We start from the raw sequence: 111,983 nt of genomic DNA, 5'->3' as shown, positions 1-111,983 counted from the left end.
TGAACAGTCGTCCCAATGCCACTGCTGCGGCACCGACGAGAATCATGACGGCGATCATTGCGACGACGCTCGGCGGGTCCACATTCGCGACGGTCAGCGAAACTACTGACAGAACCAGGGCCGCCACCAGAGTGACCAGTGCCGGAACACGGTACCGACGCAGACCTTCTCGGACCACGGAGGTGTGTACTTGTTCCGAGCGACCTCGGCGTGGGCGAACCACGAACCAGGTCAGGATTCCGCAAAGAAACAGGATCACAGACATGACGGCGGGTACTGCGCCCGGTCCGAAGCCGGCGGCAGGGTAGCTGTTCTGCGCGTCGACGGAGACGGGTGCCGAGAGCAGGTTGGCGGTGGTGGAACGTTCCTCTTCGGTGAACTGCGGAACCTGGGCAGCGCCTTCGGTGAGTCCCTGCGACAGTTCGTTGCTGCCGGCGTCCAACTCGCCGACGCCGGTGGACAGCTCACCCAGTCCATCGCGAAGTTCGATGCTGCCGGCTGCCAGCTGGCCGAGGCCGGAAGATAGTTCGTTCGCGCCGGAATCGAGTTGATGTGCGCCGGTGGAAAGTTCGCCGAGACCACTGCTCAATTCGCCGACGCCTGCTGCTGCTGCATTCAATCCGCCGCGGTAGTCACTCTTCGGATCGGTGAGTTGGCTCGTGATTTCTCGAGCACCGTCACGCAGTTGGCCGAGTTGGCTGACGATGTCGTCTTCTGCCGGCTGTGCTGTCAGCGTGGCACGCAAGCCGGACAGTGCGTCGACGAGTCCGACGGAGACGGGATCGCCCGCAAGGCGAAGTGAAGTGATCAATGAATCGATCTGGCCAACAACCTGTCCGGACGAACCGACGAGGTCGAGGATCGGGGTGGTCACCATGTCGACCACTTCGCTGATCTGGCCGGCACCGGCGCCGAGCTCATCTGTTCCGGCGACCAACTGCTGCATGCCGGCATTCAGTTCCTGTGACCCGGCGGCTGCCTCGTCTGCCCCGGCAGCAAGTTCGCCGGTTCCCGCTGCGAGTTCCTTCCCACCCTGGTTCGCCTCACCAAGGCCTGTCGCCAGTTCCTTGCTGCCGTCGTGGAGTTGCTTGGTGCCGGCCAAGGCCTGCCCGGTGCCGTCGGAAAGTTGTTGCGCTCCGGCTGCAGCTTCTCCGAATCCGGCGCCCAGATCGCCGAGGCCGATAAGGACCTGGTCGATGGACTGCTCGCCGATCGACTCGGAGACGGCTGAACGAACCTGCGCGATGACGCTTTCGCCGACAGGCGTTGCTACGAGGCTGTTGTAGTCGTTGTAGACCACCTGGAGCTGAGCCTTGCGGCCCGACCCGGTGGCAGCGCTCGCGACATCGGCGCTGAAGCTCTCGGGAATCACCACGGAGAAGTAGAAGCTGCCGTCGTCGACACCGTCCTTCGCCTCCTGGGCCGTCACAACTTTCCACGCGACGTCACCGCTGTCGACCAGTCCGGCGACCACTTCGGTTCCGGCTTCGAGGCGAGTTCCGTCGAGATCGGTGCCGGCGTCGGCGTTGACGATCGCGACCGGCAATTGGTTGACGGTGTCGCCGGGGTTCCACAGCGCCCACATGTAGAACGCAGCCATCGAGAGAGGCGCAATAACGAGGATGGCGAGGATTGTGCGAATGAGGTGCGTTCGACGCGTAGAGACGTCGGAACCGGATGGTGACACTGTCTAGGCTCCTGTCGTTTGACCGGAGCGCAAGTGCGGTTGACGCCACGGCAAAGGTTGGACGTATGTCCAGCTGTGTCACAGTACAAAGAGATGGTCATCAGTGTGACCGTTTTCGGTCAATTGGTGTGGCAATGACGGGCAATCTGTAACTCTGAGTCGTGGCGTAGTTGGCCAAGCGGAGCAAACGGGTTGGCGGAGGATGGTTCGGAGCTTGGCCGGAACGCTCTTGCGAGCGTCACTCGAGTAGATCTCATGGTGATCGCCGTTGAAGTTCAGTCCGTGCTCGGGCATGAACTCGTCGTGTAGCCGGGCGAGAGTGGCGCGACCACGTAATCGCGATTCTGTGCCTTCTTACAGTCGTACTTGTCCATGGCCGAGACTTTCTGCTTCCTATCGGACGGCGAGCTAGATCAGCAGGGGCTCGGTTCGCCGATCTTGACGGCGGACAACACTGCTTCGATTTCCCCGAACGGGCTACCCGCTGACGGCGTCTGATCGACGACGATCCAGTTCGAATCGACCACCTGGCGTCGGCCGGCTCCCGTTGCGTCTGCGCTCCGGGAGAAGAAGACGCCCGCGGCCTGGATGGTGTCCTGCGCATCTTGGAGATTCATACAGACGACGTCAGGCATCATGGCCGGCACTGCGGCCGGCGCCGCAGCGGGCGTTGCGACGGGAGGAGGCGCAACAGGCGAGACAGCGGTCGTCGTCGCGACCGGGGCAGCTGTTGTCGTGGTGACCAATGCGCTGGTTGTCGTCGGCGCTGCCGTTGTCGATGCGGGTTTGGTGTCCGCGCTTTCTCCGGAGCATGCAGTCAAGGCGGTTGCAGCAAACGCCGCGACGATCATGGTGCGCGTAACGGTGCTGGAGGACTGAAAGCGGAGGGAGCGTCGGGTGCGCACGAGGTATTCCTTGGTTTGAGGTGACCCGAAGTAGGGAACTCCGAGAAAAATACACATTAGATGAACGTGATCCGTTGCGGGTCCGTTCATCTATTTATGTTGCTATGCAACGATACTCGTAGACATGTCGGTGCGGACGGTTCGGAGAATTGGATTGACATCAATGGTGAAGTTGTCGGCATCAGCGGTTGCCTGCGTAGTCGCGTCCACCGCGTTACTCGGCGCGACACACGCGCAAGCGTCTCCGTGGGACTGCAATGTCACCGGAAGTCTCGAAAAGTCGGGCGGGCCCACCAACCCGATTCCCTGGCTCAACGGAACCAACGGAAATCTTCCCGAACTGCAGGGTCGTACCTCGGCGGTCGAGTACATCACCGGCGCGCTCAGCCCCAACCAGACCGTCGAACGGTTCAATGTCCTGGGCACGGATCTCGGGATCATGTGGGACAACGGCGCAGGTCAGGTGCTGACCGTGTTCGGCGACACCGTCGGCATCGGGTCCGATCTCCTCTGTAGCGGAGTTGTGGGGGACTGGCGCAGCAACGTCCTGTTCCGCAGCGGCGATGGCAATCTGTCCGACGGCATGAATATCGATTCCTCGCCTACGGACCGGCCGAATCACTCGCGGGAGATCATCGGAAGCCTCAAGGTCACCGGCGTCGAGACCAGCAGCATTCCCACGACGGGCATTTCGGTGAACGGAGTGCAGTACGTCAACTACATGTCTGTGCGGTCATGGGGCGGATCAGGAGAATGGGCCACCAACTTCTCGCAGATCGCGTCTTCGCACGACAACGGTGAGACGTGGCAGGTCGAACCGTCGTCGGCGCGCCCAAATCTGCCGTTGACAGGCAACGCCAATTTTCAGATGGGGTCCTTCGTCAAAGACGGTGGGTACGTCTACAACTTCGGGACGCCGCCGGGTCGTTTCTCCGAAGCGAGACTTTCGCGGGTGAAGGAAGAAGCGATCGTCGACGCCGCAGCCTACGAGTACTGGGACGGAAAGGGTTGGGTACCAAACAATCCCGATGTTGCTGTGCCCGTACTCGATGGTGATGTGAGTGAACTGTCGGTGCAGTACAACAACTATCTGGGCAGATTCGTCGCCATGTACTCCGATGCATCAGGCTCGCTGGTGTTGCGAACAGCGGATCAGTTGACCGGACCGTGGAGTGCGTCCGACGTCGTGATCGGATCGGGCGCCGTCCCGGGTCTGTACGGTGCCTACATGCATCCGTGGTCGCAGGGGCAGGATCTATACTTTCTTGCCACTACCTGGTCGGACTACAACGTGATGCTGATGAGGACGACGCTGTAGAAATAGTGTGCGCCGCTATCGTTGACCGGTGAGCCTCGTCGACAACGCCCCTCAGTTGATCTCGGATCTACGCGACGTCCTGGTCGGACCGCTACCCGAGATCGGGAGCCGATTTTCGGCGCTGATCGCTGATACGGCACCACACTCGTCGCTCGTGATATTTACCCGCGAATGCACCGGTAGGCCGCGTAAAGTTGCCGGCGATCCGGCCGTCGTCGATCGGGTTACCATCGCTGAACTCGATCACATTCGTGGCAGTCTTGCTGTGGGACAGATCTTTCGGGGCGCGATGACGGTCGCCGGTCGTGAGCGAGAGGTGTACGCGATTCTCGATCGGACCGATACGTTGCTCATGCTGACGCCGCGTGCTGCGGCCGCCCGGAACGCATCGCTCACGGTCGTGGCGGCACTGTTCGGCGTTGTCGCGACAGGTATTCAATTGCAGGTTCGCAATGCCAGTCCGGCGTATCTGGCGGAGTCGAGAGCGGCGTCGTCGGAACGCGCACGCACGGTTGCCGAGATGACGGAAATCCATGCTGCGACGCTGGAAACCATTCTTGCCACGTTGCGCTCGGATGATCTCGACGACACTCGGGCGCGAACGTCGGCCCGTGAGACAACATCGTCGGCGTTGATCGGGTTGCGGTCAGCCGTCGACGTTCACCGTGAACTGGCCGAAGAAGCCATCACCACGGCGTTTGCGCGGATGCGAGGAGAGTTGCGGTCTTTGCTCAAACACCGCGAGATCGAAGTGGAAATGGTGGAACCGCCCGTCGACGGCCGCGGCCTTCCCGGTGAAGTCGCGCACGGTGCGCGGGCAGTGGTGCGGGGCGCAGTGCTTGCATTGGCGGACCAGCACACGCTGTCCAGGATTCGCGTGGCGTGGACTGTGGACGGTTCTGCGCTGCTGCTCGATATTCGCGACGACGGCGGAGGCGAAGCGGATGTCGCCGACATCGAGCGTCAATTACGTTCTCGGGTAGAAACTTTGGGCGGCCGCATCGAGTCCGAATCGACGCCTGGCTGGGGTAGTCGAATCAGTGCGTCCCTTCCGCTCGACGTACACCTGGCGCTTCCGGTGGGCCACACACTCACAGAATTGGCGCCGCGCGAATTCGAAGTTCTCGAGCACCTGGTCGCGGGCCGCCGTAACAAGGCGATCTCCGAACGGCTCGGGGTCAGTGAGAGCACAGTCAAGTTTCACGTTGCGGGAGTGCTGAAGAAGTTAGGCGTCGAGAACCGTGGTGCCGCCGCTGCAGTGGGTACAGAAGCCGGCATCAGGCCGGCAAATTGAACATCTGACCAGGTTAAATGTAAATCTCGTTTGCCTATACCCCGTCTTAGGTATGCCAACCCTAGGAGTAGCATCACCCGACGAAGGCAGTCGGGAGTGGTCCCGGCCACTACAGGACGGATGGATATGCGCAAGCGATTCGGACGGATTTCAGGGATTGCGTTGGCTACAGCTGCAGTCTTGGCAGTTGCCGCGTGCTCGAGTTCGGATTCGGACAAGACGACGGAAACCAGTGCAGCGGGTGCTCCCGAGTCGATCACGGTCTACAACGCTCAGCACGAGTCGCTGACCAAGGAGTGGGCCGACGCCTTCACCAAGGAAACCGGCATCAAGGTCGAGATGCGTCAGGGCAGTGACACCGAGCTCGGCAATCAGTTGGTTGCCGAAGGTGACAAGTCGCCGGCTGATGTTTTCCTCACGGAGAACTCGCCCGCGATGACCCTCGTCGAGAACGCCGGCCTCTTCACGGACGTGAAGGCTGACACCATCGCGCAGGTTCCCAGCGAGTACCGCCCGTCGAGTGGCAAGTGGACCGGCATCGCTGCACGCTCCACCGTCTTTGCCTACAACAAGGACATGCTGACCGAAGATCAGCTGCCCAAGTCGCTCCTGGACTTGCAGAACCCGGAATGGAAGGACCGCTGGGCGGCTTCGCCTTCGGGAGCAGACTTCCAGGCGATCGTCAGTGCCCTCCTCGAGCTCAAGGGTGAGGACGCAACCAAGGCGTGGCTCGCGGGCATGAAGGACAACGTCCGCACGTACAAGGGCAACGGCACGGTCATGAAGGCTGTCAACGCGGGTGAGATCCCCGGCGGCGTGATCTACCACTACTACTGGTTCGGCGATCAGGCCAAGACCGGTGAGAACAGCAAGAACGTCACACTGCACTACTTCAAGAACGAAGATCCGGGCGCATTCGTCAGCGTCTCCGGTGGCGGCGTTCTGAAGTCCAGCTCGAAGCAGGATGCAGCGCAGCAGTTCCTGAAGTTCGTCACCGGCAAGTCCGGCCAGGAAGTTCTGCAGAACGGTACGTCGTTCGAGTACACCGTCGGTAGCGATGTTCCGGCCAACGCGAAGCTGGTTCCCCTGGCAGATCTGCAGGCGCCGAAGATCGATCCGGCGAAGTTGAACAGCCCGCAGGTGACGCAGCTGATGACCGAAGCTGGTCTGCTCTGAATCTCGGATTGAAGGACCGCGTGCGGTCGGAGCGAGCGCAGGCTCGCCCGACCGCACGTCGGAACCGACCCTCGTTTCTCCTGGCCGTAACCGCCCTTCTGGTGGTTGCGGTTTCGTTCGTTCCGCTGGGCTACGTGATCGCGCAGAGTATCGATACCGGCTGGGATACCGCTTCGGCGTTGCTGTTCCGGCCGCGGGTGCTCGAATTGCTGGTCAATACGGTGCAATTGGTGGTTGTCACCGTGCCTCTGTGTGTGATCGTCGGTGTTGTCGCCGCCTGGTTGGTGGAGCGCACCCGAGTCTTCGGGGCCAAGATCTGGGCTGTCCTTCTTGCTGCCCCACTTGCCATTCCGGCGTTTGTCAACAGTTACTCCTGGGTGACGGCAATTCCATCGCTCGGGGGACTGCACGGCGGTGTGCTGATCGCGACGCTGTCATACTTCCCGCTGGTCTACATTCCCGTTGCGGCGACATTGCGACGGTTGGATCCCGCAGTGGAGGAATCCGCCCGCGCGCTCGGACTCGGCCCGTGGGCTGTGTTCTTCCGCGTCGTCGTTCCGCAGTTGCGGCTTGCCATCTCCGGTGGTGCGCTGTTGGTTTCGCTGCATTTGCTTTCCGAGTACGGCGCCTTCGTGTTCATCCGGTTCGACACCTTCACCACCGCGATTTTCGAGCAGTATCAATCGACGTTCAACGGAGCGGCCGCGACGATGCTCGCCGGCGTTCTGGTGCTGTTCTGCCTGACTCTCCTGGTGATCGAATCCGTCGTCCGGGGTAGCGCGCGATATGCGCGAATCGGTTCCGGCTCGGCCAGGCGTATGACCCCGGCTGATCTAGGTTGGCGATACCAACCACTCGCGCTCGTCTTTCTTGCCGCGACGATCATTCTGTCCGTGGGTGTTCCGGTTGCGAGCGTTCTGCGGTGGACGGTTCTCGGCGGGCGCGACGTGTGGAAGTTCGACGAACTGGCGTCGGCGCTCGGTCAGACTTTGGGCTTCGGTCTTGCCGGCGCCGTGGTTACCTGTGTGCTCGCCTTCCCGATTGCCTGGATCTCGATTCGTCACCGCGGGCGCTTCAGTCGCTTCCTCGAAGGCGCAACGTACATTTCGAGTTCCTTACCCGGCATTGTCGTTGCCTTGGCTTTGGTGACGGTCACCATCAGATACGTGCATCCGCTCTATCAGACCGTGGGCGTGGTCATCGCCGCCTATTGCCTGTTGTTCCTGCCGCGTGCGCTGGTGAATCTGAGAGTCGGACTCTCGCAGGCGCCGACGGGCCTCGAGGAAGCGGCTCAGTCCCTGGGGATTTCACCGTTGTCCGCGTTCTTCCGCGTCACACTGCGTCTCGCGGCTCCCGCGACAGCGGCGGGTGGCGCGTTGGTCTTCCTCGGAATCGTGAACGAGTTGACCGCCACTCTGCTGCTCGCACCCACAGGAACTCGCACGCTGTCCATGCGGTTCTGGTCGTTGAGCAGTGAGATCGACTATGCCGCCGCCGCTCCGTACGCGCTCACGATGATCGTGCTGTCTCTGCCGATGACGTACCTGCTCTTCACTCAGTCCAAAAAGGTTGCCGGCTTATGACATACGCGCTCGAAGTTGCAGGGATCGACAAGTCGTTCGGAACGACGAAGGTGTTGCGCGGTATCAGCTTTGCCGTCGAATCCGGATCCACGACCGCAATCGTCGGGCCCTCGGGTTGCGGCAAAACCACACTGTTGCGGCTCATCGCCGGTTTCGAGAAGCCGGATCAGGGCAGTATTGCGCTGAACGGGCGCGCCGTCGCCGGCACCGGATGGGTTCCCGCACACCGGCGAACAGTCGGCTACGTGGCTCAGGACGGTGCACTGTTCCCCCACGCGAACGTTGCTGCCAACGTAGGTTTCGGATTGCCCCGGCGGGCCCGGACAAAGTCGCGGATCGCGGAGTTGCTCGAGATGGTCTCGCTGGACGAGTCCTATGCATCGCGTCGTCCCGACCAATTGTCCGGCGGGCAACAGCAGCGAGTTGCGTTGGCGCGGGCACTTGCTCGTGAGCCGGAACTGATGTTGCTCGACGAGCCGTTCTCCGCCCTCGACGCCGGACTGCGCGTAACCACCCGTCGGATCGTGGCCGAGGTTTTGGCGAAAGCGGGCATCACGACAATCCTGGTCACGCACGATCAGTCCGAAGCGTTGTCCTTCGCCGACCACGTTGCGGTGATGAGGGCCGGCAGTCTGGCGCAGCTCGGTTCACCGCGGGAAATCTATGACGTTCCCGTCGACGTTCCCACCGCAGAGTTCATCGGCGACGCCGTTGTTCTGCCGGCGGTCATACGTGGATCGACCGCCACGTGCGCGCTCGGTTCCATCGCAGTATCGCCGAATTCCGTCGACATCAGTGGCCCGGCGCGCATCATGTTGCGGCCGGAGCAGATCGAAGTGACGACCGACGTGACGGCGGTGTCGGGGACCGTCGTAGATGTCGAGTATCTGGGCTCGGAGGCGCTGGTCGGGATCCATGTTGACGGTGACCTCGCCGAGCGTGTGACGGTTCGCAGATTCGGAACGAGCGAACTGGCGGCCGGTGATCGAGTGGGTATTCGTGTTCTCGGTGCTGCCATCGCCTATGCACCGTGACCGGTAGTTAGGTATTTAGGCTAGGTCGATCAGTTATTTCGGCCAGGGTTCCGGTTCGGATATTCGGGCTAATCTCATAGTGCGTTTTATTCATCGAGCCAGGAGCTAAGAGCCATGCCACAGCAGGTACGCGGCGTCATCGCCCGATCCAAGGGTGCCCCCGTCGAGATCGTTCCCATCACGATTCCCGATCCCGGTGCAAACGAGGTGGTTGTTGCCATCGCAGCGTGCGGCGTGTGCCACACCGACCTCACGTACCGTGACGGCGGAATCAACGACGAATACCCGTTCCTTCTCGGACACGAGGCGTCGGGCATCGTCGAGAGCGTCGGCGCCGGTGTCACTCACGTCGAGGTCGGGGACTTCGTTGTTCTCAACTGGCGCGCGGTGTGCGGACAGTGCCGTGCGTGTAAGCGCGGACGCCCGCAGTACTGCTTCGACACGTTCAACGCCGAGCAGAAGATGACGCTCGAAGACGGCACCGAACTGACGCCGGCCCTCGGTATCGGCGCCTTCGCCGACAAGACCCTCGTCCACGAAGGCCAGTGCACCAAGGTGGACGCGTCCGCCGATCCCGCGGTGGTCGGACTCCTCGGCTGCGGTGTCATGGCAGGTATGGGTGCCGCCATGAACACCGGCAATGTCAGCCGCGGCGACTCGGTGGCCGTGATCGGCTGTGGCGGTGTCGGCGACGCCGCCGTCATGGGTTCACGCCTGGCAGGCGCCGGAACGATCATCGCTATCGACCGCGATCCGCGAAAGCTGGAGTGGGCCCTGGAACTTGGCGCCACCCACACGATCAATGCAACCGAGGTCGACGACGTCGTCGAGGCAGTTCAGGAACTCACCGGCGGTTTCGGCGCTGACGTCGTGATCGACGCCGTGGGACGACCGGAGACCTGGAAGCAGGCCTTCTACGCACGTGACCTTGCGGGAACCGTAGTGCTGGTGGGTGTTCCGACGCCAGATATGAAGCTCGAGATGCCGCTCATCGACTTCTTCTCGCGTGGCGGATCACTCAAGTCGTCCTGGTACGGAGACTGCCTTCCCGAGCGCGACTTCCCGTTCCTGGTCGATCTGTACCAGCAGGGACGTCTGCCGCTCGAGAAGTTCGTCAGTGAACGCATCAAGCTCGACGAGGTCGAGAAGGCCTTCGAGACGATGCACCGCGGCGAGGTTCTCCGCTCGGTGGTGGTCCTGTGACCTTGCGTGTAGATCGTGTCATCACTTCGGGTTCGTTCAGCCTCGACGGCGGAACGTGGGAGGTGGACAACAACATCTGGCTGATCGGTGACGACAATGAGGTGGTTATCGTCGACGCCGCGCACACGGCGCAGCCCATCATCGACGCCGTCGCCGGCCGCAAGGTTGTCGGCATCGTGTGCACTCACGGACACAATGATCACGTCACGGTTGCCCCGGAGCTGTCCGAGAAGCTCGACGCCCCGATCTATCTGAACCCGGCTGACGACGTTCTCTGGGAGATGACGCATCCCGGTGTCAAACACCTGAGTCTGGAAGACGATCAGCGAATTGCAGTGGCGGGCACGGATATCCTTGCCCTGCACACGCCAGGTCACTCGCCGGGGTCGACGTGCCTCTACCTACCGGAAGCCGGCGAACTGTTCAGCGGTGACACGTTGTTCTCCGGTGGTCCCGGCGCAACTGGACGCTCGTACTCCGATTTTCCGACCATCATCGGATCGATCCGGGACAGATTGTTTGCGCTCCCCGCCGAGACCAAGGTTCACACCGGCCACGGCGACGGCACCACCATCGGCACCGAGGCACCGCATCTCGAAGAATGGATTCGCGCCGGATCCTGAGTAATCTCCACGAGACCCGGTAGGCAGCGTTCAATACGTTTGGTGCCTACCGGGTTTTGGATACTGAATATCGAACCACGCCTCGTGGCGAGCTGCCGCCCGCAGCTCGCCGTAGCGAATGGTCTCTCGAGCTGTCATCGTTCCATCTCACTCTCGGGCGTGGCTATCCAATGGGGGATTGTCGAAGTCTGGCTAGCCCTTCGGAATCCAGCGGGAATGCCGAGTCTCCGACACTCCGTCTCGGATCAAGGTCAACCGGGGCGGCGGACCGTCGGTGCGGCCGCTCGGTGGCTTGCGGCTACCGGCCTTGAACTGATCGGGCCACACGGCTCCGGGTCCCGAGTACTCCTGCTCCGCTGCTGCATGAAGCGTCCACGCCGGGTTGTACAGGTGCGGGCGACCTAGAGCCACCAGATCTGCACGGCCGGCAAGGAGGACCGAATTGACGTCGTCGTGCGATGAAATCGCTCCCACCGCAATAACTCCGACGCCATGCTTGCGTCCCACGGTATTTCGAATGCGATCGGCAAAGGGTGTCTGGTAGCTACGGCCGAATGCCGGCGACTCGTTCTTGACGATCTGCCCCGAAGAGATGTTGAGGACATCGACACCGTGCTCGGCGAATGCCTCCGCGATACGCACCGAATCGTCGATATCGTTACCGCCTTCGGCCCAATCCACCGCCGAGATCCGCACGGAAATCGGCTTCGCGGCCGGCCAGACCGCACGGACGGCATCGAAGACGCTGAGCGGGAATCGAAGTCGGTTTTCGATGCTGCCGCCGTACTCGTCGGTGCGGGTGTTGGAGAGCGGTGAGAGGAACGACGACAGCAGGTAGCCGTGCGCACAGTGAAGTTCGAGGAGATCGAAACCGGCACGGTCGGCGGAGATGGCAGCATCGACAAATTGCTGCCGAACGACGTCCATCTCAGCGGCGGTGACTTCATGCGGGACCTGGTTGGCCGGCGAATAGGGCAATGGCGAGGCGCTGAGCACGTCCCAGTTTCCTGCTTCGAGAGGCTGATCGATTCCCTCCCACATCAGCTTCGTCGACCCCTTGCGTCCCGAGTGACCGAGTTGAACACCGAGTTTCGCGGTGGACCGCTCGTGAACGAAGTCGACGATGCGCTTCCACGACTCCTCTTGCTCCGCGTTGTACAGGCCCGTGCAACCGGGAGTGATGCGACCTTCGGGGCTGACGCACACCATTTCCGTCATGACCAGGCCGGCGCCGCCGAGGGCCTTGCTGCCCAGGTGCACGAGATGGAAGTCGCCGGGCACGCCGTCGACCGCAGAGTACATGTCCATGGAGGAGACCAGGATGCGGTTCTCGAGTTCGAGGCCGCGCATCTTGTACGAGTGGAACATCGGTGGGCGCGAGGTAGTTTCGGTGGTGTGCCCGATCTCGATCTCGTTGGCCGCGTACCAGTCGTCGATGGCCTCGACAAATCCCGGATCGCGCAGGCGGAGATTGTCGTAGGTGATTCGACGGCTCCGGGTCATCAGGTTGAAAGCGAACTGCTGCTCGTTCTGATCGGCATACTGGTCGATGTTCTCGAACCACTCGAGACTGGCCTGGGCCGCGCGCTGCACCGACAGGACGACGGGACGTCGCTCGATCTCGTAGGCTTCCAGACCGGCTGCGAGGGTGTCGTGCTCGTGCAGGCATGCCGCGAGTGCCAGCGAATCTTCCATCGCCAGCTTGGTTCCCGACCCGATGGAGAAATGAGCGGTGTGTGCGGCGTCGCCGAGAAGGATGACGTTCTCGTGGCGCCAGTGTTCATTCCGGACGGTGGTGAAGTTGATCCACTTCGAGTTGTTCGCAAGAACACTGTGTCCGTCGAGGACGTCGGCGAAGATTTCGGTGATCATCGCGATCGACTTCTCGTCGTTCTCGCCGGGGCCGAACTCTGCAGCGGCAAACGCGTCGAATCCCGCTTTCTCCCAGACATCTTCGTGCATTTCCACGATGAACGTACTGCCCTGATCGCTGAACGGGTAGCCGTGAATCTGCATGATGCCGTGCGGCGTTTCCTTGACGTAGAACTTGAAGGCCTCGAAGACCTTGTCTGTTCCGAGCCACATGAACTTGCTGTGGCGCTGATCGAGAGACGGCTTGAATGTATCGACGTACGTGCTTCGGATCGCGGAATTGATGCCGTCGGATGCCAGCACGAGATCGTAGTCGCGACTCAATTCCTCGACCGGGGGTGCGAGAGTCCGGAATCGAAGATCAACCTGGAGATCCAGGCACCGCTCTTGGAGAATGCGCAGCAGTTCCTTGCGTGACATCGCGGCAAAGCCTTGCCCGCCCGACGTGAGAGTTGTTTCGCGGTAGTGGACGTCGATATCGTCCCAGCGTGCGAACTGCCCGGCCATCTTCTCGTAGACTGCCACGTCGGCGTGCTCGATTCCGCCCAGCGTCTCGTCGCTGAACACGACTCCGAATCCGAAGGTGTCGTCCGGTGCGTTTCGTTCCCACACCGTCACTTCGTGGTTCGGGTCCAGCTGCTTCATGAGGGCCGAGAAGTACAAACCGCCGGGGCCACCGCCCACTACTGCAATACGCATGGGATTTCCTTAGTTCGTTGTGGTCGTATGTGTGAGCGGAGGTTGCTGCCGTCCGCCGGTCGCAAAGCCTGCTCGAATCTTTTCGGGCCACGGACTGGATCCGCCTTTGGCCCCGTCCGTGTGAACGACGGTGAGGCTCCCGGCGGCGGCGACTGTTCCGTCGCGATCGACCAGAAAATCGAAAGTCATTGAACTGGTACCAATTCGAGAGACCGTGAGCTCAATGTGGACGCGGTCCTGATGCCACAGTCGATCGCGGTACACCACCTCGTATTTGACCCGGGGGATGACCCCGAAGAGGTGAAGGCATCCCAACTGCTCGTACAGTGATGCCTCTGCTGCTTCTACCCACCGGATGACCGTCGAATGGTGATAGTGGCCGGCCGCATCGGTGTCCTGCCAGTCGACGACCCGATCGATCATGATGGACGCGGTGGTCATGGTTGAGGTTCCGCAGCGCGTTCGTGGAGTCGAAATCGCTGAAGCTTGCCCGACGGGGTTTTGGGGAGTTCGTCGACAAAAGTAATGCCACGCGGGTATTTGTACGGTGCCGCAGTCTGTTTGACGAAGTTTTGCAGTTCCTTGATCTTGGCGTCGTTGCGGGGGACGCCGGGAACAAGAACGACGATGGCGTGGACGATCATTCCCCGCTCGTCGTCCGGGAGGCCGATGACACCTGATTCGAGAACATCGGGATGCTGGTCGATGGCCCATTCGACCTCCGGTGCCGCGATGTTGTAACCGGAGGAGACGATCATGTCGTCACTACGAGCCTGATACCAGAAGTAGCCTTCAGTATCTCGAATGTAGTTGTCGCCCGTCATATTCCAACCGTTGCGCACGTAGCTCAGTTGACGTGGATCGGATAGATAGCGGCAACCGGTGGGACCTTTGACTGCCAGTAGTCCCGCGGTTCCGTCCGGTACGGGTTCTCCGTCGATATCGTGAATCTCGGCCAGATATCCGGGCACGGCGCGTCCCGTGGAACCCGGTTTGATGTCGTCGTCGGCAGCGGAGATGAAGACGTGAAGCATCTCGGTGCCACCGATGCCGTCGATGATGGACTTGCCAGTCTGTTCCTTGACCTCGCGCCATACGCTTTCCGGTAGGTGTTCACCAGCGGAGATTAGGCGCCGGACACCCTGTAGGGCTTTGGCTTTCCCCTCGCGCAGTATGGCTCGATATGCGGTGGGAGCGGTGAAGAGGACGCTGACACGATGGTGGACCAGGGCGTCGGCAAGTTCGCTCGGCGTTGCCCGCTCGATCAGGAGTGTGGATGCGCCGACGCGCATCGGGAAGATGACGAGTCCGCCCAAGCCGAAGGTGAAAGCCAAAGGCGGTGTGCCGGTGAAAATATCGTCGGAAGTGGGTTTGACGATGTACTTCGAGAACGTATCCGCGTTGGCCAGTACGTCGCGATGGAAGTGCATTGTCGCTTTGGGGACACCGGTGGTGCCGGATGTGGGGGCCAGCAGTACTACGTCGTCGGCTGCTGTATCGACGTTCTCGAAGGTGTCGAGTTTTGACGATGCACGAACGCATAGATCGGTGGATTCGTCTGCGCCACAGGTGATGACCGGGATTGTGTCTGCGGCGTCAAGGAGATCTTTGGCGAGAGCGCTGTCGGTGATGGTGACAGTCGGAGTGGTGATTGCGATCAGTTTGCGCAGCTCGGGTTCTCGAAGCAGCGGCATGGTCGTGACAACGACAGCCCCTGCTTTGACTACTGCGAACCAGCACGCCACGATCCACGGATTGTTGCTGCCTCGCAGCAGTATTCGATTGCCGGGAACGACGCCGAAGTCTTCGACGAGCACTCTGGCAATCTGATTGGAGCGACGCAGAAGGTCTCCGTAGGTCCAGATTTCAGTTGCGGTGCGAAGGCAGGGGCGGTCGGCGCCGAGAGTCGCAACGGTGTCGTCGAGGAGTGTAGTGGCGCAGTTGAGGCGCTCGGGGTACTGCAGGCTGGGGAGTTCGAAGAGGAACTCGGGCCATTGTGATTGCGGCGGCAAGTTGTCACGGCAGAAGGTGTCGACGTGAGCCGATGCGGTGCGTGCCATTCTCGACCTTTCGGGTGTGGGTTGAGAACTTCAATGTATGCCGTTGTTTAGACGACCGCAATAGAAACGAAATAAAAACTTCAAGAGAATTCGCAAATGAGACACACTTGACCTGCAATATTGCGTTGCATTGACGTACGCAACGGAAAAGGCATAGATTCCTCGCCAGGTGGCGCGCATCACATGATGCCATCCGGTGTGCTCGCGTGAGAGGCCTTTTCTCCACTGCCGTCGGCTATTGCGAAGGCCGCGTCGCACCGTTCGCCTCTGTTCTCGAGTCCCACGACCAAGGAGTAGGCATATGACGCGACCAGGTTTGTCGCAAGGATCGGAAACCCGAAAGCGCACCGGACTGGTGGTGTTGATCCTCTGTTTCACCACCATTGTGTTCGACGGATACGACCTGGTCGTCTACGGATCGACAGTGCCGACGCTGATTGCCTACGAGGATTGGAATCTCGACTCCGGTGGCGCCGGCCTGATCGGCAGTATTGCGCTGGTGGGCATGCTGCTCGGCACGATGGCAGCAGGCTTCCTGACCGATAGGTTGGGTCGCCGCCGGATCATGCTCGGTTCCATCGTATGGTTCTCGACCTGCATGTTGGTCACCGTCTTTGCCCCCAATGAGTACGTATTCGGGGTCCTGCGCTTCCTCACCGGTATCGGACTGGGTGGTGTTGTACCCACGTGTATTGCACTGACTGTGGAATTTGCGCCGAAAGCACGTCGTAACTTCGCGAATGCCGTGATGTTCAGCGGGTATTCGGTTGGCGGCGTGATCGCGGCGGTATCGGCCATGACATTGCTTCCGGATATCAACTTCAAGTTTCTGTACCTGCTCGGAGCTCTTCCGCTGGTGACGTTGCTGCCCGTCGCCTACAAGTTCCTTCCGGAGTCAATCTCTTACCTTGCCCGGACGGGCCGAGACGACGAGGCGCGAGCTACCGCAGCACAGTTCGGCGTGGTCTACGAAGATGTGGTGTCGCCGGAACCCGTTGCAGTGAAATCGGATACAGCTGCGGCGCAGTCCGGTATGCGTGAGCTGTTCACGCCGCGCTGGATCCGGTCGACAATCTTGTTCGCGCTTGCGAACTTCTGCGGGTTGCTCCTGGTCTACGGCTTGAACACGTGGCTCCCGCAGATCATGCGGTCTGCCGGATACGCGCTGGGCAGTGCGCTCGCCTTCCTTCTCGTTCTGAACTTGGGAGCAATTGTGGGATCGATCAGCGCGTCGTACATCGCGGACCGGATCGGAATCCAGAAGGTTGTGATCACGTCATTCATCGTTGCGTTCGGTGCTGTGATGCTCTTGAGCGTGAATCTTCCGATGGCACTTCTGTTTGTCTTCGTGGCGTTTGCCGGACTGGGCAGTGTGGGAACGCAGATCCTGGTGGGCGGCTTTTGTGCCACTCACTATCCGCAGCGACTCAGCGCCAATGCACTTGCGTGGTCACTGGGTGTGGGGCGTATCGGTGCGATTTGCGGTCCGATCATCGGCGGCGTGATCGCGGACCTGGCCTTCGGGTATCAGGTCAACTTCTATGTTTTCGGCACGGTTGCCGTACTGGGGGCTGCAATCGTGGCTTCGATACCTCGCAAAGCGGGCGTCAGCCAGTCCGGAGTGATGGCCGCATCCGATCGATCCGGTGCATCTGCGAGCTGACCCGATGAGCGCTGCACCGACCACGTCCATGCCGCCACGACGGACTATCGTGGCGGTATGACGGTCGTGACGAAAGAACATGCAGACGGTGATGCGCGGACGAGCGATCCGGCGCCTCGTCAGCTGATCGTGACGCTGTTCGGCCTGTACGGCCGCGCCGAGAAGAACTGGCTGTCGGTAGCGTCGTTGGTGCGGTTGATGGCCGAACTCGGTGTCGACGGCCCCGCTGTTCGATCGTCGATTTCGCGGCTCAAGCGCCGGGAGATTCTCCTGAGTTCACGGCACGGAACAGCGGCCGGCTACTCGATGTCGCCGCTGCTGCTGGATGTACTCGCAGAAGGTGATGCTCGCATCTTCGGTCGGAGCCGCGCCACCGTCGACGACGGATGGCTGCTGGTGGTCTTCTCGGTTCCCGAGTCGGAGCGAGAGAACCGGCACGCACTGCGCACGGTGCTGACTCGATTGGGATTCGGTACCGCAGCGCCGGGTGTGTGGATTGCGCCCGGAAATGTCGAGCGTGAAGTTCGAGAGACGTTGGAACGCAGGCAGTTACATGGATACGTAGATATCTTCAGCGGCAACCATGTCGCGTTCGGAGACCTGCGCTCCAAAGTTCGAGACTGGTGGGATCTCGACGAGTTGACCGCGCTCTATGCGGAATTCATCGATGCGTATCGGCCGATCCTCGCGGAATGCAGCAAGGACGGTTTCACGCCCCGAGAAGCGTTTGCGCACTACGTGGCGATGCTGACCATGTGGAGGCGACTCCCGTACCGGGATCCGGGGCTGCCGCTGGATCTGCTGCCGAAAGAGTGGAACAGTGTCGTGGCCGAGGAGTTGTTCCGGGAGCTGAATACCGCATTGAGCGGGCATGCGCGTGAGCATGCCCTCGCGACAATTCACGGTTGATCGATTCGCCCGGGTGAGGTGCGCGAAAATCCCTCTCGCGCACCTCTGTTCGAGTATGTGTTACTCCGAGATGTGTGCGATGCCCTGAATCTCGATGAGAGCTTCCTTCTGCCACAGTGATGTCACGCCGATGCCAGCCATTGCGGGGTACTCGGTGCCGGCCATTTCGCGCCACAGGCGGCCGATCTCGCGACCGTTGGCCTGGTAGTCCGGGATGTCGGTGAGGTAAATCGTGACGCTGACCAGGTCTGACGGCTTGCCGCCGGCCTCGATCAGCGACGTCAGGGTGTTGGACATCGCTTGCTTGAACTGCTCGATGATCCCACCCTCGACGATCTTTCCTTCGATGTTCAGAGCGGTCTGACCGGCGAGGTAGACCGCGTTATCCGCCCGTACGGCATGGGCGAATCCCGAAGGCTTGAGCATCGTGGACGGATTGATCCGAGAAATGGTCATGTCTGTGTCCCCTGGGTAGGTGGAGGAAACTCTGTCGCAACCCCCAATATGGTGTTACATTGACTATCGTAATCAAAGCGCAACAGATTGTCACTCGATTCGACATATGGAGGCATGGGGGCATGCGGCTACTTTCGGTTCGCCTTTCGGACGGCCAGACCAGCGCGGCAGTCTTGACGCCGGACGGAGCGAGGTTGATCGACTCCGCGGATGTCGGCAAACTTCTCGGTGAGGGGGAGTTTGCCGAATTGGTCAGTCGCGCGGTGGAATCGGGCGAAAAGGTCAACCTCGACCAGGTGCAGATGCTGCCGGTGGTGCCGGATCCGAAGAAGATTCTCTGCTGCGGGTTGAACTATCGAGCACATGTGCGCGAGATGAATCGCGAGGAACCCGAGTTTCCGACGCTTTTTGCGAAGTTCGCAGATACCTTAACGGGCCCGAACGACGACGTAGTCCTTCCCGTGTACGCCACTGACGTCGACTGGGAGGCGGAACTTGCCGTCGTAGTCGGCGCGAACCTCTCCCACGCGGACGTCAGCGAAGCGCGACGCGGCATTGCCGGATATACAGTGGCCAACGATATCTCGGTGCGCAGTTGGCAGCGTCGAACATTGCAGTGGTTGCAAGGCAAAGCGTTTGACGCAACAACCCCGCTCGGGCCGGTGATGGTCACGCCCGACGAATTCGATCCGGCGTCGGGAGCCACGATTACCTGCACGGTCGACGGACGAGTTGTTCAGACTGGCACAACTGATGATCTGGTTTTCGACCCTGCCGAATTGCTTTCCTACATATCCCAATTCACGAAGCTTGCACCCGGAGATCTGGTGCTGACCGGTACGCCGGGTGGTGTCGGTGCCGGCGCGGTACCGCCGACCTTCCTGGCTGATGGTTCGGTTGTCGAGGTCGAAATCTCGGGAATCGGCAAGATTTCCAACACGGTCCGCCTCGGGTAATCCCGTCGGGTTGAGTTTCCAAACATTCAAGTACGAAGGAGCGCAGCGCATGTCGAACGATTCTGTCACCGAAGTTGTCCCTGTCGTGACCAGGAAGGGCCACGAGTACCAGGGCACCGCGCAATCGGGCGGAGCACATCGGGTGTCGGGAGTGAGCATCCAGCACACCCCGGCAACCAAGATTTGGTACGGAAAAGTGACCAACGAGCCCGGCTACCGTTCTCTCCCACACCATCATGGTGAGGCTGAGACCGGTGGGTACGTCCTCACCGGTTTCGGGCGAATCTACTTCGGAGAGAACTACACCGAGTTTGTCGACATGGTCGAAGGTGACTTCGTTTTTGTTCCGCCGTTCATGCCTCACGTCGAGGTCAACATGTCGGTGACCGAAGAGTTGATCTGGCTGACGACCCGTACTCCGGACAATATCGTGATCAACCTCCCTGACGTCGATGACGCCTCACTCGAAGGGTACCGACGCGCATGAGTCGCACCAGTAAGCCGATGCTCTCATCCTGGGATTTCGAACCCGCCGGAGAGAATGCGTTTATCGCCCGCCATCAAGTGATCCCGTCGGAACGAGCCTACGGCGGTGAGGTTGTCGCACAGGCTGTTGCGGCGACGATGAAGACGGTGACCGACGATCGCAGTGTCCATTCGTTCCACGGATACTTCCTACGCGCCGGAGATGTCCACGAGCCGACGGTCTACGAGGTCGACCGGTTGCGGGACGGCCGAGGATTCTCGCAGCGAGCGGTGCGCGGAGTCCAGTCGGGCAAGACGATCTTTCAGGGCCTGGCTTCCTTCCATGTCGCATCCGACGGTGTGCGGCACCAGGATCCGATGCCGGCCGATCTCGGAAATCCGGAGGATCTGCCGACTGCCGGGGAGGTGCTCGGTGATTCCACGGTGCGCGACGCGCAGTACTGGGCAAACGATCGTAGCTTCGACATCCGGCATTCGCCCGACGCGATCTACACTTCCGCCACCGGTGAGCGTACGCGTCGGCAGACGGTGTGGCTCAAGGCTTATGACCAGCTGCCCGATGACCCAAACGTCCATCGCGCCGCGTTGGCATACCTGTGCGACTACACACTGCTCGAACCGATCCTTCGTAATAACGGCGCAGCCTGGGCAGACCCCGGTGTGATCACCGCGAGCCTCGACCATGCAATGTGGTGGCACAACGACGGTCGCGTCGACGAGTGGATCGCTCTGGTTCAGGAATCTTCTTTTGCCGGAAACGGTTTGGGCCTCTCACACGGAAAGATCTACTCGCGTGACGGCGTGCTGCTGGCAACGGTGGCTCAAGAAGGCCTTGTCACGCTACCGAAGTAACCTCTCTCATCCGAATCTCCATGCCCGGCGGCCAAGTTGGTCGCCGGGTAGTCGTCGTATCCGTGCTTGCGTGTTTCGCGCCTAGTGATGGTGTTGTAGTTCGCTGAAGATCAAGTTGGTCTGTGTATTCGCGATCGCGGGATCATTGAGGTGGGTGCTCACGAAGTCTCTGAGTCGGGAGGGCGATTCGCACGAAATGTGAACTAATAGATCGCGATCCCCGCTGATGAGAAATACTCGCTGAACCGAGTCTAATTTGCTGATGCGTTCGGCTATTTCAGTCATTCGACTTCGGGCATGTGAGTGAATCAAAACGGACACCATGGCAGAGATCTCGAGGCCGAGCATCTCCAGATCGATATCTGCATGAAAGCCCTTGATGACGCCTGATTCTCGGAGCGCACGCATTCGGGCAAGTGCGGTAGAAGGGGCAATTCCGACTTTTTCAGCCAATGCATTGTTGGGAATTCGGGCGTCGTGAACCAACTCCCGAATAATCGACGTATCGATCTCGTCGAGCCGAACATGATTCGATCGAACCATCGCTGCGGCGCTCTCGATCGCATTTATCATTCAATTTCTCCCTCTGTCATCCAAGATGTTCAGTGACTATTGACCGCAGGTGCCGATGATTCTAACTTTTGCCGAGCACCCCGAATCATCAAATTGGCGATTCCCATCACAGTTCCTGCGCTTGCGCGGAGAGGCCTCGATGCATCCAGTGAACAATCCGCGCCAGGTCAGGGAACTGATCGACATCAGTCCGGCTATCTCCGAGACCTCGCCGGTATGGCCCGGTGATACTGCGTTCTCTCGGACCTCGACCCTTGATATGAACGGCAATGATGTGGTCAGCGTCAGCAAGTTTTGCACGACGCCACACGTCGGCGCGCATGCGGATGCGCCGGCACACACCCGTATCGACGGTGCATCGATCGGGGATGTCCCGCTCGAGCCTTACCTGGGTGAGGCGCTGGTGCTCGATCTGACGGCTTGTGAGGGCGCACCCGGCATTGCCGACCTCGAGATTGCCCTGGCCCGAATCGGCGGACTATCGGCGCCGCGGCTGATCCTTCGAACCTACGAGCACTATCCGACCCAATGGGACAGCAATTTTTTCGGTGTCGCCGCGGAACTGATCCATTGGTTCGCGGACCGGGGTGGCCAGTTGATCGGAATCGACGGAGCGTCGTTCGATCCGATGACAAGTAAGTCCATGGACGCGCATCATGCAGCGAACGATCGAGGAATATCGATTCTCGAAGGGCTCTGCCTCGACGACGTAACCGAGGGCCGGTACGAGCTGATTGCGCTGCCATTGAAATTTCGCAACCTCGATGCGAGTCCGGTACGGGCAGTGCTGCGGACACTGCCCTGATCACGACACTGCCTTGATTCTTTCGACAACACCATTCACTAGGAGAGCTACCACCATGACAGCGACAGAAGTTCTCTCGCAAGCGGATTGCGTGCAGTTCGACCTCGACGATCCTTTGCACGCATTCCGCGACCAGTTCGAGATTCCCGAAGGCGTGATCTACCTAGACGGCAATTCACTCGGTGCAAAACCGCGCAGCGCAGCGGCGTGTGCCGAACGCGTGATTCGAGACGAGTGGGGAATCGGCCTGATTCGGAGCTGGAATACGGCCGGATGGTTTGACCTGCCGACCAGGCTCGGGGACAAGCTGGCTCCGTTGATCGGTGCCGGCGCGGGTCAAGTGGTGGTCACCGATTCGACGTCGATCAACCTGTTCAAGGCGCTCGCTTCAGCGCTGACCATTGCGGAGCAGAATCAGCCCGCCCGGCGGGTGATCGTGTCCGAGCGTGACAACTTTCCAACGGATCTCTATATCGCGGAAGGCATCATCGGCTTCCTCGACCGGGGGTACGAGCTGCGTTTGATCGATGACCCGGCGGAACTGTCGACCGTCGTCGACTCCGATACCGCGGTCGTGATGCTGTCCCACGCGAACTATCGCACCGGAAATCTGTACGACATGTCTGCAGTCACCGCGCAGGTGCATGAGCGCGGCGCACTGATGATCTGGGACCTGGCACATTCTGCGGGCGCCCTCGAGATCGATCTGGTCGGCTGCGACGCCGATTTTGCGGTCGGATGCACGTACAAGTACCTCAACGGTGGACCCGGATCGCCGGCATTCATTTGGGTGAACGAGCGCAACCTGCACTTGGGTCAGCAGCCTCTGTCCGGATGGTGGGGCCATGCAAGGCCTTTCGCGATGGAGCCCGGATATGAGGCACATTCCGGAATCCGGCGGTTCCTCATCGGCACGCAGCCGATGACATCACTGTCGCTGGTGGAATGTGGCCTCGACATTGCCTTGGACGCAGACATGAGTGCCGTACGCCAGAAGTCTCTGGCATTGACGGACTTGTTCATAGATCTCGTCGAACAGCATTGTGGCGGGTTCGATCTGAAGCTGATCACTCCTCGCGATCACGCGTCTCGGGGATCCCACGTGAGTTTTGTTCACGCTGAGGGATATTCGATCATGAAGGCGCTCATCAGCCGCGGTGTCATCGGCGACTACCGCGAACCTGGTGTCCTCCGTTTCGGTATCACGCCGTTGTACATCGGCTATGTCGATGTTTGGAATGCAGTGGATGTTCTTCGTGACATCCTCGAGAACAAGACGTGGGACACCGCAGAGTTCCGCGAGCGTGATGCAGTCACCTGATCGTCTGAAGAACCCCTGCGGTCCGGTGGAACCGCCTTTCCTAAGGAACAATTCGTGAGTGATTTCAAGAACATTCAGCAACGTGAATCCGGCTTGAAACAAGAGCTCGGCGCGCGTCAGATGAGCATGATTGCACTTGGTGGTGCGATCGGAACCGGGCTCTTCCTCGGTAGTAAGTTCGCGATCGGGTTTGCCGGCCCGAGCGTGATCATCAGTTACGCCATCGGCGGTTTGATCGCGCTGCTCCTGATGGGCGCACTGGCGGAAATGACTGTTGCGCACGCAACTTCGGGATCGTTCGGAGCCTATGCCGAGTATTACGTCAGCCCGCTTATCGGCTTTCTCGTCCGGTACCTGTATTGGTCATGCATTGTCCTCGCGGTGGGAACCGAAGTCACCGCTATCGGTGAATACATGCAGTTCTGGTTTGCGGACATACCGCAGTGGATCTGGATCGTGCTGTTCTCCGCAGTGCTGATCGGTGTGAATATGTTCAACGTCAAGGCGTTCGGAACGATGGAGTACTGGTTCTCGACCATCAAGGTGTTTGCCATCGTGGCTTTCATCATCATGGCCGCCTATGTTGTGTTCGGCAGCGGAAACCCCGACTACGGGTTCCACAACTACACCAGTGGTGGCGGATTCATGCCGAATGGCTTCTCCGGTATGTGGTTTGCCGTGATCGTATCGATCTTCAGCTACCTCAGTATCGAGATGATCGCGATCGCGGCCGGCGAGGCGGAGAACCCGGCTGTAGCCGTCAAGAAGGCCTTCCGTGTCACGATCGTGCGTCTCTTCGTCTTCTACATCGCGACCCTCGGCCTGATCGTGGCTATCGCGCCGATGGACAAGATTCTCAGTGGCGGAAGCCCGTTCGTTACAGTGATGCAGGTTATCAACATTCCGGGCGCAGACAGTGTTCTCAACTTCGTGGTCATCATCGCTGCGTTGTCGGCAATGAACAGTCAGCTGTACGTGTCCTCGCGCATGATGTTCAGCCTGTCTCGCGCCGGTGATGCCCCGAAGATTTTGGGCAAGGTGCGTGCTAACGGTTCACCGGTCAATGCGTTGCTGCTGTCGACGTCAGGCATCGCTGTCGCGACCGTTGTCTACGTGCTCTTTCCGGAGCAGGCATTCACGTTGATGATCTCGCTGTCGATGTTCGGTGCCATGGCGACGTGGTTGCTGATCTTCGTCACACACTGGTTCTTCCGTAAGCGGATGAAGGCAGAGGGAACCAAACTGTCCTTCACGATTCCGGGTTTCCCCGTCGGCACAATTCTCGGTGGTGGCCTGATGGTCGCGATCATGTTGACAACCCTGTGGGTTGAGTCTTTCAAGATGACCTTGGTGTTCGGTGTGCCGTTTGTACTGGCTGCCATCGCCATCTTCTACCTCACTCGTTCACGGCGGGCACGCAGTCAAGCTTTGAATGCTGATCAGGTCGAGGATGAAATCACCGGGACCGTCGTCAAGCGAGTTCCCTGATCTGCCACGGATTCAGAGTGTCTTTGCGAAGAACTCCATAGTGCGCGACCAGGCGAGATCGGCGGCTTCAGGGGCATAATGGCTAGAGGTGTCGTTGTTGAAGGCATGTCCGGCATCGGAGTATCGGCGCACGTTGGCAAGCTCCGAAGCGCGTGACCGCAACTGCTCGACGGATTCAGGCGGAATGCTCGGGTCGAGGTCCCCGTAGTGTCCGAGCCACGGGACCTTCAGTTGCGCAGCGAGTTCGGAACCAGCAGGGATTCCATCCCACCGTGATTCGGTGACCGCGCCGCCGTAATAGGTGACGGCCGCGTCGACGAGGGGTTCGGCCGCACACCACAGCGACACTGTTCCACCCATGCAGAATCCGAGGGAGCCGATTGTATCGGCTCCCTCGGATTTGCAGTATGCGACGGCGGCGCGTACATCATGGCCGATGTCTTTGCTGTTCAACGCCATAAGCGCTTCCTTGGCGGAAGGGAAATCGCTGAAGGACGTGTGTGATCCGCGGTGGTAGAGGTGCGGAGCGACGGCGAGATACCCGGCGTCGGCGAGACGCGTCAGGATACTCTCGATATGAGCGTTGATGCCCCACGCCTCCTGTAGGACGATCACCGCTTTCCCCAGCGCTACCGCATGATCCGGTGTGCCGACAGTCAGCGGTACGTCGGCCACAGTTGTTTTCAAGGTGCCCATTCTTCGACTGTAAACCACAAATGACCGAACATCCCGGCCCGCTACGCTGACATCCATGACCCCGATCTCCCTTGGTAGCTGGCCGACACCGCTCGAACGCATCCCCCGAGCGGCTGAGTCGCTGGGGCTTGGCCCGAACGATCTGTGGATCAAACGTGACGACGTCACCGGACTCGGCGGCGGCGGTAACAAGATACGGAAACTGCAGTACAGCTGCGCTCAGGCCTTGGCGTCCGGCACGACGACTTTGATTACTTCCGGTGCACCACAAAGCAATCACGCGAGATTGACGGCAGCCGCTGCCGCTCGGCTTGGCCTGAAGTGCATCTTGGTGCTCGGTGGTGCTCGGCCGGAAACGACGCAGGGCAACCTCGTACTCGATGAGATAGCCGGAGCAGAGATCGTCTGGGCAGGCAGCGAGAGTGGATCGGCAGTCGCGAGTATCGCCGAGGACGTTGCTCGTTCCGGAGGGGTGCCGTTCGTGATTCCTTTCGGTGGCACGAGTGCGATCTCGGCGCAGGGATACGTCGACTGCGCGCGTGAAATCGAAGAACAGATCGAGGGCTTCGACCGCGTCGTGGTGGCCGTCGGTTCCGGCGGAACAATGGCAGGTCTGGTTGCCCATCTGGGTCCGGAACGCGTGATCGGCGTCGATGTCGGTGCTGTGAGCGATCCTGGCGCAGTTGTTGCCGCGCTACTGGACGAAATGCCCGGGCCGGTGGTTCGTGCCGAAGAATTGCAGATCATGCGTGATCATGTCGGGCAGGGCTATTCGACGTTGACCGACGGATCGAGTAACGCGATCCGTCGACTTGCCCGAACCGAAGGGATCTTTCTCGATCCCACGTACACCGGCCGCGCTTTTGCCGGTTTGACGACACTGGTTGCTGACAACGTGATCAGTGCGGGTTCCCGGACGGTCTTCCTTCATACCGGTGGTGTGCCGGGACTATTCGGCCATCCTGATCTGCCGACGCTCCTCGCTGGTGGGACTCCTGAGTAGTCTCGAATTGACTCCGTGCCGTGTGTGAGAACTGCGCCGGTGGGTACCACTCGGAGTATGAGTACCAGCAGCATTGTCTGGATTGTTGTTGCCGTGGTCGTAGTGATCGTGATCGTGGCGGCACTCGCGTGGGTCGCGCGAAACAAGCGTAACGAGCGTCGGCACGCCGAGGCGCAAGAGATTCGTGAAGACGTGGCGGATAGGTCGCTCCAGGTCGGTCAGCGGGAAGCGCGGGCCGAGGAGAGTGCGGCAAAAGCGCGCATGGTGCAGGCTGAAGCCGACGCAAAATCTGCGGAAGCCTCAGCCTTGCAACAGCATGCGGCCGAGCATCGGAGGGAGGCAGCCAGTTCGAGGGAAGAGTTGAATCGGCTCCAGGACCATGCTGACACTATCGATCCTGCAACGCCGAAACATGGCGTTCCTGAACCGGGAGAGCCGCGATCGACGGAGGAGGGCCGTACCGGTGGTCCCGAGGAACCGCGTTAGCTGACGCCGGTCAATTCGTTGGGAGTGTGATCGAGTGTTGCCTGTGCGGCGATGCTGCCGTCTTCGAGGTTGACGGCGATCAGCGTCTTCGAAGTGGGATCGGTGACGTAGGCCGTGTGGTCGCGGACGAAGAGCGTTGGGCGAGGGTCTTGCCACTCCGTGGGTTCGGTCCATTCGCCGATTACCGCAATCTTGTTGATCACCGCACCCGAGTGCGGGTCGATGACGTGGATAGCGCCGTCGGTGCCGAGAATCAATGCTTCTCCGTGTGGTCCACGACCCAGCGACCGGAAGGTGTAACTGGTTCCGAGGTCGACCAGTTTCAGCTCCGAGGTCGACGTGTTGGTCAACGAAATTCGCTGCGGGCGTTCGAGTTCTGCCTTGGGGTCAGTTTTGTAGTCACCCAGGACAATCTCCGATTCCTCGGACCCGGCCTGATTTCCGATCCGGCCGTACGGGTCTGGGCTCTGAACCTTGGTGATAGCGCCGTCCTTGTAGACGAGGAGTCCGTCCTGGCAGCCCAGGACAATCGCTTCGCCGGCGGCAACGGCTTCACCGTGGATGCCGGGGCACTGTTCGTTGCGTAGTATTTCCTTGCGGTCGGCATCGAGTACGGCAATGCCGTTGCGAGACTCGGAATTTCCGATAGTTGTCAGCAGATTTCCGTTGGCCAGTGCGACAGCTACACCGTGGTGAGGCTCGGGCGCCGTAAAGGTCTCGACGCGCGGTTGACGTTTTGCCAATTGTGTCGGATCAAAAATTTCTACGAGGCCTGATCCGTCGTTGAACAGGACGGTTTTTCCGGCGTGGTGCACGACGTGTCCCGGTTCGTTGGCGGCGAATTCAACGTCTGTCATCGCGGGATCGGCTGTGTAGTAATGGGAATGGTCACCATGAGTCGACAACCACGTGCCGGTGTCGAGCACCTTGAAATTCTCGCCCGCGGAAACTATGACATGGCGACCGTCGCCGGCAGGGTTGAGTCGGATGAATCCGTCGATCTCAGTCCTGCCCACGGTATCGAGCGTGGTCGCGTCAAGAATGAGAACTCCACCGTCGTAGGACACGGCAAGACGAGGTGTTGCGGACGACTGTTCCTTGGGAGCTGTTGCGGTGGTGCCGGTTTCCGGCTGCGAAGAGTCGCCGGTGCCGGACGAGCATCCGGCAGCGAGAGTGAGTGAGAGGCCTACCGATGCGGCGAGGGTGAGGCTCCGCGATATGCGGGTGTTGAGTTGCATGGCTATAGATCTAGCCCTTATTGCAAATGGTTGTCAAAGTAAATAATGCGTATAATCGCATGTCAGGTGGCGGCGTAGTCTTTGCTCTCGAGGATTCGCGAGGCGATGACACCCAATGCGAGGCCCCAGAACGCGGCGCCGATGTTGAGTAGTTCGACGTCGGAAATCGTCACCAGAAATGCGACCAAGGCGCCGAAAGTGAATCGGCCGCCGAATGCGGTGACGAAGGCGCCCTGCAGTGGCTTCAGCATTGCCAAACCACCCAGAGTGACGATGAATGCTGCGGGCGTGGCCAGCATCATTGCCACGAATGTCGGTGCGAACAAACCGAAGAGAACGGCAAGTAGTCCACAGAAAATGCCGGCGGTGTATTGCCTTGTTCGCTCACCGGACGCCGAGAGCAGAGCGTTGGTCGGGCCGGTGAGGCAGGTCGACACACATCCCACTGCTGCATTGACAAGTGAGAAGGCGCCGCAGGCAACTGTCACAGTTCCGATGGGAGGTTGATGCCCGGCCGTGCGTAACACCGCGATGCCTTGCCCGTTCTGAACCACGATGACTGTGATGGCCAGCGGCACAACCAGTTCGACCATTGCCTGCCAGGACCATTGTGGAGTGGTCAGGACTGGATGCGCGAACCACTCGTGGGTGTTGCCACCGGAATTGAATCGCCCGGATACAGCGATGATGATCACGCCGACGAGCAACGCGCCGAGGACGGGAGGAGCGAAGCGGCCGACCTTCGTGAACACGCTGAGTGCAACAAAGGTCGCAATCATCGGTAGCGCGATGGCTGCGTCGTGTGCCGGTGCCTCGACTAAATCAGTGCCGAAATGAAGGAAAACCCCTGCAACCATTGCCATTACGATGGGCATGGGGAGCGCGGACATGATCGGTCTGATCCATCCGGTCAATCCGACAAGCAATATCAGAAGGCCGGTGGCGAAGAAAGCACCGAGTACCTGCTCCCAGGGCAGGTGCTCCAATGACGCGCCGACGACCACGGTTCCCGGAATGGTCCAGAAAAAGGCCAGTGGCTGGCGATAGAGCCAGGACGCGGTAATCGTCAGGATTCCGTTGACGAAGAATGCGCCGAAAAGCCAGGACGCCAACTGTGCTTGGCTCAGTCCTCCGGCCAATCCTGCAGCCAGGATCACCGCCACCGGGCCCGTCGCGGAAAAGACGATACCGATGACGGCGTTCGCGGCGTACATTCCGCCGAAGTCACGCAGGACTTGCCGCAGTCGGTGAACAGGTTGCGGCACAGGCTCCATTACGACGCGTGCCGGCGTTTGGTCAGCGCGGGTGTTTGTCATATTTCAGGTCCTCTGGTGCGGATCGGAGAGTCCACGCTCGCGGAAGAATGCCGCGAGCTCGCTGCGTGAACGCAATCCGAGCTTCGCGTACGCGCGGGTGAGGTGATACTGAATAGTCTTGACGGAGAGAAACAATTCACCTGCAGCTTCCTTGTTGCTCTTGCCTGCGGCGACGAGGTCGGCAACCGCACGCTCTTGCGGAGTCAGGTCGGCGATTCCCTTGTCTCCGCGAGAGAGATTCAACCCTCCGGCTCGTAGCTCTCGATCGCAACGATCCACGTACGTACCGGCGCCCAGTGCCAGATACAGCGAACGAGCGGCGCGGAGGACAACATCGGCGTCCCCGCGCTTCCCAGCCCTACGAAGTGTTTGGCCGTAGGCGAAGTTGATCCGAGCGCGGTCGTAGGGAAGCGGTAGCTCCGCGATCCCCATGAGAGCCTCGTCGAAACATTCGCGTGCAGCGTCGAGTTCGCCTCGCGCACCATGGATTCGGCCACGTACGTAGCCGAGCCGGGCCGTTGCCGAACGGTGTTTACGCTTTCGGGCTGTCCTCTCGTGCGGTCGCAAGAATGCGTCGGCGTCGTCCACTCGACCGACCATGACCAGAGCGTTGGCATAGAGATCGACCCAAGGCCAGAATCCGGGTTCGTCGAGCCATCGCTGCGCGCTGCTCGATGTCAGCGGCGCCAGCGCCAGAAGGACGTCGGGATAGTCCGCTGCCGCTTCGGCGAACTGGGCTCTCGCAAGAAGGGAAGGGATATACATGATCTCGTACGAGTGGGTACCGGCATGCGCCCGACGCACGTGGTCGCGAGCCAGGTCCCAGTTTCCACGCAAGGCATGTATTTGAGCTCCGGACCAATGAACGAGTGGCCGAACTATTTCGATCTCGAATCGATCGAGTTCGGCACCCGCATTTCCGACCGTCGTCAGGGCATCATCCCAAGCGCCCAGCGCGAACTGGGTGCGAGCGAGCCAGGCCTGTGCCCACAGTGAGATCCGCGCCGAACCGCTGGAGAACTCGGTGGATACAGCGCTTTCCAGGTCACGGCGGGCAGATTCGGGGTGATCGAGTGCAAGTTCGAGCCAGCCGCGACCCATCTGGAACCGCTGGGCTTGAGCTCCGGGGCGAACCCGGTCGGAGAGCTCTTCGTATGCGGCCAGGGCTTGGGCGGCGTGCCCGGTAGCACCCAGCCCGAGGCCCTTGATTGCCTCGGACTCGACTGCAGCGGGATCGGCGGGGCCCACCAAGTCAACTGCGCGGTCGACCCATTCGACCAGGGCCGCTCCGTCCAGCCTGGCCAGCGAATGCAGGACCATGCGCTGAGCGATCAACGCCGACGTGCCAGGTTCGAGATTCGCCGGGCAACTATCCCAGGCGCGCATCAGCAATCCGTCGGCCTCGGTGGGGCGTCCGCGATGGATAGCGAGGTACCCGAGCACGGCGTCGCGAAGCGGCTTACGTGTGATGCTTTCGACTTCGGGTGCGAAGACCATTGCCCGCGGAATATCACCGGATCCGGTCAGTGCGTCGACCCCTCGAAGGAGGCGATCTTCGTGCTCGCTCTTGTCGACCGTAAGGCGGCTGGCCGTGACCAAAGCGTCGGCAACTTCGGACCAGGCACCTTCGACGGCTCGTAATGCAGCGTAACCGACCAGATCCGAGGCGAGGTTCTCGTTGTGGGTGGTGCTCGCGGCAGCGAGGTGGAACAAGCGCTCGCCGTCGCCCCAGGCGATGTCGGCCGCGCGCAGGTGAAGTTGGTGCAACCGAGCGGGACCCAACGTCGCGTTCACCGCAGCCGAGATCATCGGACCTCGAAAGGATACTTCGGTGCTGCCGCGCTGTTCGTGGATTGTGAGTAGACCGCTCGCGCAGGCGCTGTCCAGGGCGCCCACGATGTCTTCGACGTCGGCTAACTGCGAGAGGTGGGACAACATGGTGCCGTTGCCTAGTACGGCAGCTGCCTCGACGAGCGTGCGCCCATCATCGCTGCACGTCGCGAGGTCATGAGCAATCGACGCAGCTCGGTGCCGTGGAAGCGGCAACGTGCGGTGCCAGCGGGACCAATGCGTCGGCGGTAACTCATCCAGAAGTGATATGACATCCAGGGTGTTTCCTGCTGTGAATTCCTGAAGTTGTCGTGCGGCACCGGAGCTGAGATCGATACCGTTGCGCACCCGCGCGATCTCGGTGATAGCGGAGGCGTCGAGTGGGCTGATGTGTAGACGCTGAGCCCAGTGAAGCTCGAGAATTCGACTGACCGCCTTGCTCAGGTGTGGCGATTCCTCGGCGATGAAGATGATCAGTAGCCGGCTGTCCCAGCCGCGATGAAGTGCCGACGTAACGGCTTGGAGTGACTCGACGTCACTGTGGTGAGCATCGTCGACCACAACGATGGTGAGACCTTCCGAAGCTGTGAGAATCTCGTTGGCCGCCGACACCGGATCGGCGACGGAGACCGGGTGTTCGAGTAGCTGCTCAACCACACCGAAAGGGGTCTGCGATTCCCACTCCAGCCCGCGGGCGTGCCGAAGACTGTGCTGCGCCGTTACTTCGGTGAACCTGTTGACGAGTGTCGACTTGCCACTGCCGGCTTCCCCCTCCACGAGCACAAGCGTCGGTGTCCCCTGCTGCGCCGTCGACAAGGCCCGGCCGAGAGCTGCGAGTTCGCGCTCTCGGCCGACCAGCACTCCACGATGGGTCACCCCACCACCGTAACGCCGGGCTCACTGCTGTTTTCCTTTTCTGCCGGTACCGCCGCAGCATTGAGACGAGGATTCTGCTTCGGGACGAAGAATGTGACAATGCAACCCAGTACGGCGATGCCTGCGAAGACGTAGAACGCTGATTCCGAGCTGATACCTGCGCTGATCAAGCTCCCACCGATGAGGGGCCCGAATATTCCGCCGAGGCGGCCGAAACCTGCGCACCACGCGACGCCGGCTGCACGGGCGGACGTCGAGTAGTAGTTGGACACGAATCCATAGATCAGGACCTGCGTTCCGATGGTTCCGACGCCGGCGATAGCCACCGATGCCAGGAGGACAGGCAGAGGGAAGCCGAAGGTGAACAGCAGCAAGGCAAGAGCGGCAAGCCCGAAGGTTGTGGCCACGACGCGTTGAGGTCCGGTGACGTCGGCGATCCGGGAGGCGAGAAGGCCGCCGATAATGGCGCCGCCGTTGAGCACCAGTAGGAATGAGAGCGATCCCTTGGCGTTGTACCCGGCGTTCTCCATGATTTTGGGCAGCCAGGTGTTGAGGCCGTAGGTGAGGAGAAGTCCGGCGAAACTCATCAGGCCGAGGAGCGCTGTGCCCCAGACATATTGCTTGCTGGCGAGCGCACGGAAGCCGACCTTCTCCGCGGCGGCTCCGCTAGGTCGAGCTACGTTGACAGGCAGGGGAATTCCGGTCTTCAAGGACACGGCTTCTGCCTCGTCGATGCGTCCGCGTGCGACCAGCCACACGGGTGATTCCGGAAGGCGGAACCACGCGAGCGGAAACAGGATGAGGAGGGGGAGCGCTCCGATGAGGAACAGTCCGCGCCAGCCGATGGCATCGCGGAGGACGATCGCCAGTATCGAGGCCATCACGCCGCCGGCCGGTACGCCGCTGTAGACGATGGCGTTGAACAGATTTCGGCGTCCAGGTGGCGCGAATTCGGCGATCATCGCACCTGCCGTGGCCACGAGTCCGCCGACACCGATGCCGGTGAAGAATCGCAGTAGTCCGAAGGAGGTGATGCTAGTGGCGAATGACGCCAGCGCCATACCTACCGAGAACCAGACGATGTTGATCAGCATCAGCTTTCGACGCCCGAAGTGGTCGCCGATCGCGCCGCACGTCAACGCTCCCACCATCACTCCGATAAGGGCGTACGAACCTAACGCGCCGGCCTGTGACGCGGACAGTGCGCCGATCTGTCCTGGATCATCCATCAGAACAGGCAGGATCGTGCCGTAGACGACGAGATCGTATCCGTCGAACAGGATGGCGATGGCGGCGATCGCGACCACCCACAGGACTGACGAGCGATGGCGGGCGCTTGCCCAGGAACCACGTTCGGTTGACGACATGGCGAATCTCCGTTCGAGAGATCAGGAAGAAGTGGGTGTGAGACTTCGAGTCCGGGTCAGCCGAGATCACCACCAGCGACGGGAAGTACCGTGCCGGTAATATACGACGCCTCGTCAGAGGCGAGGAAGGTGATGGCCGCGGCTTGCTCGTCGAGTGTGCCGTAACGCTTTTGCAGTGAAGAATCGACCGTCTGGTCGACGATCTGCTGGTACCAGACCTTCTCGTCCTCGGTCTGTGCACCGGGCCCGCGGGCCACGACGCGCGGCGGGGCCTCGGTTCCGCCGGGAGCTGTTGCTACAACACGTATTCCGTACTGTGCTACTTCCATGGCCAGTGCCGCCGTGATAGCACTGACGCCACCTTTGGCGGCTGCGTACGGAACGCGGTTGAGTCCGCGAGTCGCGACAGACGAGACGTTGACTATGGTGCCGCGTGCTTGTTCGATCAGGTAGGGCAATGCTGCCCGGCAGGTCCACAACGTGGGAAAAAGTGAGCGTTGAACTTCCGCCTGGATCTGTTCAGGTGTGTAGTGCTCGTACGGCTTGGCCCAGATAGTTCCGCCGACATTGTTTATCAGCACATCGATCCGACCGAAATGCTTGTGTGCCTGGTCTATTGCCCTCTGTGCTCCGTTGAACTGTTCGAGATCGGCAGTGACGGAATGCGAGCGCTCGAGAGCCCCGGCAACCTCGTGTACGAGTTCCGCCCGGTCGACGAGAACCACCGAACCGCCTTCGGCGGAGATTCTTTCGGCAACACAACGGCCGATGCCCTGAGCGGCACCCGTCACGACGACAACACGGTTGTCGAATCGGCCGGCGAAAATTCGCGGGCTCATTGCGCGATGCTCAGGTGATTGTCTGCGATGGCGCAGCGCATCGTGGCCTTGGCATGCTCACTGTGCGCGACGATCAACTCGCGTGCGGCGGTTCGATCGTTCTCTGCGAATGCGCGAACGATGTGCAGGTGATCTTCCGCAACGTGCTCGTCGACCCAATCTGCTGTTCGCAGTATCCGGTTCATGAGCTCGGTGACCTCGAGGCGGTGGTACGCCTGCAAGAGAATCTCGTTGCCGGTGCAACGGAACAGAAAGTCGTGGAACAGCGCATTGGTTTCGGTGAATGCCGCTGCGTCCGTGAATCGATCGCGTTCGATCGACGCGGCAGAGTTCTCGGCCAGGATTCGGTATTCGATCAGCTGCGCTGGGGTGAGTCGGCCGATGGTGAGTTCCATGGCACCTAACTCGAGTGCCATCCGGGCGTCGAATTGCGCGTCGGATTCGGCCACGGGTAGGTGTTCCTCACCGATCTCGTAGGCGCCGATATCGACCGTCGCAACGGACGCCGATACCGCTGGAAGTCCGGTCTCGGCAGCAGCTTTGACAGCTGCTGCACGCTCCGCTTCGGTGAGCTCTGTGGCCGGTGCAGGAGTTGCTGCCGTGTTGAATTTCTCGAAGTAGAAGTTCGTGGGAGTGATCGACACGTCCTTGAAGTGCTGACGTACTGCTTCGACCATCGGCGGCGGACCACACAGGTAGACGTCGACATTGCCGTCGTCGAGATGTGCCGGTTCGATGAGCCCGGTGACGTAACCCTTGTTCGGGGCAGAGCTGCCTTGATCGGCCACGCAGTAGTCGAAGGTGAACTGCGGCAGCAGTTCTGTGTACTTGTGCAGCGTATCCAGCTCCACTAGATCGGCGTCGGAGCTCACGCCGTAGATCAGGTGAACAGGTAACTCGGAGCCGTCGGCACGCATCTTCTCGAGGATCGAGAGCAGAGGCGCGAGGCCGGTGCCGCCGGCCAACAACAGGGCCGGACGTTGTTGCGTACGCAGGAAGAAGCTTCCCATCGGCCCGGTGAGTTCGAGTGTGTCGCCAACCTGTGCGCGTTCGCTGAGGTAGTCCGACATCAACCCGCCCGGGGTGATCTTGACCAGGAACGACGCATCCTCGACTGTAGGGCCGGTGCTGAACGAGTACGAGCGGGTCGAATCAGTACCGGGAACAAGAATATTCACGTATTGACCGGGCAGAAACACCAGATCGCTGCGGTTCTCGACAGAGACGGTAAACCCGATGGTGGTATCGGAATGTCGCACTATCTCGGTGATCGTGGATACATGCGAACCGGCGGCGGTCTTGGCAACTGCGGACGTGGTGGGAATCTGAAGAACCAGATCGGACTCGGGCACCATCTGACACGGCAGACAGTAGCCCTGCTCGGCCTCGTCGTCAGTGAGGGCCTCGTCGATGTAGTCGCCTCCGTCGAAACTGCCTGACTCACACAAGGACTTGCACGTTCCGCACGCTCCGTCGCGGCAGTCGAGTGGGATATTGATTCGTGCCCGGTACGACGCGTCGGCGACGGTCTCGTCGGAATTGCATTCGACGAAGCGTGTGATGCCGTCCTCGAAACTCAGTGCAACTTGAAAACTCATGGAAAACAGCTCGATTCGTGAAGAAGAAGTGCCGGTCAGATGTGGTAGACGTCTACCACGTGATGGATGTAGTCGTTCTTGAGTACGACCTTCTTCTTCATGATCAGCGGCTGTTCGCCGGCGAAGTCGATCGTGTAAAACGACGTGCCGAAGTAGGTATCGACAGTGTTGTAGCGGCAGTAGAGGGTGAACCAGTTGAAGCGCACGTCCACCTGGGTTCCGCGCTGTGAGGTCATCTCGACGTTGCTGATGTTGTGCCCCGTCCGAGGCTCGGGAAGGCTTGTGGCGCTGGAACGGTCGGTTCGAATTCGGAAGACACGATCCTCGATACCACCCCGGTTGGGGTAGTAGATCAGTGAAATCTCGGTCTGCGGATCGGTGGTGAGTTCACCGTCGTCGGCCCAGGCCGGCATCCAGAATTCGGAATCCGGGTGATAGCACTCGATCCACTTCTCGAACTCGCGGTCGTCGAGGTAGCGTGACTCGCGGTAGAGGAACTGCTCGATGGCGTGCTGGGTGAGCGTGGTGTCGGTTGCAGTGGTCATGATCGAGTTCCTCAGTTGGTCTGGGTGGAATCGGTACGCTGGGCGCCGGCTTCTTCGGCATCAACTGCCGCGAGCATGGCGTCACGCCAATAGCCGTGCTGAATCGGGTACAGGCCCTCATCTTCGGTCTTGGCTCCACTGGAGAGAACTCGGTCCATGCCAAGATCTTTCGCGACATCGTTGGGGCCGACGACCTGGTGCGTGACACCGCGGCTCAGATCGTTCCACGGTGCGCCGCCGGCCTGATAGGTCTTCTGGCAGGAGCGGAACTCTTCGAGGTCGTCCGGAGTGGCCATACCTGATGCGTTGAAAAAATCCTCGTACTGGCGGATGCGATTACTGCGAGCATCTGCACTTTCGCCCTTGGGTGCTATGCAGTAGATCGTGACTTCCGTCTGATCGACCGAGATCGGACGGAAGTGCCGGATCTGGCTGCTGAACTGGTCCATGAGGTACACGTTGGGATAGAGGCAGAGATTGCGTGACGCGCCGACCATGAATTCGGCTTTCTTGGAACCAAATTCGGCCTCGAGCTCTGCTCTGCGCTCGTACAGCGGGCGGTCCTCGGGGTTGCCCCACCACATCCACAGGAGAAGGTGGCCGTAGTCGTAGGAGAAGTATCCTCCCCCCTGCTTGCCCCAGGTGCCGGCGTCCATAGCTTTGGTCTCGTTGGCCGATTCACCGGCCGTGCGACGGGCGGTGGTTGCCGCGTAGTTCCAGTGCGTCGACGAGACGTGGTAGCCGTCAGCTCCGTTCTCTGTCTGGAGCTTCCAGTTGCCGTCGTAGGTGTAGGTGGAGGCGCCGCGAAGAACCTCGAGACCGTCCGGGGACTGGTCCACAATCATGTCGATGATCTTCGTGGTGTCGCCGAGGTGCTCTTCGAGGGGGAGGACATCGGCATTGAGACTGCCGAAGAGGAAGCCTCGGTAGCTTTCGAATCGCGCCACCTTGGTCAGGTCATGGGAACCGTCCTTGTTGAACTGTTCCGGATATCCGCCGGTACGAGCATCTTTGGCCTTGAGTAGCTTGCCGGAGTTGTTGAACGTCCAGCCGTGGAACGGGCACGTGAACGTGGTGCGGTTGTCGGTCTTGCGGCGGCAGAGCATCGCGCCGCGGTGGCTGCACGCGTTGATCAGCGCACCCAGTTCGCCTTCTTTGTTGCGAGTGATGACGATGGGTTGACGACCCATGTAGGTGGTGAAATAGTCACCGACATTGGGGATTTGGCTTTCGTGGGCGAGGTAGATCCAGTTGCCCTCGAAGATGTGGGTCATCTCGAGCTCGAACAGTTGCTCGTCGGTGAACACGCTGCGTCGCACCTGGTATCGGCCGGTCTCCTGGTCCTCGATGAGGGCGTCGTCGAGAACGGCGCGGATGCTCGCGAACTCGCTGGTGCTGTGGGCAGCGTCCAACATATCCGTCATGGGTAACCTCCAGATCGAGTAGGCGACCAGATGCGATTACCGAAGGCTGTCGGAATCTGCTGGGCCTGCCTTCCGGACGGGACTGCGTCCGGTACTGGATCCACCATGGCATCGTGTGGTCCGGGTCACACTAGGTAAATGCCTAGTCCTGACCAAGGGCGTTGTGTTCGTCGGATTTTGTTCAGCCGCGATATCCCAGATCGACGCTGAGTTGGTTCGCTTTTTCGACAAGGAAAGGTGCCACTTCGATACGGAAAGCTTCCGGGGTGGTCCGTCCCGCCGAGGATGAGCACGCCGTTACCCCGATGACGCTTCCACTCGCGTCGCGGACCGGCGCCGCGAGAGAGATCAGGCCACCTTCCAACTCTTCGGAGGTGAGCGCGTATCCCTGCTCGCGCACGGCGCGAAGTGCAGTGTGGAATGCACCTTCGTCGGTGATCGTCGTGGGGGTGAGTGCGGCGAACGTGGAGTTGGCGATGACGTTGTCAACGATTTCGGTTGGCGCCCAGGCAAGTAGTGCGCGGCCCATCGACGTGGCGTATGCCGGCACTCGGGTTCCGACACTCACGTTGATGCTCATGATGCGTCGGACCGGTACGCGGGCGGCGTAGACGACGTCCACGCCGTCGAGGACGCCGAGAGAGGCTGATTCGTGGGTGCGTTCCGCGATTTCCATGAGTCGCGGCAGTGCAGCTTCGGTGAGGGCGTGTGATGCGGAGTAGTGCTGGCCGATACTCAGAACCCGCGGGGTGAGGGACCAGCGACTGTTGTTTCCGGTGACGTACCCGAGTTTCTGGAGTGTGAGGAGTATGCGTCTCACCGCCGGCCTGGACAGCCCGGTTTCGGTGGCCAGATCAGCGAGCGAGGGGTTGGGGCGGTTCTCGTCGAAGGCCATGAGAACCGCAAAACCGCGCTCGATGCTTTGGATGTAATCGCGATCGGTCTCGGTCACGGGATGGCCTTTCATCAGTGGTTATCAAGTTCGATTTAATGCAAAGTTTGACAATTCTTGTGACTGCGCGCACAGTACAAGCGTACGCACAGCGTAACAGATGTACGCACAGCGTACAACCAGACTTTGGGGGTCGACTCAGCCCAGCAGTTCGGCGCCCGCCCGGTAACAGCCATTCACTTCCCGAGGAGGAACACATGACCACTTCCGAGAGCCCCACTGCAGCAGGTTCGGGCAATGCCGCCACCGACAAGTTCCTGCAGGAGCGAGTCTCCGCGGACACGTCTCCCGAACGTCTTTCGGCCATCGCCAAGGATGTCCTCGAGGCACTTGCCGGGGTCATCGACACGCACGGCATCACATACCCCGAGTACCGCGTGCTCAAGCAGTGGCTGATCGACGTCGGACAGTTCGGCGAATGGCCGCTGTGGCTGGACGTGTTCGTCGAGCACAACGTCGAAGAAGTTGCTTACCGTGGGCAGCATGGCACCAAGGGCAGTATCGAGGGCCCCTACTACGTCGCCGATGCGCAGACCTTGCCGGCCAAGTGCACACTCCCTATGCGTGACAACGAGGTTGGATCGAAGCTCGTCTTCGAAGGGCAGGTCAAGGATCTCGACGGTACGGGTCTCGCGGGGGCCACCGTGGAACTCTGGCATGCAGACGACGAGGGGTACTACTCGCACTTCGCGCCGCACATCCCCGACGGAAACCTGCGTGGAACCATCGAGGTGGACGCCGACGGGCATTTCGAGATCACCACGATTCAGCCTGCGCCCTACCAGATTCCGACTGACGGCCCCACCGGATGGTTCATCGAGAAGGCCGGCTGGCATCCGTGGCGTCCGGCGCACCTGCATCTCATGGTGAAGGCACAGGGTAAGCGAACCGTCACTACTCAGCTGTACTTCACCGGGGGAGAGTGGATCGAGAACGACGTTGCCACTGCCACCAAGCCTGAACTGATCCTGGACCCGAAGCCGGGTGTCGACGGAATCAATCGAGTTACTTACGACTTCGTGCTCGACCCGGCCTGATTCAACGCAGCAACAAAAGAAAGTGATTCGATGACCGACCTGTCGATCGTCTCCCTCGAGACGACCATCCTCGACGTTCCGCTTGTGCGCCCGCACAAGTTCGCCACCACTTCGATGACCGCGCAACCGCTCCTCCTGGTCGCTATCCGTACGTCTGACGGTGTAGTCGGTTTCGGCGAAGGAGTTGTACCTGGCGGACCGTGGTGGGGTGGTGAGTCGGTGGAGACGATGCAGGTCATCATCGAGAAGTACATTGCGCCGTTGATGATCGGTAGACGAGTCGATCAGATCACTTCGATCATGCTCGATATCGAAAAAATTGTGGCCAACGCACGTTTTGCGAAAGCTGCCGTCGACGTGGCGTTGCACGACGCCTGGGCTCGCAGTCTCGGAGTGCCCGTGCATACGCTGCTCGGCGGAGCTTTTCGGCAGAGCGTGGATGTCACGTGGGCTCTGGGTGCCGCTCCGGCGGCCGAGATCATTGATGAAGCCCACGAAAAGCTGGAATCTCGAATGAATTTCAGCTTCAAACTCAAGATGGGCGCGCTTGAACCTGCAGTGGACACCGCGCGCATCGTCGAGATTGCGCAGGCTCTCGACGGTCAGGCCGGGGTGCGGGTCGACGTCAACGCGCGGTGGGATCGATTTACCGCTTTGCGGTACCTGCCACGGTTGGCTGAGGGGGGCGTCGAGCTGATCGAACAGCCCACTCCGGCAGATCAAATCGAGGTACTTGCCGAGCTGAGCAGGCTGCTACCGATTCCGATCATGGCAGACGAAAGCGTGCAGACGCCGCACGACGCACTCGAGATCGCTCGTCGCTCGGCCGCTGACGTTATTGCATTGAAAACCACCAAATGCGGTGGGCTGCAGCGTAGTCGAGAGATTGTCGCGATCGCGAAAGCTGCGGGGATTGCGTGCCACGGTGCAACGTCCATCGAAGGTCCGATCGGCACAGCAGCCTCGTTGCACTTCGCCTGCGCCGAGCCAGGAATCAACTTCGGAACAGAGCTCTTCGGTCCGCTGCTCTTCAGCGAGGAACTGCTGCAGGAACCGCTGAAGTACTCCGAAGGACAGTTGCATCTCCCCTCCGGACCCGGCCTGGGTGTGGAACTGAACATGGACGCCGTCAAGTCCTGGACCAGGAACTAGAGGAATAGAACATGGCACTCTTTCACGTACGGATGGACGTCGATATTCCGCGCGATCTGGATCCGACTGTGCGAGCCGAAACAGTCGCTACGGAGAAGGCGTACTCACAAGACCTGCAACGGCAAGGGAAGTGGGTGCACCTGTGGCGAATTGTGGGTCAGTTCAGCAACATCAGCATCTTCGATGTCGACTCCGCTGACGAACTGCACGAGATTCTCTGGAATCTGCCGCTCTTCCCATACATGACCATCGAGGTCATGCCGTTGACCCAGCACGGATCATCGATCAAGTAGACCGTATGTTCCGAGACGTGTAGCAATCGGTCACGGGTTGGTCGTTACGACATGACGCGGGAAAGGCGCCGGGCGCTCTCCTCCAGGACACCCAGTGCAGTCGCCGTGTTGTATTCGACTTCGTCGGTTGCGCGTTGAAGATCTTCGCCGGCAAGAGAATCTGTGATCTCGGGAATGAACTGAGCGCGCTCCCCACGGTGGTCGTGCTGGGCTAACCACTCGCGCTTCTCGATGATGGTTTCGCAGGCGAGGACGTTCTCGCGATAGCGGAGCAATCCCTGTAGCCGTTGGGTGATCGCTTCCAATCTGCGCTGGTGCAATTGAGTGTGGTGACGGAACACCTCCATCACGTCGCTGTCTTTTTCCAAGGCCTGTGGTGGTTTCGGTCCCAGTTCCTCTTTGGCGCGCAGGAGACCGCGGGCACTGAGGGCTATATCGGTAACCTGGCGAAAGAGGTCGACGTGAGTGTGGTGGCGTGCGAAGTGGGGATCCGTCCAGGCTGGGGAGTTTTCGATATCGGCGGCGACCACCGCAGCGGAATACGCCAACTTGCCTTCGGTTGAATCATGCATGGAGCGAAGTGCTTTCATGTCTTCATCGGACAGGCGAGGTGACCGGCGGCGCTCGAGTGTGGCCGCAGCCTCGGACTCCTGTGCCAGGCGCGCCGCCTTTTCGGCCTTGCGTATCGCCCAGATGGTCATACGACTGCGATCCGGTTCGGCCGCCGCTACTTCTGGCATACGTTGCCAGGCATCCACCGCGCAGGCGGCATACCGTGTGGCGGAGGGAGTACGGAGGTTGATCTGCGTGACGTGCAGTTCGATCCACCCGGGCATCGCGATCTGCTTGAACAAGGCGTCAGGACGCAGCGGCCGCACGTCTCCGTAACCGTTGGCAGTCATCGTTTTGCCCTCCTGCGTCGAGTGGTGGACACGGTCCGGTGTCCGTTGTCTCGCTCGACCCGGAGTCCATTGTCTCGGTTGCCACCGACAGAAGTTGCGGAGGGTGCTTTCCGCACCCTCCGCAACTTCTCGGGAGCGTCAGAAGTTGATGACTCCGCGCAGGTTACGGCCGGCATGCATGTCCGCGAAACCGTCGTTGATGGTGTCCAGTGTGTAGCGGTTGGTGATCAATCCGTCGAGGTTGAGCTTTCCGCTCGTGTACAGATCGATCATCCAGGGAATGTCGGCGGTGGGGTTGGATGCGCCGAAGAGGGACCCTTGAATTCGCTTCTGGTAGAGGGTGAGTTCCAACAGGCTTACCGGTATCCCGATGTCGGTCATCTTGCCGAGTCCGGTGACGACGCACGTCCCGGCCTTGCGGATCGACGAGAATGCCTGTGCCACATGCTCGCCGGTAGTGACGCCGACAGTCACGATGGCGGAGTCCGCGCCTTGGCCGTTGGTGAAGGAGCGGGCGATCTCGGTTGCTTCTTCCATCGTCGACACCGCGTGTGTCGCGCCGAATTTCAGGGCGCTCGCACGCTTGAACTCGACAGGATCGACGGCGATGATGTGGGCGGCGCCGGCATGAGCGGCTCCCTGTACGGCATTGATCCCGATACCGCCGACACCCATGACGATCACAGTCTGGCCGGGGTAGACCTCGGCGGAGTTGACCGCTGCACCCCAGCCGGTACCGACGCCGCAGCCGAGGAGGCACAGTGTTTCCAAGGGGAGGTGCTTGTCGACCTTGACGGCAGAAAGAGTGCTGACAGTGGTGTATTCGCTGAAAGTGGACAGGCCGCACGTCTGTGAAACAGGCTCACCGTCCAAGGACATGCGGAAGCTCTCGACCTCGCCGGGACGGCCACCCGTCATGATGGCTGCGCCGTTGTCGCACAGGTTCTGGATTCCGCTTGCACACCAGCGGCAGCGGCCGCATGCAGCGAGGAACGAGAAGATGACATGGTCACCTTCGGCCCAGCCCTGGGTGTGCGGGCCGACCTCGACGACGATGCCCGCACCCTCGTGCCCACCGCAGATGGGGTAGCGGCCGACGCCGTGATCACCAGTGGCGATGTGGTCGTCCGAATGGCACAGACCGGAGGCGACCATTTTGACGGTGAGTTCGTTGCTACGGGGTGAATCGAGTTCGAGGTCGACGACTTCGTACTTGCCGGGCGCTTGACGGATTACGGCTCCACGAGTGCGCAAGAGGGCTCCTGAGATAAGTGGTATTCAATTCGGGTACGAGTGTTATGTACCCATGAATGGCCACTTACTTGGCGCGTTGTCTCGTTGATCGGAAACGTGATGGAAGGAAAGAGAGTTCGGGTTCAGGCGCGGGATTCGACGAAGTGATCGAGGCAGCGCTCCGCGACAGCGGTAATGGTCAGCGCCGGGTTGACCAGAGCCGACGAGCCCGGCAGGAGAGATCCGTCGACGACGAACAGATTCTTGTAGCCGTGGACCTGACCCTCGTAGCTGGCGGCCTGGCCCATCACCATGCCGCCGAGACCGTGCCAGGTGCAACCGGATCCGAAGTCTGCGAGCCGCGTGTAGATCGGGACACCGGTTGCCGGGGAGCCGAATCGGGTCTCGGTGCGCTCGTGGAATCGGCCCGCGAAGTTGCGACCGCGCGCGTCGACGTCGCTGTCGGCCTCACCGTGCGGGTAGTTCAACTCGGCCCGGCCCACTGCGGGGTTGTAATCGATCGAGCCGCGTTCATCGGAGATGACCTGGATCAGGTTTGCCATCATCGATCCGCCGGCAATGTCCGGGAACGGTGACGCCTCCCAGGACATCGAGATCGGACCGTACGGGTTGTCGTCGTCGTACATCAAGGCGACACCGGGACCGCCCTGCTTGGCGCCGCAGTCTCGGCGCAGCAAGCCGCGTGCGATCAGGAAATCGCCGTTGTTGCCGAAGCCCTTGCCGACCTGATCGTTCAGCCGTGGCAGCGACCCCTTGGCTTTCGCAGTCGCGAGCAAGGCGGAGGTATGGAAGGAGCCCGCCGCCATGAATACGTAGTCGACGACGAGGGTTTTTGTTTCGAGTACCGCACCGGATTCGTCGATCCGCTTGACCGAAACCTCGAATCCGTCCTGCCCGGAGATCTCGCGAATCTCCATGACCTCGTGCAACGGCAGGATCGTCACGTTGCCGGTGGCCTCGGCAGACGGAAGATAGTTGTGATCGACGCTGTTCTTGGCGCCGGAGTTGGTGCCGTAGGGGCCCTCACCGACGGAATAGGAAGCGGGCTTGCGGCCGGCAAGCTCCTCGCGCACAACATCCCAGTCGACGCAGAAGTCATGCAGGACAGGCTCTCCGCCGAAATCCTTGATGTAGTCGAGCCACGCTCGGGCGCCCTTGTAGGAAGGATCCGCGAGGAGATCGGCCGGTAGCGGCGAGGTGCCGAGCATCTTCTTGGCGCGCGGGTAGTAGGTCCGGTCGAGTTCGTCGTAATCGATCTGACTGGGGAATACCTGGGTGAAATCCTTGCGCCGGGGCTGCGGGGTGAATGCCCCGAAGGCCAGGGAGCCGCCGCCGACTCCGACCCCGTAGACGGCGTCGATGCCGTTGCCCGCGATCCGGTCGATGAGGCCGGGATACCGGGGGATGGTCTGCAGCCGGGTCAACTGGTTGATGGGCGGATGGTTGCTGAACCACGCGGATCGACCGTCGGGCTCGTTGACTGTGCAGAAGGTGTTGCCATCAGCTTGGATCGGCCACCGTCGACCCCGTTCGAGGACCGTGGTCTGCACGCCTGCCTGGCCGAGGCGCAAAGCCGCGACGGCGCCGCCGAATCCACTGCCGACCACCACCGCGGTCTTGCCGGTCAGTTGAGTGGGGGAAGCCCCGGCCCTCGCGGACAGGGGTCCGAGAGAAGACAGCGGTCCCAGAGTAGAACCGGCAGCGACTGCACCGAGGCCGATCGCGGCGCTGCGTAGAACGGATCGGCGGTTCGGGCGCTGCGCTGCGGTGCGGGTCATCTGAGGAAACATACGCGAAAATCAGATTTTAGGCATCGGGACTTAGGCGCTCGGGCTCAGCCGGCCCACGGGCGAGGAGTGCCAATTGCAGCTCTGTCAGGAGTCGAGTATCCGATTCGTCGAGCGAGATGCCCATGATTTGCTCGGCGCGACGGACGCGGTATCTCAATGTATTGGTGTGAACATTCAGCAGTGCCGCAGCCTTTTTCACGTCACCGAACGCAGCGAGATAGGTCGCGAGTGTGAACTGCATGTCGGAAGAGTTCTTGTCGTCGTAGGAAAGGAGTCGATCAACCCTCGGATCGCGAAGACGGTCGTGACTGCCCACCAAATCGAGGATCTCGCCGAGCAGGACCGCCGTGCGGGACGCCGCCAGTGTTGTTACCCGAGAAGGTTTGTCCCCGGGAACGTCGAGTACACGGTCGACTTCTCTGCGGGCCTCGGGGACTCCGTACAAGCGTGGAATCATCACAGCGACCGCAGCACGTGCGACAACCTGCGAACGAGTTTCCAAGTGCCGGACGGTATCAACGGCCCATTCGCCGATCAGTGCGTCTTCCTCCGCGTGGGGGAAGAGCACATACACCCGGTCGACTATGTGCGTGGTGACGGCATCGCGTCGAAAAGCGCTGGCGTGCAGTCGCAGTGAATTGGTCAGCCGCTGTAGATCGGCCGGCGTCTGATCGCCGGTCGAAAAACCTACTAGCGCTGCGGGGCCTTCAATGGACAATGACAGGGAGTCGGCTAGGGACGTGACATCGATTCCGCCGCCCATTGCGCCGAACAAGCGCTGCACTTGTGTGCTCTCGCGACTGGATGCGTCGAGCGTTCTGATCAGGATGCGTGACGCTACTGCCGCCGCGCCGCGCAGTACCTCATCGGAATCGTCGGCGAGTGGCTTGTCTGTGCTCTGTACCCAGATCGTTCCGAGATGCTGTTGTTGCGCATCCGAAGTGGTGTCAGCTCTTTGATCCGGACGCCGAATGCTCACTGCCAATCGTTGAGCGGCACCGATTTTCGGTTCGGCCGGTACATCTACGACGAGGTCCGAGCGTCGTAGATGCTCGAAGGTTCCTTGCTCGTCGAGCCATTGGGTATACGCGCTCGGCCATTCTCGACCGAGGATCGATCGTTGTCGCAGATCGTCCTCACCCTCATGGCCCGCGGAATACGCCAGGATATGGAGGGCGTTGTCGTCGATTGTCACCAAACCGCCGGTCAGTTCTGCGACGGTTTCTGAGAGGGCGAACAGGTCGGAATCGCCGGTAGCCGCGGAACTCTCGGCGGAACGCGAGCGATATGTGCTCTGCGTGAGCAATTTCTGTATCAGTGAATAGATATGTCCGGAGCTGGCTTTCGGGTGAACGGCAGCGAGGGCGATCCGTGATTTCTTTGCCGCATTCCGGAGCGCAACTTCTGGGCGCGCATTCTTGACCAACATCAGCTTGGGGCGACGTTGGTGCCCCTCGAATGCCTGTAGCCAGGTGATCAATACATCAACGGAAATCCCGACCGGCAGATAGACATCGGCAATTGCCCCGATGGTTTCCGGATCTTCGATATCGCCAGTCTCGAGGAGTGTCATCGAGCGTATCTCGACCCCGAGACCATCCGGGCTGTCGAGTAACTCGATCACGGAACTGTCGAGAGAGCTGACGAGCGTACCGAGGGTCGCGGCACCAGCACCGACTCCTTTGTCGGCTGGTTCGTGCTCTGTCATCGTGACGGCTGCTGGATGCACTGGAAGCTCCTTGCGCGAGTGTTGCTTCAGATTAGCGCCCGCGCCGGGAATGTCGGCGATGGTCGAGTGCAACAGCGATCAATCAGGGATTGTGATACCCAATTGCTGCGCTTTGGTGGCAACATCTTCGGGGAAGACATTCTTGAAGAGATAGAGGTCCTGGCCGATCACCCAGCCCGGAGCGAGAGCCGTTGCGTACCGCTCGAAGTACCCGAGTTGCTTGCCGAAAAGGACCAATTCCTCTGGACTCGCAACACCCCACTGCTTGCCCAGGTTGACGAGCGCCATGATGAGTTCGCTCAGCTTGAGTTCACCCAGATCACGTCCCAGAATCGGAGCCAGCGCGGTGACAACCTGTAAGCCGAGTTGGTCGTCGTCCACCTCGTAGTCCGTGGCATATCCCAAGGCGCGAATACCTCGTGCGACGCGGGCGAAATCACCGTCGATCAACGTTGCGCGGAACATATCCGAGAGGATTGTCCTCCACGTGTCAGGGAGAACGCCGACTATGCCGAAATCGAGCATCGCAATGCGGCCGTCGTCGAGCACCCACAGGTTCCCGGCGTGGACGTCGCCGTGAAAAGGACCGTGGACAATGACGGATTCGAGCCACACTTTCACGCCGCGTCGAATGAGCATCCGGGCCTCGTCGACACCGTCCGGGCCGGCGACAAATCGATCGAGAGGCACTCCGCGCATACGCTCCATGCAGATGACTCGGGGACCGCAGTAATCCCAGTACACCTCTGGCGTCGTAACGCCCTTGTTGTCGCCGAATGCTCCGATGTTGTTTCGGAAGGTTGTTTGGCGATCAGCTTCGACGGCACTGTTGAGCTCAGTCATCGTTGCCGCATGCAAATCGCGAATAATGGCAGTAGCGTTGGCAATTCGAAGAAACTCGACAAATTTTTCCAGAATATTCGCACCAAAGTATGCGGCCCGAAGGTCGATCAACATGCGCGCGTAAATGTCTGGTCGTTGAATCTTGATGACGGCTTCGCGTCCGTCGTGCAGGACACACGCATGTACCTGAGCGACAGATGCTGCCGCGAGTGGTTGGTCGTCGAATTCCGCAAAGAGTGCGGAAATCGAGTGCCCGAGATCTGATTCGACGATGTCACGGGCCTGGTCAGCGGGGAAGGGCGGAACGTCGTCAAGGCAACGCAAGCACGCATTGGCCAGCGGGGCGGGAAAGACTCCCGACGACGACGCAACGAGTTGCCCGATTTTGACGAACGTCGGACCCAAGGTGATGAAGCCGTCCACCAGTCCGTCAGCAGCGGCGTCGACAATGGCGCGTCCACGTCTGCGGAACGGCCAGACGATCAAAGCCAAGATGATGGACGTCGACAGGACCACTGCAATAATTGCCGATCGCCACAATTGGGGGAGGCCGAAGCGCTCCAAGTCCGGCATACGCACGTCGAGGGCACCGGCAGGGACGCCTGACGAGTAAGGTCCGACAGGACGTTGCGTTGGATCCGGCACGGCTCTCCCTCATTCTTCGCGGGTAGTCAGTATGCCAAGTTACAGTTAAATCTCGGAAGTGTGAGACCGGCGACTCACATACTGCACCTTCCGGTCGTCTATCAAGTATGGACCAGTTCAGCGATCTGCCCGTTCGTGTCGATTCCCTCGATTGGCCGGCACTGATCGACGAAATCGAGGCGATCGGCTGCGCGCAGAGCGGTCCGTTGCTCACTGAGTCGGAGTGTGCGGAGATTGCGTCGTGGTACGAGGAGATCGATCGTTTTCGCAGCACGATCGACATGGTTCGATACCGCTTCGGGCAAGGGGAGTATCGATACTTCGGTGAGCCGGTACCCGAACCGATCGCGGCGCTACGAGGTGCGTTCTACCGAAAGCTCCTGCCGTTGGCACGGGAATGGGCATTCAAGCTCGGTGGCGTGGCGCTGTGGCCGGACGCTTTCGAAGAATGGATCGTGCAGTGCCACAGAGCCGGCCAAATCCGGCCGACGCCGATTCTTCTGACGTACGGGCCCGGAGATTGGAATGCCCTGCATCGAGATCTCTACGGACAGTTGGTGTTCCCACTGCAAGTGGTGATCGGACTGGATCGGCCGCGAATCGATCACACCGGCGGAGAGTTCATGGTTGTCGAGCAGCGTCCGCGTGCACAGTCGAAAGGTACTGTCACAGTTCTCGAGCAGGGCCACGCACTGATCTTCACGACCCGTGATCGGCCCGTTCTCGGATCTCGTGGGTGGTCGAAAGTGCCTGTGCGGCATGGGGTAAGCGTCGTGAGGTCGGGTTTCCGTCGAACGTTGGGGTTGGTGCTTCATGATGCCGAATAGGACGTACGTACTCCGGGGGCCGGATAACAAGCCGTATGACAGCGAGACTCCGGGTTTGCTGGGAGGGCACCGGAAAACCAAGATCTACGGTCGACTTGACTGCCGTGGAGCAGCGCAGGCCATTGCTCGAGGCGGCTACGTGGCGAGTCGTGTCTTCTTCGCAGATGAGCCGACCGCGATTGCGGCCGGCTATCGTCCCTGCGCAGTGTGTATGCCCGAAGCGTATGTGGTGTGGAAGACGTCCTCTAGGCTCCGAACCGATCCCGGTACTCGACAGGGATGAGCGGCTTTTCGCCGCGAACCTTCAATTGCTGCACAGCCCAGGTATTGCCGTCGGGATCGGCAAAACCGAAGAAGGTGCCGCCGTCACGTTCGTCAAAGACAGTGACCTCGCTGGCGTCGACACCGCGCTCGATGAGTTCCGCTCTCGCCTTCGCCGCGTCGGCAACCACGAGTTGGAGTCCCTTCAAGGATCCCGGCGCCATCTCGGTCTGCGACGGGAGGTTGCCGATGACTATCGAACAACCCGAACCGGGCGGGGTGAGTTGAGCGACCGTCATGTGCTCGTTCACCGTGTGATGATCGAGGTTGAAGCCGATCTGATCCCGGTAGAACGCGATGGAGCGTTCGAGATCGCTGACGGGGACGATGACAACTTCGAGGGTCCAGTCCATGAGAGTGCCTTTCGCAGTGAGTATTCGGGCAAACAGACGGTCAGAGCTGTGTGACGATCTTGTCCAAGCGCTCGTAGCCTTCGCGGACGCCGAGTTCCATGTTGCTCGCAATCATGCCGTCGCGCGCTTCGAGACTCGGGTACACGGAATGACCGGAGAGGCGAGTACGGCCGTTGTCGAGGTCTTCGAACGTCATGGATTCGATGCTGACGACATCGGGGAAGCCTTCGTATTCGAAAGTTTGGATGACAAATTCATTGTCGCGAACCACGTGAAACACTCCGTTGAACCTGTACTCCTCACCCTCGGGATTGCGGTGGATGTACTTGTATCGGCCACCACTGGCGAAGGTGTACTCCTCGACTTCCATCTCGTATCCGTTGGGTCCGAGCCACTGCTTGACCAGGTCAGGATCCGAATGGGCCCGGAACACCGCACTGACCGGTGCGTCGAACTCGCGGGTGATGTCGATAAACGGCACTCCCTCAGGAGCCGTGATGATGACAGGGTTGGTGGTGGTACCCATGGCTAACTCTCCTTCTGTGTGGTGTTCAGGACGTGATCGAGCTTGCGAAACTGTTGTTCGTGGACCAGTCGATAGCGATCTATCCAAGCCGTCAGAGCTTCGAGAGCGGCAGCGTTGAGATGTACCGGACGCCGTTGGGCATCACGACTGCGAGTCACCAGCCCGGCGGCTTCGAGTACCTGAATATGCTTGGAGACAGCTTGTTTGGTGATCTGAAACGGCTCGGCCAATTCGTTGACCGTCAGGGGGCCCGTGCTCAGGCGAGCGATGATCCGCCGCCGTATCGGGTCTGCGAGTGCCATGAACGCTTTGTCGAGGCGTTCGTCGGCCGCCGGATCCAAGATCACTTGTCAACCATCTCCTTTATCAACCAATCTATTGATTACGATACGAGTCGAGGTGGAGGACGTCAAGAGTTTGGGTAGCGTGGAAATCATGAATGCGCTGATTCCCCGTCCTCGGATGGAGGTGGCACCAGGAGCTGTCCACGTTCCCGATTGGCTCAGCTCTGATCTGCAGCGCACGCTGGTGAGCGAATGTCGGCGGTGGGCGACTGTGCCCGTACCCATGCGTTCCGCCGTCATTCCCGGTGGGCACAAGATGTCGGTGCAAACCGTCTGCCTCGGCTGGCACTGGCAACCGTACAAATACACACGCACAGCCGACGACGTGAACGGCGCTCCGGTTGCGCCCCTGCCTGATTGGCTGATCGAGATGGGGCGAGACGCTGTAACCGAGGCGTATGGAGATTTGGGAAAGGTGTACACGCCGGATACTGCGCTGATCAACTTTTACGACGAGAACGCCCGCATGGGAATGCATCAGGACAAAGACGAGCGCACTGACGAACCCGTCGTCTCCCTGAGCATCGGGCAGAGTTGCTTGTTTCGATTCGGGAACACTTCGAACCGAAACAAGCCGTACGTAGATCTGGAATTGCAGTCCGGTGATCTTTTTGTGTTCGGCGGTCCGTCACGGTTTGCGTATCACGGTGTGCCGAAAGTCATTGCAGGGAGCGTAGATCCGGATATCGGATTGCCAGCCGGGCGGCTGAATATCACTTTACGATGTACGGGTATGTCGTGACGAAAGTCTTACGCTTCACCCGCAGGTTCAATGCGTCTGTTGTGGACAACTTTCGGGACAATAGACACGAGAAGTAAGGAGGTCGCGATAGCAGAAACAGCGGACTTCCTGATGATGCGACCGAGCGCAATCGGTGCGGCGCCTGTCCAAATGGGGAATCACTGTGACAACGGTTGCGGCTGCGATGTAAATGCCGACCGCGAGGGCTTCCCGCTGTAGGGCGCGATCGATGCATCGGTTCCAGGGGGCGCCGGCATCGGGTCGTTGGTGGTGGTGTTCGTAAATCTTAGGTGAAAGGCGTTTGCTGCAAACGCATTCGGAAGATTCGCTGAATCGTCGCCCGGAATTTGGCCTTGACTCGAATAGATGTTCGAGTATAATTGGGGGCAAGGATGGGGGGATCCGATGAGCGTCAATACCGTAGTTGCCGATGTTGTGACTGGTTCTGCTGTGAATGTGCGCGGCATGCTGTGGCGGTTGCGGCCGTGCGACGTGCGGGATGTTGCGGTCACCGCATCAGCGGAAATCCTTCGGCTGGAAGCCATTCGGGTTGCCGCGGTCGACGAGTTGGCGCTTCATCCGGACGAGCCGGTGCTGTGTTACCGCGGTGTCGGCCGCTGGCTGGCCGCCAATACGATGCTGCAGAATGCGGCCGGAATCAAGATCGCCGCCCTCGGGGTGGCCTTGCGAGCATTCCCGGATATCGCGGCGCAGTTCGATGCCGGGGATCTCACCGTCGACCATGCCGCGCTGATCACCGGGTTCTGCGAGTCTCCACCGAAAGGGATGCCGGACCGCGCGCTGCCGCACTGCATGAAAACGCTGCTCGCGGCAGCCTCCGGGGTGGAGGCGACCACCACGAAACTCCGCTACGCCATCGCGGTGTTGGAGCGGATCTTCGAATCCGAAGACATCCCGGCTGGGGAGGACGACGATCGCAACGAACTACGTATCGCGCCGACGTTGAACGGTCGGGTGGTGATCAAAGGTGAGTTCGATGCGTTGACCGGCGAAATGCTCTTGTCGGCGTTGTCGGGGTTGTCGATGCCGACCCCTGCCGCGGATGGGACTCCGGATGCTCGGTCGGCTGCGAAGCGGACGGCGGATGCGTTGACGGAGTTGATTCGTCGGTATCTCGATAATGCTGCGACGGGGGTGGATGGTGGTCAGCGTCCGCATGTGAATGTGCATGTGTCGGCGAAAGATCTTGCGGAGCATCGGGACTGCGCTAGTACTTCAACTTCTCGCTCGGCTTCTCCCGATGACGAGACTGACGTCGAAGACGTGCCGGTGTGGAGCTTCGACGATCTCGACGATCTTGATGTCGGGCACATGCCGTGGATGGGCCCGCTGAGTATCACCCGTACCCGGATGTTGGCGTGCGATTGCATGCTCTCGACGGTGCTCCTCGACGAACACGGCGCCCCGCTCGATGTCAGTCCGCTGAAGCGGTTGGTGTCGGCGGCGCAGCGGACGGCGTTGATCGCCCGCGACAAGGGGTATGCGTTCCCGTCGTGTGATGCGGTGCCGGCGTGGTGCGACGCGCACCATATCGAGCCGTGGTCGAAGGGCGGGTTGACGGTGATGGGCAACCTCACCTTGCTGTGCCGGTCCCATCACACCTTGATTCACCGTAAGGCCGGTTTTGCGGGGCAGTGGGAAATCAAGATGGGGTCCGATCGGAAGCCGTGGTTTATTCCGCCGGCGGGGATCGATCCGGAGCAGCGGCCGCGGCGATCAACCCTGCCGCCCGGTCCGGTGCTGCGCACGTGAGAATTGTTGCACCACAACTGCAGACGTGTCAGGCTTCGCATCAGATTCTCGCCGATGCGAAGCCCACACGCGTGTGCTCACCCGCCGGGTTGAAGGTCACTGTGCGTTGCACCGGCATGTCGTCAGGCGTTAGACGTGCTCTTGCAGCCACTGCTCCAGCGTGGTCGGAGCGATCCAAGCATTGGCGCCCGGTGTGGGGGTGAGTTCCGAGTCGTCGAGTCTTGCACCGAAGTATCCGGCGTCGGGATCGGTTGTCACGGTGCGTTTGTCGCCGGTAGCGGCAAACAGTCTCCGGACAAGTTCGTCGATACCCAAAGGCTCGGGGCCGGCGATTTCGGTCGTGCCGTTCACTGCCGCGCCCGTCACGATCTCGGCGAGGTGGGCTACGACGTCCTGCGAAGCGATCGGCTGCAAGCGTGCCGCGGTCGCATGGACAGTGCCGTCTACGGTCCCGGCATCGGCGATGCCGGCGATGAACTCGAAGAACTGGGTCGAGCGGACGATCGAGTAGGGAATCGGCCCCGCCTTGACCAGGTCTTCCTGGGCGACCTTGGCTCGCATGTATCCGGAGTCGGGCAGTCGGTCGGCGCCCACGATCGACAGGATGACGTGGTGCCTCACTCCGGCATCTTTCTCGGCGATGAGGATATGGCTCGTGGACTCGCGGAAGAACGACCGTACGGCGTCGTCCTCCCACGACGGGGAATTGGTGAGGTCCACGACCACATCGGCGCCCTCGACTGCTTCGGCAATTCCTTTGCCGGTAGTGGTGTCGATTCCGGATCGACGTCCGAGGGCCGCGACATCATGTCCAGCTTCACCCAGCGTCGATGCGATTTGGCTGCCGATGAGTCCGGTTCCGAATATGACAATCTTCATTGCTTGCTCCTTGGTCAGCGACTTGCTCCTTAGTCAGCGGAAAAGCTCGGCGGCCAATGCTTCGTAGGTCGCCAGAGGATCGCCATCGGCCGGAAGTGACTGGATTGCAACATGATCGGCTCCGGCAGCGATATGTTCGCGCAGCCTGTCCGCGATCGAGCGAGCCGTTCCGTATGCCACCAGAGCGTCGATGACACGGTCGTTTCCGTCATTCGCGATTTCGTCGGGCGCGAAGCCGAGACGTTCGAGATTGTTCGTGTAGTTGCGGAGATGGAGGTAGGGGTTGGCGACAGCCGGACGGCCGATTGCCCGTGCCTTCTCTGAATCGGTCTCGAGAACAATTTTGTGTTCCGGTGCAAGGATTTTCGACGGTCCGAGAATTTCGCGAGCTTCGGCGGTGTGCTCGGGCGTTGTCAGATACGGGTGCGCGCCGGCAGCGCGGTCAGCAGACAACTTCAGCACTTTGGGGCCGAGCGCGGCAAGAACTCGGCGAGACTCCGGAACCTGGGCCGCATCGAGTTCGTCGAGGTAGGACACCAATGTGGCGTAGGGCTTCGAGTAATCGCCGGTGGCTTCGGGATGCCCGATGCCGATTCCGAGGAGGAACCGCCCCGGATGCTTGGCTTCGAGTCGGTGGTACGACTCGGCAACTTCAGCAGCCGGTGATGACCAGACGTTGACGATCCCCGTCGCCACGGTGATGTGTTCGGTCGCGTCGAGCAGCTTTTCTGCCAGTCGAAGATCTGCGTGCGGTGAACCGCCGATCCAGATGGTGCCGTAGCCGAGTTTCTCGATAGCCACTCCCAGGTCGGGTTTCAGCCCGGCAGCTCCTCGCCAGATTCCGTACGTGCCCAGGTCAGGTGTCTGCTTCGCGTCAGTCATGATGGGTGCAACCTGTCTGTGATCTGGATCTATTCCGCTCCGGGTTTGCGGTAGTCGGTACGGCGATTGACTGCTTCATCGATTTCTTCCGGTGTGAGCAAGGTGATGGATTCGGATCGGGCGGCGCCTTCGGCGGCTGTTCGGATGCTCAATGCGGCTGCGGCAATGTTGTCGGGAAGAGTGCCTATGACGAACATGTCGTGGCTGCCGAGCGCAAAATGGCAGGATTCGACTGTGCCGCCGATACTTTCGACCATTCGTGTGACCGCGTCACGCCGCGCACTACCGCCCTCCTTCTGGAGGCCGGCGGCACCGGTCGTCGAGTAGGTCACTTGCCAGAGGTATTTCGGCATTTTCGCTCCTTGGTCGGCTGGGGTATTGAACGGCTGGGGTATTCACCTCCGAGGGGCATACCCACAATGGGGTGGGGGACAATCAACGCATGGTTGGTACTCCCGTGATCGTGACGATCGTGTCTGTCTGTGTTGGTTTTGTGATTTTCATGCTCGCTGCGAGTGGCGCCCGTGGAAAGTGGGATCGTCGACTCGTGATCGCACTTTTTGTCGCGGCAGTGGTGTGTCTGACCGTCGTGCCGGTCTCCGTTGCACTCAGTGCTGGGGTATCCGGCGTCTAGTCTGAAGCGGTGGCGTATATCCGGGTAGGTATCTCGGGATGGATGTACCCGGCTTGGCGCGGGGACTTCTATCCGAAAGGTCTCGCGCACCGCCGGGAGTTAGCATATGCCGCAGAACAATTGAGCTCCATTGAGATCAACGGCACCTTCTATGCGCTCCAGAAGCCCGAAAGCTACGTGAAGTGGCGTAGTGAAACTCCGGACGGTTTTGTATTTGCCCTCAAGGGTGCCCGGTACATCACGCATATGAAGCGGCTTCTTGACGCTGAAACGGGGCTGGCTAATTTCTTCGCGGCCGGCACCTTGGCATTGGGTCCGAAACTCGGCCCGATTTTGTGGCAACTGCCCCCTACCCTGCAGTTCGAACCCGCACGGTTGTCGAACTTTTTTGACCTCCTTCCACGGACTACGACGGAGGCGGCGGAATTGGCTGCCGGCCACGACGAGAAGCTTGCCGAAGACCGCGTGTTTGCGCAGACCGAGATCGAACTCCCGATCCGCTATGCGGTGGAGGCTCGACATGAGAGCTTCGCGGTGCCCGAAGCGGTGGATCTCATGCGCGAGCACGATATCGGATTTGTCGTCGCGGATACAGCCGGAAGATATCCACAGATCACTACGCCGACCAGCGATTTTGTCTATGTGCGGATGCACGGCGACAAGGAACTGTATGCAAGTGGTTACACCGACGATGCCCTCGATGAGTGGGCCGAACGATTCCGGGGCTGGATGGACGAGGGGCTCGACGTGTTCGTCTACTTCGACAATGACATGAAAGGTTTTGCACCGCACAACGCGATGGCGCTGTTGGATCGCTTCACGTGACTGGTTTGGTGGAAAGTTGTCGGTACCGCCTGACAGACTTCGCGCGAGCGCGAATGAAGGAGAACCGAAAGTGAACCCCGAGCAGAGTCTGCCGACACCGAGTTGGCCGACAGAGTGGCCGAAGGTTGCCCGCAATATCGCCGACGCGACAGCTGATGCGTTGGCAGCAGTGCGCGCAGCCAACAGTGGTGCGCTCACCGAGGCTGTCGACGAATTGAAGAATCTTTCATTCGAGCAGGTCAGCTCCGTTCATGCGGCCATCGTGCGCGAACTGCTCGAAGACACGCATCCAGATGGACTCTCGAGCGAAGACGTGCAGGATGCCTTGACTGCGTGCGCGAAAGCCACCATCACGTGGCTTCCCGATCTGGACGTACAGGCTTTGGCTGCGGTCTATACCGGAGCGCTCGGCATCTCCGATCTGGAAGACGATTCTTTCCGGATCGGCCACGGCGCCTATCTACGTTCAGCGGTACTGGTGATGGGCAGTTTGTCTGCGGGCACCAAGAAACCGCAGGCAACGTACATCGCCACGGCGATCGGCGAGATCGCCCGGGCGCAGACGATCGAGATGCCCTGAGCGCACACCTGTATCGGTGTTGAATTCAGACCTAGTCTGGGAGTATGTCGAAAATTGCCAGTGCAGATCGGGTTTCGCTTTCTGAACTTCTCGCGTTCATTCGGCCGCGGCATCGTGCCACGTTGGTGACGATCAAGAAGTCGGGTGAACTTCAGATATCGCCGGTCACGTGTGGCGTCGACGGCGAAGGCCGCATCGTCATCTCCACCTACCCGGAGCGGGCCAAAGCGGTGAATGTGCGTCGTACGCCCGCTGTTTCGCTGTGTATCCACTCTGATGAATGGAATGGACCGTATGTGCAGGTGAACGGAACGGCCGAGATGATCGACCTACCGGAATCGGTGGAACCCTTGGTCGACTACTACCGTTCCATCGCCGGCGACCACCCCGACTGGGACGAGTACCGCGAGGCGATGCGCAAGCAGGGCAAGAGCCTGATCCGCGTCACCGTCGATTCATGGGGTCCGATTGCGACAGGTGGATTTCCGCCCGGGCGTTGACGCGATGTCAATCCCAGAGCCCGACGTCAGTCCCAGAGTCTCGGTCAGTCCCAGATTCCGGCGTCGATGTTGATCGAGATCCGCTTCAGCAGTGCCGTGAGTTGCGCTTGCTCGTCGACGTCGAGTCCGGACAGCAGTTGCCGATCACGTGCGACTCGACGGGGAAATTCTGCTTCCACCAAAGCGCGTCCGGCGTCGGTGAGTTGAAGGAGAACCACGCGTCCGTCGCGTTCGAAGCGTTTCCGCTCTACCAGTCCCAACTTGGCCAGTCGGTCGGCATGTTTGGTGGTGGCGGCTCCGCTGAACATAGTCACTGAGGTGACTTCGCTGGTTCGCAATGGTCGATCACTACGGGCCAATGCACTCATGACGTCGAATTCGGCGCGCGAGACGCCGGTGGGCGCAAGTGCTCTGTCCAGTTGATGGAGCGACTGCGAACTGATGCGATTGATCCGGCCCATGACCTCGATGGGAGAGGAGTCGTATTCGGGGTAAACGCGCTTCCATTCGCGACGGACTTTGTCGATGAAGTCGTCTTCGGAACTGCTCGCCTGCGCCATGAGGTACATCTTAGCGACTCAATTCATAGTATTTCACAAGTAATTTACTAGTGAAATAAATGTATGCTGGGTCAATGACATCTACCGAAACAGCCACCAGTCGCTTCGAACATTCGAGTGACGCGTTGGCTCACTCGGTGTCCGGATCGACCTGGCGGGCAGCATTTCGGATCGGGCCTGCTGATGCGACCATCGCGCCGGCTATCCGGGTAGGGCTAGCCGCAGCCGTCGTCTTGATTGTGGGTGGACTGCTCGGCTATCAGGAGTTGGCGGGTTTTGCTGCGTTAGGGGCCGTGTGTGCGGCCTTCGGCCGGTATGAGCCGTATCCGAGATTGGCCGGCAAGCTCGCGATGGTAGGAATTGCGCTCGTTGCGTCCGTTGCTGTGGGCGGCGTACTGGGACTGGTCGGCGTTTCGGTGTGGATACAAATTGGTGTTCTATCGCTGCTGGCAGGTGCCGCGTACTGCTTCATGTCAGGCTTCGAGATAACAGGCCCGGGGCCGGTGATCCTGGTCTTTGCTGCGGCGGGCGCTGCCGGATTTACCTCTACCGCTTCAGGTTTGATGCAATTGATCCTTGCAGCTTCCCTCGGCATCCTGGTGGGCTGGATGGCGGCGATGTTCCCCGCGCTCGTATTGCCGATGGGTCCGGCGCGGCTGGCTGTTGCCCGAGCGGTAGCGGCAGTTGGGCGATTAGAGCAGACCGGTGAGCCTGGAGTTGTGGCTGCGCAAGCGTCCATTGCTCGTGCGCGCTCGATCACCGCGTCGAGCGGTCGGATCAAATCGGCCGTCGATCACGGCCGTGAATTGGTGGCGGTGCTCGACGAAGCAGACGCGGCGGTCGCGGCGTGGCATGAGCACGGCGATCCGACGCTGATTCACGATATTGCTCTGCACGAGAAGGAGCTTCGCAAGCTCAAGCGGTCCAGCATGATCGAGCACGCACTGGAACCAGCCTCGGAAATTCCAGCGCCCGATGGCTACTTTGTCGCGGGGCTGGCGCGAATGTATTCGCGTGAGGTTCGGACCAACGCAGGTCGTATCGTTCTGGCGTCTCTGTTTGCGGGGTGGCTGGCCGCCGGCGCCGGCCTCGAACATCCGACATGGGCGTCGATGGGTGCGGTTGCCGCGATGCAGGGGCTCAACTACAAGCAGACTGTCCAGCGCGGAATTCAGCGTCTTCTCGGAAATGTCGCGGGAGCAGTCATTGCCGCCGTTCTGATCGCGATGACTCTGGGTTACTGGCAAGCAGTTGTCGCGGTGGTGATCTTCCAGGTAGCGGCGGAACTGTCGGTGATCAAGAACTATGCCCTGACATCCATGGCTGTGACGCCCATGGCCTTGGTACTCATCGGGCTCAATGCGCCCATTACAACGGACTCGGCAGTGGCGCGTGTGGTCGACACACTGATCGGCGTGGTGGTCGGCGTCGTTGTTGGTGCGCTGACAATCAGCCGCGCGGATCGGCACCACGTTTTACGATGAGCTTTGATGACGCGTAAGTAGCGCGTCGAATGAATCGGAGTTGTCTTCACGTGAAGTTCCAGTCGAGGTCGCTAGTTCGTTTATCCGTCACGGCGTTGTGCGCTGCCACGATTGGTTCCGTCGTCGCCGCGCCCGTTGCCTTCGCGCAAGCTCCCAGCGCTTCACAGGGCACCGGAACTGTGGTCTCGAGTGAACCGCTGCCCAAGGACCTCTGGATTCCCGGAACCGCCGACGCGAAGCGATTCACGTACTGGACCATAGGCTCGAATGGCCAGCCCGCGCTCAGCAGCGGCGCCTACTACGTTCCCGCCGGCCCCGCTCCGGAAGGCGGCTGGCCCGTCGTCGCGTGGGCACATGGAACCACCGGTCTCGACGACTCGTGTGCGCCTTCGCTTGTCGGCCCCGGCCTACCCGACCGTGACTACCCCTACCTCGGTCGTTGGCTTGATGAAGGCTACGCAATTGTCGCGACAGACTATGTGGGGTTGGGAACTCCTGGCCTCATGCCGTACCTGGACGGAAAAGTGGAGGCGCACAGCGTCGTTGATTCCGTGAAGGCCGCTCGCGCCATCGATTCGTCGATCTCGAATCGTTGGGCGGTAGTCGGGCAGTCGCAAGGCGGCGGAGCAGCCATCACGACAGCGCGTTACGCCACCGAATACGGCGGTGATTCGCTCGATTACCGGGGCGGCGTCGGAACGGGTGTGCCTGCCAACATCGAACTGGCTTTCCAGCCGGCCGGACCAGGATTTCCTCCCATTGCACTCGGCGGTGGCCTGACGTCGTATGCGCTCTACATCTTGGCCGGTTTCCGGGAGGCGCATCCCGAAATCGACCTGAACTCGTACCTCACTCCGCTGGGACGGGAAAACGTGGACCTGGCCGAAAAGCTCTGTGCCGGAGACCTGGAAGACGCGTCGAAGAAGTTGGTGCTCGGAGATCTCTTGTCGAGGCCGCTGAATCAGATCCCGAATTTCTACGGGTTGCTCAACGACTACATGGGTGTCCCGACGAGCGGTTACGACCGTCCGATCTTCATTGGCCAAGGGCTACTTGACGTGGATGTACCGGCACCGTCAGCGATTTCGTTGGTCGCGGCGCTGGTCGCCAATCGTGAGCCGGTGACATTCAAGACCTACAACACCGATCACAGCGGTGCGTTTGTCGAGTCGCAGGCTGACACGATCCCGTTTGTGGCGAATCTGTTCCGCTAGTGAAGCGATGGATTGTGGGTCTCGTCGTCCTGGGCCTCGTTTTCTACGTGGGCACCATCGTCTGGATTTCTGTCGCGTCGGCTGGGCATACCTCCGACGTGGCGGACGCGCCGGAAGCTCCGGTGGTGATCGTTCTGGGCGCACAAATCAAGGACGGGAAGCCGATGGCCTTCCTGAGAGGTCGCCTCGACGCTGCTGTTCAGCTGGTCGAGGACGGGAAGGCGCGTGCGGTACTGGTGTCGGGCGACGCGAATGGCGCTTCGGGTGACGAGATCGCTGCAATGACGAACTACCTGGTGGAGCAGGGTATCGATGAGCGTCGGATTGTCGGGGATCCCTACGGACTCGACACTTACGACACCTGTTTCCGAGCAATACATACGTATGGCATTACTGATGCGCTGATTGTCACCCAGGGATACCACGTGCCTCGGGCCGTGGCGTTGTGCCGTGATGCCGGGATCGATGCGCACGGTGTGAACAGTGATTGCGGCTGCTCGACGCCGACTCTGGTCAAGAATGCTGCTCGGGAATGGATTTTGGCCAAACCCAAAGCGGCACTGGATATGTTGTGGGGCCGCGATGCCAAGGTCACCACTCCTCGGGAAGATTCTGTGCAGATGGCATTGAACGTGCAGTGACACAGCATGGTCCGGAGGTGGGCATACGTATGGCCGGTGCGCGAGATGCTCACCGGCCATACGTATTCGGTAGAACTTCAGATCAAGGACGCAGCGGCGAAGGCCCCCAATGCGATCAGTGAAGCGCCGGTAACACTCTGGACCCGACGGTCAACGACGCACATGATCGAGAGGAAGCCGGGCATCGAGCCACCACGTCGGGTGTGCACGATTGCGGCGAGGCTGGGCATGCACCGGCCGAGCGAGACGACGGTGAAGAGGGCGGCACCGAGGGCCGGTGAACCCGAGGCGATGACGCCGAGCGCCAGCAGGTAGTACGCGCTGGATCGGATGAAGATCAGAAATCCCGGCCCGATGATTGCGCCGAAAATCAGTGAAACCTTCCACGGTGCCATGGTTCGACGCAGATGGCGCGGAAGCTGTTGGCGCCGCATCGGAGTCGGCAAATTGAGGACGCCCAACTCGTGCAGTCCGTATGCCAGCGCCAGGGCGGCCCACGCTGCCAAAGCCCAGCCGATCGGAATGTAGCCGGAGACAGCTGCGCCCAGACCGCCGATCAGTGCTCCGGTCACGGCTCCTGTTGTGACGGAACCCAGTGCGTGCCAACCGAGACGGCGGATGGGAGTCGAAGAGCCCTTGCGGTCAGGCTGTTTCGGTGCAGCCACCACGCCGGCAACCGACATGCCGCAGGTCGACCAATTGGCTGCCAGTGACGTCACCAATCCTGCCCCGACGACTGCTATCGTCAAAGCGGTGATGTTCGAAGGGCCTGACAGGATTGCGATGCCGGCGCCGGCTGCGGCACCCGCGGCAATCAGTGTCACCCGGGTGGCGGTACCAACCGAGCCTTGAAGGGTCGGGCGGATGTCGGGGACATCCGTCTCGAGTGGGCCGTGTGAGAGAACGGTAGTCATCAGAACCTCCAAAAGGTATGTAGTTCATGAAAAGTGATCACAGGACTGTGATGATTCCGGTCATGTAGGGATGCACGGAGCACGTGTACTCGTAGACACCCGGGTCGGTGAACGTGTGCCGGTAGGTGCCGTCGCCGGTGATGCCGCTGTCGAACAGTCCCGGTGATTCCACATGATGGAGGAGCCCGCCGTCGTCGAAGCGCCACTCGACCGTGCCGCCACGCGAGGTCGTGACATCCATCGGGCTGAACTGAACATTACTGATCTCGACCACGACGTCGGGGGCGGGATCTTCTGTGCCACAAGCAGGAATACATGCTGCCGCGGCAATAGTGCCGAGAACGGCGATCCACCTCCTCATTACTGAACGATCACGGTGCCGACCATCATCGGATGGGGCGTGCAGTGGTAGGTGAAGGTCCCGGCGTCGTCGAACGTGTACGAGAAGGTTCCCTCGGTGAGCAACTCGCTCTTCAGCTTTCCTTCCAATGCGCCGTTACCGACCACGTCGTGGGGAAGCCCACCGTCGTCAAATTTCCACTCGACCGTTTGGCCCTTCTGGATGGTGACCGACGCCGGCGTGTAGGCCATGTTCTTCACCTCGATCACAACGGCGGGTTCGGCGGACGCAGTGCTTTCGCTGCTGCAGGCGGTGAGGCTCACTGCGGCGCAGACGGCGAGGAAAGTGGGAACGAGTTTTTTCATGAGAGGTCCTCTCGAAATCGGTTCTTGTCAGCGGACGTAACGCAGGTTTGCGGTCATGCCCGCTTCGAAGTGATAGGCATTGTGGCAGTGGAACATCCACTCGCCTGGATTGTCGGCATCGAACTCGATGGCCAGTTCGGTGCCAGGTAGGACGTTGACGGTGTCGCGGCGAAGTCCGCCGTAGTCCGGAACAGCGAAGGTATGGCCGTGAGTGTGCATCGGATGCCACATTGTGGACGAGTTCTTCATCGTGATGCGAACGCGCTCGCCCTGCTTCATGATCAATTTTCCCGCATCCGCCCCGGCCATGCCCCAGACGTATCGATCACCGGCTTGGATCAACTCGATTCGGTAGTCGCGGTCCGGCGATTTCGTTTCGAGCCGCACGGCTTGCGCGGGGCGAAGCGAACTTTCGAGCACCAGCTTGCCGCCCAGTTCCGGAATCGATCCACCTACATCAGGATTCGTCAGGGCCGATGCGTCGTTGCTACGCAGGACCGTCGACGCATAGCCGTCGCGGCCCTCGACCTTGGCCACGATCGGCCACGATCCGGACTTCACTGTTACGAGTACGTCGTAGCGTTGGGCCATGCCGACGATGATCGTGTCGGCTGTGGCCGGTTCCACGTCGTAACCGTCGGCCGCGACAATCGTCATCTCATGTCCCGCCACCGCGAATCGGTACGGAGTCTCAGCTGCTGCGTTGATGATTCGCAGCCTGAGGACAGAGCCGGGGGCAGCGGTGACGACGGCAGGATCATTGGGCGGTCGCCCGTTGATCAGATGCAGCGGATAAGCAATGTGCTGTGTCATCCCGCCGAGAACCTCGGACGAGCCGTGGCCGGCATTCACCAATTGCTGCGCCAGTGTCATCTCGCCTGCGGAATGCTCCGCAGGAGCCGATGCTGCACCGCCGTGTCCACCGTGGCCACCGGCGATTGCCGGATTGAGCGCCATCAGAACAGAATCCGGGCTAGTGCCCAGCCCGTCGAGCCAATCATCGAGCACCAGAACAGCGTCAGCATCTGCCCCGCTGGTGTCATTCGGATCCTCGACGATCATGGCACCGAAAAGACCTCGGTCGGACTGTAGTCCGCTGTGTGAGTGATACCAGTGTGTTCCCGGATCCGGGGCGACGAAGTCGTAGTCGAAAGTCGTGCCGACACCGATCGGAGCCTGCGTGGTGGGTGCGGCCCCGTCCATATCGTTGCGGATGCGAATTCCGTGCCAGTGCAGCGTGGTTTCAGTCTCGAGAGCATTGTGGACGGCGACCTTGACACGGTCACCGGCGGTCAAACGAAGCTCCGGCGCCACAGCAGCGCCGCCGTACGTCCACGTGTCCACCAGGCGTCCGCCGAGATCAACCGTCGAGAATCCGGCGGTCAGAGCAAACGCGGCGGTGCTTCCGTTCCAGGCCCGCGCCGACTCTGCGGCAGCAACCTCGGGATCGGTCGGCAGAATGTAGTCGAGATCGGTTGGCTGCGCCGGAGATGCTGCAGTGGAACTGCATCCGGCGATCGATCCGACAGCTCCGACTCCGAGAGTCGCGGCGCCGAGTGCACCCAGGCTCAGGAATCGGCGCCGACCCAGCTGTACCGACATAGAACTGCGTGCACCGGATCCGGGACCACTCATCGGATTACTTCCGGCGTGATCAATCCGCTGACATCACCGACATTTCCCGAGACCTCAGCGGAGCTGACCTGTTCACCGGTAGTTGCGTTGTAGCCCACGATCTTCTGCGGTGCGGACCCGTCGACTTCCGGTCCGGTACCAAGTACGTAGAAGGTGGCACCGTCGACCGAGAAGACCATGCTCTTGATATCGGTGAGACCGAGATCCGTGAGCGAGAGACTCTTCACCGGAGTGAAAGTGGCGGCGTCGGAGAGATCGATCTTGACCAACGAGCCACCGCGGGCAGAGTCCGGGTGAACAGCGCTGTCGGTGTAGGCAATTGCGAGACGGGTGGCGTCGGCATTGATGACATTCTCGGAGAACCGGCCAGAATCCTGACCCGCGTTTCCGATCGGTTTGACAGACTCCTTCGGTAGCCCGTCGGAGAAGTCGAAGACGTACACATCGCCGTTCTCGCTGACCAACAACGCTTTCTGTGCATCGGGGGCCCAGGTGACCTTGCGGGTGGAGACAAAATCATCGGGCAGAACCTTGGAGCGAGCCGTCTCCGTCGGAACACCGTCGTCGCTGATCGAGACGTGGAGCAGCTCACGACTGTCCTCGCACACGCTGTACAGTTCGTGCCCGACCATCCAGGTAAAGGGTCCGCAACCGACGATTTGCAGGGCTCCGCTGGCTTCCTTCTTCTCAAGATCCACGACGCGGATGCCGTACAGACCGTCATCCCAGGTGACGAAGAACTTGCCGTCGGACGTGACCGCGTTGGACCCGGGACGTGAATGCACGCGGGCGACGTCCGGGAGCGCGACCTCGGCCGGTTCCAACAAGTTGCCGGAGTAGGTACTGATCGTGAAATCGGCTGCGCCACGGGAACCTCGAGGCCTCCACACTTCAGCGGCGAGCACCGCTGGGTCTTCGGGCGCTGCCCCGACAAATCCGTGAATGACCGGATCCCAGATTCCCGGTCCGACGGTGATACGGCTTTCGGCTACACCGGTTTTCGGGTCGATGACATTGACGCTGAGTTCGAGTTTTCCGAAGCCGCCTTCGACTCCGAGCAGTCGATCAGCTGCGATCGGGATGATGGAACCGACGTGCAGTGGCTCCGGGATGGTATCGCCGATTTCCTGATCGTCGTGTCCGAGGGAAATGCCCTCGCCCGGTGCGGTGAACGGCACGGTGGGGTAGGTGACATCGCCGGCGCTGGAAGATTCGTCGTTGTCGGACGAACTACATCCGGCGAGGGCGAGGACGACGGTGAGTGGGAGCACGGCGACGGCGGGTCGAGCGAACTTTCGGTATCGCGAAGTGGTCATGATCCGGCACCGACCTTCGGGCGTTCTGCGGGACGCGCCTGGCAGTCCTCGCCGATGATCGGCGCCATCGTGCACGTGTACGCCTGGGACTCGTCGGAGACGCACCAGATGATTTCCTGGTCGTAGCTGCCGGCCACCGGGTTGTACATCACTGCCTGCATGTCCGGCTCACCGCAGAATGCGTTGGAACACGAAGGCGCACCACAGCAGTCGTAGTACGCGATCAGATACGTCTTACCGGTATCCGGATTGGTACAGCACCCGACCCAGAATTCGGCACCGGGCTTGCTGCCGGGAGCGCAGGTGGTGACGCCGCCGCCGTTGCAGGCAGCACAGGATGTGCCATCCATGTTGCACCAGCGCCAGTATTCACATTCGGCCGGATCTTTGCCGTCATAGACGGGTACCAGCGGTTCGGGGCCGGGAGCCGGAGCGGGAGGCGCGGCTTCCTGCGCGAAAGCGGTGCGAGTGACCGGCAAGGTGCTGATCAGTGCAACTCCGGAAACCCCCATGGTCCATTTGCCGACTCGACTGATCATCGATCGCCGCGAGACTCGTTCGGAGAGTTTGCGGCCCGCACGGCTGGTCAGTGAACCACCTTGGCCCGCCATCCATTCTGCTTGCGCTTGTACGGTTGCCTCGTCCACCGGATATCGGTTCTCGGTCATGTTGTGTTGTGGGAATGCATTGTCGTCCAACGATTTTCTCCTGATTCGTGAAGAGGAACGAGCAGACTTCGGAGTCAGGCCGCGCTGCCCGACTTCGCCCGCGCGTGAAGGTGTTGGAGTGAGGGCGTGCCGGATTCGAGGGCGTTGAGCAAGCTCTCCACCTGAGCCATGTGGTTACACAGGCCCTTGCCGCGAATCTTGCCGTGCTCGTCGAGGATTACGCCGTACGGAGTTGTGCCCACCTGGTAGGCGATACCGACGTCGCGAGCATCGATGTAGCTGAGCTCGTCGCCGATTCCGCTGCCGGCCAGAAACTCTCGATGTTCTTCGGGTGTTCCGTCGGAAATGATGACGACGTCGAGGTCGGATTCGGCTCGGGCCATTGCCCGGAGTCCGGGAAGCAGGCTCTTGCAGGTCGAACAACTCGGCGCCGTGAACAGCAGGAGCTGTGGCTTGTCGCGATGGCCGCCGACTCCGACGGTTCGACCTTCTTGGTCGATCAGACCAGCAAACGACGGACCCGCCTGTTCGACCTTGGGTCCGGTATCCATCATCCGGGCACCGAGGGGTCCGAGTCGTACTTGCACTCGGCCGATTTCACGTGCGAGGGCAAGCATCATCATGAACAGAACGGCCACGGCGATCACGAGGATCACGGTTGCTACGAGCAGAAAAGTAGTCATCGCAATAGTCCTGCCTTTGCGCAGTCAGTGAAGAGAGGGTGTAGGTCAAGTGCCGTAGCGAGAGGTAGCGTTCGCTGCCCGCAAGCGGATGGAGGCGCCGGAGAGGTAGTCGTCGACCGGGCGTCTTCCCAGATGAACGACAGATCGGATCTGAGCGGCTGCGACGCCCGCCAATACCAGGAGGAGGGCGAGGGCCGAACCGGCAACCTGAAGAGGCAGTGTCGCTGAACTTCCGATCACAACAATTGCCAGCGATGCGACGGCAAGGACTCCGGCTCGCACCGCGTGGAACCATCCAATGCGCGGAATCTCGCCGAGTCCGAAAGCGAAGCAACCACAGTCGAGGTCTCGGCGACCACGGAGCAGGTTGACAGTGAGTCCGAGAAAGAACGACGTGAACATGATTGCGGCAGCTCCGGCCGCCCACTGCCGGGCAATCCCCGTCACCAGAAGGATCCCTGTTGCGGTCTCGGCAATCGGGAGTGCTCGTGCCACCGGAGCTTCGAGCACGCTGGGCAGGATCTTGTAGCCACGTATCGAACGCACAACACTTTCGTTGTCTGTCAGCTTGGGGATGCCGGCAAGTAGCAGGACAAATCCGATGATCGCTGAGGCGGCGGCGACGGTGAAGTCCATGATTCCTCCGTTCTTCTCGGCAGTAGTAGTGACGTGTGGGACACATCTTGTACGTGTTCTGCGGCGAACATGCTTCGGCGGAGATACGTCCGGGGGAGGTTCAAGTGGGATTGCATTTCTGGGGTGAGAATTAGCAAATCTGCAGGTAGTGGCGCCTATTCGGCTCGGGCATCATGTTTTCGTCGAGTGGCGGCGACTCCAGCCGACGCAATCGGGCGGTGCGAATTCCCACTTGGAGCGGCACTGCGCGCCACGGTGGAAACCGTCCGGAAACATAGGCGGACTAATTTGACCGACATCGGAGATATGCCCGCAAGAAGGTTGGCACTGAATGGACGGTGAGACATGGCCGTGACCGCGGCGTTACGGGCGGCAATCGTGCGCGCTCAAAGTGCCGACCAGGATTATGATCCGGTGTACTCGCCGTTGCGAGGTCTGGGGCGGCGACGATTGACGCCGATTGACCTTCTCGGCCAGTCCTTGTCGACGATCGCACCCGCTACCGGGATGGTCTTCATTGCGTTCTGGATGATCACGTACAGCCCCGGGTATGCCGGATTGGTTGCCATTGCCGCGACGACCTCCGCGGTATTTCTTGTTGCGCTCTGTATTACGCACTTCACGCGCAGGTTGGCGGCTGCCGGTTCGCTCTACAGTTTTGTCTTTCAGGGATCAGGTACCAAAGCTGCGCTGGCGGCTGGAACTGCTTTGGTGCTGGGGTATCTCGGTATTTCGGTGTCCGTGTTTTCACAAGCAGTCCCCAGTCTGCTGGACACGATTTCGATAGTCGGTCCACAGTTCGAAGGACCAGTTCCGACCGGGATCGTCACGATTCTGATTGCCGTCACCGTTGCCTGGATCGCGGTACGGGGAGTTCGCTTTGCGACCCGTGCGATTCTGGTTGTCGAGGCCTGTTCACTGATCTTGATCATCGCAGTGATGCTGGCAACTCGGACCGACACGGCAACTACTGTGGCGCTTCCGAATCCGTCGTTGAGCGTTGTTCCGTTCTTGGCCATGCTGACCGTGCTGAGCATGGCCGGATTCGAGAGCGCAGCATTCTTCGGACCCGAAGCGAAGAGGCCGTTGATTACCGTCACTCGTACGGTGCTGATTTCGCCGATCATCTGCGGGGTCCTGTTCGTGTTTGCCGCCTGGGCAGCGATGACCGGGCATGGAGCGACTATCGTCGGCGCCTACTTCGAGGGGACGGCATCCGGCGCCGGCCCGGGAGTTGTGCTGGCGGTGAAGATCGGTATGACGTGTTCTTGGTTGGCGTGCACTCTCGGTTGCGCGCAAGCAGGTTCGAGGTTGCTGTACTCGATGGGAGTCGAGCGGGTACTGCCGTCGTCGCTCGCGCGGATGCACCGCCGATTCCGAACCCCCTACGTTGCCGTCCTCACGTTTGTCTCTGTGAGCACTGCTGGCGTGCTTGTGTTTTCCGACGCGGTCCGCGATGATTCGGGATCTTTCGACGGAGTGGTGGAAACTGCACTGGTCTGCGCCTATACGTTGGTGGCCTTTGCGTCCTGGAGGTTTCTGCGCAGAATCGGTGAGCACACGTGGTCGACGCGTCTGTGCACCCTGTCGGTGAGTGCTGCGGGCGCCGGGTTGTTGGTCTACATAGTTGTGGACGGGGCAGCTCACGGGGTGTGGGTGTTGGTGATTGCCGCTGCCGCAGTGGCCGCATCCGGAACGATGTGGAGTGCGATTCTTCGGCGCGTTCGCCCGGAAAGCCTTCGCGCGGTTGGTGCTTTCGACAGCATCGAGACTGTGGATTTGCTGCCGGGAACAGGCACACTTCTTGTCGACGGCGATGGTCGGCCACACCTGGTTCCGGATCGGTCTGCCTTCGGCAACGGCCTGCCGGAGCAGAGAGAGTGACCATCGGTCGTGCCCCCTCCGATACTCGAGCCGGTACTCGAGTCGGCAATCGGACCACTGATGACGCCCACTTCAGTGGTCAGCAACCCCGAGCAGTTCAGAAGGCCCTCGGGATGCTCGAAGCGGTTGCGCATCTGGGGCCGGGAACAACGGCAAAGGAGATCGCGACCTTCACCGGCGTGCCGTCGGCGACCGCGTATCGCATGTTGAATCTGTTGGTGGCAGAAGGATTTCTTGTCCGGGTACCGGATCTATCCGGCTTTGCTTTGGGTCGGCGTACGGCTGAGCTTTCGCATGCCGCCTCGGCGAGTGGTCCGTCACCGTCGTTGCATGATCAGGTTGAAGAGATGCGCACTCACACGCGCTACGGGTTGCATGTCGCCTCGTTCAACGCCGGCCGCTTGAGATTTGTCGACAAGGATCCGGATCACGAGATCATCGGGATAACCACGCTGTCGAAGAACGTTCACTCGAATGCGTTGGGCAAACTACTGCTCGCGTACGACGATCGGATTCTCGACGATCTGGAACTGCGCCGCCTCACCGAGTTCACGATTCACGATCGAGATGAACTTGACGAGCAATTGCGCTCGGTTCGATTGCAAGGGTTTGCATTCGAGATTCAGGAATGTCGCCTCGGAAGGTCGGCGTTGGCGGTGCCCATCCGAGATCATGCAGACCTGGTGGCGGGTGGATTGTGCGTCCAGGGATCGTTCGAGCGCGTTACGCCGGACGACCGGGAATTGGTGGGGTTCCTGTTCGACTGCGCACGTCGCCTCACTGGGCTACTTTGAGTGTCAGCGCAGTCGGGTGGGGATGCCCGCAGTCAGAAGAACGACCGACTCGGAGGCGTCGGCGATCCGGGCATTGAGGAGGCCGAGTAGATCGCGGAACATTCTGCCGGACTTGGTTTCCGGAACCACACCACCGCCCACTTCGTTGGTGACGGCAACAATCGGAACCGAGCAAGTTGCCCAAATTTTCAGAAGTTGGTCGATATCGGTGTGGACCGCGCTGGTGTCGCCGCTTGCCCACACGTCATGTCGGTTCATGCGCGCAGTCAACCAGGTGCCCAGGCAATCGAGGAGAATAGGTTCGGTTGCACCGGAAAGTATTTCGCACACATCACTGGTTTCGACTGTCGTCCAGCTAGCCGGCCGCCGCGCGCGATGCGACGCCACCCTGTCGGTCCAGTCGGGATCGTCGTCGTAGGGATCTCCGGTGGCGATGTAGGTGACGTGTTTGTAGGAGGCAAGCAGACTTTCTGCGTAGGTGGACTTGCCCGCGCGGGCGCCACCGGTGATCAGGGTGCGATGCGGTGCCGGCATCCGTAGCTGCAGTACGGCTCCGTCGGGCACTGTCCTTGCGCCGGAATAGCTCAGAGCCTCAGTGAGTTCCGGCAGCGGCGGGTTGTGGTGTCCCAGGTGAACGGCCACGATATCGGTTCGGTCGGTGACGGCGCCGTTATCGCGTAGTGCTGTAACGGTGCGAGCGAAACTGGGCAGGTCGTGGTGCCCGGTGTCGTGGTCGGTTTTGTGGCCGAAGGTTTCTTCGAGGAAGAGGGCGTCGAAGTCCGCTTCTGCAATTGCGGCAATGGTCGACTCGGGAAGTGGACCGGTGTCGGTTGCCCAGAAGATTCGGGTTCCGTCAGTGTCGGTGATGTCGTACAACAACGTCGGCGCCTCGTGTGTCGCAGCCAAAGCGCGAACAACATACTTCTCCAGCGTTATCGACTGCCCGGCAACGAGTGGAATGAAGGTGACCGGGTCGTGGGGGCCCACCCAGTCGCGGCAGAGATCCAGTGCGTCGGCCGGTCCGAGAACCTGGAGTGGTTCGGTTCGAGAGGCCCAAGACCGGAACAGAAGGGCCATCGGGCCCAGGTGATCGGGATGTGAATGGGTCAGCAGAATGTGTGAGACACCGGCGAGGGTTCTGCCGTATCGCGAAGCGGCACGGGGAACTTCGGGTCCGCAGTCCAAAGGATTCGGTTGTCCAACAGTGCTGCGGTATGGCCTCGGACCGAACCATTTTCCAAAGCCCCGGAGCAGGATTCACACGTACAGAACGGGTTCGGCCAGCCATCCGCAGCTCCGGTGCCGAGCATCACCAGTTCCATCAGCGGGCGTTCTTCTGGAGGATCGGTACAACTACGGGCCCGCTCGGTCGATCCAAAACTTCCACGCGGGCGCCGTACACGTCGCCTAAAAGGTCGGCGCGCAGAACCTCGGACGGTGTTCCGTCGGCCACGACTCGGCCTTGATTGAGCAACACGATGCGCTGCCCGTACTGACCGGCGAGAGTGAGATCGTGCATTGCGGCAATCACTGTGATGTTGTCGGACAACCGCATTGCCTCCACCAGGTCGAGGACCTGCTGCTGGTGGCCGATGTCGAGGGCGCTGGTCGGCTCGTCGAGAAGCAGCACCTTGGGCTCCTGGGCGAGTGCGCGGGCCAGAACCACGCGTTGGAGTTCTCCGCCGGACAGTTCGGTTGCGCGGCGATCGGCAAATGCAGTGAGGTCCAGGCGCTCGATGACGTTGTTGATCACAGCGCGATCGGTGGCCGTCTCGGTGCCGAAGCGTCGTAGATACGGCGTACGGCCCAGCGCGACAAGTTCAGTGACCGTTGCGCCTTCCGGTACCACCGGCCGCTGCGGCATCAAGGCGACTACCTGCGACATGGCTTTACGAGAAGAATCGCGAGGGCTGCGACCGGACACGGTGAGCTCACCCGTGGAAACGATCAACCCCGCCAGGGCATGCATCAATGTTGTCTTGCCGGCGCCGTTGGGGCCGACCACGGCTACCCAATCGCCGGGGGAGACATCAAGATCGATGCCGTCGACTACGTCCTTGCCGCCGAGCGCCACTCGTAGGCCTAGGCAATGAACTGCGGGCGTCGTCATGTCGATACCCGGCTGCGGCGTAGGACCAGCAGGAAGAACGGTGCACCGATCATGGCCGTCACGACACCGATCGGGAGTTCAGCGGGCGACATCAAAGTGCGCGCGGCTACGTCGGTGAGGACGAGGAACGCAGCGCCCAGCATCAGGGACAGCGGCAGGAGGAGGCGGTGCGAGGGTCCGGCGACAAGTCGAACTGCATGGGGAACAACAATTCCCACAAAGCCGATCAGGCCGCTGGCGCTGACGACCGCGGCTGTTCCGAGGGTGGCGGCAAGCACCAGAATGAGTCGCGACCGAGCCGGATCCACGCCCAAACTGGCGGCTTCCACGTCGCCGACAGCCATGACGTCGAGCACCCGTCGGTGTACAAGAATGACGGCGGATGCCAGAACGACGTAGGGGATGACAACCAGAACTTCCGACCAGCCGTCCGTCGACAATCCGCCGAGCAGCCACGTATAGACCTCGCGCAGTGAATCGTCGAAGCGTTGCTGCACAAAGGTTTGCACTGCATTGGTGAATGCTGCAACCGCAACACCCGCGAGAATGATGACTACGGCGTTTTGGGCACCGCCGATGCTGCGTCCGAGCGCGTAGGTTGCGAACACTGCAAGCACGCCACCGGCGAAGGCGGCCATGGGAATTCCGAACATGCCCAGCGCGCCGCCGGAGACGATGGCCAGCGTTGCACCCAGACCGGCGCCGCTGGAAACACCGAGTAGATAGGGATCTGCCAACGGGTTTCGGAACACACCTTGGTAGGCGGCTCCGGCCACTGCCAGCATCGCTCCGACCAACGCGCCCAGGACAACTCGGGGAAGTCGGATCTGCCACAGAATGGCCTGCTGTTGAACGGTGAGACCGGAATCGATGTGGACGCCCGGAATGCCGTCGAGCAGTTCGAGAATGACTCGATCAGGAGTCAGACCGGCCGGACCCACCAGAACACCGATCAGCAGTGACGCACACAGAATGAGTGCGGCACCGACAAGAGCGGCGATCCGGTGGTTCGCGAGACCAGCTTTTGTCATCAGGGAACTCAGGCCGTCGGAACCTGCGCCACGATGGCGGCAACAGCCTGGACCTGGTCGGCAACGCGGGGGCCCCAACGGCTGGAAAGGTCCTCGTCGAGCACATGAATCTGATTTCCGGTCACAGCTTTCATGCCGTTCCAACCCGGCCGTGCTGCAACAGCTTCCGCGGTGACCCCGCAGCACTGAGAATCGGCCAGAAAGATCAGGTCAGGATTGGCCTGGACGACGAACTCCGCCGAAAGCTGCGGGTAATCGCCCTGATTGGCCGCGTCGGCGATGCTCTTCATTCCGAACAGACCGTAGATCTTCCCGATAAAGCTGGTACTGGTCACGGTGTAGAGCGAGGAGTCGAGTTCGTGGAAGTAGGTCAGAGGCTGTGGTCGTGTCGGAACGCCGGCAACCGCCGCATCGATCTTGGTGCGCATGTCGCCGACGACATCCGTACCCGCATCCTTGTGGCCCGTCGCCGCCGCGACCAGCTCGATCTGCGAATAGACGTCGTCGATGCTTGTTGCTGCGGGGAGCAAGAGCGTCGGAACCTTGGCCTTCTTCAATCCGGAGACAAGATCGTTCATGTCGTCGGAGGCGATGACCAGATCAGGCGCGTAGCCGAGGATGGCCTCGACGTTGGGCGCGAAGCCCGACAGATCTGTTACGGGAACTCCGGCGGGGTAGTCGGACTGATTGTCGACGGCCTTGACCTGATCGCCGGCGCCGACGGCCCACAGTGTTTCGGTGGCGCTGGGGCTCAGCGACACGATCGACTGCGGACGCGTCTCGATGGTGATGTCGGTGGAACCGGATGCAACCGTCACCGGGAACGATCCGTCGGAGGCTGCCGTCGTCGTGGGGGCGTCGGACGTCGAACTGCTGCAGGCGCTCGCCAACAGTGCTGTGCTCACCGCCAGTGCCGCAAAGATAGATCGGAACGTTCGTGTCGGCCGACTGCTCACAGCCACCCCTCCAGTTGTGTGGAAGAAGGTCGCCATGCGGCGCGGCCGGGAGGCTGGGCTGCACGAGCGTCCTTCGTCCGAGGACCATCGTGTCGCCACGAAGCTGGGTGACCTGACTCGTTCGCCTCGTCAATATCCGGGCGACTTCACAGTTGCGTCGACAGTGCCGGGATTGCACCGGACTTCACAAGCAGCGTGGCACCCCGGAAATCCGGGGCATCTGCACTTTACAGGGGTGCCTGCTCTTGACCGGAAGGGCAAAGGCCTTGACCTGGTGAGCAAAGGTGGGGTAAATATCTATTCCACTAATGAACTAGTGAAAGGGTTCGGATGATCGACTTCCGTATCGACCGCCGATCCGGCATTCCCACCTACGTGCAATTGGTTGTGCAGGTGAAGCAGGCACTCCGTCTCGGCGACCTACAGGTCGGTGACCGACTGCCTACCGCAAAAGACGTAGTGGGTGCGCTCGCGATCAATCCCAACACCGTGCTCAAGGCGTACAAGGAGCTCGAGCGCGACGGGTTGGTCACGCCGAGGCCAGGCTTGGGCACGTTTGTCACCAAGTCCTTGGCCAAGCCCGGGATGGCAGAAAGCGCCGCACTACGTACCGAGTTGTCTCGCTGGGTCTCGGACGCCGTGGCTGCCGGCCTCGAGCGAACAGACATCGAGGCGCTCGTAGCTGTGGAACTCGAACGCGCGTTCACCGAAACAAAGTCATCCGAAACAAAGTCATCCGGAGAGAAGGGGAGGCACCATGACCGAGCAAGAATCTGCGCTCACCATGGCAGACGTGGACAAGCGCTTCGGGCGCAAGAAGGTGCTCGACGCCTGCACCTTCGAGGTGGCGACGGGAAGTATCACGGCACTGGTGGGAGTGAACGGCGCCGGCAAGTCCACCCTGATGAATTTGGCTGTGGGCTTGATGATGCCGGATCACGGCTCGATTTCCGTGCTCGGCGCGGAGCCGAGTCGCGGCGGCATCAGTCCAGGCTTGGCGTATCTGGCGCAGCACAAGCCGCTGTACCCCAAATTCACTGTTGCTGAACTGCTTCGGTTCGGTGCGCACACCAACGATCATTGGGACGCGAAGTATGCGCTCGGTTTGGTAGAGCGGGCCGACGTTCCTCTCGAGGCGAAGGCCAAGAATCTATCGCCGGGCCAACGAACCAGAGTGGCATTGGCTTTGGCGCTCGGACGCCGGCCGAAGCTGCTGCTCCTCGACGAGCCGTTGGCAGATCTGGACCCGGTCGCGCGGCGGTCCGTCGCATCGTCCTTGCTCGAGGATGTTGCCGAGTACGGCACCACCGTATTGCTGTCCTCGCACATCATTTCGGAACTCGCCGACGTCTCGGATCGTCTGCTTCTCCTCGGCGACGGAAATGCTCGACTCTCGGGACCGTTGGATGAATTGGTTTCTGCCCATTATGTATTGGTGGGTGACGGTGATCCGTCGGACGTAGTGGGCGCCGGCAGGGTTGTGCATACCGACAAGGGGCTCCGACGAAATACGCACCTTGTCGAGGGGTGTCGGCCGAGCGCAATGCCAGGTTGGACTGTCGACGACGCAACTCTGGACGACCTAGTGCTCGGGCATCTGAGCGGAGAAGCGAAGGTGTCAGCATGATCTGGGTAACCTGGCGTCACCATCGGACGTCGATCATTGTCTCGCTGGGCATTATGGTTTCGTTGGGAATTCTTGCAGTGCTGTCTGTTACGGCATTGAACGACGACGCCATCATTGACATTGCGACGGCCGTGATTGCAACGATGCTTCCCATGCTCCTGGGAGCACTGGTCGGGGTGACGGTCTTCTCTCGGGATATTGAACAGGGCACCCATGTTTTGGGACTGACCCAATCGGTCAGTCGAGTCCGTTGGTTCTGGGCGAGAGTGCTGGTTGTATTTGTGCCGTTGACCGCTGGTGCGACGCTACTCGGCTTTGCGCTGGAATGGACTCGTAGGCCGCGAGAACACGAAAGTTTTGCATTCGTTAGCGGCCGGGGACAGTTTGTCGACTTGTCGAACCTGACCTACCCGTTCTTTCAATCGAGTGGATTGGCCTTGGGTGCTTACACATTCATGGCGCTGATGCTTGGCGCGGCATGTGCATTGCTGGTGCGCAGTTCGATCGGGGCAGTGGCGCTGACGATGGTCGGAGTAATTGGTGTACTGGTGATGTTTCAATTTTTCGCCCGGCCTCACTACGCGCCGTTGACTGTCGACGCATCGCCCATCATCAACGGGGGAGTTACCTACACGGCTACGGAGGATGACTCGATTCCCGGAGTGAATTGGGAGATCAACCAGGGGTATGTCGATATCCGAGGCAATTCTGTCGACCTTCGCTACGACGAGTGCACGTGGGGAGGATCGGGCGAAGGGAATTCGTACGACCAACGCCCCGAGGAGACGGGTGCCGAGTACACACTCCGCATCGATGAACTGGAGGCGCAACAGGACCGAGGGATGGAGGTGTGTCTACAAGAACAAGGTGTCGACCACTACGAAACCCGATACCATTCCGCCGATCAGTTCCGTCGATTCCAGCTGACGGAAGCGGCTCTGGTACTTGTTCTTTCAGGCGTCTTCATGATTCCCGCACTTTGGGGACTACGACGCCTGAAGCCGTAAAGATCAGCTGGTGACCGGTGCGACGCTCAGTTGGTTGATGTTTGCGCCGGTCATCGAGCAGGCTTTGGTGGGATAGGGAACAAAGACGGAATCGTAGCTGTTAGGCGGATAGACCTGCAGCCCCGCAACTTCGGTGACGCCGCACTGATCGGCCGGGTAGTTCTCGACGTTGGTGGCGCGAACCATCGCGGTTCCGGCAGATCCGGGAGCAAGTGAGACAACCGAACCGGAGCCGGATCGGGTCGCGGGCGCGCCCACCGGATTACCGGAGGCGACCGTGACATACGAGACGCCGGGGAAACCGTCGAGGTTGCAGGTTCGTGAACTTGTATTGGTGAAGACCAAGGGGAGTTCGGTGGAGCCTGCCGCGCCGCCCGCCTGGCCGAGGGTCACGGTCAGTTCTCCGACGGTGCAGTTCTGAGGATTCGGGACCATAGTCATGGTGGTCTGGGAGTGCTCAGCATGGGATGTCGGTGCCGGCGCCGCGGAGGTTGGCAGCGCCGAGGTGGTTGTGGGAACTGAGGAACTTGCCGCGGTATCGGAACTGTCGGATCCGCAACCACTGACGAGGGCCAATGTCGCCAGCGGTGCCGCGAACAGGACGATCCGACGTGTTTGTGTTGGACTCATAGGGTTCGCTCCTCCGGACAACCGATACGTGCGTCCGGTATATCCGAATTAAGTCTGGGATGTGCGGGAATGCGGTAACTATGCCGGCACAAGAACTACGCCCGCCGAGCACGAAGGAGATTCGATGTCGCCGATTCCGGATGCACGGCCCGATCCCCAGCCTCGCGACATCAAGCGGTGGCGCCGGTATCTGGCGGATGAGCAGGCCGAGGCAGCTGTCTACCGAGACCTTGCCGGACGACGGACCGGCGAGGAGCGCGAGATCCTGCTTGCCTTGGCCGAAGCGGAAGGCCGGCATGAGGCCCATTGGCGAGCCCTCCTCGGCGATCACGTGGGCAAGCCGATGCGAGGTGATATCCGCACTCGCATCCTCGGCTTCCTGGCGAGGCGATTCGGCTCGGTTTTTGTTCTTGCCCTTGCCCAACGCGCCGAGACACGGTCGCCCTACCCACATGATGCCGACGCCACCGCGTCGATGGGCGCCGACGAAAAGATCCATGAAGAAGTAGTGCGGGCCCTGGCCACACGTGGCCGCAACAGACTCTCGGGAACCTTCCGAGCCGCGGTCTTCGGGGCAAACGACGGACTGGTCAGCAACTTGGCTTTGGTCCTCGGTATCAGTGGCAGCGGTGTCTCCAACCAGATCGTGCTACTCACCGGCATGGCCGGACTCCTGGCCGGTGCATTGTCGATGGGAGCGGGTGAGTACGTTTCGGTGCGCTCGCAACGTGAATTACTCGAAGCCTCCACGCCGGGAGCGGCAGCAAGAGACGCCGTCGGACTCCTCGACGTCGACGCCAACGAACTGGCGCTGGTGTATCGGGCTCGCGGTATGACGGAAGAGGAAGCTGAAGTTCGCGCCGCAGAGGCATTGAAGTACAACAACTTCGGTTCTACGGATGTCGAGGACACCCATGAGGCGGTCGGTACCGGCATCGGCGCAGCGCTAGCCAGTTTCTGCTTCTTCGCTTCCGGCGCAATCATTCCGGTGCTGCCGTACCTGTTCGGTTTGGAAGGCATGACCGCACTCATTGTGGCCTCCGTTCTGGTCGGCATTGCCCTGCTGGGCACCGGTGTGGTGGTCGGATTGCTTTCCGGTGGTCCGCCTTTCAAGCGTGCGCTTCGGCAACTTGCCATCGGTTTCGGCGCGGCCGGCGCAACGTATCTGCTGGGCATGCTGTTCGGGACTTCTCTGTAGCTAGGCGCGCAATGCAGGATCGCGGAACGCCGGATCGATCCGAACCGGCACCTGGCAGACCACGGCATCGGTGTGCTTGCGCAATGCGTCGGCAACCTCGTCGGTGCGTTGGCGCGGAAGGAATCGGTGCCACGGCGTTGCGGGGTCGAGAGTGGCGATCACGGCAAACGTCTCCCGGTGGGGGAAGTGCGCTCGAATGTACCGGGACAGTGAGAGTCCCACCGAGTTCTCGGTGTCCTCGATGATGATCAATCGCGAATTCGGGTACTTCGCATTCCATCTCCGAGCGAACTCGGCCGTCGACTCGTGCTCCATGCAGACGCGGATGGCAATCGGTTGCGACGACATGGCGTACCCAGCATCCATGGCGCGGGACGAGAGCGTCGTCAATCCGGATACCGGAACGAGGACGGCCGGCTTGTATCCGATTGCCGGAGAAGCGCTCTTGTCTGCGCTGACGGTCAGACGTTCCCCGATGTGCTGGTACGCGCCGCGTACACGTTCCATACCCAACACGAGTATCGGTAACGCGAGCGCGATCAGCCAGGCGCCTTCGGTGAACTTCATAGCGGTGGTTACCACCGCTGCGATCGCGGTCAACGCAGCGCCGAAACCGTTGAGGGCCAAGCGCCATTTCCAGCCCCGGGTCCGCAGGGTCAGCCAGTGCCTCACCATGCCGTACTGGGCGAGGGTGAAACCGATGAAAACGCCGATCGCAAACAGGGGGACAAGGGTGTTCATCTTGCCGGCGGATCCGATCAGGAGCAGAGCCGCAGCACCGCCCAAGGCCAACACTCCGTACGTGAAGACGTCCCGCGTCGACTTTCGACTGAAGCGGTGTGGAAGAACATTGTCGTCGGCGAGGATTCGCATCAGGTTGGGTAGTCCGCCGTAGGAAGTGTTCGCAGCAAGAGCCAACAGCACTACGGTCGAGAACTGGACGACGTAGTAGCCGACGCCATTTCCGAGAGCGGCGGATGTGAGCTGGGACAGGACTGTCGTTCCGGACACCGGAGCCAAGGCAAATTTTTCGATCAGCACTGCGAGTCCGATCAGCATGGTGCCCAACAGGACTCCTAATGCGACCTCGGCGCGCTGGGCTGTGCGCACTCGCGGCTTCTTGAAGCTCGGTACGGCATTGGCAATGGCCTCGACGCCGGTCAATGCGGCGCAACCACTCGAAAACGCTTTGAGGAGTAGAAGAACCCCGATCGTGTGCGCATTATCGACGAGGAACGGCGCCGACACAGTGGCTGCCGGTTCATCTCGAAACAGTCCCGCGATGATCACGGTGAAGATGCTGACCACAAAGATGGCGGTGGGCAGCATGAAGGCTCGCGCCGAATCGGCGATACCGCGCAGATTCAACGCCGTGATGCCGCCGAGAATCACCAGTGCGATCCACACCGTATACGGCAACAGAACCGGGAAAGCCGACGTCAGTGCCGCCACTCCGGCAGCGATCGACACCGCGACATTGAGTGTGTAATCGATGATCAACGACGCGGCAGCGGTCAGACTGGCCCGCTTGCTCAGGTGTTTCCGGGCGACGGCGTAGGCGCCACCGCCTTCCGGAAAAGCAGCAATGACCTGGCGATACGACGCCACCAAGACCGCGAGCAGTACCGCGATGGCAATAGTTACCGGAAGGGTGAACCCGAGTCCGGCCCCGCCGGCCAGCGCCAGCACCAACACGATGGCCTCGGGACCGTACGATACCGAGGCCATCGCGTCGAGCGAAAGCCCTGCCAAACCTGTAGCCACCGAGAGCTTTTGACGCTCGCGGAGACTTCGCTTCGCTGCGCGCGGGGCCCGTTGGCGAAGCGCGTTGGCCTGGCCGATCATCACTGCATGTCTCACCGAACAAGTATCCGGACCGATCCGGAGCATCAGGTGCCTTGTTGACGAGATTTTGACGGCGCCAAACCTTAAGTTGACGCCGCCAGTACACCTGGCTCGCTACAGGTCTCGCGCCAACGCTCGGCCTGCTGCTCGGCCGGAGAAGATGCAGCCGCCGAGGAATGTTCCTTCCAGGGCGCTGTACCCGTGTACTCCGCCGCCGCCGAATCCGGCGACCTCACCGGCCGCATACAGTCCGTCGAATACGCTGCCGTCAGCCTTGATGACCTGCGAGTCGAGATTGGTCTCCAGGCCGCCGAGGGTCTTGCGAGTGAGTAGATGTAGACGGACTGCGATCAGTGGACCGCTTTTGGCGTCGAGGATCTTGTGCGGTGCGACGACGCGCACGATCTTGTCGGCCAGCAGATTGCGGGCACCATGGATCGCGGTGATTTGGAAGTCTTTGCTGTACTTGTTATCGACCTCACGATCGCGGGCGATCATTTCACGTTCGATGTCCTCGAAGTCGAGGAGCGGCTCGTCGGTGAGTGCGTTCATACCGTCCACAAGATCGCGAAGGTTGTTGCGAACCACGAAGTCTGCGCCCTTCTGCTTGAATGCTTCGACTGGGCCGGGTGCACCCTTCTTGATGCGTTCGAGCAGGAGTTTGAAATCGCGATTGGTGAAGTCGGGGTTCTGTTCCGAACCGGACAGTGCAAATTCCTTCTCGATGATCTTCTGATCGAGGATGAACCACGTGTACTCGTGACCACTGTCGAGGATGTACTTGAAGGTCCCCATCGTGTCGAAACCGGGGAAGTTGGGTACCGGCAAGCGTTTTCCGGTGGCGTCGAACCACATTGACGACGGGCCGGGGATGATGCGGATGCCGTGGTTGGGCCAGATGGGATTCCAGTTCTGGATTCCTTCTGTGTAGTGCCACATGCGGTCGCGGTTGACGATGTTGCCGCCGGCGGATTCGGTGATCTCGAGCATGCGTCCGTCGACGTGTGCCGGCACGCCGGTCAGCATGTGCTCCGGTGCCTTACCCAGTCGCTCCGGCCAGTTCTTCTTCACCAGTTCGTAATTGCCGCCGATGCCGCCGGAGGTGACCACAACGGCCTGCGCGGAGAATTCGAATTCCCCGATTGGTGTGCGGGAGCTTTCGACTCCCCGAATAGTGTTGGAGGGCTCGAGGACAGTGCCGCGAACTCCGGTGACTGCACCGTCGGTGAGTACGAGTTGATCGACCTGGTGGCGGTGCTTGAACGTGACCAGTCCGCGTTTCTGCGCCGCGATCACCTTGTTGAGAAATACGTCGACGACACCGGGGCCGGTTCCCCAGGTGAGGTGGAATCGGGGAACTGAGTTACCGTGACCGAGAGCCATGCCGCGGCCGCGTTCAGCCCAGCCGACGTTCGGCATCAAGCGAAGTCCCAAGTCGTGCAGGTACTCTCGCTTTTCGCCCGCCGCGAACTCGACGTACGCCTTGGCCCATTGCCGAGGCCAGTGGTCTTCGCGGTCGCGGTCGAATGCGGCCGTGCCCATCCAGTCCTGCATGGCCAGATCCAGCGAATCCTTGATGCCGAGTCGGCGTTGTTCGGGGCTGTTGACGAGGAAAAGTCCGCCCAGTGACCAGAAAGCCTGAGCGCCGAGGTTGGCCGCGTTTTCTTGTTCTACGACAAGCACTTTGCGTCCCGCGCGCGTCAGTTCGTAGGTGGCGACCAGGCCCGCAAGCCCGGCTCCGACAACGATGACGTCAGCATGTTCGCTCACAGCAACTCCTCTTCTGGCTGGTTGGATTCCATTGATACGCTGTAGGACAGCAGGATTCGAGTGAAAATATCGCGGCGCAGCGCAAATGCTGCACCGGTGTCCGTGTCGACGAGGCACTGCACGCTGGTGCCGTCATGGATTGCTACCAGGGCCCGTCCGAGTGCCGTGGGATCACCGACTACTTTTCGTCCGATATCGCTCAGTGCTGATTCGACGATTGGCAGCAAGGTTTGCAGGATCGCGTCTTCGCGGTCGGCTAACGCGGTTCGGAGCGCGTCGTTGCGAAGTGCGTGAGCCGTGAATTCTGCGTTGATCCGATACCACTGTGGGTCGACGGGGACTACCGCGACGATCCGCGCGACGGCGGAAGTTATGTCGAGTGGGCTGGCAGTGATTGCCGCGCTCGCCTTTTTCAGATCTGCCAGCATTGCTGCGGATCGCTGCTCCCACATGGCAAAGAACAGTTCGTCCAGGGAACCGAAGTTGGAGTAGAAGGCCCCTCGTGAGTACCCGCCTCGCTCGCAGATCTGCTCGACGGTCGCGCGTCCGAACCCTTCGTCGGCAAAGACCTCGGCCGCTGCGTCGAGGAGCCGCTGGCGCGTCTGACCTCTACGTTTGGTGACGCGTTTTGGCGGTAAGGCAGCCACATCGCTCATCGGTACCTCCGGTTCGGTGGGTTTCACAAACGATACACAGATGTATCCGATGCAGCGGCGTATTCGAAAATATTCTCTTGACAGGGATTTCTAACGATTTCTTGTGAATAGACAAGATTCATGAATATTTACCGGTTCACGGATGCGTGATCTAAGAATCTCCGTGATTTCAACCCTGACCGGGCGTGTGTCCGGGCACTGTAATGGAAACCTCTGCTTACTGGCGTCGAAAAAAGGAACTGCCGTGTCTCTGCGTTTCCACTGGTATCTGCCCACCTACGGCGATTCTCGCAACCTGATGGCAGGCGGGCACGGAAGTTCGATGTCAGGGGACCGTCCGGCGACGCTGAAGTACTTGAACCAGATCGGAGCTGCAGCAGAAGCCAACGGATTCGAAGCCGTCCTGACTCCGACCGGAGCGTGGTGCGAGGATGCCTGGTTGACGACGGCGATGATGGTGGACACCACCGAAACCCTCAAGTTCCTCGTTGCGCTTCGGCCAGGTTTGCTGAGTCCGACGTTGGCGGCTCAAATGGCGGCGACGTTCCAGTGGCAATCCGGCGGACGACTATTTCTGAATGTCGTAACCGGTGGCGAAGACTACGAGCAGCGAACATTCGGAGACTTTCTGGACAAGAACCAGCGGTATGCGCGCTGCGGCGAATTTCTCGACGTGATTCGGCAGTTGTGGGCCGGGAACGGTCCCGTGGATTTCTCGGGAGAGTACGTCAGTGTGGAAAATGCTGCCTTGCATCGGATTCCGGATCCCGTGCCGCCGATCTTCTTCGGGGGTTCGTCACCCGCTGCGGGCACCGTCGCGTCACGTTTTGCCGATACGTATCTCACCTGGGGTGAAACCCCGTCTGCAGTTGCCTCCAAGATCGCCTGGATCAGGGACCTGGCTGAGATTCAGGGGCGAAGTCTGGACTACGGAATTCGTCTGCACATCATCAGCCGTGACACATCGGAGGAGGCGTGGGCGGAGGCCGATCGTCTGCTGAGTGCCTTGGATCCGGCGACAGTCGAACTGGCGCAGGCGAATCTCGCTCGATCAGGTTCGGAAGGGCAGCGTCGGATGCTCGAACTACACGGCAACGGAAGCGCTTACAAGGTAGGCATCGGTGCGCGCTCGTTGGAGATCGCGCCGAACCTTTGGACCGGTGTCGGTTTGGTGCGCGGAGGCGCCGGAACCGCGCTGGTCGGTTCGCATCAAGAGGTTGCCGATCGGATCGCCGAGTACGCGGCAATCGGCCTGGATCACTTTATTCTGTCGGGTTATCCGCATCTCGAGGAGACGTACCAGTTCGGTGAAGGTGTCCGGCCGATCCTGGCGAGGCGCGGTCTCTAGGGAGATCCACAGCGGGACTATGGTCCTGAGTTCACGAGCCTTGGTCCCATTTGTACGTGTTGCCCGAATTGGACGCTCGTCTGGTTTTACACTTCGCAGGTTATTGCGGCTGAGTGTCGCGGAACCAACGAGAGGGTCGTCAATGCAGGTAGAGGGCAAGTTTGCAATTCGTCGCGTAGTGGGCGCTGTGGCTGTCGCTGCCGCAACTGTCGGCGGCGCAGCACTGATCAGCCCGGCAATCGCGTCGGCCGCTGTCACGGCGCCCGATGTGACCTTCTCGGTCGTCGACAACGATATGAAATTGACGGTTGTCAACAACAACACCAACACCGGGTTGACGTCGCCGCGGTGCCAGGCGCTTGTCGTCAATGCGGTCGAAGCAACAAATATTGTCAACGATCCAACCAAGTTGCTTGACCCGAGTATTGTTGTCTACCCCCAGGTTACGGATCTCCAGTCGCTGTTCGGTGTTGTCGCGGGCGAGACCAAGACTGTGGATGTGGACAATATTCCTGACGGAACGTATGCCGTGATCGGTGGATGCGTCGACCCGACGGTTCTTCCCCTCAAGCCGGCCTTCGGTGTGCCCAAGCTGGTCACGATCGGTGGCACCGGAAGCCTCAGTGGTGGAAGCCTTGATGGCATCGACATCATGGGACTGCTGTCGGGCATCCTCGGCAAGTGAAAGTCAGTGACTAGGTAGTTTTCTTCAGCTGCGTCGGACTCGGGTGACAATTCCCCCGAGTCCGGCGCAGTTGGCTTTTCCACCACACGTTTTCCGACTGAGCGGTCTATTGTTCTGGAAGTTCTAGTTGACCGAGTTGTCCGGAGGTACGGAAATGCGTAGTCGTAGGTTCAAGCGTGTGCTCGGAGGAGTTGCTGTCAGCTCGGCAGCAACTATCGGATTGACCTTCGCCGGAACTACGTCGGCGGTGGCAGCGCCACTCGCGCCGCCGTTGGAGGTGAGTGTGGCAGACAACGACATCACGTTCACGCTCAAGAACCCGAATCCGCGGTTCAGTTTCATCAACTGCACGCCCGCAATCGTCGAGATCGGGAAGCTACCCGGAATCATCAATGACCCATTGTCGATACTGACACCGGGTGTTCTCGAATATCCGCGGGTCGAAAATCCCTTGGACCTGTTCGGAGTTTCTCCGCAGGGAACCCTTACCGAGACAGTGACTGTGTCGCCGGGCATCTACGGTGTCGTCGGTGCTTGTGTGTCGATCATCGATCTCGCTGCCGGCCTTATCAGTGGCAACATCCCGATTCCGACAATCAGCTTGCCGGAGGTCGTCTTGGTGGGTAGTCCACTGGGCAGTCTCGGTAGCAGCGGAAGTGTGGGCAGCAGTGACGGCGGCGCTGGAAGCGTCTCCGGTTCACTCGAGGGCCTGGGATTCGAAACCCTCAACGATGTGATCGCAGAAGTGCTCCGGATCCAGGCGGGCATCCAGGCAGGAAGCAGTGAACTCGGCAGCAGCAACAGCGGCAGCCTGGGAAGTCTCACGGGCAGTCTGAGTAACGGAAGCAGCAGTACGGGAAGCGCCGGTTCCTAGTTTTCTAGGACACGCCCTAGAGAGCGACATATTCGGCTAGTCGGCTTGTACCGTCGGTGGGCATGGACCCAGTGCGCAATCCATATGCCCCCGGTGCCGGTCAACGGCCGCCGGAGTTGGCAGGCCGCGACAAGCAGATCGATGCCTTCGACGTCGTCCTCGAGCGAATTGCTCGAGGACGGCCCGAGCGCAGTGTTGTCCTGACCGGGCTGCGCGGTGTCGGGAAGACTGTGCTGCTCAATCAGTTACGGTCGGCCGCCATCTCGAAGAGCTGGGGGACCGGCAAAATTGAGGCGCGCCCCGATCAAGATTTACGACGTCCCCTCTCGTCCGCTCTGCACATGGCAGTGCGGGAAATTGCGGTGTCACATCGTGATCCGGAGCGAGTAGAACAGTTTCTGGGTGTCCTCAAATCCTTTGCGCTACGCGCGACGGCGGACAAAGGAATGCGCGAGCGTTGGCAGCCCGGCATCGATGCTCCGGCGATCAAGGGCCGAGCCGACAGCGGTGACATCGAGATCGACCTGGTGGAACTGCTGATGGAAGCGTCGTCGCTGGCGCGCGATGTCGGCGTCGGGATCGCGATCTTCATCGACGAGATGCAGGACCTCAGTGCCGCGGACGTATCGGCGATTTGCGGCGCGTGCCATGAGCTCAGCCAAGACGGTGCACCGCTCATCGTTGTGGGAGCCGGACTTCCGCATCTGCCAGCAGTGTTGTCGGCGTCGAAAAGCTACTCGGAGCGGCTGTTCAGTTATCACCGGATCGATCGACTCGAACGGGAAGCTGCAGACCAGGCATTGATTGCGCCCGCCGAGCGTGAGGACGTCAAGTTCACCGACGAAGCGCTCGACGCGCTGTACGACGCGGCAGACGGTTATCCGTATTTTGTTCAGGCCTACGGAAAAGCGACGTGGGATGTGGCCGCGTCGAGTCCGATCACCAAAGATGATGTGCGAGTGGGCGCTCCGACGGCCGAGGAAGAACTGGCAGTCGGCTTCTTCGGATCACGTTACGAGAGAGCAACTCCCGCGGAACGTGAATACATGCGCGCGATGGCTGATCTTTCCGGTGACGACGGTCCGGTCGCGACGTCGGCGATTGCCGTCGAACTCGGCCGTAAACCGGCGTCGCTCTCGCCGGCGCGTGACGGTTTGATCAAGAAGGGTCTGATCTACTCCGCCGAGCGGGGTTCCATCGGATTCACGGTTCCGCATTTCGGCCGCTACCTGCGTGGGCAGGCGGAATGAACGCGCTGCAGACTGCCTGGGATCGGGTTGCGGCCATCAGTCCCGCGCCACAGACGTGGGTAGTTCCGTTGATGGCGCTGTTGGCCGTCGTGATCGTTCTTGAACCACACCTGTGGCGGGTTGCGCGCAATGTCGTAACCATCGCACATGAGGGCGCCCATCTCATTGTTGCGGTGTTGGTCGGGCGCCGGCTGAAAGGTCTTCGGCTGCACTCGGATACGTCGGGAGTTGCGATTTCGTCGGGCAAACCGACGGGCTTGGGTGTCATCCTCATGACATTCGCGGGGTACGTGGGGCCGTCGATCCTCGGACTCGGTGCCGCAGCATTGTTGGGCGCGCAGCGCGCGGTGTCGGTGCTGTGGATCGGGCTGTTCGTGATCGCGGTGATGATGGTGCTGATCCGCAATCTGTACGGAGTGTTCTCGCTGGCGGTGGTCGGCGCTGCGCTGTTCGCTCTCGTCTGGTGGGGGACACCGGAATTGCAGGTGGCGGCCGCGTACTTCCTGACGCTCTTCCTGCTTTTCGCGGGGCCGCGTCCGGTGGTGGAACTACAGCGTCAGCGCATGCAGCGTGGCGGCGCTCCGGATTCCGACGCCGATCAACTGGCGAGGCTTTCGCCGATACCCGCGATTGTCTGGGTGATGCTGTTCTTACTGGTCAATGTCGGCGTTCTGGTGGTGGGCGGCTGGTGGATCCTGCGTCCGGTAGTCGGCTGATTCAGTCGATTGATCTATCTACAGGTATCTAGCTGATTGGCTAGATACCTGTAGATTTTGATTACGCTATGTCTTCCTCGCCACCGGCCGCCACCTTCTGGAGGCCGCGGTAGGCGTCGTTCGCGCTCTGCCGGCCGGCGATGACGGCCTCGACCTCCGCCGCGATGGGCATGTCCACGCCGAACTCCCGAGCCAGGGCCATAACCGTCGGCGCAGTCTTGACGCCCTCGGCCACCTGGCCGAGTTTGGCCACTGCTTCCTCGACGGTCAGCCCCTGCGCGAGGGCCTCGCCGACACGACGGTTGCGCGACGTCGGGGCCATGCACGTGGCAATCAGATCGCCGACGCCGGTCAAACCGGCAAAGGTTCGCGGATTAGCGCCCATTGCTTCACCCATGCGGGTCATCTCCGCAAGGCCACGGGCAAGGACCATGGCGCGCGTGTTGTCACCGACGCCCAGTCCGTCAGCCATGCCGGACGCGATCGCGACGATGTTCTTGAGAACGCCACCAAGCTCGCACCCGAGAACGTCGGTGTTCCGGTAGACGCGGAACACTGCGGACGCGAACAGCGGTTGAAGGGCAGCGGCGACGCGATCGTCCTGTGTTGCGACGACAGATGCGGCGGCCATGCCGTCCGCAATCTCCTTGGCGATGTTCGGTCCGGCGAGAAGCCCGACCGGGTGACCGGGCAGGCATTCGGCGATTACCTCGGTCGGACGCAAACGCGTCCCGGGCTCGAGGCCCTTGGAGAGCGACAGGATCGGCACCCACGCGCGCACCTCTTCGGAGATCTCGGCGAGTGTGGAGCGCACGGCATGGGAAGGCACCCCACACACCAGGACATCGGCTTCGCGAGCGGCCTCGACCAGATCGGACGTTGCTCTCAGCCCCTTGGCGAGTCTTCGGTCGCCGAGATATTTGGAATTGGTTCGATTGGTGTTGATCTCGTCGGCAGCTTCTTCGTTTCGCGCCCACAGCAACGTGGGCGTGTTGCGGGCAGCAAGGCCGGCGACGGTGGTTCCCCAGGATCCGGCGCCGAGAACGACGACGCGTACCGCGCGGGCCATCAGAGTGCGCTGTTCGAGGTAGCGAGTGATGTCATGAGGCCAAGCGTTCCACTTGCGGAGCGGTTGCGGGGCAAATCCGCAGAGTCTGTGTCTGGAACTAAGGTGACGGGCTCTCGCGCAGATTCTCGACGGCGCCCGCGGATTCCGCGACGATCGAGCGCATTGCAGATTCGGCAGCGTCGGCGTCGCCTGATTGGATGGCCGAAGCCACCACTCCGTGCAGGTGAATCGCTTCGGCGTCGGCTTCGTGGGGCATCAGGGCATGCCGAGTTCGACCTTCGAGAATTTCGACGACGATCTGCGACATTGCGCGCAACATCGGGTTTCCCGACGCGGCGAGCAGGGTGCGGTGGAAGTCGGCATCGTGACTCAGGTACGCGTCCGTGTCGGCAGCTCGGGAGGTAGCTGACATGCCGATGACGGCTGCGGTGAGCGCACCACATTGCTGGGGGGTGGCCCTTGTCGCGGCCAAGCGAGCAGCCAGCGGTTCGATTCCGGAGCGCAGTTCGCTGAGGATCGACAGTTGTTCGAATCGGTCGGGCCCGGCCAATTGCCAGCGGATCACAGTGGGATCGAGCGCGTTCCAGTGCTCCGATCCGAGGATGGTGATCCCGACGCGTCGACGCACCGCGGCCAGGCCGAGTGATTCGAGGACTCGCACGACTTCCCGGATGACGGTGCGGGACACGTCGTAGCGAGTTGCGACCTCGTCGGCGGAGATGGTGGTGCCCGGTTTCAGGACGCCGCCCACGATGTCCTGGCCCAGTTGTTCCAGCATCGAGTCGTGCAGTTGCTGAAAGGGGACGGCGGTCATAGATAGATGGTCCCATGCGTATGGATAAGCCCGCTGCAAGCTCCATAAATACTACAAATTAGTGTCTGGTCTTGAAATTGTAGGTTAATTAAGGAACAGTGACCTCAATCATTCACCGGACTGGAGTCCCTATGAACACCACAGCACTGCTGGCAGCGGAGATCGTCCCCGCTGGTAGCGATGCCCGATTGATCATCGCCGCCGTCGCGGGCGTCGCCGTGATCATCGCGCTCATCACCTGGCTGGATCTGCATCCCTTCCTGGCTCTGTCGATCGGGGCCGTCGGCGTCGGTCTGGCGGCTGGTCTCGGGTCTGCGGAGTCCGTCGCCGCATTCGCCACCGGATTCGGTTCGACGATGGGCGGCGTCGGCATCCTGATCGGCTTCGGCGCGATGTTCGGCAAATTACTGGCCGACTCGGGCGGTGCCGATCGAGTTGTCGACACGTTGGTCAGTCGCTCCAGTGCAGCGGCGTTGCCGTGGACGATGGCGTTGGTCGGTGCTGTCATCGGACTGCCGATGTTCTTCGAAATCGGACTTGTACTCCTGATGCCGGTCATCATCCTGGTGGCTCGACGCTCCGGTCAGTCGTTGATCCGAATCGCAATCCCCACACTTGCCGGACTCTCTGCGATGCACGGCCTGGTTCCGCCGCATCCGGGCCCGCTCGTCGCGGTCTCCGCATTGGACGCGAACCTCGGGCTCACTCTGGCGCTCGGTGTGCTGGTCGCCATCCCCACCGTTGTTCTCGCCGGTCCGCTATTCAGCAAGATCGCCGCACGATGGGTTGATGTCAAAGTTCCGGATCTTTTTGTCACCGGCGAAGATTTAGGCGAAGAAGAGAAGAAGCAGAGGCCGTCCTTCGCGGCCACACTCTCCGCAATCCTGCTTCCCGTGGTGCTCATGCTCGGCAAAGCGTTTGCGGACGTCATCGCTCCTGATTCAGATGCACTCCCCAAATCGGTGCTCGACTTCCTCGGAACACCCGTTGTCGCTTTGGGTCTCGCAGTTCTGGCCGGCATGGTGCTCCTCGGCCGCGGCGGGGGAATGGACCGCAAGGCCATCTCCAAATCTCTCGAAAGTTCGCTGCCTCCGATCGCCGGCATTCTCTTGATCGTCGGCGCCGGCGGAGGCTTCAAGCAGGTTCTCATCGACACGGGCATCGCCGACGTGATTGCCGACGCGATCAAGGGCAGTAGCCTGCCGGTACTCTTCCTGGCCTGGTTGGTTGCTGTATTGATCCGCGTTGCAACAGGTTCGGCAACAGTTGCCACCGTGACCGCGTCGGGCATTCTTGCGCCGGTAGCCGCAGATCTGTCGTCCACCCATGTTTCGCTGATGGTGCTGGCGATCGGAGCGGGCTCCCTCTTCCTCTCGCACGTCAACGACGCCGGGTTCTGGTTGGTCAAGGAATACCTCGGTGTCAGCGTTGTACAGAACCTCAAGACGTGGACCGTGATGGAGTGCATCATCTCGGTGTCCGGCTTGGCCGGTGTCCTTGTACTGAGCGCAATCATCTAGGGCTGGAACATGACTACTGAAATAGCGCAGAAGAATCCGGTACTCGTCGTGATGGGTGTCTCGGGGTCGGGTAAATCAACCGTCGGTGGAATGATTGCCGGCGCCATGGGATGGGATCTTCAAGAGGGCGACGATCTGCACCCGCAGGCCAACATCGAGAAGATGGCTGCCGGGCATCCCCTCTGCGACGAGGACCGTTGGCCGTGGCTGGACAAGATCGCTCGGTGGATCACCGAACGGGCCGATGCGGGGGAGCCTGGCATCGTGACCTGCTCGGCGCTCAAGCGAAGCTATCGGGATGTCCTTCGCGGTGACAACGTGGTGTTCGTGCATCTCGCAGGCTCGCGTGATCAGATCGGCCAGCGGTTGACGGCGCGTCTCGACCACTACATGCCGCCGTCGCTTCTGGACTCGCAGATATCTACTCTCGAGCCCCTCGACCCGGATGAACAAGCAATTATCGTCGACGTGGGCGGCAGTCCTGCCGTAATCGTGGAAGAGATTCTGCGGAGGTTGGAGACGCTCGGATACTGAGACTTTCGGAGCGCATCTGTCCTCAAGGATGCTCGTCGGTTATCGTTCACTGAAAAGTATGTGTAACTCAAATACACAAAACGCTTTGACCTGGGAGGACGCTATGCGGACGCGAGATTCGACGGTATGGCACTGGAACGTGAGCCCGCGAGCGCGGTTCATTTTTGCGGTGACCAGGACGTTCGTGAAGCCGATGTTCACGCTCTGGCCGACCAGTGACCGCGGAATTCGGCAGCTGGAACGCCTCGACGCACTGGCCGACCGCCTGCCGAAGCCCAAGAATCTCGATATCGAACCGTTGCGGCTCGGCGGAGTTCCCAGCGAGAAGGTGACACACCCACGCAAGGCAACCGGCGAGCTGGCCGGTGCCACCATCCTGTACTTCCACGGCGGCGGGTTCATCTTCTGCGGCCTTGCCACACACCGCGCTCTGTGCGGATTGCTGTCCGCCAAGGCCGGTGTCCCGGTGATCTCCGTCCGCTACCGCCAGCTACCCGAAGGCTCGATCGGGACTTCGGTGGTGGATGCGATGGCGGCCTACACGGCGCTCCTCGAGACTGCCGAAGACCCGAACAAGATTGTGGTTGCGGGTGATTCGGCCGGTGGATACCTGGCGATGAAGGTCGCCGAAATTGCCGCACTGCGTGGAATGACCCGGCCGGCAGCAGTTATCGGATACTCGCCGATGCTCAACGTCAACCTCGAAGAGCACGACTCCGACTTCATGAAACGTGATGCGTACCTGCCGATGTCGCAGGTCGAGAAACTCAAGGATCGGTGGCTGGGCGGCCCGGACGAGATTTTCGGTGCGCAGTCCCCGATCAATGCCGACCCGAGCCTGATCCCGCCGACATTCCTGGTCGCGGCAGAGTACGAACTGATGCGTCCCGACGTGGAAATCATGACCGAAAACCTCATCAAGGTAGGCCAATCCGTCGAGACTCACATCTGGAGCGGGCAGATCCATGCCTTCCCCGTGATCGGCAAATCCCTGCGCGAAGGCCGCACGATCGTTGACCTGAGTATTGCATTCCTGGAACGGACCTTGGCCTCGAAGCGGCAGTTGAGCGCCTGATTCACGACTGCGGATAGTCGACGTCCCGGCCCGTACTCAGGTCGGAACATTCCACGAGTTCCGCTCGGTGCTTGCGCAGATAAGCGCCGGCGCCGGCGTCACCGGTCAAGGAGTTGATCAGGGCGTCCCAATGGGCGCGCCCGATGACGACGGGATGCCCCGGGCTTCCGTGAAACACTGCGCGACGGAGGGTATTCGACTGAACGGGCGTCGGGCCGACCATGCGAGTTACTGTCTCGGCGTTGAGATCCGGCAGATCAACGAGGGTGATGACAGCGGCATCGACAGTCAGCTTTTGTGCGGCGTGGAGGCCGGCGTGAAGTGACGCGCTCATGCCCTTCTTCCAGTCCGATTCCACTACAAGAATATTCGTGGAATCGGGGGGCAGAAGGGTTGCGGCGGCTGAGGCTTGGGCTCCGAGTACAACGATCACCGGAGTGCAGCCGGCGTCGCGCAATACGGACACTCCACGGCGGAGCCATGATTGACCGTCGGCATCGAACTTCAATGCTTTCGGTGTACCCATGCGGGATCCTGCGCCGGCGGCGAGCAGGACCCCGCATGTTGTCATCGAACTATGCGCCGGTGACGCGGGGGCGTAGCCACTCGACAAGATCGTCCAGAACTTCTTTCTGCTCAGGCTCGTTGTAGATCTCGTGGTACAGGCCGTCGTACACCTTCAATGTGACGTCCGTGGATCCGGCGAGGTCGGCAACCAGCTTGCTGCCTGCCGGGTCTGTGAGGCGGTCGGCGGATCCGTGTTGCAGCAGAACCGGAATGGTCAGTGAAGGCAAGCGGGACGGGAATCCTTCTGCCGCCGTGATCATTCCGCGCGCAATTCCGGCCGGTACCTTGCCGTGGTGGATCAGTGGATCGGCGTTGTACTTGTCGACAACATTCTGATCGCGCGACACCGCCGCTGCTTCCAGGCTTTCGACCGGAACATCCGGGAGATATTTGCCGAGGAACTTACCCAACTGCATGACGATTTTGGGTGTACCGGTCGCGATGATCACGGCCGGCCCGGACAGTGCCAGCGCTTTCAGGTCGCTCTGGTGATCGAGTGCGTAACTCAGCGCGATCGCGCCGCCCATACTGTGGCCGAGCAGGAACTTGTCCTTGCCCGGATGTGCTGCCGTCGCGATTCCGAACAGAGTGTGGACGTCGTCGGTGAAATCGGAAAATTCCTTCAAATGGACGCGCTTTCCGCCGGACCGTCCATGTCCGCGGTGGTCCGGGGCATACACGATCAGGCCGAGTTCGCCCAGCCGGGCAGCCACATGGTCGTAGCGGCGAGCATGTTCGCCGAGACCATGGCACAGGACGAGGACGCCGGTGGGCTCACGATCCGGAGTCCATACGTCGTAGACGATCTTGGTGCCGGATACTCCGGTGAACGACGACTCTTCACGCTGCATGGTTGCGCCCTCTCTCCCGACCGGTTCCGGTACGCGGATTCTCCAACATGCTATTCCCCGGGGCCCACGGATTGGGCGATACGGAAGCCCAAGTCGTCGATTGCGAAGGTCGGGTGGCTACGACGACGGACGCTTGCCCCACAACCGCGTGCTTCTTCGGCCCAACTGCCCCCTCGGAAGATGCGGTAGGTGCCGTAGACCTCGGGATCGTAGAGATCCCAGCACCATTCCCAGACGTTGCCGATCATGTCGTACAAGCCCCAAGTGTTGGGTTCCTTCAGGCCGGCCGGGTGGGCATGACCATCGGAGTTGTCGCTGTACCACGCGATATCGGTGACCTCGCCGTAGCGATATCCCGTGGTGCCGGCTTTGCACGCGTACTGCCATTCCGCTTCTGTGGCGAGACGGTATCCGTTGGCCTGCTGATCCCACTGCGGTGAGTCGCTGTCGATGTCCAGGTAGGCGGGAGTGAGGCCGTCGTCCGCCGAGAGTTTGTTGCAGGCCGTTACCGCGTCGATCCACGACACATTGACTGCCGAAGTGTTCGCGGCAGAAGTTGAATCACCGTGCAGCACTTCGGTAGTCATGGGATAGCGCGCCAAGCGAAACGGTTGGACGACTGCGGTCCACGTGGTGCCCTTGCGGTCGTCGCGCAGATCGACCGTGCCGCCGCGGATGTCGATCATCAACTCGGAGGCTCGGCTCACGGCGCACCGTTCCGGTATTCGTTGTCGACAGACATGCGTTCATTGCAGCCAATTCCGACTGTGGCGTCAACCGTTTCGATCAGCGCGTAAGTTGCTTAACAGAGATTCACAAAATCATTCGGAGGAGTGTCCATGACGGCAGCCGAAGCAGAGAAGAAGCGTCGGCCCAAGGATCGGCGGCAACAGATTCTGTTGAACGCGCGATCCCAGTTCGCTCAACTGGGGTATCACAACGTCACGATGGCCTCGATTGCCGAGGCGGTCGATATCAGTCCGGGTGCGCTGTATCGACATTTCTCGAACAAGTCGGTCTTACTCGAAGCTGCCGTGGCCAGCAGTTTCGACGATGTAGCTCCGGTTAGAACATCGAGTGAGTCGATTGCGGAGATGCTTGCTGTCAACTGCATGATCGCTGTTCGATTCCGCGAAACGGGTCTCCTCTGGTCGAGGGAAGCCAGGAACCTTCCCCCCGAAGCGCACAAGGCTTTGCGGGAGAGACTTCGGGAGTCCAACGACATCTATGCGGGTCTGATTCTGGCTGCCCGCCCAGATCTGTCGGCGGCTGATGCAGAAATACTGGCTTGGGCGATCCTGTCGATTCTGAGTAGTCCGGGTCATCATTCGGTGGAGTTGCCGACTACTGAATTTGCCAACGTGCTCGCGGCGTCGGGGCTGGAAGTTGTCCGTGCCGACATCCGTACGACGGGGCTAACCGTCGAGACCTTGCCGTCGAGTCTCGAGCCGGCGTCGCAGCGGGAGCGTCTGCTCTCCAGTGCCATCGCCTTGTTCGGCCTCAAGGGGTATCAGGCGACTGGAATGAACGACATCGGTGCCGCGGCTGGGGTGTCCGGTCCGAGCCTGTACAGCTACTTCGACAGCAAGTCCGACCTCCTGAACGCCGCAATCGAACGCGGCACCCATGCATTGTGGATTGCATTGCATACGGCATTGCGGCACAACACAACACACGATGATGCCCTCATGGACGTGGTGCGATCGTACGTGCTCATGACTGAAGAAAATGTCAATCTGACCTCGCTCTTGTTCGCCGAACCTGCCTTGCTGGCACCTGATGCTCAGAGAAGTCAACGTGAGTATGTCGCGGAATGGGTGGCCCTTCTGCGGGGAGCGCGGCCACAATTGGCCGAAGGGACTGCGCGGGTACTGGTTCACGCAGCGTTGGGTGTTATCCACGATCTCATGCGCACTCCACATTTGGCTGCGACGGAACGCTTTTCGTCGAAAGTGATCATCGTGGCGAGCGCTGTCCTGCGCTCGGGGGACTAGCTCGGTCCGTCCGAATTCAGTTTCCTCAAACCCCTTCCCGGTTAAGTAAATCTCGGTTAAGGTCGAAATTATCATTCGGCGATCGAGAGGTGTGGCGATGGGGAACGACGTCTTCGTAGCGGGTGTAGGGATGATTCCGTTCACAAAGCCGGGCAAGAGCGGCATCTATTCAGACATGGGTGAGCAGGCGGCGCGGATTGCGCTTGCCGACGCGGGCTTGGACTACTCGCTCGTCCAGCAGGCGTACGTCGGATATGTATACGGCGATTCAACGTCAGGCCAAGCCGCTCTGTACGGAATCGGACAATCCGGAATTCCGATCATCAACGTGAACAACAACTGTGCCACAGGATCCTCGGCGCTCTTCCTCGCGCGGCAGGCAGTGGCCAGCGGTACCGTCGACTGTGCCCTTGCGCTCGGATTCGAGCAGATGGTGCCGGGAGCACTCGGTTCGATCTACTCGGACCGGCCAGATCCGTTGACCAGGTTCGCAGCAGTGCGGGACCAATTGCAGAGCGGCGACCAATCGGCACCGATGGCAGCGCAGTTCTTCGGTGGGGCCGGGCAAGCCTACGTCGATGAATACGGAATCGATCCCGCGATCTTCGCCGAGATTTCGGTGAAAGCGCGAAAGCATGCGGCCAACAACCCGAATGCGGTGTTCCGCGATCTTGTTACCGCAGAACAGGTACTTGCCTCTCCCCGGATATTCGGACCGCTGACTCGATTGCAGTGCTGCCCACCCACGTGTGGTGCTGCCGCTGCTGTTGTCTGCAGTGCTGAATTCGCGCAGAAGCACGGGCTTTCCGCAGACGTGGTCATTGCAGCCCAGAGTTTGACAACAGATACCCCAAGCACTTTCGAGTCGATGGATCTACGGAAGGTTATCGGCTACGACATGGCAGCCGCTGCGGCGCACACTGTGTACGAAGCCGCAGGCATTGGTCCCGAGGACATCCCGGTAGTCGAGCTCCATGACTGCTTCACCACCAACGAGTTCCTGACCTACGAAGCGTTGGGGCTCACTCCGGCGGGTACCGCCGAGAAGTTCATTCGGGACGGTGACAACACGTACGGAGGCCGGGTCGTCACGAACCCCTCGGGCGGGCTGCTCTCGAAGGGGCATCCATTGGGGGCAACTGGCCTTGCGCAGTGTGCAGAACTCGTCTGGCAATTGCGTGGGCAAGCCGGCGATCGCCAAGTGGACGGCGCACGCGTTGCGCTGCAACACAATCTAGGTCTGGGCGGCGCTTGCGTCGTCACTCTCTATCAGAAGGTGGGCAACTGATGGCAATAGATCGATCCGTCATCGGAACAGAACTCGCCGGTGGCACGCTGCTGATCGGCCGAAGCCGACTGAGGGCTTTTGCCAATGCAACCGGCCAGAGTGATCCGATCTACACCGATCTCGATGCGGCACGCGCGGTGGGCCACCGCGACCTGCCGGTGCCGCCGACCTTCTTCTTCGGGGTTGATCTCGAAGCCCCCGACCCGTTTGCGTTCCTCGGCGATCTAGGGGTAGATCTCCGCACTGTCCTCCATGGTGAGCAAGAGTTTGTGTACCACGAAATGGCTTATGCAGGAGATGAACTCACGACCGCAAGTCGAATCGTCGACGTATACGACAAGAAGGGCGGCGCACTCGAATTCATCATCCGACGTACCACCGTCACGAATCAGGAGGGCGTTGTCGTAGCGGAGATCGGATCTTCGACTGTTGTGCAGAACAAGCTCGTCGGAAAGGCTGTGTCATGACTGCGCTCTCGGTGGGAAACGTTTCGGAACTGAGTATTCCGCCGATCTCGCGGACTACCCTTGCGCTGTTCGCCGGCGCATCCGGTGATGTCAATCCCATCCATATCGACGTCGACGTCGCCAAATCCGCGGGGCTCGATGACGTCTTTGCGCACGGCATGCTCTCGATGGCATACCTGGGGCGCCTTCTCACTAACATCGCTCCGCAGCAACAACTTCGATCATTCAAGGTGCGGTTCGCTTCCATCACGCCGATTCACGGTAGTCCGGCGTGCACTGCAACAGTTACATCGATTGACGACGTGGACGGTGAACGTCGTGCCACCCTCACACTTCAGATGGCATTACCGGACGGGACAGTCACCCTACTCGGTGACGCCGTCATCGCGCTCGATTGACCACACCCACCAGTAGAGGAAATTTGTCATGGGCAAGCTTGAAGGTAAGACTGCAATCGTCAGCGGATCCGGCCGTGGAATCGGTCGTTCCATTGCACTGAAGCTAGCGTCCGAAGGTGCGAATGTTGTTGTGAACGACTTGGATGCCGATCCGGCGGCCGCAGTGGTCGCGGAGATCACCAAGGCTGGTGGCAATGCTGTCATCTGCGCCGGCAATGTCACAGCTCCGGACTTCGCCGAGCGATTCGTAGGCGCCGCGACCAGTGAATTCGGCGGACTCGACATTGTCATCAACAATGCCGGATATACGTGGGACACCGTCATCCAGAAGATGGGAGACGATCAGTGGGACGCCATTCTCGACGTGCACCTCAAGGCGCCATTCCAGATTCTTCGCGCAGCGCAGTCGGTCATCAGTAAGGCAGCCAAGGTGGAGAAGGACGCCGGACTGCGAGTGAACCGGAAGGTTGTGAACATCTCGTCGATCGCCGGCCTCTACGGCAATGCGGGGCAAGCGAACTATTCGGCAGCAAAGTCCGGCCTCGTCGGACTCACCCGGACCCTTTCCAAGGAATGGGGTCGGTACAACGTCAACGTCAACGCCGTGGCATTCGGCTTCATCGAGACACGTCTGACCGAGGTATCCGCTGATGGGAACTCGACCATCGACATCGAAGGTCGTGAGATCAAGGTCGGTGTCAACCCCCATCTGCTCGAGGCGATGAAGGCGATGATTCCGTTGGGCCGCCCCGGAACTCCGGACGAGGCAGCAGGTTCCGTCGCGATGTTCACCTACCCGGAATCGGATTACGTCAGTGGACAGATTTTGGTCACCGGCGGCGGATACGAAGGGTAGGTGCCCATGACCGCACCGCAGACCTACTTGTCGGGTTGGCGCGACCCGGACGTGATCGCACTGGGCGAACTCGCTGACAAGTTCTTTGCGACCAAGGTTGTGCCCAACCGTCAGCGATGGGAAAGTCAGCACTACGTCGATCGTGAAGTGTGGAAGGCTGCCGGAGATCTCGGTCTCCTGTGCTGCTCCATCCCTGAGGAGTATGGGGGCGGCGGCGGGACCTACGCCCACGATCTTGCGGTGTTCGAGGCTCAGGCCAGATCGCTCGACACAGGGTTCGGCAATTCAGTACACAGCGGAATTGTTGCCCATTACATTCTGGCGTACGGCACGGAGGATCAGCGTCGTTCCTGGCTTCCGAAACTGGCTGCGGGAACGTGTATTGCTGCTGTTGCCATGACCGAGCCCGGAGCCGGGTCCGATTTGAAGGCGATCACGACCACCGCGTTGCGCGAAGGCGATGAATATGTCATCAACGGCTCCAAAACCTTCATCTCCAACGGTTCTACTGCCGATCTGATTGTTGTTGTCGCCAAGACGGATCCGTCGGCAGGTGCGCGAGGGATCTCGCTGGTCGTCGTCGAGACGCCGGGTTGCGCAGGATTTCAGCGCGGCCGAATACTCGACAAGGTAGGCCAGCGCGGAGCCGACACTTCCGAGTTGTCGTTCACCGATGTGCGTGTGCCGGCAACCAACCTGTTGGGCGGTGAAGAGGGTCGCGGTTTCGGTCAGTTGATGACGCAGTTGGCGCAGGAGCGGCTCGTCATCGGTGTTACAGCGGTTGCAACGATGGAGACTGCGGTCAGGGAAACTGTCGCGTATGTGAAGTCGCGCAAAGCTTTCGGGCAGACGTTGTTCGATTTTCAGAACACCAAGTTCGTTCTGGCGGAATGTCAGACAATTGCTCACACGTCGCGCGTATTCCTCGATTCGTGCATCGAACGGCATCTGCGAGGTGAACTAGATCCGACCACCGCAGCGATGGCGAAGTGGTGGTTGACCGAGCAGCAGTGTGTGGTGATCGATCGTTGCGTTCAACTCTTCGGTGGATACGGATACATGCGCGAATATCCAATCGCCCGCATGTATGCCGACGCTCGGGTACAAAAGATCTACGGAGGGTCGAACGAGATCATGAAAGACCTTATCGCTCGTTCGCTCTGACAGTTCGGTCCTTGTTCGTTCTTTTGACGGAGATGACATGTACCTCACTCAGTCGCTGCACCGCAGCGTTCAACAAGCGCCAGAGTCGGTTTCGACAATCTGTGGCGATCGAATCTTTACGCATGCACAAACTCTGGAGCGAGTGAGCCGTCTCGCGGGAGCGATGAGGAATCTCGGAGTCCGCGGTGGCGATCGAGTCGCGATTCTGGCGCTGAATTCCGACCGATACTTTCAGTTGCTGTCGGCAGTTCCCTGGGCAGACGCCGTCGTAGTACCGGTCAATATCAGGTGGAGTGTCAAGGAGATCGCATACTCGCTCAACGAGACTGACACTCGACTGATCTTCGTAGACGACGCGTTTGCGCCCCTGATTCCGCAATTGAAGGAAGCAAGCCCGCAACTCGCAGCAGTTATTCACAGCGGCGACGGGCCTATGCCGGAAGGGATGTTGTCCTTCGAGACGTTGATCAGTGAGTCGGATCCGATTCCGGATGCACATCGCAGAGGAGATTCCCTCGCGGGAATCTTCTACACCGGTGGCACTACGGGGTTCCCGAAGGGCGTGATGCTCAGTCATCGCAACATCTTCGCTTCGACTCTGGGCAACGCTGCACTGGGAGCAGTGACCTCGCAGGGGCGAACACTGCACGCCGCACCGATGTTCCACCTTGCGGATCTTGCATCACTGGTAGGTATGTCGTTGCTAGGTGGCTCGCATGTATTCATACCGATGTTTGATCCCGTCGCGACCCTGGCGGCTGTCGATACACATGGTGTTACAGACATCATGTTGGTGCCGACCATGATTCAGATGGTGATCGATCATCCGCGTCGGCCGGAGTTCGACCTGTCAAGAGTTGCGAATATCATGTACGGGGCATCCCCGATGTCGGAATCTCTCCTGGGTCGGGCGCGTGACGCATTCTCGTCGACGAAGTTTATCCAGGCCTACGGAATGACTGAACTCTCCCCGGTTGCAACGAGTCTCGTCGACGAGTTCCATGAAGACCCCATCTTGCGGCGATCGCTAGGTCGGGCGGCACCGCATTCGCTGGTCAAGGTTGTCGACCCCGACGGCATTGAAGTGCCACGTGGAACTGTCGGTGAAATCGTCGTGTCAGGTGACCACGTGATGCTGGGGTACTGGAACAAACCGGCGGAAACCGCGGCCGCAATTCGTGACGGGTGGATGCATACCGGCGACGGCGGCTATATGAACGACCAAGGGTTTGTCTTCATTGCCGATCGGATCAAGGACATGATCATCAGCGGTGGCGAGAACGTCTATTCGATCGAGGTGGAGAACTCGATCGTCCGACATTCCTCGGTCGCGATGTGTGCGGTGGTGGCGGTTCCGGATGAGAAGTGGGGTGAGCGGGTTCATGCTGTGGTGCAGCTGATTCCGGGGCAATCCCTGACCTTGGCCGAATTGCAGGATCACTGTAAGGAAGAAATTGCAGGATACAAGATCCCGCGGAGTCTGGCTGTGATCAGTGAACTGCCGATGTCGGCGGCCGGCAAGATTCTCAAACGCGAATTGCGTGTCCAGTTTCAGAACACCCCGGCTTGACCAGTTTCTCGACGCTCCAGGGAAGGCGAAACATGACCAGCGCAGAACCAGCGGTGCGTTGCGGTGCCGCAGTACGGACGCATAGCGCAATCAGAGGACGAGCTGCGCGATTGGCGTCGGCGTTGAGCGCACTCGGAATCGGGCACGGTGATCGATACGCGATAGTGATGCGGAATTCGATCGAGTTCCTCGAAGCAAGCTTGGCGGGCAGTGGAATCGGTGCGATTCCCGTCCCGGTGAACTCGCATTGGACGGGCGACGACCTAGCTCATCTGCTCACAGACAGTGGCAGCAAGCTTGTCATCGTCGACAGTGATTTGGTGTCGGTAGTCGAGGCTGTTCTTCCACCGGGGATGACTGTTGTGGAAGTGGGCGGCAGTACGGGTGGGAAGTATCCGGATTTCGAATCCTTGATAGCGACGAGCGAGCCGATCGGTGCGCAAGTTCTGGATCCCCCGTTGGGTGTGATCTACACGTCGGGTACCACGGGAAAGCCGAAAGGTATTCTGCGGCAGCCGATGACAACGGGGCAAGCCGGTCAGGTAGCGGCAGTCATGATGACAATGCTTGCAGCTAATCCGTCGATGTCGACGCTGATACCGGCACCGTTGTATCACACGGCGCCAAATGCCCACGCGGTCTTTGCGATAGCTCTCGGTATGAATCTCGAGATCATGCCGCGCTTTGATCCCGAAGAGTTCCTACGCCTCGTGCAGGATCAAAAGATCCAACATACGCAGATGGTTCCGACGATGTTTGTGAGGTTGCTGAAATTGCCCGCGGATATCCGCGGCAAGTACGACATTTCGTCGCTCGCGTCGGTAGTGCATGCTGCCGCACCGTGTCCGGTAACCGTCAAGCGAGAAATGATCGATTGGTTCGGTCCGATCATCTCGGAGTTCTACGGAGGATCGGAAACCGGTGGGGCAGTGATATGCAACAGTGAGCAGTGGCTGGAGCATCCAGGAACGGTGGGGCATCCGATCGCGGACACCGTCGTCAAGATTCTGGATCCTGTTTCTCTGCAGGAACTTCCGACTGGAGAATCGGGCGATATCTATATCAAGCCGTTCTCGTCGTGGCCGGAGTTCACCTACATCGGAAACGACGCCAAGCGACGAGAGATGGAGCATGACGGGCTCATTACTGTCGGCGATATCGGCTACATAGATGACGACGGCTATCTGTTCCTCAACGATCGTAGAAACGACCTCATCAATTCCGGTGGTGTGAACATCTATCCGGCAGAGATCGAAGGGTGCTTGGTCGGGCACGAGAGTATCGCTGATGCAGCAGTATTCGGAATTCCGGATGAAGAGTTCGGGGAGGCGATTGCGGCTCACATCGAGCTCTCTCCCGGCGCATCCCTCAGCGTCGAGGACGTCAAGGATTTTGTTCGTGCGCATCTGGCCGGTTACAAAGTTCCGAAGGTTATCGTGTTCGAGGACAAACTCCCGCGAGAAGACACCGGTAAGTTGTTCAAACGAAAGCTGAAGGAGCCGTACTGGAATGAACAGCTCAGCAGTCGATAGAGAGTTCATCTACGGCAATGTCGCAGTCACCGTGCACGCCGCCACGGCGGTGGTGACTCTGATGCGCCCAGATCGGCTCAACGCTTTAACTGCCCAAGTATCGTTCGATCTCGAGCGGTCACTTCGACGTATCGGCGGTGACTCGTCTACCCGAGTGGTGGTACTGACTGGAAGTGGTCGATCATTCTGTGCAGGAATGGATCTCGATTCCACTCCTGGCGCCGGTGTGGATGGTGATCCAGTCCAAGCCGTCTATCAGGATATGCGGACGGCCACGTCCGTCGTCATCGCGATGCGGGAGATTCGCCAACCGGTGATTGCGGCTGTCCGCGGCAACGCGGTGGGAGCAGGGTTCGCTTTTGCTGCGGCGTCCGACATTCGAATCTGTTCCTCGGACGCTCTTTTCAGCGCGATGTTCGTCAAGATCGGTATGAGTCCCGGAGACCTCGGGTTGTCATGGATATTGCCCAGATTGATCGGACATGGGCGGGCCGCAGAATTGTTCTATCGAGGAGGTGCCCTCGATGCGGCGACGGCTCAGGAGTGGGGTTTCACCGGAACCCTGGCCGAGGATCCGTTGCAGAGCGCTCTGGAGTTGGCGGAAGAAATGGGCAGTCGGCCGCCACTGGGTATTGCGATGTGCAAGGAACTGCTCAACTCCAGTCTCGGTTGGAGCGGTTTCCGTGAGCACCTCGAGTTGGAACTACGTTCACAGGTGATCGGACTCCTGACAGCAGACCACCGCGATGCCGTGCAAGCGTTTCACAATGGGCGTTCGCGGACCTCCACGTGATTGTCGATGAGGCAAGCCTGGCGCCGGTGCCCGCTAGGCTTGTCTCATGGTCGCATTCACCGGGATACCCGTTGCCGCACTCGACTTCTACGAGGATCTCGAGGCTGACAACAGCAAGGCCTGGTGGGCCGCGCACAAAGATACGTACGACGAGATGGTTCGTCGTCCCATGACAGCGCTGGTCGCGGAACTCGAAGACGAGTTCGGAACCGCCAAGCTCTTCCGTCCGTATCGCGACGTGCGATTCTCGAAGGACAAGATTCCGTACAAGACGCACCAGGGTGCCTTTGTGGGTCTCGCCCAGAGTTGCGGTTACTACGTGCAGATCGACCCCGCAGGATTGATGGTGGCCGGCGGGTTCTACGGCAGTACGTCGGAAACGATTGCGCGTTATCGCGCCGCCGTCGACGACGACGTTCGTGGCCCGGAACTCGAGAAGATCCTCGCGGACGTGCAGAAGGCCGGCTTCACCGTCGGCGGCGACACCCTCAAGACTGCGCCACGGGGTTACACCGTCGACCACCCGAGGATTGAACTGCTCCGGCACAAGTCCTTGACCGCGAGCCGTAGTTTCCCTAGTCCGTCGTGGTTGGACAGCCCGCGGACACTCAAAGAGGTTCAGAAGTCCTGGCGCGCGCTGACACCCTTGGTCGAGTGGTCCGGTCAGGTACTCGGGGCCAACTGAAGTGACGTCAACCCGGGGTTGACGATCTCGGGATCGTCAACCTATGGTTGACGCATGGACAAGCCGGTAGAAATGACAAACAAAGTCCGACTCGACGACCTCATCGACGCGATCAAGAAGGTCCACACCAACGCGTTGGACCAATTGTCCGACGCGGTGGTTGCAGCAGATCATCTCGGTGAAGTCGCCGATCACCTCATCGGGCACTTCGTGGACCAAGCACGACGATCGGGAGCGTCGTGGACCGACATCGGGCGGAGCATGGGCGTCTCCAAGCAAGCCGCGCAGAAGCGCTTTGTGCCGAAAGCGCCCGGCGAAGGCAAGCTGATGGACCCCAACGACGGATTCAGTCGATTTACGGTTCGCGCCAAGAATGTGGTGATGGCTGCGCAGAATGAAGCCCGGGCAACCGGTAGCGCGGAGATCCATCCGGCGCATCTGATTCTCGGACTCCTGACGGAACCCGAGGCGTTGGCGGCCCAGGCGATTGTTGCGCAGGGGATAGGCCTCGAGGCGGTGCGTGACGCCGTCACCAGCGGATTGGCAGCAGGGGGAGCGGATGAGCTGCCCCAGCTCATTCCCTTTGACGCTCAATCCAAGAAGGCACTCGAACTGACCTTCCGCGAGGCCCTCAGATTGGGGCACAACTACATCGGCACCGAACATATCCTGCTCGCATTGCTCGAGCTGGAAGACGGTTCCGGTGTTCTCGCCGACCTTGGCGTCGACAAAGCCGCAGCGGAATCGAATATCGAGGCGACGGTGTCAGCGGTGATCAAGGCTCAATCCGAGGATCAGTAGCCGTCAGGCCGGAGGATGCAAAGAGGGCCAGATACAAAAGAGGGCCGCACCCTTGCGGATGCGACCCTCTTTCTGTGTCACTGACTAGACAGCGCGCACATTGGTAGCCTGGGGGCCCTTCTGGCCCTGGCCAACCTCGAACTCCACACGCTGGTTCTCGTCGAGCGACTTGTAGCCGTTGCCCGAGATCTCAGAGTAGTGAACGAACACGTCCGGTGTTCCGTCGTCGGGAGCGATGAAACCAAAGCCCTTTTCGCCGTTGAACCACTTCACGATGCCCTGTGCCATACAAATACTCCCTACAAAACGATCCGGGTTTCACATCGAAGTCCCGATCTCGATACCTCCATCTTTGCATGCCGCGCAAGTCTGCGCATCGTGGCGTGCAAAAAGGCACTTCAGAAGGCATAAATTGATCATTTTCGGGACGTCCGGTTGGGCAATTGGTGTCATTTCGGTCCGGTAAACGTCGTAGGTTCGGGTAGTGAATCGCCTGTTCGGCCTACTATCTGCCGATGGTGGACATCGATCTGACCGGGCGCTCTGCCGTTGTCGGCGGTTCGCAGCCGCTACGCGGAATCTTGGAGGTACCGGCGGGTCCCGGTCCGTGGCCGGGAGTGGTCATGATCCATGAGGCCTTCGGACTCGACGACGTGATGCATCGGCAGGCCAAGCGGCGAGTGGTGCGTACTCGACGTTCGAAATATGTCAGCCCAGCAGATTCCAGACCTGCGCCAATGACCGCGACACTTCCTTGTTCCGAATTGCTCCGTCTCCGTCGACGGCATCTCGTCCGACAGGTACCGCAACGCAGGCGGGCCGGATCAATCGCGCGTCGACGTAGCCCAATACGGTTTCAAGGGTGCTCACCGCGCCTTGTCCGCGACCTTGTGCGGCGACGTTGATCCACGCCGCCGGTTTATCGTTCATCTCGGTTCCGCCGACGGTCCAGTCCAGCAGGTTCTTGAAACTGCCCGGCAAAGTTCCTGCGTACTCGGGTGTGCAGAACAGCACGGCGTCGGCGTCCCGTATGGCCTGTCGCAGGGCGCGTACTTCATCGTGAAGTGGATCCTGGTCGTCGTCGGGATTGAACGCAGGCAGACGCGACAACCCGCGATACGTGGTTGTGGTCGCACTCGGCGGAGCTGATTCGGCGATTGACGCGAGTGCAGCGGCGTTGGTCGAGTTTGCTCTGGTGCTCCCTGAGATGAGCAGAATGTTCACAAAGTCGATGTTCGCACAATCAGGGTGCTGAACGAATGGCGCGGCGGGAATGTTGATTGTGCGCCTCTGGACAACTCAGTTAATCGTCATTATCTTAATTTGATCATTGGCTGATGCTCTGGAGGCACTGTGACCGACCGTTTTCCGCAAGCCGAACTGACGGACCTTCCCGAGGACATCTCGACGAAAATTCTTGAAATCCAAGAAAAGTCAGGTTTTGTTCCCAATGTCTTCCTGATGTTCGCGCGTCGTCCGGCGGAGTTCCGAGCGTTCTTCGCCTATCACGACGCGATCATGCTCAAGGAAGATTCAGCTCTCACCAAGGGCGACCGCGAAATGATCGTCACCGCGATCTCGGCGGCCAACAAATGTACGTACTGCGTTGTGGCGCATGGTGCGATCCTGCGGATCTACGAGAAGAAGCCGCTCGTTGCCGATCAAGTTGCGGTCAATTATCGAACTGCCGATATTTCGGACCGTCAACGTGCGATGCTCGACTTCGCTACCAAGGTCAACTCCGCTTCGCATGAGATCGCCGACTCTGATTTCGATGCACTGCGTGAGCACGGCTTCAATGACGAGGATGCCTGGGATATTGCCGCTGTCACTGCCTTCTTCGGTCTGAGCAACAGGATGGCCAGCTTCTCCGGAATGCTGCCGAATCCGGAGTTTTACCTGATGGGACGCATTCCCCGATCCTGATCCGGCAGCGGTCGAGCCCTCCCTGAACATTATCGGACCAACCGGTCGTAACGCTTTTGTGTTTCCTGGCGAAGTAAAGGTTGTCCATGCCGGAAATGCCGTCTTCGTAAAGAAGGCTGAAAGGTTGTGCGAATGTCGGAGAAGTCCATTGCCAATTCTCGGAGGGTCCGCGCCGCGGCCGTCGGAGCCGTTCTCGCACTCGGATTGGCGGTAGGTGGTTCGGGCATAGCGTTGGCGGAGCCAGATGCCACCTGCACACCGAGCGCGGAGACGCCCTGCGACAGTGAAACGGTGCCCGGCGCCGATGCGGGAACCGGAACGACACCGGCAGATACCGAGACAGTGACCCCCAAGGCTGCTGACGGTGCACCGGTCGCAGAAGCCGGCGACAAGGACGCAGCAGCTATTGCGGAGGCGGAAGCTAAGGCCAAAGCCGCCGCAGATGCAGCCAAGGTGGCCGCCGACGAGGCGGCGAAGGCAGGCGAGGGCTCAACGGCCGCGACTGACACGTCAGAGAAGGCGACTGATGCGATGACGCAGGCAAGCGTCGAGGCAACCAAGGCCGCGGTGGAGTCGACTCAGGCCAAGGAGCAGGCCGTAACGGCCGAGCAGGCCGCCAAGGCGGCGGAAGACGCTGCCAAGTCGGCGGCAAGTTCTGCTGTGGAGGCTAAGCAGGCTGCGGAGGCGGCACAGACGAAGGCCGACGAAGCTGCAGCCAATGCAGCGAAGCTCGAAGAGGCTGCGAAGGCCGGCGATGGAACCAAGATCGCGGAAGCCGAGAAGGCCCGGGCAGAGGCAATCGCACTGCAGGGTAAGGCTGACGAGGCAAAGGCTGCCGTGGATGTCAACGCGAAGCTGGTCGAGGATAAGAACAAGGAAGCTGAAGAGGCTTGGAAGAAAAGAGATTTCGCCAAGGCTGCAGCTGCTAAGGCCGAAGCAGCTTGGGCTGCATTGAGTTCCAAGAAGCTCGCCGTCGCCGCCAAGGAAACCCAGAAGGCAGCTGCCGACGCCGAAGCCGCGGCTAAAACCGCTGAGTCGGACGCGGCGGATGAACTAAAGGTCGCTGCGGACGCACGGAAGGCAGCGGACGACGCGGAAGCAGCTTCCGTCGCAGCCAAGCAGGCAGCTGAGGATGCCAAGGCTGCCGCAGAAAAGGCGCAAGCTGACGCCGACGCGGCGGGGGAGTCTGCGACAGATAAGCGAGCTGACGCCGATGCCAAGGCCAAGTTGGCAGCGGAGAAGGCAGCAGCTGCCGCGGCCGCGAGCCAAAAGGCGCAGGATCTTTACATCGAGGCAGACAAAGCTAAAGCTGCTGCCGACGCGGCGGCAGCAGCAGCCAAGGCGGCTCAGGCCGCGGCAACTGCGGCGCAGGGCGAGTCTGATGCGGCGAAGAAGGCACTCGAAGATCTGAAAGCGAAGTCCGACAAGGATATCGAGAACGGAACCGGCATCGGTGGCGACGTCATCATCGGTGACAAGACGACTGATGGTTCGGGTGTCACGAAGGTCGACGACACCACGGCCGTGGTCGACAAGACCGGTGTGAAATTGGTCGGTTACTACAACAACAAGGGTGCGTTCGACGTCGTCGACTACTACGTCACCGATGCTGAGGGAGACCAGGCGCTCGCGGGTGGACTGCCTCCGGTCGACCTTGCGCTCGGTGATTCCTCGAGTAGCGGTGGCGTAAGTGTGCCGCTGGTTCTGGCCGGCGTCGGAGTTGTGGGCGTGGCTGCTGCAGCCGGAGCAGTGGTCATTCGTCGTAAGCGCGGCGGCACTGCTTCCTAAATGCCGCCACCTGATGGCGGTGGCGGCGCTGGCAATCCTGGTGCCAGGCTGCTCGGGCATCGGGGCAGGGTCGCTGCCGGATCGTTCGCCGGTGGAGTCGCACATTGCGGCTCCACCGGCGTCGGCGACTGTCGAACCGGCGGAACCTGACCACATCGAGCTGCGATCACCCGACGGAGTGACCTATCTGAGCAGTCCACTGCACCCCGAGAAATTGATGCGGGGCGGGGAGAGCGGACAGCAGTTGAACCCGGTCGACGAGCTTCCGGTGTGGTGGGGCGAAAGCGGAACGCCGGGCACCTCGGCTACCCAAACCGTCGTGGTGGTCGGACACAACTACTCCACGAGAGATGCCCCGTTCCGGGCCTTGGGCGTGGTTGAACCCGGTGACCGCGTTGTGTTGAGTACGTCTGCCGGTGTGCTGGAGTACGTCGTCGAGACGGCTGGTCCACTGCGCAAGGGGACTCTGCTGGGGGCACATGAGTTGCGTGAATCGGTTGCCGGGCGCTTGATCCTCGCCAATTGCGATGTCCGTGATGGGGAGCCGACCGACGACAACTACATAGTGGTCGCTCAGTTGGTGGGGTCCTGACCTGGACATAACCCACCTAGACATAAAACTATGGCCCGTAAGTTGCGAGTGAATCGCAACTTACGGGCCATCTTTGTAGCGGGGACAGGATTTGAACCTGCGACCTCTGGGTTATGAGCCCAGCGAGCTACCGAGCTGCTCCACCCCGCGTCGGTGTAAAACCAACAGTACACGACTTCGGGAGGTGCAATTACCACCCCCGGTTCAGCTCCCCGAGTGAGCGCTTTCGGCGTAGTACCCACGGATATGACTGGTGATCCGCTCACGTGCGAGGTCCGGGTCTCCGGCCTGGATAGCTTCCACCAGTCCGCGGTGTTCGTGCCGCAGGCGTGAGCAGGTGGTCGGCCAGGAATCGAGCTGTACCCCCGAGAGCACGTAGGCCTCGATGGACTCGCGCAGTCCGGCCATCATCGCTGCGACAACCTGGTTGCCCGCGGCATCTGCCATGGCAACGTGGAACTGGGCGTCGAGGATGAGGAACTCATCCGCAGTGAGGTCGAGGTTCTCCATGGAGTCGAGCAGTTCGACGGCACTGCCGAGGTCCGGTGTGGGCTGCAAGCGGGCAAGCGTCGCCATGACTTCGGCTTCGAGAACCAAACGCGTCTTTACGACGTCGGAAACCGGAAAGCCTTGTGCTGCAACCTGCATGCGCATGAGCATGGTCATGCCGCCGGTGGGTCGGGCGACGATCATGGCACCCGACGTCGGGCCGGATCCCGTCTGCGCCTTGAGAAGTCCGAGTGCTTCCATGACGCGCAACGCTTCCCGGACGGAGGACCGGCCGACGCCGAGTTCTGCTGCAAGGACGCGTTCACCCGGAAGGCGCTGACCCGGGCGGACCTCACCCGACGTCAGCCTCTTCTCCAGGTGGCTCAGAACTTGTTCCCACGCGCGTGGA

At 60.6% G+C, this 111,983-nt stretch carries 111 protein-coding genes, 1 tRNA gene and 4 pseudogenes (2 of these 116 running past the window's edge); 61 read left to right on the top strand and 55 right to left on the bottom strand.

Annotated features, from left to right (window positions below; translation table 11 throughout):
• From BDB13_RS03140 to BDB13_RS32775, 3 genes and pseudogenes are all read right to left on the bottom strand, one after another.
• Positions 1-1,687, bottom strand: the 5' portion of a protein-coding gene (locus tag BDB13_RS03140) for a YhgE/Pip domain-containing protein (RefSeq protein ID WP_094270363.1). The gene continues 338 nt to the left of window position 1, outside the view; only the first 1,687 of its 2,025 coding nucleotides appear in the window; its start codon is at positions 1,685-1,687; its stop codon lies off the left edge, out of view.
• A gap of 186 nt (positions 1,688-1,873) precedes the next feature.
• Positions 1,874-2,008, bottom strand: a pseudogene (locus tag BDB13_RS33775) (GyrI-like domain-containing protein); the annotation flags it as partial.
• Between the two features lie 92 nt (positions 2,009-2,100).
• A complete protein-coding gene (locus tag BDB13_RS32775) occupies positions 2,101-2,304 on the bottom strand; it encodes a calcium-binding protein (RefSeq protein ID WP_254922685.1) in 204 nt (67 codons plus the stop codon).
• 19 nt (positions 2,305-2,323) lie between these two features.
• Here BDB13_RS32775 and BDB13_RS32770 point away from each other — a divergent pair, with 19 nt between their 5' ends.
• The 8 genes from BDB13_RS32770 to BDB13_RS03095 all read left to right on the top strand — a co-directional run bounded on the left by BDB13_RS32770 (position 2,324) and on the right by BDB13_RS03095 (position 10,823).
• Positions 2,324-2,566 carry a hypothetical protein gene (locus BDB13_RS32770; protein ID WP_254922684.1) on the top strand — a complete coding sequence of 81 codons (243 nt, stop codon included), beginning with the start codon at positions 2,324-2,326 and terminating at the stop codon, positions 2,564-2,566.
• A gap of 189 nt (positions 2,567-2,755) precedes the next feature.
• Positions 2,756-3,910, top strand: a complete 1,155-nt coding sequence (locus BDB13_RS03125) for a DUF4185 domain-containing protein (protein ID WP_176459513.1) — start codon at positions 2,756-2,758, stop codon at positions 3,908-3,910.
• A gap of 28 nt (positions 3,911-3,938) precedes the next feature.
• Positions 3,939-5,204: a helix-turn-helix transcriptional regulator gene (locus BDB13_RS03120; RefSeq protein WP_094270362.1), complete on the top strand. Its 1,266-nt coding sequence runs from the start codon at positions 3,939-3,941 to the stop codon at positions 5,202-5,204.
• Positions 5,205-5,330: 126 nt separating this feature from the next.
• Positions 5,331-6,380, top strand: a complete 1,050-nt coding sequence (locus BDB13_RS03115; protein ID WP_094274635.1) for an iron ABC transporter substrate-binding protein — start codon at positions 5,331-5,333, stop codon at positions 6,378-6,380.
• 20 nt (positions 6,381-6,400) lie between these two features.
• Entirely contained in the window at positions 6,401-7,963 is a 1,563-nt protein-coding gene (locus tag BDB13_RS03110) for an ABC transporter permease (RefSeq protein ID WP_094270361.1), read from the top strand.
• Entirely contained in the window at positions 7,960-8,997 is a 1,038-nt protein-coding gene (locus tag BDB13_RS03105) for an ABC transporter ATP-binding protein (protein WP_094270360.1), read from the top strand. Before BDB13_RS03110 ends, BDB13_RS03105 begins: the two co-directional genes overlap by 4 nt.
• Before the next feature lie 114 nt (positions 8,998-9,111).
• Positions 9,112-10,200 carry an S-(hydroxymethyl)mycothiol dehydrogenase gene (locus BDB13_RS03100; protein ID WP_094270359.1) on the top strand — a complete coding sequence of 363 codons (1,089 nt, stop codon included), beginning with the start codon at positions 9,112-9,114 and terminating at the stop codon, positions 10,198-10,200.
• A complete protein-coding gene (locus BDB13_RS03095; RefSeq protein ID WP_094270358.1) occupies positions 10,197-10,823 on the top strand; it encodes an MBL fold metallo-hydrolase in 627 nt (208 codons plus the stop codon). Before BDB13_RS03100 ends, BDB13_RS03095 begins: the two co-directional genes overlap by 4 nt.
• A gap of 192 nt (positions 10,824-11,015) precedes the next feature.
• Here the strand turns inward: BDB13_RS03095 and BDB13_RS03090 are convergent, their stop codons facing one another.
• From BDB13_RS03090 to BDB13_RS03080, 3 genes are read right to left on the bottom strand one after another with little or no spacing between them, the layout of a single operon-like run.
• Positions 11,016-13,394, bottom strand: coding sequence for a bifunctional salicylyl-CoA 5-hydroxylase/oxidoreductase (locus BDB13_RS03090; RefSeq protein ID WP_094270357.1), 2,379 nt, complete (start codon positions 13,392-13,394; stop codon positions 11,016-11,018).
• Positions 13,395-13,403: 9 nt separating this feature from the next.
• Positions 13,404-13,835, bottom strand: a complete 432-nt coding sequence (locus BDB13_RS03085) for an acyl-CoA thioesterase (protein WP_094270356.1) — start codon at positions 13,833-13,835, stop codon at positions 13,404-13,406.
• Positions 13,832-15,454, bottom strand: coding sequence for an AMP-binding protein (locus BDB13_RS03080; protein ID WP_094270355.1), 1,623 nt, complete (start codon positions 15,452-15,454; stop codon positions 13,832-13,834). Before BDB13_RS03080 ends, BDB13_RS03085 begins: the two co-directional genes overlap by 4 nt.
• 301 nt (positions 15,455-15,755) lie before the next feature.
• Between BDB13_RS03080 and BDB13_RS03075 the strand changes: the two genes are divergently transcribed.
• Together BDB13_RS03075 and BDB13_RS03070 are read left to right on the top strand one after the other, a co-directional pair.
• Positions 15,756-17,117 carry an MFS transporter gene (locus BDB13_RS03075; RefSeq protein WP_094270354.1) on the top strand — a complete coding sequence of 454 codons (1,362 nt, stop codon included), beginning with the start codon at positions 15,756-15,758 and terminating at the stop codon, positions 17,115-17,117.
• Positions 17,118-17,174: 57 nt separating this feature from the next.
• Positions 17,175-18,026 (top strand): PaaX family transcriptional regulator, encoded by an 852-nt coding sequence (locus BDB13_RS03070; protein WP_094270353.1) that lies wholly within the window; start codon positions 17,175-17,177, stop codon positions 18,024-18,026.
• 60 nt (positions 18,027-18,086) lie between these two features.
• Here the strand turns inward: BDB13_RS03070 and BDB13_RS03065 are convergent, their stop codons facing one another.
• Positions 18,087-18,482, bottom strand: coding sequence for a RidA family protein (locus BDB13_RS03065; protein ID WP_094270352.1), 396 nt, complete (start codon positions 18,480-18,482; stop codon positions 18,087-18,089).
• Between the two features lie 122 nt (positions 18,483-18,604).
• On the opposite strand from BDB13_RS03065, the gene BDB13_RS03060 reads away from it, so the two are divergent.
• Genes BDB13_RS03060 through BDB13_RS03050 form a run of 3 tightly spaced genes read left to right on the top strand, consistent with a single transcriptional unit; the run spans position 18,605 to position 20,776 of the window.
• Positions 18,605-19,438 (top strand): fumarylacetoacetate hydrolase family protein, encoded by an 834-nt coding sequence (locus tag BDB13_RS03060; protein ID WP_094270351.1) that lies wholly within the window; start codon positions 18,605-18,607, stop codon positions 19,436-19,438.
• A gap of 49 nt (positions 19,439-19,487) precedes the next feature.
• Positions 19,488-19,925: a cupin domain-containing protein gene (locus BDB13_RS03055; protein WP_094270350.1), complete on the top strand. Its 438-nt coding sequence runs from the start codon at positions 19,488-19,490 to the stop codon at positions 19,923-19,925.
• Positions 19,922-20,776: an acyl-CoA thioesterase gene (locus BDB13_RS03050; RefSeq protein WP_094270349.1), complete on the top strand. Its 855-nt coding sequence runs from the start codon at positions 19,922-19,924 to the stop codon at positions 20,774-20,776. Before BDB13_RS03055 ends, BDB13_RS03050 begins: the two co-directional genes overlap by 4 nt.
• 81 nt (positions 20,777-20,857) lie before the next feature.
• Here the strand turns inward: BDB13_RS03050 and BDB13_RS03045 are convergent, their stop codons facing one another.
• Positions 20,858-21,349, bottom strand: a complete 492-nt coding sequence (locus tag BDB13_RS03045) for an Lrp/AsnC family transcriptional regulator (RefSeq protein WP_094270348.1) — start codon at positions 21,347-21,349, stop codon at positions 20,858-20,860.
• Between the two features lie 139 nt (positions 21,350-21,488).
• On the opposite strand from BDB13_RS03045, the gene BDB13_RS03040 reads away from it, so the two are divergent.
• The 3 genes from BDB13_RS03040 to BDB13_RS03030 are packed head-to-tail and all read left to right on the top strand — an operon-like array spanning position 21,489 to position 24,963.
• Entirely contained in the window at positions 21,489-22,154 is a 666-nt protein-coding gene (locus BDB13_RS03040) for a cyclase family protein (RefSeq protein WP_094274634.1), read from the top strand.
• A gap of 55 nt (positions 22,155-22,209) precedes the next feature.
• Positions 22,210-23,475 (top strand): kynureninase, encoded by a 1,266-nt coding sequence (gene kynU / locus BDB13_RS03035; RefSeq protein WP_094270347.1) that lies wholly within the window; start codon positions 22,210-22,212, stop codon positions 23,473-23,475.
• Between the two features lie 54 nt (positions 23,476-23,529).
• Entirely contained in the window at positions 23,530-24,963 is a 1,434-nt protein-coding gene (locus BDB13_RS03030) for an amino acid permease (RefSeq protein WP_094270346.1), read from the top strand.
• Positions 24,964-24,975: 12 nt separating this feature from the next.
• Here BDB13_RS03030 and BDB13_RS03025 read toward each other — a convergent pair whose 3' ends face one another.
• Complete coding sequence (locus BDB13_RS03025; RefSeq protein WP_094270345.1) at positions 24,976-25,659, bottom strand: dienelactone hydrolase family protein; 684 nt, start codon at positions 25,657-25,659, stop codon at positions 24,976-24,978.
• Between the two features lie 55 nt (positions 25,660-25,714).
• Here BDB13_RS03025 and BDB13_RS03020 point away from each other — a divergent pair, with 55 nt between their 5' ends.
• Together BDB13_RS03020 and BDB13_RS03015 are read left to right on the top strand one after the other, a co-directional pair.
• Complete coding sequence (locus BDB13_RS03020) at positions 25,715-26,662, top strand: D-cysteine desulfhydrase family protein (protein WP_094270344.1); 948 nt, start codon at positions 25,715-25,717, stop codon at positions 26,660-26,662.
• 57 nt (positions 26,663-26,719) lie between these two features.
• Positions 26,720-27,148: a hypothetical protein gene (locus BDB13_RS03015; RefSeq protein ID WP_206041474.1), complete on the top strand. Its 429-nt coding sequence runs from the start codon at positions 26,720-26,722 to the stop codon at positions 27,146-27,148.
• On the opposite strand, the gene aztD is transcribed toward BDB13_RS03015, so the two are convergent.
• The 9 genes from aztD to BDB13_RS02970 form a co-directional block, all read right to left on the bottom strand.
• Positions 27,145-28,386, bottom strand: a complete 1,242-nt coding sequence (aztD, locus tag BDB13_RS03010) for a zinc metallochaperone AztD (protein ID WP_094270343.1) — start codon at positions 28,384-28,386, stop codon at positions 27,145-27,147. The two genes, BDB13_RS03015 and aztD, sit on opposite strands and share 4 nt — an antisense overlap.
• Positions 28,387-28,448: 62 nt before the next feature.
• Complete coding sequence (locus BDB13_RS03005; protein WP_094270342.1) at positions 28,449-29,702, bottom strand: benzoate/H(+) symporter BenE family transporter; 1,254 nt, start codon at positions 29,700-29,702, stop codon at positions 28,449-28,451.
• 3 nt (positions 29,703-29,705) lie between these two features.
• Complete coding sequence (locus BDB13_RS03000) at positions 29,706-32,408, bottom strand: LuxR C-terminal-related transcriptional regulator (RefSeq protein WP_094270341.1); 2,703 nt, start codon at positions 32,406-32,408, stop codon at positions 29,706-29,708.
• Entirely contained in the window at positions 32,405-33,775 is a 1,371-nt protein-coding gene (locus BDB13_RS02995; protein ID WP_094270340.1) for an MFS transporter, read from the bottom strand. The genes BDB13_RS03000 and BDB13_RS02995 overlap by 4 nt, the downstream gene beginning before the upstream one ends.
• Before the next feature lie 56 nt (positions 33,776-33,831).
• Positions 33,832-34,614 carry a 1,6-dihydroxycyclohexa-2,4-diene-1-carboxylate dehydrogenase gene (locus tag BDB13_RS02990; protein WP_094270339.1) on the bottom strand — a complete coding sequence of 261 codons (783 nt, stop codon included), beginning with the start codon at positions 34,612-34,614 and terminating at the stop codon, positions 33,832-33,834.
• On the bottom strand, positions 34,611-36,212 hold the full coding sequence (gene benC, locus BDB13_RS02985; protein ID WP_094270338.1) for a benzoate 1,2-dioxygenase electron transfer component BenC: 1,602 nt from the start codon (positions 36,210-36,212) through the stop codon (positions 34,611-34,613). The genes BDB13_RS02990 and benC overlap by 4 nt, the downstream gene beginning before the upstream one ends.
• Before the next feature lie 35 nt (positions 36,213-36,247).
• On the bottom strand, positions 36,248-36,757 hold the full coding sequence (gene benB / locus BDB13_RS02980; RefSeq protein WP_094270337.1) for a benzoate 1,2-dioxygenase small subunit: 510 nt from the start codon (positions 36,755-36,757) through the stop codon (positions 36,248-36,250).
• An 11-nt stretch (positions 36,758-36,768) separates the two neighbouring features.
• Positions 36,769-38,181 (bottom strand): benzoate 1,2-dioxygenase large subunit, encoded by a 1,413-nt coding sequence (gene benA, locus BDB13_RS02975; protein ID WP_094270336.1) that lies wholly within the window; start codon positions 38,179-38,181, stop codon positions 36,769-36,771.
• A 181-nt stretch (positions 38,182-38,362) separates the two neighbouring features.
• Positions 38,363-39,133 (bottom strand): IclR family transcriptional regulator domain-containing protein, encoded by a 771-nt coding sequence (locus tag BDB13_RS02970; RefSeq protein WP_094274632.1) that lies wholly within the window; start codon positions 39,131-39,133, stop codon positions 38,363-38,365.
• Positions 39,134-39,330: 197 nt separating this feature from the next.
• On the opposite strand from BDB13_RS02970, the gene catA reads away from it, so the two are divergent.
• The 3 genes from catA to catC are packed head-to-tail and all read left to right on the top strand — an operon-like array spanning position 39,331 to position 41,615.
• Positions 39,331-40,170, top strand: coding sequence for a catechol 1,2-dioxygenase (gene catA / locus BDB13_RS02965; RefSeq protein WP_094270335.1), 840 nt, complete (start codon positions 39,331-39,333; stop codon positions 40,168-40,170).
• Positions 40,171-40,200: 30 nt separating this feature from the next.
• Positions 40,201-41,322 (top strand): muconate/chloromuconate family cycloisomerase, encoded by a 1,122-nt coding sequence (locus BDB13_RS02960; protein WP_094270334.1) that lies wholly within the window; start codon positions 40,201-40,203, stop codon positions 41,320-41,322.
• An 11-nt stretch (positions 41,323-41,333) separates the two neighbouring features.
• Complete coding sequence (catC, locus tag BDB13_RS02955) at positions 41,334-41,615, top strand: muconolactone Delta-isomerase (protein ID WP_094270333.1); 282 nt, start codon at positions 41,334-41,336, stop codon at positions 41,613-41,615.
• A gap of 44 nt (positions 41,616-41,659) precedes the next feature.
• Here the strand turns inward: catC and BDB13_RS02950 are convergent, their stop codons facing one another.
• From BDB13_RS02950 to BDB13_RS02930, 5 genes are all read right to left on the bottom strand, one after another.
• Positions 41,660-42,517, bottom strand: a complete 858-nt coding sequence (locus tag BDB13_RS02950; protein WP_094270332.1) for a hypothetical protein — start codon at positions 42,515-42,517, stop codon at positions 41,660-41,662.
• Between the two features lie 138 nt (positions 42,518-42,655).
• On the bottom strand, positions 42,656-43,771 hold the full coding sequence (locus tag BDB13_RS02945; protein WP_094270331.1) for an NDMA-dependent alcohol dehydrogenase: 1,116 nt from the start codon (positions 43,769-43,771) through the stop codon (positions 42,656-42,658).
• A gap of 122 nt (positions 43,772-43,893) precedes the next feature.
• A complete protein-coding gene (locus BDB13_RS02940; protein ID WP_094274631.1) occupies positions 43,894-45,549 on the bottom strand; it encodes a GMC oxidoreductase in 1,656 nt (551 codons plus the stop codon).
• A gap of 28 nt (positions 45,550-45,577) precedes the next feature.
• Entirely contained in the window at positions 45,578-47,290 is a 1,713-nt protein-coding gene (locus tag BDB13_RS02935; RefSeq protein ID WP_254922683.1) for a PucR family transcriptional regulator, read from the bottom strand.
• Positions 47,291-47,368: 78 nt separating this feature from the next.
• Entirely contained in the window at positions 47,369-48,778 is a 1,410-nt protein-coding gene (locus BDB13_RS02930) for an ABC1 kinase family protein (RefSeq protein ID WP_094270330.1), read from the bottom strand.
• Between the two features lie 107 nt (positions 48,779-48,885).
• Between BDB13_RS02930 and BDB13_RS02925 the strand changes: the two genes are divergently transcribed.
• Positions 48,886-49,605, top strand: a complete 720-nt coding sequence (locus tag BDB13_RS02925) for a 2OG-Fe(II) oxygenase (RefSeq protein WP_094270329.1) — start codon at positions 48,886-48,888, stop codon at positions 49,603-49,605.
• Positions 49,595-49,888, top strand: a complete 294-nt coding sequence (locus BDB13_RS02920) for an Ada metal-binding domain-containing protein (RefSeq protein ID WP_094274629.1) — start codon at positions 49,595-49,597, stop codon at positions 49,886-49,888. Before BDB13_RS02925 ends, BDB13_RS02920 begins: the two co-directional genes overlap by 11 nt.
• On the opposite strand, the gene BDB13_RS02915 is transcribed toward BDB13_RS02920, so the two are convergent.
• The 3 genes from BDB13_RS02915 to BDB13_RS02905 are packed head-to-tail and all read right to left on the bottom strand — an operon-like array spanning position 49,851 to position 51,152.
• Positions 49,851-50,279, bottom strand: a complete 429-nt coding sequence (locus BDB13_RS02915) for a VOC family protein (RefSeq protein ID WP_094270328.1) — start codon at positions 50,277-50,279, stop codon at positions 49,851-49,853. The two genes, BDB13_RS02920 and BDB13_RS02915, sit on opposite strands and share 38 nt — an antisense overlap.
• A gap of 40 nt (positions 50,280-50,319) precedes the next feature.
• The gene (locus BDB13_RS02910; protein ID WP_094270327.1) at positions 50,320-50,805 is read right to left on the bottom strand and encodes an SRPBCC family protein; all 486 of its coding nucleotides are present in this window, start codon (positions 50,803-50,805) and stop codon (positions 50,320-50,322) included.
• A 2-nt stretch (positions 50,806-50,807) separates the two neighbouring features.
• The gene (locus BDB13_RS02905) at positions 50,808-51,152 is read right to left on the bottom strand and encodes an ArsR/SmtB family transcription factor (RefSeq protein WP_094270326.1); all 345 of its coding nucleotides are present in this window, start codon (positions 51,150-51,152) and stop codon (positions 50,808-50,810) included.
• Positions 51,153-51,240: 88 nt separating this feature from the next.
• Here BDB13_RS02905 and BDB13_RS02900 point away from each other — a divergent pair, with 88 nt between their 5' ends.
• Positions 51,241-51,891 carry an alpha-ketoglutarate-dependent dioxygenase AlkB family protein gene (locus tag BDB13_RS02900; protein ID WP_217902115.1) on the top strand — a complete coding sequence of 217 codons (651 nt, stop codon included), beginning with the start codon at positions 51,241-51,243 and terminating at the stop codon, positions 51,889-51,891.
• 405 nt (positions 51,892-52,296) lie between these two features.
• Positions 52,297-53,664 (top strand): HNH endonuclease signature motif containing protein, encoded by a 1,368-nt coding sequence (locus BDB13_RS02895; RefSeq protein ID WP_094270325.1) that lies wholly within the window; start codon positions 52,297-52,299, stop codon positions 53,662-53,664.
• A gap of 129 nt (positions 53,665-53,793) precedes the next feature.
• On the opposite strand, the gene BDB13_RS02890 is transcribed toward BDB13_RS02895, so the two are convergent.
• Genes BDB13_RS02890 through BDB13_RS02880 form a run of 3 tightly spaced genes read right to left on the bottom strand, consistent with a single transcriptional unit; the run spans position 53,794 to position 55,778 of the window.
• Positions 53,794-54,543: an SDR family oxidoreductase gene (locus tag BDB13_RS02890; RefSeq protein ID WP_094270324.1), complete on the bottom strand. Its 750-nt coding sequence runs from the start codon at positions 54,541-54,543 to the stop codon at positions 53,794-53,796.
• Between the two features lie 33 nt (positions 54,544-54,576).
• Positions 54,577-55,425, bottom strand: a complete 849-nt coding sequence (locus BDB13_RS02885; protein ID WP_094270323.1) for an LLM class F420-dependent oxidoreductase — start codon at positions 55,423-55,425, stop codon at positions 54,577-54,579.
• Positions 55,426-55,454: 29 nt separating this feature from the next.
• Complete coding sequence (locus BDB13_RS02880; RefSeq protein ID WP_094270322.1) at positions 55,455-55,778, bottom strand: GYD domain-containing protein; 324 nt, start codon at positions 55,776-55,778, stop codon at positions 55,455-55,457.
• A gap of 89 nt (positions 55,779-55,867) precedes the next feature.
• Here BDB13_RS02880 and BDB13_RS02875 point away from each other — a divergent pair, with 89 nt between their 5' ends.
• From BDB13_RS02875 to BDB13_RS02860, 4 genes are all read left to right on the top strand, one after another.
• On the top strand, positions 55,868-56,059 hold the full coding sequence (locus tag BDB13_RS02875) for a hypothetical protein (RefSeq protein WP_094274627.1): 192 nt from the start codon (positions 55,868-55,870) through the stop codon (positions 56,057-56,059).
• Positions 56,060-56,068: 9 nt separating this feature from the next.
• Positions 56,069-56,884: a DUF72 domain-containing protein gene (locus BDB13_RS02870; RefSeq protein ID WP_094270321.1), complete on the top strand. Its 816-nt coding sequence runs from the start codon at positions 56,069-56,071 to the stop codon at positions 56,882-56,884.
• A gap of 70 nt (positions 56,885-56,954) precedes the next feature.
• Positions 56,955-57,464, top strand: a complete 510-nt coding sequence (locus tag BDB13_RS02865; RefSeq protein ID WP_094270320.1) for a hypothetical protein — start codon at positions 56,955-56,957, stop codon at positions 57,462-57,464.
• A 44-nt stretch (positions 57,465-57,508) separates the two neighbouring features.
• On the top strand, positions 57,509-57,964 hold the full coding sequence (locus BDB13_RS02860; protein ID WP_094270319.1) for a PPOX class F420-dependent oxidoreductase: 456 nt from the start codon (positions 57,509-57,511) through the stop codon (positions 57,962-57,964).
• Positions 57,965-58,008: 44 nt separating this feature from the next.
• Here the strand turns inward: BDB13_RS02860 and BDB13_RS02855 are convergent, their stop codons facing one another.
• Positions 58,009-58,533, bottom strand: a complete 525-nt coding sequence (locus BDB13_RS02855) for a MarR family winged helix-turn-helix transcriptional regulator (protein ID WP_094270318.1) — start codon at positions 58,531-58,533, stop codon at positions 58,009-58,011.
• A 65-nt stretch (positions 58,534-58,598) separates the two neighbouring features.
• Here BDB13_RS02855 and BDB13_RS02850 point away from each other — a divergent pair, with 65 nt between their 5' ends.
• The 3 genes from BDB13_RS02850 to BDB13_RS02840 are packed head-to-tail and all read left to right on the top strand — an operon-like array spanning position 58,599 to position 61,863.
• Positions 58,599-60,008 (top strand): FUSC family protein, encoded by a 1,410-nt coding sequence (locus tag BDB13_RS02850; RefSeq protein ID WP_254922682.1) that lies wholly within the window; start codon positions 58,599-58,601, stop codon positions 60,006-60,008.
• 50 nt (positions 60,009-60,058) lie between these two features.
• Entirely contained in the window at positions 60,059-61,222 is a 1,164-nt protein-coding gene (locus BDB13_RS02845; RefSeq protein WP_094270316.1) for an alpha/beta hydrolase, read from the top strand.
• A gap of 14 nt (positions 61,223-61,236) precedes the next feature.
• On the top strand, positions 61,237-61,863 hold the full coding sequence (locus BDB13_RS02840) for a SanA/YdcF family protein (protein WP_369597444.1): 627 nt from the start codon (positions 61,237-61,239) through the stop codon (positions 61,861-61,863).
• A gap of 77 nt (positions 61,864-61,940) precedes the next feature.
• Here the strand turns inward: BDB13_RS02840 and BDB13_RS02835 are convergent, their stop codons facing one another.
• The 8 genes from BDB13_RS02835 to BDB13_RS02800 all read right to left on the bottom strand — a co-directional run bounded on the left by BDB13_RS02835 (position 61,941) and on the right by BDB13_RS02800 (position 68,420).
• A complete protein-coding gene (locus tag BDB13_RS02835; RefSeq protein ID WP_094270314.1) occupies positions 61,941-62,777 on the bottom strand; it encodes a methylamine utilization protein in 837 nt (278 codons plus the stop codon).
• Positions 62,778-62,814: 37 nt separating this feature from the next.
• On the bottom strand, positions 62,815-63,138 hold the full coding sequence (locus BDB13_RS02830; RefSeq protein ID WP_094270313.1) for a cupredoxin domain-containing protein: 324 nt from the start codon (positions 63,136-63,138) through the stop codon (positions 62,815-62,817).
• Entirely contained in the window at positions 63,138-63,482 is a 345-nt protein-coding gene (locus BDB13_RS02825; protein WP_094270312.1) for a cupredoxin domain-containing protein, read from the bottom strand. The genes BDB13_RS02830 and BDB13_RS02825 overlap by 1 nt, the downstream gene beginning before the upstream one ends.
• A 27-nt stretch (positions 63,483-63,509) precedes the next feature.
• Entirely contained in the window at positions 63,510-65,117 is a 1,608-nt protein-coding gene (locus BDB13_RS02820; RefSeq protein ID WP_094270311.1) for a multicopper oxidase family protein, read from the bottom strand.
• Positions 65,114-66,433, bottom strand: a complete 1,320-nt coding sequence (locus BDB13_RS02815) for a hypothetical protein (protein WP_094270310.1) — start codon at positions 66,431-66,433, stop codon at positions 65,114-65,116. Before BDB13_RS02815 ends, BDB13_RS02820 begins: the two co-directional genes overlap by 4 nt.
• Positions 66,430-67,101, bottom strand: a complete 672-nt coding sequence (locus BDB13_RS02810; RefSeq protein WP_094270309.1) for a methylamine dehydrogenase light chain — start codon at positions 67,099-67,101, stop codon at positions 66,430-66,432. Before BDB13_RS02810 ends, BDB13_RS02815 begins: the two co-directional genes overlap by 4 nt.
• A gap of 74 nt (positions 67,102-67,175) precedes the next feature.
• Positions 67,176-67,784, bottom strand: coding sequence for a redoxin domain-containing protein (locus BDB13_RS02805; RefSeq protein WP_094270308.1), 609 nt, complete (start codon positions 67,782-67,784; stop codon positions 67,176-67,178).
• 45 nt (positions 67,785-67,829) lie between these two features.
• Entirely contained in the window at positions 67,830-68,420 is a 591-nt protein-coding gene (locus tag BDB13_RS02800) for a MauE/DoxX family redox-associated membrane protein (protein ID WP_094270307.1), read from the bottom strand.
• Positions 68,421-68,765: 345 nt separating this feature from the next.
• On the opposite strand from BDB13_RS02800, the gene BDB13_RS02795 reads away from it, so the two are divergent.
• Together BDB13_RS02795 and BDB13_RS02790 are read left to right on the top strand one after the other, a co-directional pair.
• Positions 68,766-70,304, top strand: a complete 1,539-nt coding sequence (locus BDB13_RS02795; protein WP_094270306.1) for an APC family permease — start codon at positions 68,766-68,768, stop codon at positions 70,302-70,304.
• Positions 70,301-71,098 (top strand): IclR family transcriptional regulator, encoded by a 798-nt coding sequence (locus BDB13_RS02790; RefSeq protein WP_094270305.1) that lies wholly within the window; start codon positions 70,301-70,303, stop codon positions 71,096-71,098. The genes BDB13_RS02795 and BDB13_RS02790 overlap by 4 nt, the downstream gene beginning before the upstream one ends.
• Positions 71,099-71,101: 3 nt before the next feature.
• Here the strand turns inward: BDB13_RS02790 and BDB13_RS02785 are convergent.
• The 4 genes and pseudogenes from BDB13_RS02785 to BDB13_RS02770 all read right to left on the bottom strand — a co-directional run bounded on the left by BDB13_RS02785 (position 71,102) and on the right by BDB13_RS02770 (position 75,231).
• A pseudogene (locus tag BDB13_RS02785) lies at positions 71,102-72,420 on the bottom strand (bifunctional adenosylcobinamide kinase/adenosylcobinamide-phosphate guanylyltransferase).
• The gene (locus BDB13_RS02780) at positions 72,420-73,208 is read right to left on the bottom strand and encodes an ABC transporter ATP-binding protein (protein WP_094270304.1); all 789 of its coding nucleotides are present in this window, start codon (positions 73,206-73,208) and stop codon (positions 72,420-72,422) included. Before BDB13_RS02780 ends, BDB13_RS02785 begins: the two are co-directional and overlap by 1 nt.
• Entirely contained in the window at positions 73,205-74,239 is a 1,035-nt protein-coding gene (locus tag BDB13_RS02775; protein WP_094270303.1) for a FecCD family ABC transporter permease, read from the bottom strand. The genes BDB13_RS02780 and BDB13_RS02775 overlap by 4 nt, the downstream gene beginning before the upstream one ends.
• An 8-nt stretch (positions 74,240-74,247) precedes the next feature.
• Entirely contained in the window at positions 74,248-75,231 is a 984-nt protein-coding gene (locus tag BDB13_RS02770) for an ABC transporter substrate-binding protein (protein WP_176459512.1), read from the bottom strand.
• Between the two features lie 294 nt (positions 75,232-75,525).
• Here BDB13_RS02770 and BDB13_RS32765 point away from each other — a divergent pair.
• From BDB13_RS32765 to BDB13_RS02755, 3 genes and pseudogenes are all read left to right on the top strand, one after another.
• A pseudogene (locus BDB13_RS32765) lies at positions 75,526-75,744 on the top strand (GntR family transcriptional regulator); the annotation flags it as partial.
• A gap of 208 nt (positions 75,745-75,952) precedes the next feature.
• Positions 75,953-76,822 (top strand): ABC transporter ATP-binding protein, encoded by an 870-nt coding sequence (locus BDB13_RS02760; RefSeq protein ID WP_094270302.1) that lies wholly within the window; start codon positions 75,953-75,955, stop codon positions 76,820-76,822.
• The gene (locus BDB13_RS02755) at positions 76,819-77,829 is read left to right on the top strand and encodes an ABC transporter permease (RefSeq protein ID WP_254922681.1); all 1,011 of its coding nucleotides are present in this window, start codon (positions 76,819-76,821) and stop codon (positions 77,827-77,829) included. Before BDB13_RS02760 ends, BDB13_RS02755 begins: the two co-directional genes overlap by 4 nt.
• A 3-nt stretch (positions 77,830-77,832) precedes the next feature.
• Here the strand turns inward: BDB13_RS02755 and BDB13_RS02750 are convergent, their stop codons facing one another.
• On the bottom strand, positions 77,833-78,459 hold the full coding sequence (locus tag BDB13_RS02750; protein WP_094270301.1) for a DUF4232 domain-containing protein: 627 nt from the start codon (positions 78,457-78,459) through the stop codon (positions 77,833-77,835).
• 124 nt (positions 78,460-78,583) lie between these two features.
• Here BDB13_RS02750 and BDB13_RS02745 point away from each other — a divergent pair, with 124 nt between their 5' ends.
• A complete protein-coding gene (locus BDB13_RS02745) occupies positions 78,584-79,657 on the top strand; it encodes a VIT1/CCC1 transporter family protein (RefSeq protein ID WP_094270300.1) in 1,074 nt (357 codons plus the stop codon).
• On the opposite strand, the gene BDB13_RS02740 is transcribed toward BDB13_RS02745, so the two are convergent.
• The 3 genes from BDB13_RS02740 to BDB13_RS02730 all read right to left on the bottom strand — a co-directional run bounded on the left by BDB13_RS02740 (position 79,658) and on the right by BDB13_RS02730 (position 83,928).
• Positions 79,658-81,385 (bottom strand): APC family permease, encoded by a 1,728-nt coding sequence (locus BDB13_RS02740; protein ID WP_217902153.1) that lies wholly within the window; start codon positions 81,383-81,385, stop codon positions 79,658-79,660. It lies immediately after the preceding gene.
• A gap of 231 nt (positions 81,386-81,616) precedes the next feature.
• A complete protein-coding gene (locus BDB13_RS02735) occupies positions 81,617-83,272 on the bottom strand; it encodes an FAD-binding dehydrogenase (protein WP_094270298.1) in 1,656 nt (551 codons plus the stop codon).
• On the bottom strand, positions 83,269-83,928 hold the full coding sequence (locus BDB13_RS02730; protein ID WP_094274624.1) for a TetR/AcrR family transcriptional regulator: 660 nt from the start codon (positions 83,926-83,928) through the stop codon (positions 83,269-83,271). Before BDB13_RS02730 ends, BDB13_RS02735 begins: the two co-directional genes overlap by 4 nt.
• Before the next feature lie 244 nt (positions 83,929-84,172).
• Here BDB13_RS02730 and BDB13_RS02725 point away from each other — a divergent pair, with 244 nt between their 5' ends.
• From BDB13_RS02725 to BDB13_RS02705, 5 genes are all read left to right on the top strand, one after another.
• The gene (locus BDB13_RS02725; protein ID WP_094270297.1) at positions 84,173-85,276 is read left to right on the top strand and encodes an LLM class flavin-dependent oxidoreductase; all 1,104 of its coding nucleotides are present in this window, start codon (positions 84,173-84,175) and stop codon (positions 85,274-85,276) included.
• A 142-nt stretch (positions 85,277-85,418) separates the two neighbouring features.
• Positions 85,419-85,961 (top strand): hypothetical protein, encoded by a 543-nt coding sequence (locus BDB13_RS02720; protein ID WP_254922680.1) that lies wholly within the window; start codon positions 85,419-85,421, stop codon positions 85,959-85,961.
• A gap of 154 nt (positions 85,962-86,115) precedes the next feature.
• The gene (locus BDB13_RS02715; protein ID WP_141210605.1) at positions 86,116-86,835 is read left to right on the top strand and encodes a hypothetical protein; all 720 of its coding nucleotides are present in this window, start codon (positions 86,116-86,118) and stop codon (positions 86,833-86,835) included.
• Positions 86,836-86,897: 62 nt separating this feature from the next.
• On the top strand, positions 86,898-88,085 hold the full coding sequence (locus tag BDB13_RS02710) for an ATP-binding protein (protein WP_094270295.1): 1,188 nt from the start codon (positions 86,898-86,900) through the stop codon (positions 88,083-88,085).
• Positions 88,082-88,801, top strand: coding sequence for a M50 family metallopeptidase (locus BDB13_RS02705; RefSeq protein ID WP_094270294.1), 720 nt, complete (start codon positions 88,082-88,084; stop codon positions 88,799-88,801). Before BDB13_RS02710 ends, BDB13_RS02705 begins: the two co-directional genes overlap by 4 nt.
• A gap of 61 nt (positions 88,802-88,862) precedes the next feature.
• On the opposite strand, the gene BDB13_RS02700 is transcribed toward BDB13_RS02705, so the two are convergent.
• Positions 88,863-89,870, bottom strand: a complete 1,008-nt coding sequence (locus BDB13_RS02700) for an NAD(P)H-dependent glycerol-3-phosphate dehydrogenase (RefSeq protein ID WP_094270293.1) — start codon at positions 89,868-89,870, stop codon at positions 88,863-88,865.
• 97 nt (positions 89,871-89,967) lie between these two features.
• Positions 89,968-90,684 carry a FadR/GntR family transcriptional regulator gene (locus BDB13_RS02695; protein WP_094270292.1) on the bottom strand — a complete coding sequence of 239 codons (717 nt, stop codon included), beginning with the start codon at positions 90,682-90,684 and terminating at the stop codon, positions 89,968-89,970.
• A gap of 131 nt (positions 90,685-90,815) precedes the next feature.
• Between BDB13_RS02695 and BDB13_RS02690 the strand changes: the two genes are divergently transcribed.
• The 3 genes from BDB13_RS02690 to BDB13_RS02680 all read left to right on the top strand — a co-directional run bounded on the left by BDB13_RS02690 (position 90,816) and on the right by BDB13_RS02680 (position 93,813).
• A complete protein-coding gene (locus tag BDB13_RS02690) occupies positions 90,816-92,204 on the top strand; it encodes a GntP family permease (RefSeq protein ID WP_094270291.1) in 1,389 nt (462 codons plus the stop codon).
• A gap of 9 nt (positions 92,205-92,213) precedes the next feature.
• Entirely contained in the window at positions 92,214-92,738 is a 525-nt protein-coding gene (locus BDB13_RS02685; RefSeq protein ID WP_094270290.1) for a gluconokinase, read from the top strand.
• 103 nt (positions 92,739-92,841) lie between these two features.
• The gene (locus BDB13_RS02680; protein WP_094270289.1) at positions 92,842-93,813 is read left to right on the top strand and encodes an alpha/beta hydrolase; all 972 of its coding nucleotides are present in this window, start codon (positions 92,842-92,844) and stop codon (positions 93,811-93,813) included.
• 1 nt (position 93,814) lies between these two features.
• On the opposite strand, the gene BDB13_RS02675 is transcribed toward BDB13_RS02680, so the two are convergent.
• Genes BDB13_RS02675 through BDB13_RS02665 form a run of 3 tightly spaced genes read right to left on the bottom strand, consistent with a single transcriptional unit; the run spans position 93,815 to position 95,917 of the window.
• Positions 93,815-94,384 carry a nucleotidyltransferase family protein gene (locus BDB13_RS02675; protein WP_094270288.1) on the bottom strand — a complete coding sequence of 190 codons (570 nt, stop codon included), beginning with the start codon at positions 94,382-94,384 and terminating at the stop codon, positions 93,815-93,817.
• 4 nt (positions 94,385-94,388) lie between these two features.
• Positions 94,389-95,231: an alpha/beta hydrolase gene (locus tag BDB13_RS02670; RefSeq protein WP_094270287.1), complete on the bottom strand. Its 843-nt coding sequence runs from the start codon at positions 95,229-95,231 to the stop codon at positions 94,389-94,391.
• A gap of 50 nt (positions 95,232-95,281) precedes the next feature.
• Positions 95,282-95,917, bottom strand: a complete 636-nt coding sequence (locus tag BDB13_RS02665) for an SUMF1/EgtB/PvdO family nonheme iron enzyme (RefSeq protein ID WP_094274622.1) — start codon at positions 95,915-95,917, stop codon at positions 95,282-95,284.
• 153 nt (positions 95,918-96,070) lie between these two features.
• Between BDB13_RS02665 and BDB13_RS02660 the strand changes: the two genes are divergently transcribed.
• The 11 genes from BDB13_RS02660 (at position 96,071) to BDB13_RS02610 (ending at position 106,779) form a co-directional block, all read left to right on the top strand.
• Positions 96,071-97,225, top strand: a complete 1,155-nt coding sequence (locus tag BDB13_RS02660) for a TetR/AcrR family transcriptional regulator (RefSeq protein WP_094270286.1) — start codon at positions 96,071-96,073, stop codon at positions 97,223-97,225.
• 97 nt (positions 97,226-97,322) lie between these two features.
• Entirely contained in the window at positions 97,323-98,513 is a 1,191-nt protein-coding gene (locus BDB13_RS02655; protein ID WP_094270285.1) for a lipid-transfer protein, read from the top strand.
• A complete protein-coding gene (locus BDB13_RS02650) occupies positions 98,513-98,980 on the top strand; it encodes a MaoC family dehydratase N-terminal domain-containing protein (protein ID WP_094270284.1) in 468 nt (155 codons plus the stop codon). Before BDB13_RS02655 ends, BDB13_RS02650 begins: the two co-directional genes overlap by 1 nt.
• A complete protein-coding gene (locus tag BDB13_RS02645) occupies positions 98,977-99,378 on the top strand; it encodes a MaoC/PaaZ C-terminal domain-containing protein (RefSeq protein ID WP_094270283.1) in 402 nt (133 codons plus the stop codon). The genes BDB13_RS02650 and BDB13_RS02645 overlap by 4 nt, the downstream gene beginning before the upstream one ends.
• A gap of 28 nt (positions 99,379-99,406) precedes the next feature.
• Complete coding sequence (locus BDB13_RS02640) at positions 99,407-100,234, top strand: SDR family NAD(P)-dependent oxidoreductase (protein ID WP_094270282.1); 828 nt, start codon at positions 99,407-99,409, stop codon at positions 100,232-100,234.
• A gap of 6 nt (positions 100,235-100,240) precedes the next feature.
• Positions 100,241-101,398 carry an acyl-CoA dehydrogenase family protein gene (locus BDB13_RS02635; protein ID WP_094270281.1) on the top strand — a complete coding sequence of 386 codons (1,158 nt, stop codon included), beginning with the start codon at positions 100,241-100,243 and terminating at the stop codon, positions 101,396-101,398.
• Positions 101,399-101,435: 37 nt separating this feature from the next.
• Positions 101,436-102,968 carry an acyl-CoA synthetase gene (locus tag BDB13_RS02630; RefSeq protein WP_094270280.1) on the top strand — a complete coding sequence of 511 codons (1,533 nt, stop codon included), beginning with the start codon at positions 101,436-101,438 and terminating at the stop codon, positions 102,966-102,968.
• Between the two features lie 32 nt (positions 102,969-103,000).
• Positions 103,001-104,500 carry an AMP-binding protein gene (locus BDB13_RS02625; protein WP_094270279.1) on the top strand — a complete coding sequence of 500 codons (1,500 nt, stop codon included), beginning with the start codon at positions 103,001-103,003 and terminating at the stop codon, positions 104,498-104,500.
• On the top strand, positions 104,478-105,293 hold the full coding sequence (locus BDB13_RS02620; protein ID WP_094270278.1) for an enoyl-CoA hydratase/isomerase family protein: 816 nt from the start codon (positions 104,478-104,480) through the stop codon (positions 105,291-105,293). Before BDB13_RS02625 ends, BDB13_RS02620 begins: the two co-directional genes overlap by 23 nt.
• A 46-nt stretch (positions 105,294-105,339) precedes the next feature.
• A complete protein-coding gene (locus tag BDB13_RS02615) occupies positions 105,340-105,978 on the top strand; it encodes a DUF2461 domain-containing protein (protein ID WP_094270277.1) in 639 nt (212 codons plus the stop codon).
• A 54-nt stretch (positions 105,979-106,032) separates the two neighbouring features.
• Positions 106,033-106,779 carry a Clp protease N-terminal domain-containing protein gene (locus BDB13_RS02610; RefSeq protein WP_176459511.1) on the top strand — a complete coding sequence of 249 codons (747 nt, stop codon included), beginning with the start codon at positions 106,033-106,035 and terminating at the stop codon, positions 106,777-106,779.
• Between the two features lie 84 nt (positions 106,780-106,863).
• Here BDB13_RS02610 and BDB13_RS02605 read toward each other — a convergent pair whose 3' ends face one another.
• Positions 106,864-107,067, bottom strand: coding sequence for a cold-shock protein (locus tag BDB13_RS02605; RefSeq protein ID WP_003939930.1), 204 nt, complete (start codon positions 107,065-107,067; stop codon positions 106,864-106,866).
• Positions 107,068-107,294: 227 nt separating this feature from the next.
• Here BDB13_RS02605 and BDB13_RS33520 point away from each other — a divergent pair.
• Positions 107,295-107,456, top strand: a pseudogene (locus BDB13_RS33520) (dienelactone hydrolase family protein); the annotation flags it as partial.
• A gap of 31 nt (positions 107,457-107,487) precedes the next feature.
• Here BDB13_RS33520 and BDB13_RS02595 read toward each other — a convergent pair.
• A complete protein-coding gene (locus BDB13_RS02595) occupies positions 107,488-108,003 on the bottom strand; it encodes an NADPH-dependent FMN reductase (protein WP_217902114.1) in 516 nt (171 codons plus the stop codon).
• A gap of 129 nt (positions 108,004-108,132) precedes the next feature.
• On the opposite strand from BDB13_RS02595, the gene BDB13_RS02590 reads away from it, so the two are divergent.
• From BDB13_RS02590 to BDB13_RS02580, 3 genes are all read left to right on the top strand, one after another.
• Positions 108,133-108,705, top strand: coding sequence for a peroxidase-related enzyme (locus BDB13_RS02590; protein ID WP_094270275.1), 573 nt, complete (start codon positions 108,133-108,135; stop codon positions 108,703-108,705).
• A gap of 132 nt (positions 108,706-108,837) precedes the next feature.
• Positions 108,838-110,493 (top strand): hypothetical protein, encoded by a 1,656-nt coding sequence (locus tag BDB13_RS02585; protein ID WP_094270274.1) that lies wholly within the window; start codon positions 108,838-108,840, stop codon positions 110,491-110,493.
• 13 nt (positions 110,494-110,506) lie between these two features.
• The gene (locus BDB13_RS02580) at positions 110,507-111,085 is read left to right on the top strand and encodes a class F sortase (protein WP_094270273.1); all 579 of its coding nucleotides are present in this window, start codon (positions 110,507-110,509) and stop codon (positions 111,083-111,085) included.
• Between the two features lie 76 nt (positions 111,086-111,161).
• Here BDB13_RS02580 and BDB13_RS02575 read toward each other — a convergent pair.
• Positions 111,162-111,235, bottom strand: a tRNA-Met gene (locus BDB13_RS02575).
• Between the two features lie 54 nt (positions 111,236-111,289).
• Positions 111,290-111,983: the 3' portion of a FadR/GntR family transcriptional regulator gene (locus BDB13_RS02570; protein WP_094270272.1), read on the bottom strand. The gene runs 17 nt beyond the window's last position; 694 of the gene's 711 nt are visible here — the last part of the coding sequence; the start codon falls outside the window, past its right edge; it ends in the stop codon at positions 111,290-111,292.

This window comes from Rhodococcus sp. OK302, from assembly GCF_002245895.1.
Lineage (GTDB): Bacteria > Actinomycetota > Actinomycetes > Mycobacteriales > Mycobacteriaceae > Rhodococcus_F.
The sequence above is the reverse complement of the archived record's forward strand: the minus strand, read 5'-3'. Positions and strand labels throughout refer to the sequence as shown.

Excerpts from the sequence above, each read along its gene's own strand:
- BDB13_RS02950 (WP_094270332.1), bottom strand. The coding sequence starts at position 42,517 with ATGACTGCCAACGGTTACGGAGACGTGCGGCCGCTGCGTCCTGACGCC.
- BDB13_RS02745 (WP_094270300.1), top strand. The coding sequence starts at position 78,584 with ATGTCGCCGATTCCGGATGCACGGCCCGATCCCCAGCCTCGCGACATC.
- BDB13_RS03025 (WP_094270345.1), bottom strand. The coding sequence starts at position 25,659 with ATGGGCACCTTGAAAACAACTGTGGCCGACGTACCGCTGACTGTCGGC.
- BDB13_RS03055 (WP_094270350.1), top strand. The coding sequence starts at position 19,488 with ATGTCGAACGATTCTGTCACCGAAGTTGTCCCTGTCGTGACCAGGAAG.
- BDB13_RS02705 (WP_094270294.1), top strand. The coding sequence starts at position 88,082 with ATGAACGCGCTGCAGACTGCCTGGGATCGGGTTGCGGCCATCAGTCCC.
- BDB13_RS02800 (WP_094270307.1), bottom strand. The coding sequence starts at position 68,420 with ATGGACTTCACCGTCGCCGCCGCCTCAGCGATCATCGGATTTGTCCTG.
- BDB13_RS03125 (WP_176459513.1), top strand. The coding sequence starts at position 2,756 with ATGGTGAAGTTGTCGGCATCAGCGGTTGCCTGCGTAGTCGCGTCCACC.
- BDB13_RS03050 (WP_094270349.1), top strand. The coding sequence starts at position 19,922 with ATGAGTCGCACCAGTAAGCCGATGCTCTCATCCTGGGATTTCGAACCC.
- BDB13_RS02615 (WP_094270277.1), top strand. The coding sequence starts at position 105,340 with ATGGTCGCATTCACCGGGATACCCGTTGCCGCACTCGACTTCTACGAG.
- BDB13_RS03080 (WP_094270355.1), bottom strand. The coding sequence starts at position 15,454 with ATGGCACGCACCGCATCGGCTCACGTCGACACCTTCTGCCGTGACAAC.
- BDB13_RS02640 (WP_094270282.1), top strand. The coding sequence starts at position 99,407 with ATGGGCAAGCTTGAAGGTAAGACTGCAATCGTCAGCGGATCCGGCCGT.
- BDB13_RS02625 (WP_094270279.1), top strand. The coding sequence starts at position 103,001 with ATGACCAGCGCAGAACCAGCGGTGCGTTGCGGTGCCGCAGTACGGACG.
- BDB13_RS02815 (WP_094270310.1), bottom strand. The coding sequence starts at position 66,433 with ATGACCACTTCGCGATACCGAAAGTTCGCTCGACCCGCCGTCGCCGTG.
- benB (WP_094270337.1), bottom strand. The coding sequence starts at position 36,757 with ATGACCACTGCAACCGACACCACGCTCACCCAGCACGCCATCGAGCAG.
- BDB13_RS02675 (WP_094270288.1), bottom strand. The coding sequence starts at position 94,384 with ATGACAACATGCGGGGTCCTGCTCGCCGCCGGCGCAGGATCCCGCATG.
- catC (WP_094270333.1), top strand. The coding sequence starts at position 41,334 with ATGGCACTCTTTCACGTACGGATGGACGTCGATATTCCGCGCGATCTG.
- BDB13_RS03115 (WP_094274635.1), top strand. The coding sequence starts at position 5,331 with ATGCGCAAGCGATTCGGACGGATTTCAGGGATTGCGTTGGCTACAGCT.
- BDB13_RS03045 (WP_094270348.1), bottom strand. The coding sequence starts at position 21,349 with ATGATAAATGCGATCGAGAGCGCCGCAGCGATGGTTCGATCGAATCAT.
- BDB13_RS02820 (WP_094270311.1), bottom strand. The coding sequence starts at position 65,117 with ATGAGTGGTCCCGGATCCGGTGCACGCAGTTCTATGTCGGTACAGCTG.
- BDB13_RS02650 (WP_094270284.1), top strand. The coding sequence starts at position 98,513 with ATGGCAATAGATCGATCCGTCATCGGAACAGAACTCGCCGGTGGCACG.
- BDB13_RS02920 (WP_094274629.1), top strand. The coding sequence starts at position 49,595 with ATGCCGAATAGGACGTACGTACTCCGGGGGCCGGATAACAAGCCGTAT.
- BDB13_RS02925 (WP_094270329.1), top strand. The coding sequence starts at position 48,886 with ATGGACCAGTTCAGCGATCTGCCCGTTCGTGTCGATTCCCTCGATTGG.
- BDB13_RS02850 (WP_254922682.1), top strand. The coding sequence starts at position 58,599 with ATGACATCTACCGAAACAGCCACCAGTCGCTTCGAACATTCGAGTGAC.
- BDB13_RS02605 (WP_003939930.1), bottom strand. The coding sequence starts at position 107,067 with ATGGCACAGGGCATCGTGAAGTGGTTCAACGGCGAAAAGGGCTTTGGT.
- BDB13_RS02660 (WP_094270286.1), top strand. The coding sequence starts at position 96,071 with ATGACGGCAGCCGAAGCAGAGAAGAAGCGTCGGCCCAAGGATCGGCGG.
- BDB13_RS02880 (WP_094270322.1), bottom strand. The coding sequence starts at position 55,778 with ATGCCGAAATACCTCTGGCAAGTGACCTACTCGACGACCGGTGCCGCC.
- BDB13_RS03085 (WP_094270356.1), bottom strand. The coding sequence starts at position 13,835 with ATGACCACCGCGTCCATCATGATCGATCGGGTCGTCGACTGGCAGGAC.
- BDB13_RS02895 (WP_094270325.1), top strand. The coding sequence starts at position 52,297 with ATGAGCGTCAATACCGTAGTTGCCGATGTTGTGACTGGTTCTGCTGTG.
- BDB13_RS03105 (WP_094270360.1), top strand. The coding sequence starts at position 7,960 with ATGACATACGCGCTCGAAGTTGCAGGGATCGACAAGTCGTTCGGAACG.
- BDB13_RS02685 (WP_094270290.1), top strand. The coding sequence starts at position 92,214 with ATGACTACTGAAATAGCGCAGAAGAATCCGGTACTCGTCGTGATGGGT.
- BDB13_RS02900 (WP_217902115.1), top strand. The coding sequence starts at position 51,241 with ATGAATGCGCTGATTCCCCGTCCTCGGATGGAGGTGGCACCAGGAGCT.
- BDB13_RS03090 (WP_094270357.1), bottom strand. The coding sequence starts at position 13,394 with ATGCGTATTGCAGTAGTGGGCGGTGGCCCCGGCGGTTTGTACTTCTCG.
- BDB13_RS03075 (WP_094270354.1), top strand. The coding sequence starts at position 15,756 with ATGACGCGACCAGGTTTGTCGCAAGGATCGGAAACCCGAAAGCGCACC.
- BDB13_RS02995 (WP_094270340.1), bottom strand. The coding sequence starts at position 33,775 with ATGTCGTCAACCGAACGTGGTTCCTGGGCAAGCGCCCGCCATCGCTCG.
- BDB13_RS02710 (WP_094270295.1), top strand. The coding sequence starts at position 86,898 with ATGGACCCAGTGCGCAATCCATATGCCCCCGGTGCCGGTCAACGGCCG.
- BDB13_RS03100 (WP_094270359.1), top strand. The coding sequence starts at position 9,112 with ATGCCACAGCAGGTACGCGGCGTCATCGCCCGATCCAAGGGTGCCCCC.
- BDB13_RS02610 (WP_176459511.1), top strand. The coding sequence starts at position 106,033 with ATGGACAAGCCGGTAGAAATGACAAACAAAGTCCGACTCGACGACCTC.
- BDB13_RS03070 (WP_094270353.1), top strand. The coding sequence starts at position 17,175 with ATGACGGTCGTGACGAAAGAACATGCAGACGGTGATGCGCGGACGAGC.
- BDB13_RS02835 (WP_094270314.1), bottom strand. The coding sequence starts at position 62,777 with ATGACTACCGTTCTCTCACACGGCCCACTCGAGACGGATGTCCCCGAC.
- BDB13_RS02910 (WP_094270327.1), bottom strand. The coding sequence starts at position 50,805 with ATGGGTACCACCACCAACCCTGTCATCATCACGGCTCCTGAGGGAGTG.
- BDB13_RS02860 (WP_094270319.1), top strand. The coding sequence starts at position 57,509 with ATGTCGAAAATTGCCAGTGCAGATCGGGTTTCGCTTTCTGAACTTCTC.
- BDB13_RS32775 (WP_254922685.1), bottom strand. The coding sequence starts at position 2,304 with ATGAATCTCCAAGATGCGCAGGACACCATCCAGGCCGCGGGCGTCTTC.
- BDB13_RS02695 (WP_094270292.1), bottom strand. The coding sequence starts at position 90,684 with ATGACCGCCGTCCCCTTTCAGCAACTGCACGACTCGATGCTGGAACAA.
- BDB13_RS02805 (WP_094270308.1), bottom strand. The coding sequence starts at position 67,784 with ATGACTACTTTTCTGCTCGTAGCAACCGTGATCCTCGTGATCGCCGTG.
- BDB13_RS02630 (WP_094270280.1), top strand. The coding sequence starts at position 101,436 with ATGTACCTCACTCAGTCGCTGCACCGCAGCGTTCAACAAGCGCCAGAG.
- BDB13_RS02775 (WP_094270303.1), bottom strand. The coding sequence starts at position 74,239 with ATGACAAAAGCTGGTCTCGCGAACCACCGGATCGCCGCTCTTGTCGGT.
- BDB13_RS02875 (WP_094274627.1), top strand. The coding sequence starts at position 55,868 with ATGGTTGGTACTCCCGTGATCGTGACGATCGTGTCTGTCTGTGTTGGT.
- BDB13_RS02825 (WP_094270312.1), bottom strand. The coding sequence starts at position 63,482 with ATGAAAAAACTCGTTCCCACTTTCCTCGCCGTCTGCGCCGCAGTGAGC.
- BDB13_RS02890 (WP_094270324.1), bottom strand. The coding sequence starts at position 54,543 with ATGAAGATTGTCATATTCGGAACCGGACTCATCGGCAGCCAAATCGCA.
- catA (WP_094270335.1), top strand. The coding sequence starts at position 39,331 with ATGACCACTTCCGAGAGCCCCACTGCAGCAGGTTCGGGCAATGCCGCC.
- BDB13_RS02670 (WP_094270287.1), bottom strand. The coding sequence starts at position 95,231 with ATGCAGCGTGAAGAGTCGTCGTTCACCGGAGTATCCGGCACCAAGATC.
- BDB13_RS02720 (WP_254922680.1), top strand. The coding sequence starts at position 85,419 with ATGCAGGTAGAGGGCAAGTTTGCAATTCGTCGCGTAGTGGGCGCTGTG.
- BDB13_RS03065 (WP_094270352.1), bottom strand. The coding sequence starts at position 18,482 with ATGACCATTTCTCGGATCAATCCGTCCACGATGCTCAAGCCTTCGGGA.
- BDB13_RS03040 (WP_094274634.1), top strand. The coding sequence starts at position 21,489 with ATGCATCCAGTGAACAATCCGCGCCAGGTCAGGGAACTGATCGACATC.
- BDB13_RS03015 (WP_206041474.1), top strand. The coding sequence starts at position 26,720 with ATGAGTACCAGCAGCATTGTCTGGATTGTTGTTGCCGTGGTCGTAGTG.
- BDB13_RS02645 (WP_094270283.1), top strand. The coding sequence starts at position 98,977 with ATGACTGCGCTCTCGGTGGGAAACGTTTCGGAACTGAGTATTCCGCCG.
- BDB13_RS02780 (WP_094270304.1), bottom strand. The coding sequence starts at position 73,208 with ATGACGACGCCCGCAGTTCATTGCCTAGGCCTACGAGTGGCGCTCGGC.
- BDB13_RS02755 (WP_254922681.1), top strand. The coding sequence starts at position 76,819 with ATGATCTGGGTAACCTGGCGTCACCATCGGACGTCGATCATTGTCTCG.
- BDB13_RS02830 (WP_094270313.1), bottom strand. The coding sequence starts at position 63,138 with ATGAGGAGGTGGATCGCCGTTCTCGGCACTATTGCCGCGGCAGCATGT.
- BDB13_RS02700 (WP_094270293.1), bottom strand. The coding sequence starts at position 89,870 with ATGGCCCGCGCGGTACGCGTCGTCGTTCTCGGCGCCGGATCCTGGGGA.
- BDB13_RS02585 (WP_094270274.1), top strand. The coding sequence starts at position 108,838 with ATGTCGGAGAAGTCCATTGCCAATTCTCGGAGGGTCCGCGCCGCGGCC.
- benC (WP_094270338.1), bottom strand. The coding sequence starts at position 36,212 with ATGAGTTTTCAAGTTGCACTGAGTTTCGAGGACGGCATCACACGCTTC.
- BDB13_RS02715 (WP_141210605.1), top strand. The coding sequence starts at position 86,116 with ATGCGTAGTCGTAGGTTCAAGCGTGTGCTCGGAGGAGTTGCTGTCAGC.
- BDB13_RS02760 (WP_094270302.1), top strand. The coding sequence starts at position 75,953 with ATGACCGAGCAAGAATCTGCGCTCACCATGGCAGACGTGGACAAGCGC.
- BDB13_RS02690 (WP_094270291.1), top strand. The coding sequence starts at position 90,816 with ATGAACACCACAGCACTGCTGGCAGCGGAGATCGTCCCCGCTGGTAGC.
- BDB13_RS02655 (WP_094270285.1), top strand. The coding sequence starts at position 97,323 with ATGGGGAACGACGTCTTCGTAGCGGGTGTAGGGATGATTCCGTTCACA.
- BDB13_RS02635 (WP_094270281.1), top strand. The coding sequence starts at position 100,241 with ATGACCGCACCGCAGACCTACTTGTCGGGTTGGCGCGACCCGGACGTG.
- BDB13_RS02665 (WP_094274622.1), bottom strand. The coding sequence starts at position 95,917 with ATGATCGACATCCGCGGCGGCACGGTCGATCTGCGCGACGACCGCAAG.
- BDB13_RS02810 (WP_094270309.1), bottom strand. The coding sequence starts at position 67,101 with ATGACCGAGAACCGATATCCGGTGGACGAGGCAACCGTACAAGCGCAA.
- BDB13_RS02770 (WP_176459512.1), bottom strand. The coding sequence starts at position 75,231 with ATGGCGACCTTCTTCCACACAACTGGAGGGGTGGCTGTGAGCAGTCGG.
- benA (WP_094270336.1), bottom strand. The coding sequence starts at position 38,181 with ATGACGGATATGTTGGACGCTGCCCACAGCACCAGCGAGTTCGCGAGC.
- kynU (WP_094270347.1), top strand. The coding sequence starts at position 22,210 with ATGACAGCGACAGAAGTTCTCTCGCAAGCGGATTGCGTGCAGTTCGAC.
- BDB13_RS02740 (WP_217902153.1), bottom strand. The coding sequence starts at position 81,385 with ATGGCCTCGGTATCGTACGGTCCCGAGGCCATCGTGTTGGTGCTGGCG.
- BDB13_RS02915 (WP_094270328.1), bottom strand. The coding sequence starts at position 50,279 with ATGGACTGGACCCTCGAAGTTGTCATCGTCCCCGTCAGCGATCTCGAA.
- BDB13_RS02990 (WP_094270339.1), bottom strand. The coding sequence starts at position 34,614 with ATGAGCCCGCGAATTTTCGCCGGCCGATTCGACAACCGTGTTGTCGTC.
- aztD (WP_094270343.1), bottom strand. The coding sequence starts at position 28,386 with ATGCAACTCAACACCCGCATATCGCGGAGCCTCACCCTCGCCGCATCG.
- BDB13_RS02855 (WP_094270318.1), bottom strand. The coding sequence starts at position 58,533 with ATGTACCTCATGGCGCAGGCGAGCAGTTCCGAAGACGACTTCATCGAC.
- BDB13_RS02620 (WP_094270278.1), top strand. The coding sequence starts at position 104,478 with ATGAACAGCTCAGCAGTCGATAGAGAGTTCATCTACGGCAATGTCGCA.
- BDB13_RS03020 (WP_094270344.1), top strand. The coding sequence starts at position 25,715 with ATGACCCCGATCTCCCTTGGTAGCTGGCCGACACCGCTCGAACGCATC.
- BDB13_RS02750 (WP_094270301.1), bottom strand. The coding sequence starts at position 78,459 with ATGAGTCCAACACAAACACGTCGGATCGTCCTGTTCGCGGCACCGCTG.
- BDB13_RS02730 (WP_094274624.1), bottom strand. The coding sequence starts at position 83,928 with ATGAGCGATGTGGCTGCCTTACCGCCAAAACGCGTCACCAAACGTAGA.
- BDB13_RS32770 (WP_254922684.1), top strand. The coding sequence starts at position 2,324 with ATGGCCGGCACTGCGGCCGGCGCCGCAGCGGGCGTTGCGACGGGAGGA.
- BDB13_RS02795 (WP_094270306.1), top strand. The coding sequence starts at position 68,766 with ATGGCCGTGACCGCGGCGTTACGGGCGGCAATCGTGCGCGCTCAAAGT.
- BDB13_RS02680 (WP_094270289.1), top strand. The coding sequence starts at position 92,842 with ATGCGGACGCGAGATTCGACGGTATGGCACTGGAACGTGAGCCCGCGA.
- BDB13_RS02960 (WP_094270334.1), top strand. The coding sequence starts at position 40,201 with ATGACCGACCTGTCGATCGTCTCCCTCGAGACGACCATCCTCGACGTT.
- BDB13_RS02885 (WP_094270323.1), bottom strand. The coding sequence starts at position 55,425 with ATGACTGACGCGAAGCAGACACCTGACCTGGGCACGTACGGAATCTGG.
- BDB13_RS02580 (WP_094270273.1), top strand. The coding sequence starts at position 110,507 with ATGGCGGTGGCGGCGCTGGCAATCCTGGTGCCAGGCTGCTCGGGCATC.
- BDB13_RS02940 (WP_094274631.1), bottom strand. The coding sequence starts at position 45,549 with ATGACCCGCACCGCAGCGCAGCGCCCGAACCGCCGATCCGTTCTACGC.
- BDB13_RS03060 (WP_094270351.1), top strand. The coding sequence starts at position 18,605 with ATGCGGCTACTTTCGGTTCGCCTTTCGGACGGCCAGACCAGCGCGGCA.
- BDB13_RS03005 (WP_094270342.1), bottom strand. The coding sequence starts at position 29,702 with ATGACAAACACCCGCGCTGACCAAACGCCGGCACGCGTCGTAATGGAG.